Consider the following 115,343-nt stretch of genomic DNA (forward strand, 5'->3'; position numbering starts at 1 on the left):
TCCATCGTCTCCACCGCCAAGACCGCTACCGTCGTGGTAGCCGACTTGTGGGAGCACTGCTAAGACGTCATCCCAGAGATCAGTCCATTCAAGTCCAAACAGTACTGGATCGTTGACATAAACTACGGATTCTCCGGGAGCAATGGAATCAATGCCTAGCAGGGGATCGGCCGCAACGGGGTCCTGTGAGTCGTCATCAAAGAAGAGGGGACCGTCAACGGCTGCGGTCCAGGTCATATCGCCATAGTTGGTGACTTCAATCCAGTCGTCTGAGAGATCTGGATTGGGATCGTTGCCCGCCCAAAGTTCGGTAACTTGTAGGTCAATGGCGGCGTGAGCCTGGCAAGCTACAAGCACGACAAGGCTCGCGAAGAACGCGGATACTGTCTTCTTCATTAGATTCGTCTCTCCAATAGATGAAAAAAGCATGGTGAACTGGGAGTCTGTAGTTCCCGTCCAATCGCCAGTCAGCGATGCCACGAAGCTTAGGAGTGCTTCGTGAAGAGCAGGTGAAGAGTTCTTGACGGCCGCGTGAAGCTTCTGTGAAGAGATAGCTAAGAGTGCAGGAAGGATTCGGCTGATTGACATTAATCCCGAGCAGCGCGATACTTACGACTCGGCGAGCGGCTTGCCGCAAGACGTGCTATTCACAACTCAGGCAGAAAAGCCTGCAAGAAAACCGGCGCTGGAGCGAAGTATCTACTCGTACTTTGCACATTCAGCAAACCACCTCAAGAACCTCACTCTGGGAGTAACGCAATGGCAACTGGATTAGTAGGACTGACCTGGATTTGGATCATGTTGGCCGGCGGCGTAAGCGCAATGCCGCTGGGCGGGGCCCCGTTGCCGCTCGACCCGGCCCTCTCGGCAGTCGCGCCACAAGAGTGCCTCTGGTACGGCAGTTCCTCCGGTCAGACGGACGCCAATCCGGATAGCGAGAACGAGACCGAGCAGCTTTTTGCAGAACCCCAAGTGCAACGTTTGGCTGAGGAAATCGAAACGCAAATCATGAGCGCCCTCGGCATGGCCACCCAACGTGGCGGCCGCGAAGAACAAGTTCTCGCTCGCAGCGTGCCGCCGTTGATCAAAGGCGTAATGCTCAGACCTTTTGTGTTCTACATCGAAGATGTGGAAGTCACCGATAAGGGTCCAGGCGGACAGGGCGTCGATGGTTCAGCCGCTTTTGTCATCAACGCTGGAGAGCAAAAAGAGGAGATTGAAAAAGCGATCAACAACCTCCTGCAGCTTGAGCCTAAGGCCTTCCGCGAAGAACAACTTGAAGGCGTTGCGTGGAAGCGGGCCTTCCTGGGACGCGACATTAGTACGCCTGTCGTGCGAATGGGCTGGAAGGGCGACTACTTTATCGTCGCCATCGGCGAAGAAACTGCGAAGACCGTGCTGGAGCGCATGGAAGCTGGCAACACGCCGGACTGGCTCGAAGAACTTCGTAGCGAGCATCCCCTGGAACGTGAACTTGCCGTGGGGTATTTCAACGTAGCACGAGTTCTAGAAAAGGTGCGTCCCTATGTTGAAAACGAGCAGGGCTGGGACGCTGCTAACAAACTAGGACTCATGAGTATCGAGGCCATCCATACCCGCAGTGGCTACGATGCGGTGGCATGCAAGACCATGATGCATGTGAAGACTGACGGTCAACGGAAAGGGCTTTTAGGTCTCATACCATACAAGCCTCTCTCCAAACGCGATCTTCAGGCGATTCCCAAGAACCCCCTACTGGCCGTTGCGAAGCGCGTGGATGTGGACGAGGTGATCGACGTTGCCCTACGGATCGCGAGTGATTTCGAACCGCGAGCCAAAGAGCAATTCGAGCAAGGCCTGTGGCAAGTCGAAAGTCAAACGGGCGTGAACTTGCGGAACGACATAATCAAGAACTTGGACGATGTTTGGATCGCCTACCTGCCCGGTGGCGACCTAATGAGCAGCTGGTTGGGCTCCGCAGTGGCAGTAAAGGTGAAGGATCGAGCCCGTTTGAGTGAAGCGATCGACAAGATCGTGGCACTCGCCCAACAGCAAATGCAGCAACAATTCCAGAACGGACGCCGCCGCGGTGGTGCCACGATTCAGGAGAATACGGTCGGCGATCACACGATTTACTCGCTGCAAGTCACCGGTGAGGCGTTCCCGTTCTCTCCTGCATGGTGCGTGAGCGACGAGTGGCTGGTGTTTGGCCTGATGCCACAGACGGTGCGTGACGTACTGGAGCGTGAAGAGGAAGACTCACTTGCCGATGTGGAAGTCGTACGCGAACCGCTAGCGGCGAGCGACGCACCTTCGGTCGTGTTTTACGTAGACACGCCTCGACTAGTACGCTCGGTTTATCCTTGGGTTCAAATGGGCGTGCAGGCGATCGCCAGCCAAGCACGCCGCGAGGGCCTTAACTTCGACACGACTGCCCTGCCCTCGGTAGAAGTGATCGCCAAGCACCTACAGCCGGGCGTATCAACTTGGACGCACAAGCGAGACGGTTTCCACTTCACCTCGCATCATTCGCTGCCCGGCAGCGGCAACATGATGGCGATTGCGCCGATGGGCGTAGCGTTGGTGGTACCGGCGGTTGGGTCAGCTCGGTTGGCAGCTCAGACGGTTACGGAGATAAACCAACTGAAACAGTTTGCTTTGGCGGTACTCAATTATGAGTCGGCTCACGGCGAGTTTCCCACGGACATCTACGATGACGATGGGAACGCGCTGCTCAGCTGGCGAGTAAAGATCCTTCCCTATATGGAAGCCCAGAACATTTACGACCGATTCCACTTAGACGAAGCTTGGGATAGTGATCACAACAAGCCGCTTCTTGAGATGATGCCAGATATCTTCAAGTCGCCTAGCGGCGAAGCTCCCGCTGGGAAGACACGTTTTCTTTCGTTTTCCGGTGAGGGTATGATCATGAATGGTGAGGAGGCTGCGCAATTCAGGAGCATCACCGACGGCTCTTCCAATACGCTGCTTGTTGTCCAAGCGAATATCGATAAGGCAGTCGAGTGGTCGAAGCCAGGAGACTTGAAGTTTGACCCGCAGAGTCCTTTCGACGGACTGCTCACTGAAACCGGCATGTTCCTCGGCGTGTTCTGTGATGGCCATGTATCGCGAATCAGTAACGGTATTGATGAAGAAACCATGAAGGCGCTGGTCACGAAAGACGGTGGCGAGATCATTGATCACAATCAAATGAACATGAATCCGCAGCAGCGAGTAATGGAAGTAGAGGATGCAGAGGCGGTCGAGTTTGATGTTGAAATCGATATGATCGATCTCGTACCGCAATGAATGCGAACTCATAACCCTAGCCCCCGGCGCAAGCCGTGGGGTTATTCAACACGTTTGCAAGCGCACAATCCCCACAGCTTGCGCTGGGGGCTAGAGGGCACTCAAAACATTACAAGCACGCAGCGCTAGCAAGTGAATGACGCTAGTATCCACTTGCTAGCGCTGCGTGCTTGTATTGCACTTAGTAGTCGTACCAAACACCGAAGCCGGTTTTCTGGACGCTGTTGTCGAAGAACGAGAACTGGTCGTCCTTGCCGTTGTAGTACTCCATGCCCAGGCGGAACATGCCGCTAGCCGGACTGCGGCGCCAGGCCCAACCGGCCTGGACGACGAAGTTGCCGCCGAAGTCGACCTCTTCACGTAAGTGACCGTTTACGGCCGCAAACGGTGCTCCACGGAAACCGGTGGCACTCACAGGGGCGTAGTCGATGCCGAACTGGAACTCCCACGGCTCGGCCACGTCGTCGCGGAATGCGTAGCCCGCTTCACCGTACAGGCGAACCTTCTCACGAGGGTACACCGAATAGCCTATGACGATCACGTCGCGACTGTAGTTGAGACGGTCGAAGGTGGGGTTCTTGAGAATGAATTCATCGCCGACGTGCGAGCTGAGGTGATAGTAGGCTACTTTGAACTGTTGGTGCGAATCGCCCCAGGTGAGTGGTATGCCAAAGCGGTAGTCGGTAGCAGCTACGTCGTGGTCCTCGTCGGGATCAAGTCGCGTGAGCCCGGCGCCCTCGATGCCTAGTTCAAAGCCTTCCGGACGAACGTTTCCGCTGGTGCCGTAGCGCACAATCGTGGCACGTCCGCCGAGGGAGATATCCCAATTATCTCCGTCTGCCTTCTGGTTGTTCCACACGGAACGAAAGCGGGACTCTTTCGCACCAGCCAAATAACTGCGATAGATGACGCCCTGCGGTAGCAGCCGCCAAGCGTAGTCGTGCCCGCAACAGCAACCTAGTCCAGTGCAATCGCTGCCGCCAGTTCCCTGGCAGCCACAAAGAGCTTGCTCGTACTGGACTTGTTTTGTGAATTCTGCCTCGTGGCCCAGGTTGTCAAATGGCATTTCTCCCTGAAGCGGGATTTGCTCTGCCAAGAGCTCCTCGGCCAAGAGTTGATCAGAGAGCTCATCGTTCGGGCGACTCCTTGCGCGGGAACCTGGGCCGGGACCCAACTTCATAGCCGACCCTTGCACAATGTCTTTGCTGGAAAACTCTACGCCTTTCGCCTGGGACTCCCGAGGAGCACAAATACCCACGAGAACGATGAGCGTAAGAGCTATTGCAGAGTATCGTTTTCTTGTCATAGCGGGTCTATCGAGAAGACTTGGAGGAGTGTCCGAGGGCTTACGAGAGATAATCCACGCAACGAAGTTTTTGTGTTTGGCTCTGGCGGCAGTCAGCTGCGAGTACTGAACTAAAATGCTGAGACCGAATTGCTGAATGGAATTATCGATACGAGCATTCTCATCGACGTAGGCCCTTCCACGCATCAAGAGAGATTCGCCACTTCTCACGGGAAACCTAAATTGCCATTCCAGTTAGTGAATCGTGGCAAACTGTAACGATTGCTGGCAATAAAATTGATTGCAGCGGTGGTCGGCAGGAGGACGCTGCTAGCATGTGAATATCCGTCGACTAGGTGTGGTTGTTGTTGGTGCGAAGTAGGTTGGAAACTCGATCTAAGTGTTGAGGCACGTAGGCAAATCTCTCTGAGATTTGCATTTATCCGCTTAAGTCTCGGAGAGACTGACCTACGTGCAACAACCACCCAAAGTGCATGTACTTGTTTGCACACCGAAGGATCGGCCCGCACCATGTCCCAGAAACGCTCAATTCAATTGGCCCTCGTGGTGGTGACGCTAAGCATCGGTTGTCTCAGTTCTGGGGCAATTGCCAAGGGGACGGGACTGTGGCGACTGCCGAGTTCTACGGCTCAATACTTTGGCTGCGGTAACGGCCCGGGCCATCACGCGCCGATGATTCGCTCGCCCGGATACCAACCACCCCAAGTACAGCGGCTGAAGTTCATCCCTGCTAAGCAGGGCCCCTTCTGCAAGGCCGGCACATGCGGTGTGACCGCCGGTTTTCAATCGATGCCAGCCGAAGCGGACATCTGGTCGCCGGACAATCTCAATGGAGCCTTCCGACAGGGACCGCCGCAGCAGGTACTACCGCAGCGGGGAAATCCGCAGCATGCACAATCCCAAATGCCAATGCATCTGCAGCCGCAGTTTGCGCCACAAAGGATGCCGATGCAGGCACATCCCCGCGTACCAGGACAGCAGCAGTCGGTCCTGTTTGCGCCCCCAACGAAGCGGACCTTGCCACTGATACAGGAAGAATCAACCCTCACTGAGGAGATTAAGAAGGGCAAGAGCGAGATGAACGCGGAACCCCAGAGCGATAACTTGGTGACGCCTGCTGACGAGGAAGAATCCAGGGACAGCCTGCTGGATGAGGACGACCTCAATAGTTTCCGCACGGAGGATCCTGAAGCCGATCTCGAGGAACCGGCCATGCCTGACGCCGAGCCTCGGTCTGCACCGCAATCGAAGGACGACACCCCGCAGACCGATCAGGCCAAGGGGCCGCGGGTCTGGACTGTGAGACACTGAGAATTAATTGATAGGGACGACAACAACGATGGTAGCCATGCCTCGGTCAGAGAGTTTTTTCCAGACACGAAGTGCTCGAATACCACGAATGAGAAGGGCAAACCGATCCGTGCGATTCGTTAGTTTTGTGGTCCAAAAAATGACGCCGCTACTGGAGTGGTAGTGCCCGTCCAGTTGGACACATTTGTCTCTGGAATATCTCGCACAAAAAACCCCGGGCTTGCGCCCGGGGCCGGTTGTGGTTCAGCTTGTGAGTTTAGCCGCTATTGGCCAGCTTCTTCACTCACTCTCCAGCGTCATCACTAGGCGCATCTTCTCCTTCACCAACGCCCGCAGCAACGGGCTCGGGCTCGTCTTCTTTGGTTTTGAGGCCTTCAAAGATAAGCTGCTTCTTATCGCCGACTTTCTTGGCTTCGACCTTGATAAGGTCTTTGCCGTTGAACTCGCCCTTGAGGAGTTCTTCGGCCAGTGGATCTTCGATGAACGACTCGATAGAACGACGCAACGGTCTCGCACCGTAATCGGTGTTTGAGCCCTTCTTGATGAGGAATTCTTTCGCGTCGTCCGACAGCTCAAGTGCGAGACCTTTCTCGCTCAGACGCTGACGCACCTTGGAGAGTTCCAACTCGACGACTTCCTTGAGATCTTTCTCGGTAAGGTGACGGAACACGATGATATCATTCACGCGATTGATGAATTCGGGACGGAACACCTTCTCGATTTCGTCGGTCACGCGGCTCTTCATGCCATCGTAGGAAGCATCGTCATCCGGCTTCTGGAAACCGAACGAGGCTTCGTTCTTGATCGCATCGGCACCCGCGTTGGTGGTCATGATGAGGATCACATTGCGGAAGTCGACATTGCGACCGAAGCTATCGGTTAGGCGCCCCTCTTCCATCAACTGCAGGAGCATGTTGAAGACTTCGGGGTGAGCTTTCTCGATTTCATCGAGCAGCACGACGGCATAAGGACGACGGCGGATTTGCTCAGTGAGTTGGCCACCCTCTTCATAGCCGACGTAGCCGGGAGGGGCACCAATCAGACGACTGACGTTGTGCTTCTCCATGTATTCGCTCATGTCAATCTGGATGAGCGCTTCCTCATCGCCGAACATGAACTCAGCCAGCGCCTTGGCAAGCAAAGTCTTACCCACGCCTGTCGGGCCAGCAAACACAAACGTGCCGGTTGGCCGTTTGGGATCTTGCAGACCGCTACGACTACGACGCACGGCTTTGGCGATGGCCTTGATGGCTTCGTCCTGGCTGATGACCTTCTCGTGAAGCTCGTCTTCCATGTTCATCAGGCGAATCGTGTCTTCGGTACTCATGCGTGTGAGCGGAATTCCAGTCATCTTAGAGACGACCTCTGCGATCACGTCTTCATCGACCACGCCACCGTTCTCTCGTGATTTCTCACGCCACTGGGCAGTGATGTCTTTCTTTTTCTTCTTGAGCTTGTCGGCCGAATCACGCAGGGCAGCAGCCTTCTCGAAATCTTGATTGGCGACCGCTTCTTCCTTCTCGACGTTTAGCTGCTCGACTTCTTCGTCGATCTCTTTCAAGTTTGGCGGCTTGCTCATAGTTTTCAAACGAACGCGAGCACCCGCCTCGTCGATCACGTCGATTGCCTTATCTGGCAGACAACGCCCGGTGATGTACCGATCAGACAGCTCGACAGCAGCCTTTACGGCATCGTCGGTGATTTGCACGCGATGATGCTCTTCATAGCGATCTCGCAGACCCACGAGAATCTTGACCGTGTCATCCGGCGTGGTCGGCTCGACCAGTACCTCTTGGAAACGACGGGCCAAGGCAGAATCCTTTTCGATGTACTTGCGATACTCGTCGAGCGTGGTAGCGCCGATGCATTGGATCTCGCCTCGGGCAAGGGCCGGCTTGAGCACGTTGGACGCATCAATGGCACCTTCAGCCCCACCGGCTCCGACCAATGTATGCAGTTCGTCGATGAACAAGATCGTGTTCTTGGCACGGCGTACTTCGTTCATGACGGCTTTGATACGTTCTTCGAATTGGCCGCGATATTTGGTTCCAGCGACCATCATGGCGAGATCAAGCACAACAATGCGACGTTCAAGTAGGATTTCTGGCACGTTGCCGTCAATCACGCGTTGAGCGAAGCCTTCGACGATAGCGGTTTTGCCTACGCCAGCTTCGCCGAGCAGAACCGGATTGTTCTTGGTACGACGGCAGAGCACTTGGATGGCGCGTTCGATTTCCTTTTCGCGACCGATTACTGGGTCTAGTTTCTTTTGCTTGGCGAGTTCGGTGAGATCGCGTCCAAAGCTATCCAAGGCTGGCGTCTTACTCTTGCTGCTCTTGCGGCTTTCGCGTTCTTCGCCCCCCTCGCCACCGCGACCACCCCGGCCGCCGGTGCTCTCTTCACCTTCGATACCGTGACCGAGCAGATTAAGGACTTCTTCGCGAACGTCTTCGAGCTTCAAGCCGAGATTCATAAGCACTTGAGCGGCAACGCCCTCTTGCTCACGCAACAAGCCGAGCAGGATGTGCTCTGTGCCGACGTAGTTATGATTCAGATGGCGAGCCTCTTCCATTGAGTACTCGATCACTTTCTTTGCACGCGGCGTCTGAGGCAGCTTGCCCATGGTGACCATGTCCGGGCCGCTCTGGACGAGCTTCTCGACTTCGAGGCGGATTTTCCGCAGGTCGACATCCAGGTTCTTCAGCACGTTAGCAGCAACGCCTGAACCCTCCTTGATGAGCCCAAGCAACACGTGCTCGGTGCCAATGTATTCGTGATTGAAACGCTGCGCTTCTTGGTTGGCCAGTTGCATGACCTTGCGGGCGCGGTCGGTAAAGCGTTCGTACATGATGTTCCTCTATTCCCTTGGGGGCGTCCGTCCTCAGTTGAGGGCGGCTAAGCGACGTTTCTATTCTCAAACGGTCGCTCTGTCGTTGGTGATTCTAGATCCTGCTTATCTAAATGCTGTTCTTCTAACTGTTCTTCTAAACCGTGAAGCGGCAATATTGTTGGAGTTTCCGTCTCGTCTTCCTCACTCTCAATCTCGATCGTTACCTCTTCGACCACTTCTATCTCTTGGCGAATCTCATCAGGTCCCTTGCTGAGCAACCTTCGCTCCGCGGCGATCTCTGCTTGCCACGGGGCTGCGGCTTCCCATTTTTCGATTTTGTCTAGTTCCTGGCAAGCGTCTTGCGGGCGATCTTGCCGACGCCATAGCGTGGCCAGCATCAACGCGGCTGAGACATCTTGCTTCTCTTGCTTCAATATCTTTAGCAGCAGTTGCTCGGTGGCGACCCAGTCGCCAGCCAAGTATTTCTGCTGCGCTTCCTTGTATCTCAACTCGCTGCGCTCGCTAGGGTCGAGCCCATCGCGCTCACCTAGCTCCGCCAAGTAGCGTCGCCAATCGGCACGTCCTTCCACCCAAGCGAGCACCCATAAAGTTGCGAGCAACCCGGCCCCCACGGTCTTCACTTCTGGGGGCATCCACTCATTCCAAACCAGCGTGGCAGCAATCCACACATTCAGTAGTACTGTAAATCCTACCGCCAGCGCCAAACCTGCCCAAGACCCCCTGGCCCACAAGTGGGGCAATCCGGGCCATAAGTAGGCTGACCAATGGAGTTTGGGTTGCGACACGCAATAAGTCCTTTTCTTGCGATTTGCCACGAATAACGCGGCTGTGAAAGTCTAGCCCGCTGCCTGCGCTATTCAAGGCTGGCTGTGCTATTGGTGCTTGGGCAAGCTAAGCCATCGTCACTTGCGCAGCAGCAACTGCCACTTTTGCAGCGGCAAGGCGAATCTGGACCTTCACCTGTTGTGGGAACAGAGGAAAGATAACGATAATGACGAGTTCGGGCGAGATCGGTTTGAGGGGTCCGGGAAACGGAAAACCGCCGAAGATCGCTCAATTTGCCCGTGAGCAACCCAGCACCCTCGGCCGCTTGCGGCTTAGCTGCCACCGGAGGGCGGTAATAGACGCGATAGCCACTAGCGCCGCTGCTACGCCGCAAGCGGCGTTCCGAGTATTGAAAGCCACTCCACATTTCACAAAATTCCATGCCCCCATTCGACTCCGCCATCCTTCGCATTCTCGACGCTTCGCTCAATCGGTCGACTGAGGGGCTGCGCGTGGTGGACGATTACGTGCGGTTCGTACTGGACGATGGCTTTCTCACTTCTCAGCTGAAGCAATTGCGGCATGACTTGGCAGCTTCTGCTGCACAGCTCAACGTAGGCGAGCGGCACGCCGCAAGAGACATGGCGGGCGATGTTGGTGCGGCGATCTCTACCGCGAGCGAGCGCAGTCGTGTGGACACCTGGAGCGTATGCCGGGCAAGTTGCGAGCGGGTGAAGCAATCACTGCGGAGCCTCGAAGAATACTCCAAAGTGTCCAGTTCAGATCTGGGCGCTCAGCTGGAACAGCTGCGGTATCGGTTCTACGATTTCGAAGCCGCTTTGGGCAGGACACTCAACTCACGGGAACGACTTGCCAACGTGCGACTTTGCGTGTTGATCGACGGAGGTGAATCGGAGGAGGCATTCGCTGAGCTCGTTGGACAGTTGATCGACGCTGGGGTGGGGATGATTCAATTACGGGATAAGAAACTCAGTGACCGCGAATTGCTCCGGAGGACTAGAACCATCGTTGAACGAATACGACTTGAGCAGCTGAAGTCCGACTCCGACGGGCCGATTTGCTTTGCGATCGTCAACGATCGAGCTGACATTGCCTCTGCTGCAAACGCTCACGGCGTCCACCTGGGACAAGACGATTTGAGCATCACGGCAGCCCGTAAGATCATTGGGCCTAGCCGACTTATTGGTTACTCAACGCATTCTCTCGAGCAAGCAGAGCAGGCGGTTCTCGAAGGAGCCAATTATTTAGGCGCGGGACCGACATTCCCTTCACAAACCAAGTCGTTCGACGAATTCCCGGGGCTGTACTACCTGAGCGAAGTCGCCGAGTCGATTACGCTACCTACGTTTGCGATTGGAGGTATCACCACCGAGAATGTTGAACAAGTTGTCGAGCGGGGCATGTCACGCATCGCGGTGAGTGGGGCTGTAGCTCGTGCGAGTGAACCGGGAAAAGTCGTCGAAAAGCTCAATCGCTTGCTCACGAGAGAATAGCCGCAGGATAACATCCTGCCGGTGCTGAGGAGAAAATTTGCCGCGAGTGAAAGCTTTGAAGAAGCGGTGGACTCTGAGAGCAACTCTCCGGCGAGATGTTATCTCGCGGCTACTTTTCTTTTGTGGTTATTTCACAAGAAAGGTCTGAAATGCTTGCACGCTGACGCTCAGGCTTAAGCGCGGTATGATAACCGGTTCACTCAAAACCTGCGAACTTCAAACAACATCGAAACATGCTTCACGCAATCATTATGGCCGGGGGGACCGGCACGCGATTTTGGCCGGCTAGTACCGCTACGCGGCCAAAACAGCTCTTGAATCTCGTGGGCAACGAGAGCATGATCCGCCAGACGGTGGATCGGCTGGGCACTCTCATTCCTGCTGAGCAAACGCTCATTGTGACCAACCGGCGTCTGCTGCTGTCCATCCAGGAACAACTCCCAGAACTGCCCGCCGCTTCGCTGGTGGGCGAGCCTTGCAAGCGCGACACGGCACCCTGCATCGGGCTGGCAGCACTGCTTGTTAGCAAAAACGACCCCGATGCCACGATGGCGGTCATGCCGGCCGATCATGTGATTCGCTCGACCGATCGGTTTCAGTCTGCGCTCAAACAAGCGGCCAGACTTGTGGAAGACGCACCTGATCGAATCGTTACCTTTGGCATCCGCCCCACGTACCCAGCCGAAATCTTCGGTTATATTCAGCGTGGTTCGCGCATCGAAACGCACGATGGTGAGGCACCAACGTTTGTCGTGAAGCAATTCCGCGAAAAGCCCGACGCAGCCACCGCAACGCAATATGTGGCTGAAGGTGACTATTACTGGAACTCCGGCATTTTCATCTGGAAGGCGAAAACCATTCTCGACGCGTTGGCCAAACGTCAGCCCGAAATGCTCGAGCACCTCGAGAAAATCGGTGCCGCCTGGGGAACCGATCAGCAGGGAGCAGTCCTTGAAAAGGAATTCACTGCCATCAAGGGTATCTCGATTGACTATGCCGTCATGGAACACGCGAAGAACGTAGCCGTGATCGAAGCGCCCTACGACTGGGACGATCTGGGCGGTTGGAAGTCGCTGGAGCGGCTCGTCGGCGAGGACCGCGACGGCAATACCATCGTGGGCAAGCATCTTGGCTTGAACACCAAGGGAACCATTGTGCGGGGCGAGGGCGACCACCTGATCGTCACGCTTGGCCTAAAGAACTGCCTGATCGTTCACACCGAAAACGCCACGCTAGTGGCGAACAAGGACGATGAGGAATCGATCCGCGAAGTGGTGAAAGAATTGGAAAAGCGTGGGTGGAAAGAGTATCTGTAAGTGAAACATTCCTAGGAGACATGAATGAACAGTCAATATGCCCTGCTTGCGAAAGATCGTGTGCCCAGTCGCGATGAATGGCAGAAGTCCATAGATAATTGCGGTTTTGACTTCCAGATTGATCCAGAACTCAAGCCCTTCGAAGATTCTGGGTATTTGCCCTGCAAGCTCAGTGGTAAGGACGCAGGTTTCGAGATCTATTACGACACATCTCCGGAAACTTTAGCTCAGTTCAGCTCCATTGCCCCTTCAGCAAGTTGCTCAATTGAGTTTGGCTGGGGCGGTGAAATGATCGAATGCGCGTCAGCAATGATAGCTTCCTATTCCCTCGCTAAAGACTTTGGGGCAATAGTCTCGTATGAAGGTGAGAAACCGTATCAAGACCTTGAGCCCTTCCTGAATGATACCAATGCGATCATTGAAGATGCAATGAAATAGATATGTCCTCCACTCGCATCATCGGTATCGACTACGGCACCGTCCGCATCGGCCTCGCTACGGCTGACCTAGAGCTCGGCATCGCCGGGCCCTATGAGAATTACAATCGCCGCAGCGAACGACTCGATGCGGAGTACTTCGCACGGCTCGCGAAAGAAGAACGCCCGCTGCGATTTGTGGTTGGCCTGCCGGTGCATCTCAGCGGTGAGGAGAGTCAGAAATCACAGGAGGCTCGTGCGTTTGGCGCATGGTTGGAAAAGCTAACCAGCGTGCCGGTGGAGTACTTCGACGAACGTTTTACCAGTAGCGAGGCAGAGAGAATTCTCGGCGAGGCGAACCTCACGAAGAAGAAACGCAAGGCGCGGCTTGATCAACTAGCAGCGCAGATCATGCTCACGGCGTATTTAGAAGCTGGTGCCAAGGGGCAGAACAACCCGGGAGGGATTGAATAATGGATCGCCTCGTTTTCGGTTGTGGTTATCTGGGAGAACGGGTTGCAGCACAGTGGCGTGAGTCGGGCGATACGGTGCACGTGGTCACGCGCTCGATGGAATCCGCGGTGGCTTATCGCGAGTACGGCTACGAGACCATCGTGGCCGACGTCACGGATCCCAACACCTTTGGCGAACTGCCTGAGGTCGATACCGTGCTCTATGCCGTCGGTTACGACCGCACTTCCGATCACAGCATTGAAGAAGTTTACGCACAAGGCGTTAGTAACGTGTTGGCAGCATTGCCGGAGAGCGTCGAACATTTCATTTACATAAGCACCACCGGCGTTTACGGCGACGCGAATGGTAAAGTAGTTGACGAAACAACGCCGACCAGCCCGCACCGTGCAGGCGGGAAGGCTTCGCTGGCGGCTGAACGATTTCTCACGGAATCTCTCTTAGAGAGCGCGCCGCAAAGCCGGCAAGCGGCGATACTGCGCTTGGCGGGCATTTACGGGCCGGGACGGGTTCCTTATTTGGAGAAGCTGCGAGCCGGTGAGCCGATCGCTGCACTGAGTGAGGGCTGGTTGAACTTGACCCACGTTGATGACGCGGCGCGGGTTGTTGTGCAGGTGGATCGTTGGCTTGACGGAGGAGCTTGGAACGCCGAGGACCGGGCCGTTAAAGCGATTCGACCCGTGATCTTCAATGTCAGCGATGGCTCGCCAGTCGTACGAGGCGACTACTATCGCGAAGTGGCACGGTTGATCGGCGCTGCTGAGCCGCAGTTCGAGCAGCCAGAGCCCGATTCTCCCAAAGCTGCACGGGCGGCGACGAATAAACGGATTAGCAATGCGAAGCTCTTGGAGGAGCTGGAGATAAAATTCCAATACCCCAGCTATCGCGAAGGCTTGAAAGCGATTTTGGGGTGAGCGGCTACTCCCAGAGCCATCATGCGAGTAGTAGCCGATTGAACTATTAACGCACTACGCGACTGCTTACGCATGTGGGCTCGGGGCTTTCCGGACGTTATTGAGAACTGTTCTCGACAACCGCAAGGATTCGCTAATCCCCGGGCGTCAACCGTTGCGTGTTGGTGGCGGTAATCTCTAGAATTGCGGTACGAATCATTGTCGCGACATAAAAACATAAGAATTGATACTACTATGCTTGAACGGACTCCTCTATTTCCGCACGTCATTGAACTGAACCACCAGGCTCAGCGACGCATCTCCTGTAGCGTTTACCTGATCTACGACGATGCTGAGTGGGCACTGATCGACATCGGGTATGAGGACGCCGTCCAGGACTGCATCGACTTGATCCGCGAGTTGGATTTCCCGTTCAGCAAATGCAAGACGCTGATCGCTTCGCATGCGGACGTCGATCACATCCAGGGCTTGGCCACGGCAAAGCAATTACTGAAGACAACGGTCACCGCCCACCCGCTAGCGGCTAAGCACTTGGTAGCAGGCGATGCCATAGCCACGTTCGCGGAGATTGCTGCTCAGGACATTCATCTGGAGATGCCTCCGGTGGAAGTCGAGAACCAGGTGAAAGATGGCGACACGCTAAAAATCGGCGGCCTCGAACTGGAAGTCTGGCACACTCCAGGGCATACCGATGGGCAACTGAGCTTCCGCATGGGCGAGTTGCTGTTCTCCGGCGACAACCTGTTTGCCGACGGTTGCGTGGGAGCCATCGACGCCCATCACGGCAGTAGCATCCCGGACTTCATCACTTCGCTCGAACGCATCAAAGCAAGCGACGTGAAGTGGTTACTCCCCAGCCACGGGCCCGTGTTCCGCAAGGACAATTCACTAATCGACAAGACGCTTGCCCGACTAGAAACCTATCTGCACATGGCCGACTTCGGCACGTGTGCCATCGATTGGCCACTGATGGATCAGTGGGAGAAGAACTTGGTCGATGGGAAGATGCCAGAGTAATACGAAGTCACCAATGAACTAGTCTAAATGACCAATCGCAAGCGGTTGTAATCGTGCATTGGTCATTGGGACTTGGTCATTGGTCATCCACGCTAGCACTGGCAACTTTTCCCGGTTGTGCGGGTTATTCCTCAACCTTCTGGGCCTTTCAGTCCGATTCCCTTATTGAGAGCTTATCTGCCCAGGTCCGCGCTTCGTTTGCGGTGGGCTTTACGATCGAGGGGGGGAAACATGATCCGTCGGATCTGCCTAGCGAGCCTTTGCTTTGCTGCCTTTGCCTGTGTGAATTCGCAAGAAGAAGCCAGCGCCCAGCAAGCATACGGACGCCAATGGAATTCAACGTACACTACGCAGGACTGGAATCGGTTCTACCACTACCCGTACGTCTACTATCCACAGAACTTCTGGGGCGACGAGTACTATCGCAGTGCCGATAGCCTGTACCACCGCTATCCGCCCGAAATGCGTATTCCGGTCTACAACCGCCACTGGCATAACTACTATCCGAACCGTCGGAAGTACCACACCGGGCATCACTTCAATCTCGATGTGTTTTGATGCTAGTCGCGATACGTTAAGAACCGATTGGGGGCATGGGCAGCTTGCTGCCCTTGTCGCCTAGGGTTCGTCTTGTATTGCTAGCACGCTACTTCTATCTCGTTTCAGCTTGGCAGAGTTCTGCAGAGACGGAATGTCGGAGGGGCTGAGCGTAGGGAAGGGCTTCGAGAGGCAGCGAGCTCAACGGACGAAGATCACTCTTCCAAATCAAGTGCCAATCGACGGTAGATTTCCACGGCTTTCTCAAGCTGCTCGACTTCGATCCATTCGTCGGCGGTGTGCGCTTGGGCAATCGAGCCAGGGCCGAACACAACCGTGGAAATTCCTGCGGTAGCAAGCGTGGCCGCGTTGGCGCCATAGGGAACGCCCTTGAGTTGGCCCGTGTCGGCGACTTCTCGAGCGATATTTGAAAGCCGCTTGGCTAGAGGAAGGTTATCGCCCTCGGCAAGGCCGTGACTTTGCATCCAAGGTGGCTGGTGAGCTACCGTGCAGTCGAGAAGTTCTGCGTGCTCTTCTATCCAACGGGAGAGCTCAGCGAAGGCTTCCTCGGGGGTTTCCTCCGGTGAGAGCCGACGATCGATATTCACTGCTGCGATCTCGGGAACGGTATTTGCACCGGTGCCGCCGTGGAAGGTGGTGACGCTCACGGTAGGTCGTCCGCAGCGTGGGTCTTCGGGCCGTTGGGCAAGAACTTCGCTTTCGTAAAGTTGCACAGCGCGAACGATCGAAGCCATGGCGTAGATCGCGTTCGCGCCCTCTGAGGGTTGCGATGAATGCGCAGCACGCCCGTGCGTTTCCACTTGCCAACGCGCAACGCCACGGTGCGATACGACGACATCAAGTTCCGTGGGCTCCGCCACTACCGCGGCCCGTGGTTTCAATCGGGCTACCGTTTCGCTAGAGAGTGTTCCGTGCGTTTGGTGGTTGGATGTGCCATTGGTGTCGCTCCATAGCTCGGCCAGCGCACGCACCCCGGTGAATCCGCACTCTTCGTTGATTGTGGATGCGAAGAGCACCGGCCGGGGTAAGTCGGGGTCTGTTCCGATCTCAGCTAACGCCACTAACATGGCCGCCATGCCACCTTTCACATCGCACGCACCGCGGCCATAGAGCCTCCCCTGTGCGTGCTTCGCATCAAACGGATTGCAGGTCATACCTTCAGTGGAAACGGTGTCCTGATGGGCCTCAAACAGCATAGGAGCCGCCTGAGCCCCACCCTGTGGGGGCTCAGACACCGAATTTGGCCCAAAACCAACCAGGGCGAGGAAGTTATCACGACCAGGGTGGACGCTCTGCCTGAGCCAAGGCCAGCCCTGCTGCTGGGCAAAATTCTGTAGAAAATCCGTCACGCGGCCCTCTCCGGCGTCGGGATCGTCAGGTGCGGTAAGCAGGGGATTAACGCTTGGGAGGGCAATTAGCTGCTCGAGGAGCTGGACGGAGGCGGACGACATATCGTGTTGATTTAAAAGAACTTAGGGCGGAAAATGAGGTGCTTGTTATAAACTTTTCACCTGAATCAGCGAAGTTAAGGTGACAAAGTCGTTGCAAAACTGTGAACCGTTCATTAAGATCGCTACATGCAAGGGGCAACCTTTGCATACTTTTGCCCTTCGCGGGTTGCTGCCCCACTCGCGAAGGGTTTTTTCATGCGCTGTGCTGTAATACCAGGCTTAAATACGAAAACTCTTGAGCCGGCAGGCGTAAGCCGCTGGGGGGGCACTCTCGCTGGGGTGCACTCTAACAAACTTCAACCCGACTGCTAACGCATGTTGGCTCGCCCTGTGCTTCCCAGCACGTTTCTCCTTTGCATTACGCCTTGGATTCTGCCCCCAGGGCAGTATTGTAAGTGGTAGGTCGTGAATCGTGCTTCTGCAGGCAGCTATTCTACCAGTAATCGCCTGCTCCGACGCGACCAGTCCCCCCTTCCACCTTGGCAGTGCCCGTCGGTGCTGTTGCTTCCGTTGGAGAGTCATTGATGTCAGAGAGTATTGAGCCGCAACTTGTGGAGTCCATCCTAGAAGGTTTTGCCGACCCGGAAACCGGTCGGGGGCTGAAGACTATGGGCCAAGTGGCCGGCGTGCAGATCGACGGCAATCGGGTCGCCGTGAAAGTCGGCCTCACAACCTACTCTGGTCCGCTGTGGGAACAAACACGGCAATCCATCGAAGATCGCCTCAAAGAGAAACTCCCTGGCTCGGCGGACGTGAGCGTGGAAATCACAACTCATCAGCGCCCTGCCGAACCGATCGGCAGCATTGGGCTCACTGCGAAGAGCGTCATCGCCGTTGGCTCTGGCAAAGGGGGCGTGGGAAAAAGCACCGTCGCTGCGTCGCTTGCCTACGGCTTGAAGGCGAGTGGTTGCAAGGTGGGCATCATGGATGCAGACGTCTACGGCCCGAGCATTCCGCATTTGCTGGGAGTTCCCGACGCCAAGCCCACGGCAGAGGAAAAACGCCTCCAGCCGATCGAGACAGACGGCATACGCTTGATGAGCATGGGCTTCTTAGTCCCCCCGGGCGAAGCAGTCGTTTGGCGCGGGCCCATGTTGCACGGAGCAGTCACCCAGTTCCTGAGAGACACCGACTGGGGCGATCTCGACTATCTGATCATCGACATGCCACCAGGTACCGGTGACATCGCATTGACGCTTTCCCAACTGTTACCGCTCACCGGGGCAGTGGTCGTGTGTACGCCACAAGAAGTGGCACTGCTGGATGCCGTCAAGGCAATCGCCATGTTCCGCAAAGTGAATATTCCCGTGCTGGGCATGGTTGAGAACATGAGCTACTTCCTTTGCCCAGACAATGGCAAGCAGTATGACATCTTCGGCACAGGCGGCGCGCGGGAAAAAGCGGCAGAGCTGGAAACACCGTTCCTGGGTGAAGTGCCCATTCAAATCCCAATCCGCGAGCGCGGCGATGCGGGCGACACGGCGGGCAACTTGCTGGACTCACAAGCGAGCGCTTACTTCGAGCGGATTTGCTTTAATCTGGTGAGCGGAATCACCACGGCACGCGTGGATAGTCCACCGATGCCGACGTTGTCGGTGCTGTAAGAAGTTCGGGGGGGGAGGGGGGAACTCCACCTGCGCGCAAATTGCGCAAACTGTGGGGCAAGAACGATCATTTCCGATTGCCGCTCATCGAGCCTACACGTCGAATCTAAACGTCTAGGCCCAGCAACCGCATCAACGTAAGCGCATTGCTCTTGGGCACCACACCGGTACGCATTTTGTAGTCGAAGGTCATCTTGCCATCGACCGATTCGTCGCGGAAGTGAACGTTCTTGGCGGGCAGTTCCTGTTCGTTAACGATCTCACTGAGCGATAGGTCGTGGGTGGTCACCAAGCCAACTGAGCCCGATTTCAAGAGACTATGGATCACGGCACGAGCACCGACGAGCCGGTCATGGGAATTCGTGCCGTGGAGGATTTCGTCGAGTAGGAAGAGCACCTTTTGAGCTTCATTCAATTTATCCTCGGCGAGTTCGACAATAAGTTGAATTCGCTTCAACTCAGCAAAAAAGTGCGAGGTGCCGGTTTGCAACGAATCCTGCACCCGCATCGCTGCCGCCACTTGCAGACGAGAGAGCTTCAGCTCGCGTGCGAACACAGGTGCTCCGGACCAAGCCAGCGCAGTGTTTATCCCTACCGAACGCATCAGTGTACTCTTTCCTGACATGTTCGAACCGGAAATCAATAGCAACCTGCAGCCCTCGCCGAGCGCCACATCGTTGGCGACAGCTGCAGCGCTGGGCAGTAGCGGATGCGAGAGCCCATGAGCAGTGAACTGCGGTGCACCCTCCTCTATTTGTGGAAAACAGTACTCAGAATTTTCAAAGTGCAACTGTGCGAACGCCAAAAGTGCTTCCAGCTCTCCGGCGGCGTCAAACCAGCGTGCGACGTGCGATCCATGCATTGAGCGCCAATGATCGATCTTGCAGGCAAAGTGCAATCCGACCATCGAAATCAGTGCCAGAGGTGCAATCATTGCATTGCGGCACATATTATCAAACTGACTAACCGTGCGTTCCAATTGATGGATCTTCTGGGAAGTCGGGGTGCCGTCTTCTACCAATTCATGCCGGAGACGTTTGATCGCGGGGTCGTCACCGCGGACAGTTTCTAGTGCGGAAACAACTCGCACAATCCGCTGCAACTCTAGGACAGCATGTTCACTATATTGCTTGATGGCAAGTAACGTCGCACGGAGGTGATAGAGGAACCCCATCTGCAGGAGGACGACGAGGATCAAGAGCGAGAGTGATTTCGATGTAGACACTGTGCCCATCGCAATCGTTACGAAAAAATGCCCCAGTGCTAAAACTCCCATCACCCCGAGTAATAATCCGACGGCCGATACCCAAGTCGCAGTCAGCTCCCCTGGATTGGCAAGCCACTTTTGGAGCTGCATTGCATCTTGTTGCGATTGTTTGGTTGGCCCGATAATCGCCAATCGCTCGCGAAGATCGAGCTGATCGCGCAAATTGTGAACCGCCTTTTGCCGATCGAGAATAGTTTCCTTCGAGGGCAATGCCTTGTTAGCTTCTGGTGCCAGCCATGAAGCCAAAGTTTTCTCCCCGGCAGGCGTCACTGGCGAATTGAGAAGTTGAAACAACGAACCGTGACCGAAAATATCAAGATCGCCGGAGTAGGGATGCAGCGGATCGATGAACTCTTCGCCGTCCGGTCCGATGCCAACCCACTTGCCGTCGAGTCGCTTCAGGCAGCGCTGGTAGTGTTCAATAGCACGTGTGGCCACGAGCAATTTACGTTTGATCGACCCGTGGTAGAAGACAGTGCCGATAAAGATCCCAATTGGAAATAGTAAGAATTGCCAAGGGACTCCCCATCCTCCAAACACAACCCAGGTGGCAAGCAGGGCAGCGCAGAGGAGCGCTGTGCGTAAGCTCACGGCCTGATCGTCTTTACGGCGAAGACTGGCGTACGCTTGCTGTCGAGCTTGCAGGCGTTTTTCGTATTCGGAGCGGCAATCCATAAATGCTTGTTTTCAGCCACCAACTAGCTGGTGGAATTCCCCTCGCCTGTCGCAGTGCTTGACGCGCTTTCAATGAAACTGAGAAGAGGTCACCCGGATCGTATGCTAAGCCGTGCTCAGATGCAAACCTCACTCACAAAGTCACTGCTTGGCAAGCCGGCAGTAGGCACCCGGCAAACGCAGCTAAAACAACTACTTCCAACGTGGCAGAATTTGGCTCGTTTGGCTACCAACGCTAATGCTCTTCGTGGTGTCTCCCTCACTAGCCAATAAGGCATCGACATGGGCTAGACGCATTCACAAGAAAGTTCGTTCTCGGAATTGACGGCGAGTAGACAGTGGTTCGACAGAACCTCTTTTTCTACGCTCCGTAAGAATTACGCCGAAGGCATAAATCTGTAAAAAGAAGATCATCTACAAACTGCCAAGTCCACTCCACCACAGCGCATGAAAAAAGGGCCGCTGCGTCGCGAGGCAGCGGCCCTTTTCGATAGGCTAACGGTCTAGCGTTTCTTCTTACGAGTCTTACGCTTGGCCGTTTTCTTTTTCTTGGCGGACTTCTTCTTTGTCTTCCGCTTCGCAGTTTTCTTCTTAGCGGCCTTTTTCTTCTTTTTCTTGGCCGTCTTTTTCTTGGCAGCTTTCTTCTTCGTCTTCTTCTTCGCTACCTTCTTCTTTTTACGCTTGGCGGTTTTCTTCTTGGCGGCCTTCTTCTTCTTTGTTTTCTTCTTGGCTACCTTCCGCTTGGCGGATTTCTTCTTGGCGACTTTACGTTTCGCCTTTTTGCGCTTTGGGGCTGCCTTCTTCTTTTTGGCAGCGCGTTTCTTCTTCTTGGCCACAGTCATTCCTCCTAAATAGAGTTCTGGTGACGTGTGCCTCTGACTGTCGTGAGCACCCTCCTTGAGGGAGAAGCACCCGTCGATAGCTAGGCGGTTAAACTCACGCCACGCTTACTAAACTCGACCGCTCATCCGGAGCAGGTCGACGCATCTCACGAAACCTGACGAATCTCTCCTGGCGATCAATTCGCCAGATACTTTTTCTCGTGCGGTTCGTAATGGCTTCAGCAAGTATTCGTTTCATGCGAAACGCATGCTTGCATCGGTTGGCCGTATTTGTACGGATACTTGAATTTTGTGCAACACTTTTTCTAGAAAAAACTTGTGCCGCAAACTCGAATTGTGGACCTGCAAACTCGTTCTCATGCGCAAACGACGCGCGCAAGGGCGCCTTTGAGATTCCTAAGTCGCAAATTCACCTCCCGCAAATTGAAGTCTTACATTCCTCACAAACGTCGCTCTTGTCCAACCTCGTTTATCAATATTGTGGCACTACATCTGCGATATGAATGGTAGATTTCAGAGCGATCCAAAGCGTGGTCTGATCAACCAAGTACGAAACCGCATCGACTAACTTCCCGGCCGCTTCTGTGCCCATCGCCAGGACGCAAGAGGCAACGTGCCAGGAACGGCGCAAAAAGGGATCTCGCACACAAATCACTTTATTTAAGTGTTTTCGCATGTCCTGCCTGCTCATCAACTGCTGCGTGCCAACTTCGCTGCACACGGCAACACCAACTTGCGATTGGCTCTCTTGCCTTGCCGAAAGAGGTTGGATATTGCGGTAAATTGGCAAAGCGATTGGGCATGCGGCACTGTGATTGAGTTTGCTAAATGTTGTATGCAACACGCTCGCCCAAGCAGCATGCGTTGCGTCGTTGGAAACCCACGAGATTCGACTTGCGATGTGCGTTCACGGCGTCGCACACTACCAATGCAGCGCGCTATTGCTAACGACAACGAGATGAAAAATAGTTGCGAAACTTCTCCGGAATTTTTTTACACTTTTTTTTCTGATCAGGCGTTTTTTTCTACGAAAGCGCGCAAATTGCGTTTTCACAAACCAAATCGCGATGCGCACGACGCGTGACAATCGCAGCGATCGTTACACGATCATGGGCATCGCGCACTCGAGTTGATGCGCGCTACGAGATGCGAATTGATCAATGCTCGCGCGCCCAGAATCTCAAACTGAGATTAGTTTCGTGCGTTTTAACACCTACCAACGACTCGCTCCGTAACTTTGATACGTGCGCCAGTTGCCATAAGCGAGATAGCCGAACAGAAACGCCAGGAAGAGCTGCCCGCTAACGAGCCCGTAGAGTGCCATAAGCCCTCCGACTGCCATACTGAGTTGCAAGGAAAGCAGAATCCCGCGTTGCGGTTGGTTGACGGTAAGCAATTCGCGCGCAACTTGCCCACCATCAAGCGGGTAGAGCGGCAAGAGGTTCATCAAGCCCCACAGGATGTTGATTTGCATGAAGTACGACACTAGGTAGTTAGCCGCCTTGCCAGCGTAGGGCTCCCAATAAAAACTGCCGAGTAACAACGGGAAGGAGAAGGCTTCGCTGAGGCCAGCCTTTTCGAAATTGAACTCACGGCCCGACTGCCAGCCGATGGCGTGCCCTGAGAGTCGCACGAGCAAGAAAGTTGCCGCTGCAAGGAGAAACCCGGCACACGGCCCCGCCAACGAGATTTCGATTTGCGATTTAGGCGAACGTTCTTCCCCTTCGCTGATCGCTAGCCCTCCGAAACCGTGCAACACGATTCTTGGTCGACCACCGTAGCGGCGTTGCAGGAAAGCGTGCCCCAGTTCATGGACGAGAATCGAGACAAGCATCGCAACGATCCAAATAATAATTTGAACTGGCGGTGTGCCGTTCTTCATGTCCAAACCCAAGAACACGGCAACCAGCCAGAAGAACGGATGCACGCGCACCGGAAAGTCGAAAAGGCGAAAGTGAAGATCGCCTTGGGTGCGTGGCGGTTCAAAGAGCATAGCGGCAAGCCTTGAGTAGCGGGTCGAAGTAGACGCACCCAGCTTACGCCGCGTTGGCAATGCTTGTCGAGACAGTGTCTGTTGATTTTGCGTCCGTGCCGCCAAGCGCCTTAGCGATGTAGACGGCCGCGCGCACCGACGCGCCGCCCTGCCCTACCTGCTCGCGGAGTTCTGCTAATTCGGTGTGCCGTTTTTCCAATTGCGACTCGTCTCTAAGCCACTCAATAATGTGCGCTGCAAGCTCACCAGAGCGATCTGTACTGGTTAGGTACTCAGGCAACAACACGTGTGCGTCCTGGGGATCGTTCCGATCGTAAATGCCCACGGGCCGCTTGCGAAATGGATTGTCGGTGGTCATCAGATTCACAAGCGTGATGTAGCGGACGCGCCTTAGGTATGGCTGCACCAGGAACGAAAACCTGTTGAGGTGGTAATGGATGACGCTCGGTTTCGCATGGTAGAGCAGTTCCAACGATACAGAGCCAGAACAGGCCAAGCAGCAATCGGCCGCTTCGATGAGCTCGCCGGTGCGCTGGGTGTGGATCTCTACGCGGACTTTGCTCTTATTCGCTAGGCGACGCGCCTGAATGGTTTGCTTCTCGTTAAACGCGGCAATGGCAAAGCGTGCCTCAGGGACTTTCGCTACGATGTGCTCGGCTGTCTTGAGGAAACACTCCAGGTTGCCCGCTACCTCTTGATCGCGCGAGCCGGGCAGGATGGTCACTAGCGGCCCGGCGCCCTCTCGTTGCTGGGCCACGAAGTCTTTATCGATATTGCGTCCACGCAGTTCATCGAAGTACGGATGCCCCACATAGGTGGCATTACAGCCGCGATCTCGGAACCATTTCTCCTCGAACGGTAACTTGCAGAGGGCATGATCTACGTAGCGGCGCATCTTTTTGATGCGATACTCGGCCCACGCCCACAGTTGGGGCGTGCCATAGTAAAACACGGGGATGCCGCGTTGTTTTGCACGTCGGGCGATCCACCAGTTAAACCCGGGGTAGTCAATCAACACGACCGCGTCAGGGCGGTGTTCTTCAAAGTATTGATCGGCTCGCTTGAGCAGGCCGAGGAACTTGTGAATGTTCAATAGCACCTTGAGCACCCACATGACGGCCAGCTTCGTGAGGTCTTCGTGCAGTTCACAGCCAGCAGCAGCCATCTTAGGGCCGCCGTAGCCGACAAACTCGCACTCTGGCATTTGTTTACGCAGCGCGTGAATTAAGTTCGCGCCGTGCAAGTCGCCAGACGGTTCGCCAACAGAGAAGAAAATTTGCATCGGTTCGAGGCTCGCTGCTAACACAGAATTACGGGCCGCGAAGTATGGCAAAAGGGGCAAATCAGGGGAACGCCGGTTTTTGTGCTGCCAAACGAAGAAAACTCGCGCAGAGACGCGGAGACGCAGAGCAATAGACCGGATAACAGGATGAGCTGGATTGAATAGATGAGAACTCGGAGACGGGTTTCACTCGGACGGATTAATGGCGTTTCAAACCAATACTATTTGAATTCCAAATTTCTCAGTTCGATCCTGTCAATCCAGCTCATCCTGTTGTCCGGTCCAAAACATCCTCTGCGTCTCCGCGTCTCTGCGCGAGTCATCACGCTGCGTGACGAGGCTCGGCTAAGCGAAACGTCTGCAGCGTAGCAAGCATTAATGCGATAGCTCCAAAGGCGAAGATCGGTGTGTAACCAGTCCAACGAATGAGCACGCCCACGGGAACTGCTCCGAAGATGACGGGCAGCGCTAGGCACATGCTCACAGCGCTCACATAGCGTGGGTGTTCCGACGCCGGAGCAACTTCAAGTGTGTAGTTGATCAAAATGCGCATCGTGACCGGTGTGAAACCTATGGGGGCGAACATCAACCAATACCACTGGCGGCTGACCTCTTCAGGCAACAAGGAGAGTACCACTGCCATCAGCGGCGCGAGCGAAGCACCAAACAAAGTAAGACGCAGCGCAGCACGGTTGCCCAGCCAATCGGCAAGCGGGCCGATGATGAGGCTAAAAATCGCAACGGCAATGTGTTGTACGCAGACCCATTTCATAAGCACGGTCATCGAGACCTCGTCTTCGCCACGACCGAGAGTTTGGTAGTGCGGGAACATCATGAACGTCGCGCTGAATAGCACGGCGACCACGGCAAGTCGTGCAAAGTTAGGATTCTCCTTGGAAGTATTCCAAGCATTCTGGAATCGCTGCCAGAGCGGGGTGATCACTTCTTGAAATCCGTCGGGCTCTTCAACTGTCATGGCTACAAACATTGAGGCCAATGCGAAACCGAGCGCCGGGGCCGCGAAGATGTAAACGAAGCCCGTCGTGGGATCGGCTAACCATCCGGGCAAGAAATACCATGCCGCCAGAATGGAAGTGGGTGCGCCCACGAGTACCGTCGCAGCAAACAGCCGCCCGCGTAGGTTCGCCCGGATGAGCTTCCCCTGCAACGCGTGCGCCGCTAGTTGATTCATTCCGGTCGTGCAAAAGAACACGGCATACAACGCAAGGAACAAGTACGGCATCCACACCGCGGGGCTACCGTCAGCGGCCTGCCACCAGCCGTTCGCCCAGATGATGGCAAGAATTGTGAAGGGGATCGCCATCGCAAAGGAACCAACCGTGACAGCCCACTTCTTGCTGGGCAGCACCTTTAGACGGCGCGCGAACAGCACCTGCGGTACGCTGAAACCCAACCGGTTGAAAACCATCAGCGAGCTGCGCATCACCGGCCCGCCACCAATGAAATCCATCACCGCTGGCATGATGATGCTCTCGGTCTTGAAAATCCAACCAATGCGAAAAAGCACTTGGTGAATCATCAAGAAGATAAAGTTGCGTCCCTCACGCGGTCCATCTGCCTGGCTGACACTCGCCGGCGTTTCGACCGGGACCGCAAGCGTTCCACCCACGAGCTCCTGAGGAGGCGTCTCTTCAATGAGTTGAGGCATAGTGGAAGGCAACGGTTGGCGGGCTCACTCCGGTGGGACGGGAGCAAATGGGTGAGGTGGGAGCCGCATTGTAGCAGCTATTCAGAAGACACGAGCAGCACAAATACGGTTCGCTACCTCTAGGCCCCCTAGCCGCGAGCTAGCAGCTCGCCGGAGCACAGAGGTTGGGTGTCCTATCGAGCAAATTCCCAGCATCATGAAAGGCTGCGGCTACCGGCAGTACCCTGCCACTATGCTTCACTCAGATACTGCGACTCGTTGAACTCTTGCCCCGCTTCGACCAACTTCGCCACCGCGGCAGCATCATGGGCAACCAGCGGGCTGATTTCTACATCCACGCCGTCTGCGACTTTTGCACCGGCGGCGGTCAGCCAGCGGCGGTGTTGGTCGAGTAGATACTGCTGCACATACTTAGGAGTATCTTTGGGAGCTCCCGGTGCGTTTTTCAGCGGGGCGAAGACTTCACGCTCTGCGAACTCGACCACAATGGGTCGTTTGGCTTGGGGCAGCAGGTCGAAAATGAACCGCTCGAACTTCAAGGCGTTTTTTTCTTCGGGCTCAAGTAGCTTGCCTGACTCGTCTAGAAAGCTTGCCTGCTTATGTGCGGTGTGGAATGGAAGCGAGTCTTTGAGCTTCAACGACCGCTCTAAGAAAGCAACGTCGAATACATGAATCGCAATGCTGCCCGCCCAGAACTTGAGTCCACCGTCAGCGCCCTGTTGTTGGGCAATGGACTCAGGGAAATCGCTGTACTCAATCACATGCAACGCGTCATCGACGAGCACAAAGTTGCCCAGCTTTTCCTCGGGCGTCTGCTTGGCAATGGTGAGAGACGTGAGTTCCGATTCAGCCAGCAGGTGCGAGCCGATAAGTTCTTCATCGCAAATCGGCGCGAGCGGATTGTCAACCTGAAAGTAAAACAGCTGCTTGACGCCGTGGCGATGCATGTGCTCGATCGCGCCACTGTCGGCCAGTGCGGCAACGGTACCGCCGTGGCCATTTGGGCTTAGGAACAATTCGTCCTTGGCAGACATCAGCACCTTGCCCTTCTTGTCATCAACGGCAGGCATGGTCCCTTGGCAGAAGATCACCAAATCGTCTTCAGTGAGGCCGAAGCGATGATGCTTCTCTACGAACTCGACCGTGTCTTCGTGCGTCACGGGGCTAGTCATCAGGTACAACGGTATCGGCTTGCCATATTGCCTGCTGAGCGCGCGGACCTTCTCAATGTGAATTTGCAGGAGTGTCGCTTCGGAGAGCGGCCCGATGGGGTACAGGCTCTTCGGTTTCTCAAACCCGAGGCGGCTCCCCTGCCCTCCGGCTACTAACAGTACGCCCATTTCTCCAGTCGCTAATGCTGACTTGCCACGCAGCTTGGCTTCTTCCGGGGTGAAACCTAACCCAGACTTCGCGTTGGCCTTTCGATCAGCTAGTCGCACCGCCGGTGGCGGCTCGGCTTTGGCAGAAAGCGCGGCCCAGTCGGGCTGCTCCACTTCGCCGCGGAATAGCGAGGCGACTAGGTCGAAGTCGATGTTGTTGATCTGGCCGGCGAGCTGCCCTCTGCCGGCGTCATCCAGTTCGTCCCAGAAGGCGAGCAGATGCTCCTGCCCGTGGGCTCTGAGTTTTTCTTGTAGTTGATCGAAGCTCGTTACATCAGCGCTCAAAACACTCATCCTCTCACCCAGGTATACGCTAGCCAGCACAGTAGCGGGAAACCCACAAAAACTAGTCCGTAGGTCACCAACGAGGTCCAAACGTGTCGCGGCCAGCGTGCCATAGTAATGTGGTTCTCAATAGTTATTTGTCGAATCCGTCGATTATCGATGCTCACCGGGCCAATTGCTAGCCCGCCGCTTGCGGCTTAGCGGTCCTAGTAGACGTGCTAAGCCGCAGGCGGCAGTTGCTTGACCGCCCTGATAACCGCTATACTCTTCGCTTGCAAAAGAGTTTACCCATTCCAGTTTTGAGGAGATTCCTCCCGTGGCATCCGGCAAGTACCTATTCACTAGCGAAGCAGTCAGCATGGGGCATCCCGATAAGCTGGCCGACCAAATCTCTGACGGCGTGCTCGACGCCCTATTCGCCCAAGACCCCCAAAGCCGCGTGGCGTGCGAAACGATGGTCACGACTGGCGTCGTTGTCATCGCCGGCGAGATCAGCACCAAGGCCTCGGTCGATATGCAGAAAATCGTGCGCGAGGTCATCAAGGATGTGGGCTACACGGATGCTTCGATGGGCATCAGTGCCGACCATTGCGCCGTCATGGTCGCCATCGATGAACAATCGCCGGACATAGCCATGGGTGTCGATAGCGACACATCGACGGGCAAGGAAATCGGTGCTGGCGACCAGGGCCTCATGTTTGGCTACGCTTGCAACGACACCGAAGAATTGATGCCGCTACCAATTGCCCTCTCGCACCGCATCCTCAACCGACTGGTCGATGCCCGCAGAAACGGCGATATGGCTTGGCTGCGTCCCGACAGCAAGAGCCAAGTTACCGTCGAGTATGATGGCAACACACCAGTTCGCATCGACACGGTGGTCATCAGCACCCAGCATGATGAAAGCGTGCTAACCAGCGACGGCAAGCTGATGGCTGAGGAAGCAAAGAAAGAGATCATCGAGAAGATTATCAAGCCGGAGCTGCCGGCTGACCTCGTCGATGGCGACATTACGTATCACATTAATCCAACGGGCAAATTCGTCGTGGGCGGCCCCCACGGCGACTGCGGCCTGACTGGCCGGAAAATTATCGTCGATACTTACGGCGGTTGGGGCCGTCACGGTGGCGGTGCATTCAGCGGTAAGGACCCCACCAAGGTAGATCGCAGTGCTGCCTACATGGCGCGCTACGTGGCAAAGAACATCGTCGCCTCGGGTCTTGCCGATCGCTGCGAGGTACAACTGGCCTACGCCATCGGCGTGAGCGAGCCGGTGAGCATCTACGTGGATACCGAAGGCACCGGCAAGATTGAAGATTCCGTGATTTGTGATCTGGTGAAAGAGCATTTCCCGCTCACACCTGCCGGGATCATTGAGCACTTGCAGCTTCGCCGGCCCATTTACCGCAAGACGGCTGCCGGTGGCCACTTCGGCCGCAGCGAGCCCGAATTCACGTGGGAGAAGACCGACGTGGCAGAGAAGCTCTCGGCAGCAGCCGCAGCAGGTGCTACGGCTTAGTAGCAACTCTCGAGCCGTCATGAACCCGAGCCGACATGCCCAGGCGGTCGGCTCGGGAAGCGTGCTAGCACGGATATTGATGTAGTGGCAACGCAGGGCTATCCGCTATCGTGCTGTCACGATGTCTGCACTGCTCCAGCCTGAATTGCCACTGATTGAAACCGAGTCTGAGGACTCTGCTGCGGTCGATCTTGCGCTGGAAGAACGATTAGCCGGCTTCGAAGTCATCACTACAGCAGGTGAAGCCCCTGCTACGGTCATACGAACCACCGTGCTGGGCGTGATCGGTGCCATGATATTCGCCGGCACCGTGCTCACCCTGTGTAGACTATTCGGAGAAGCGACGGCCGACATGCCGCGCGGCACGCTGTTTGGCATCGCCTTGCTGGGCACCGTAGCCGTGAAATTCGGCCGCGTTGCTTGGCGGCGCCAATTTGGTACGCCACGCACGAAGCGGGCACGTCGGCTCGACCAACTGGTCGGTTGGGGCTCGTCGCTGGGCTTAATTCTCCTGGCTGTTGGCTGCTGTTACCCGGCGTATCGCAACAGCGATTGGTTGATTTGGCTGCCCATGCTGATTGCCGACCAATTCTGGCGGCAGACGTTCTTCGACAACGACCGCCCTAACGTGATGCTTGCGGATTTGCCTAGTGAAGAGGAATTGGCCAAAATAAAGCAGATATCTGAAAAGACCGAGGAGATCATCGACTCCGAAGAAACTCGCCTCGGAGAAGAAGTCCTGCAGCAGTTGTTTCGAGTACGCGATGAACAAGGCTACGAAGTCATTTATGGTACGGTACGGGCCGGCTTTGTGACTGGTCAACGCCACGCCACCGTGCACGTAGGTTTTTGCCCCCCGTTGGCGGCTACGCCGTCGGTCGAGGCAGAGGCGTGCGATTTCGAGGAAGCCAAGGTAAAAGTTGCTCAGGCAATGGCCCACGGTGTGCGACTGGATGTGCGGCTTAGCGAACCGGCTGAAGAGGCTTGCTCAGTGACGATCGATCTGGCAGCTACGCCGAATTCTTTAAGTCGTAGCTAAGGGGTGGCATGGGCAACAAGTTGCCCATGCCACCCCTTAGTTGCCAATGCCACCCGGTCTCGCGTTGTTCGCATCTCGCCCTAGCGGTATAATCCGCGCCGTATGACTAACTTACGCATTGGCCTTGGGGAGGACTCACATCGCACAGCAGGTGGTGGCCCGTTGCGAATCGGCGGCATCGAAGTTCCGCACAACCAGCACACCGTGGGGCACAGCGACGCGGATGTACTCCTCCACGCAGTGACTGACGCATTACTGGGAGCCGCGGGACTGCAGGACATCGGACAGTTGTTCCCGAATAACGACCCGGTCAATGCGGGACGAGATTCTGCTGAGTTCCTGAAACTTGCCTACGGACGAGTAAAAGAGTCTGGATATACACTGGTGAACCTTGATGCCGTAGTCACCGCTCAACAACCCAAGCTATCGCCACACAAGGAAGCTATTGTCACTCGAATCGCTGAAATCCTGCAATGCGAACGAAGTCAAATTAACGTGAAAGCCAAGACCGGCGAAGGCGTCGGGCCGGTCGGTCGCGGAGAGGCAATGGAAGCAAGAGTCGTTGCGTTGATTGAAGTAAGAAGCGATTGACCAATACTGAAACTCAGCACAGCTGCACCGGCAGGCCCAACTAGGATTACTCTGGGACTGCGGCCATTTTTGCGTACAAAATTTTGATGCGAAACACGGAATAACTGCCCACTGCCCACTGCCTACCCAACTGCCATGTCTACAACCACCGAAGCCACTATGACGCCTCCAACTCTTTCCGAGCCCCATCCCTCGCTCCACATTTACAACACGCTTTCGAAGAAGAAAGAACCGTTCCAAACAGTCAAGAAAGGCAAGGTAGGTATCTACCTGTGCGGGCCCACGGTTTACGACAAGGCGCACATCGGCCACATGGTAGGCCCAGTCATTTTCGATTGCATGAAACGTTACCTCGTGTATTGCGGGTACGACGTGAGTTGGGTCGTGAACATCACCGACGTCGATGACAAGCTCATTAACAAAGCCAACGAGCGTGGCATCACGATGCTCGATGTCGCCGAAGAGAACATCCAGGATTACAACGACAACCTAGCAGCGCTCGGCGTGGACACGATCGATCACTTTCCGCGGGCGACCGACTGCATGGATGAAATCATCGCGCTGATCGAATCGCTGGTCGAGCAGGGTTTTGCTTATGCATCGGAAGGCGATGTGTACTTCGATGTGACCAAAGACGCCAACTATGGCAAGCTTTCCAATCGCAGCCTCGATGCCATGCAAGGCGAAGGGGGTGGCGGGGCCTCAAAGAAACGAGGCGCGGCCGACTTCGCACTGTGGAAAAGCGCGAAAGAGGGTGAACCCTCTTGGGAAAGCCCTTGGGGCGCTGGCCGTCCTGGGTGGCACATCGAATGCTCAGCCATGAGCCGCAAATTGCTGGGCGAAACGTTCGACATCCACGGTGGCGGGCTCGACCTTGTATTTCCGCATCACGAGAACGAAATCGCACAAAGCGAATGCTGCCACAACGCACCAATGGTCACCTACTGGGCTCACAACGGCCTGCTCCGGAGAGACGCTGCTGCAGGAAAGATCGGCGGGAAGAGCGAACGCGGCGAAGCAGAAGGCGTCGCAGGAGATTCTCCCGAGGCTCAGGCGTCGGGGAAAATGAGCCGCAGCAAGGGTGCTGGCGGGCTAGCAGACTTGATCGGCAACCAAGGTGGCGAACGTATCCGCTTCTTTCTGCTTCGCACGCATTATCGCAGCACCGTGATGTTCAGCGAGCCGGCCATCGAGGAAGCTGCCGTCGGGCTGGAAACCTTCTATCGACTGTTTAAGCGATTCAACAGGATTTCCAAGGGCGAATTCTACGCGCTGACCGCTCCCACCGAACGCGGTGGTGGCATGCTCACGGACGATTCGATTCCCGTCCTCAAGGCGGCCGGTGTGTGTCGCCAGAAGTTCCTGCAAGCCATGGATGATGACTTCAACACGGGGGGCGCGATTGCAGAGCTGTTCGAGCTGGCAAAAATCGCCAACAAGTATTGCGACGAGAACGACCTCGAAGGTGCTGGCAATGCCGACGTGGCTGCTTTGGCGACACTTGAACTGGTGATGACTTCAATCAAAGAGCTGTCGAACGTGCTGGGCCTTTTCTTGGAAGCGCCGAAGGCATCTGGCGGCGATGACTTGCTCGATGCGGTAATGCCTCTAGTCATTGAGTTGCGCACTGCTGCCCGCAGTGCGAAAGACTTTGCCACGGCCGACGCCATCCGTGATCAGCTGACGCCGCTGGGCGTAGCAATTGAAGACCGGGGCGGGCAGGCAGAGTGGTCAGGCGGCGGCGAGGGTACGCTCGAGGGCGTGATGCAACTGCTCATCGAGCTCCGCCAGCAAGCCCGCGAGAACAAAGACTTCGCCACAAGCGACAAAATCCGCGACGGGCTGGCTGCCGCGGGCGTGAAGCTGGAAGATCGCGCCGGTGGAGCCGAGTGGTCGCGGTCGTGATATAATGAGACAGGTCCCGTTTGAGTTGACTTGGAGGTAACAAATATGACTGAAGCTTTAAAAAATGCTTTCGATCAAGCATCAGCCTTGTCCGACCAAGACCAGAATTTCATCGCTGCAATTATGCTAGAAGAAATGCGGTCTGGTGATGGCTGGAAAAAAGAGTACGAAGAATCGGGATTGGAGATTGATCAACTTGCTCACGAGGCCCATCTTGAGCATCTCGCTGGTAAGACGATACCTCTTGATCCCGACAAGCTATGAAGTCCTCGACCACTCAGCGATTTCGCGAGCGACTTGCTGCACTACCTGAACGCATTCAACGTGAAGCTCGTGAATCGTATCGTTTGTTCTTAACGGCGCCTCACTCTAGTAGCCTGCGATTCAAGAGAGTCAATCGTAAGCGTCCCTACTACTCGGCTCGTGTAGGCCGTAATTACCGAGTCCTGGGTATGCTCGAAGATGTTACTATCAACTGGTTCTGGATCGGCCCTCACGACGAGTATGATCGTCTTGTTGCAGCCCTGAACTGAAAGTTCTCTGTGCGTATCCTCGGCGTTGATCCTGGCTTAAACATCACCGGTTACGGCGTGATTGACGTTGTCAATCGCCAAGTGAAACTCATCGAAGCGGGCGTGGTGCGCGGCAAGACGCGAGGGTCGCTCTCTGCTCGCGTGCGTGAGATTCATCTTGGCGTGGCAGACGTAATTGAAACACTCAAGCCGGAGAGCGTGGCGATCGAAAAGCTCTATTCGCACTACGATCGTCCCACCACGGCCATCCTCATGGGCCACGCCCGTGGCGTGATCGTGCTGGCTGCGGCGCTGGCAGATTTGGATGTCACGGATTACCCTTCGACGCAAGTGAAGAAAACGCTCACCGGAAATGGCCGCGCTCCGAAATCACAAGTGCAACTGGCCGTGCAGCGCGAACTGCGGCTGGCAAAGCTTCCCGAGCCGGCTGATGTGGCTGACGCCCTGGCGATCGCGCTCTGTCACGCGTATGCTGTGAATGTTAATCATTCACTCCTTCCTTAGTTAAGCATCGAATGAAACCCCAATACCAGCACGCAGCGCAAGCAAGTGAATAAAAGGCTGGCCGTTTCGATTCACTTGCTGGCGCTGCGTGTTAGTATTGAAATCGAATCCGTTCGTTAGCCGCCGACCTTGGTCGGCGCGTGGCTGGCACCGCGAGAGTTCCCTGTTTTTCCATCCCCGCGCCGAGCAAGCTCGGCGGCTAACATCTCACTAATAGCTAACAGCTAATTACTAACCGCTCCCTATGATCACAAAGATTACCGGCAAAACGATTGGCGCCAGCGGCGACTCCCTGACACTTGGGGTTGGTCCGTTTGAATACGAGATTTTCATTCCTGAATTCACCCGCCGCCAAGTTCAGGAGAACATTGGCAAAGAGATTAGCCTGCACACGATTGAGTATCTTGAAGGCAATCCCATGCAGGGGCGGATGACCCCACGCATGATTGGCTTCCTCAATGCCGTTGAGCGCGAGTTCTTCGAGCTGTTCTGCTCGGTCGATAAGGTCGGTGTGAAGAAAGCACTACGGGCGATGGTCCGGCCGGTGCAGGAGGTCGCCACCTTGATCGAAGACCAAGACGCCAAAGGCCTCTCGGGGTTGCCAGGCATTGGCCCCGCCACGGCAGAGAAAATCATTGCCACGCTGCGCAGGAAGATCCCCAAGTTTGCCCTCCTCATTGGTCGCGATCTGCCTGAAGGTGCCGAACAGGTTCGCGACATCGCCAGCGAAGCGTTCGACGCGATGCGAGCCCTGGGCCATTCGGACAGCGATGCGCGCCGCTTGATCGACGACGCCCTCGAGCGGAAAAAGAAATACAAGAACGTCGATGAACTGCTGAGGGCAATTTACGAACAGAAGGCGGGGGGGGGGGAGTAGTGGGCAGTAGACAGGGGGCAGGGGCTCGTTGGTGGCGTCTTCGAAAGCATGTGATCCGATGCCCGAGGTCTGAATTCTGAAGCCCCGAAACGCACGCTGAAAGCACGATTTCTCCTTTCGATTCGCAACCTCCTCGTTATTTATCTGCTACTCTTATTCATGCTTAGTGTCTTCGAACGTTGGTTAGTCTTTCCCGCCCCGCACGCTAACAATGCAGACTTGCAGCCTGCGGGGCTCGTGTTCGAGGATGTGTTCTTCTCTGCCGAGGATGGAACCAAACTGAACGGCTGGTACGTGCCGCACGATTCGCCACGTGCGGTCGTGCTTTACTGCCATGGCAACGGGGAAGACGTGCCCCGGCTGGCGAATCGGCTGAAAGTTTTGCACGACCGCATCGGCGTGGCCGTGTTTGCTTGGGATTATCGAGGCTATGGTCGTAGTGAAGGCACCCCACACGAAGAGAACGTGGTCGCCGACGCGCGCGCGGCACAACTTTGGTTAGCGGAGCGAGCTGGCATCGCACCGGAGGAGGTCCTGCTCATGGGCCGCTCGTTGGGCGGGGCCGCGACGATCGCTGTCGCGTCGGAATATCCCGTCCGTGGGCTAGTGCTCGATCGTACCTTCGCAACACTCACAGACGCCGCGGCTGTTCATTTCCCCTGGCTTCCTGTTCGCTGGATGATGCGCAATCGATTTGATTCGGTCGAACGTATCGCCAAGTACCAGGGCCCTCTGCTGCAAACGCACGGCACCGAGGACGAAGTGATTCCCTTTGACCACGCAGAGGAACTATTCGCCGCCTCGGCGAGCGAGCAGAAACGCTTCATGCGAGTCGAAGGAGCGAACCACAACGGGCCACTTCCTGAAGAGTGCTACGCGGCACTCGATGAGTTTTTGGATGCACTACCGTAGCCAACAACCTCTCCGAGCCGAGAGGCGTCAGCCCTCAGGTTGCATTCTTGACGCTTCAACCGGAGAGCTAACGCTTCTCGGCTCTGGGACTTATCGACGTTCGCCGGCTTCTGCACTTTTGCACGCAGCTGCGATTTCCCTGTGCAAAAGTCCGGCTCGTTCTGTGCGCTGATTCCTCGTAAGCCCTTTCCGCCAAGTCGCTTATGCATCAAGCCTGGCAATCGCTGCTAAGACTTTTGCTCTGAAGCATGACGTACTGTGCTACTCAGCGAAACCGCGTAAGTCGATCCGCAGGAATGCTTGAGGGTGTGTCTGAATTGAGAAAGAACCTTCCAGTACGAGCATTTTAGCGGAGTGGGTGGCCAAAAGCGGGTAGAAAACCTGAACTCGCGGACTTGCGAGGATGAGTAGGGTATAATTGGTAGCAGTGCTTTATGGTGCTGTTAATGTCTACCTATCAATCTACAAGTCATCTGATAATGTGCTGCGGATAATCGCATGAAGACTTCTTTTGAAGGCATCGTTTCCTCCGGGGGCTTGCAACTGGACGAATCCGTTGATCTGGCTGATCAGTGCCGTGTGCATGTCACAGTGATTCCTATCAACGAGTGCCCGCAGAAGTGGGCCGAATCGCTGAGCAACTTGGAAGAGCTGCGTAGTTCAGAGCCTATTCGATCCGGCGGACTTCGTTATAGTCGCGAGCAGCTCAATGAACGCGATTGACACGAACATCCTGATTTATGCCGTCGATACTGAGGAGCCCGAAAAGTCGGCCAAAGCGATCGAATTGCTCAGGCGACTTTCTACCGAGCCGGTACCACTGATCGTTCCTTGGCAAGTTGCAGTTGAATTTCTGGCTTGCCTACGACGTTGGGAAAACGCAAAACGCATCTCCCGTTCGCAGTCGCAGCGTTATCTCGCAGAGTTCCTAATGCCAATGCCGATCGTGCACCCCTCAACCAAAGTGCTGCAAGCTTCGCTCGAACTGAGCAGTCGCCATAGCCTCTCTCACTGGGATAGCTTGCTACTTGCTGCCTGTATCGAAGCAGGTGTTCAATCACTTTATAGCGAAGACATGAGTCATGGAGGAACTTATGACTCCGTGCAAATCGTCAATCCATTCTGTTAGCCGGTAGGTTGTGATGTGTGGACTAATGTGTCGATGGTGGCCAAAAGCGTTGATAAATTTGGTGGACTCGGCATCAATCTAGGCTTAGACTCAGGCACAATCGACGTTTCACGAGCATGCTTTTTCCTTGCGGCTACCTGCACTCGTTGGTACAGTCAAGTCTGCTCCGACTGAGGTAGCGCACCAACATTCTCACTGCTGTTAGAGGACAAGAACATGATGCGAAGTATCGCAAGTTCTTTCTTATCCATTTCATGCTTTCTGTACGTCGCCATTTTGTCGGCCATTTGTACAGCTCAGTCTGTCCGACTTCCTGCCGACTTGAACCCGGGTGATGAGTATCGGCTTGCGTTTGTAACCGCCGGGATGCGTGACGCGACCAGTAGCAACATTGCTGATTATAATACGTTCGTCAGAAACGAAGCGAATGCACCAAGCAGCATAGTTCGTGGTCTCGCGACCGAATGGTTTGCTCTCGCCTCAACCAGTGATGTTGATGCAATCGAGAACACCGGCACTGACCCAACACCTGACGGAGACACTGGTGTTCCGATCTACTTGGTAGATGGAATGACTCGCGTCGCTGACCACTACGACCACTTGTGGGGCACCTATAGAGTTGGTCTACACGCCCCGCTCGATTTTACGCAGTATGGCATTGCCCTTAATGGATCTAACAATGTCTGGACCGGAATTGGCAGCAATGGCGTAGCGCTTAGCGACCAACTCGGAACGAACACCCCATGGCTCGGCATGTCTAGGGTTAGAACCGGGAGATGGCTCGGTAACAGAAACACTACTTCGAGCAGCCAGATAAATTCTCTCTATGGCATCTCATCCGTGCTTATCGCCGTCCCCGAACCTTCAACAGCGTCTTTACTTTGCGCAGGCGTCTTTGTCCTTCTCAGAAGGCGAACGGATACTGCTCGCCGGGTGCCACTGCTGGTTTATCGCAGATGACTACCAGTAGAAGCTTCCGCCCCTACGCACACCACTCCCTTGGATCGCGGCAAGAAGCTCGACCAGCAGTGTTTGAAGTTCTTGGTTATGCTGCGGAGGTAAAGTCCTCACCTGCGCAAGACCCACTGCTGGCCAGCGACCATGTGGCGGCGGATGTTACGCCACTGACTGTAATTACGTTGCATCGTTTGGCAAACAGCGATCAACCAGCAGTGGCACCCGCGCGCTTGATCCAATGCACCTACGCCTGCTCGGTACGGTAGGCGTCGTGTCCTGCACGGAGTTTTTGTCGGACTTGATTCAGTAGCTTCATTCTGATGGTATGCGTACATTTGAACACTAAAGCAAGCTGTTTCTGTCTAACTCAGACGAATAACCAGCATCCAAGCCGCAAGTCGTTTGTTGGTTTGACTTTCGGGAATCTGCATTGTTATGATAGATGGGAATTATACAGAATACTTTCTGTCCATTTATCGTTATGCCGCCACTCAGTTTCAAAGCGCGAACAAAGCAACGTTGGTTTCGCTTCAAGAAGTGGTGGCGCTTCAACTTTGGTCCCAAGCCTGTGATCGAGTGGGACACACCTTGTCCGCGATGTGGGTCTAAGGTTTTGTGGGGTCACGGTACTCGTGTTGAAGGTAAGACATTGCACGTATCCAACGGTTTCCAATGCGTGAAGTGCGGATGGTGTCCACCACGACAAGACCCGGCCGCATAACCAGCGGCTGCAGTTGACCGGCGACGCCCGCGAGTAGAATGATGTTGTCGGTTTGGAGCCTGCTTTCCGCGGGCGGCCGGCAACTGAGCCTTTTACGTTCGTCGGCTTGGAGTGTGCGAGTGTTACCCATCGTCCGAGCCAAGGTTACGTTTCTCAGTCACGATTTTGGTGGACGCACTAGGCTGCCCGACCTGTCGTCGGGGCAATACATGCCCCATCTCGTCATCCAATCACCCGATGTCCGTGCTGCCACAGTTGTGGAAGGAAACGTGATCGTTGATGATTACTTGGGGGTTCGCTTTCTCGCCGGTCCGCCCGAAATCATTCGCGACGAAGCTTATGATTGCGAATTCGAATTGATGTACCATCCCAATGTCAACTACGATGCTGTTCAGGAGGGTGCGACATTCACCGTACGCGAAGGCGGCACAGTAATTGGATTCGGTACTGTTACCGGTCGATGTGGATGAAGCGCAGACGAACAAAGAAATGCACGCGAGTTGCGGATCGCGCGTGTTCCAATAGTAAGATCAACAGCCGCAACCGCGTGATTTCGAACGTTATGCCCCTAGATTTTCGACAAGATCGAACCGCGACGGGGAAGCCGGAACTGATCGCTACAGGCAAATGCGGATGGCCGGAATTTCCTGGCCTTGCTCGGGCTGTCGTTAAACACTTCGGCATGACCGTAATCGAAAAGATCGACGGCTTGGACGAGCGGATGTGGTTCACGCGGCTCGGCAGTGCTCGGTACTGCGTCTCTTGGGATATTTGGTTTCCAGAGGTATCCATCATGGCTTGGGAAGATACGCCAGATGCCGCCATTGATCGTTTGGCAACCGGGCCCTAACCACCGGCTGCAGTTGACCGGCGACGCCCGAGAGTAGAATATTGTGGTCGGTTGGTAGCCCACTCCCGCGGGCGGCCGGCAACTGAGCCTTTTACGTTATATGGCAAAGAAATGAGTGTACCTCAATGGGCGGACGAAGAGCTATCTGCGTCGCTCGATTCCTGGATCGCCGAAGGTGAGTCTGTCTCACTAGAATTCAAAGGCGAACTGCCCGACCAGAGACGAAAAATTGCCCAAGAAATTGCCGCGATGGCAACGTCAGGAGGTGGTAGCATTCTCATGGGCGTTTCCGATGAGGGAGACGTTGTCGGTCTACCTCTCGCCGACGGTGGTGCCAGAGACGATTACTTTGAACAAATCCAAGGCATCGTGGACACCGTGCGACCGTCCGTTGCTGCTGACTTGCAATATGGAGTCACCCAGTCACAGACCATTCTAATAATCTCGATTCCTAAACAATCCGATCCAGTATTCTACGTCGAGCATCGGCCATACATCAGAGACGGTCGTCGATCTCGACCTGCACGGCCTGAAGAAGTTGTTGCCTCCGTATGGGCGCATCCAAGTTCAGAGCATAAACGTGAAATGGAACGAATACACGAACGGCAAATGGCAAACATCGTGGATGGCGGCCAGCGGGCCCGCGACTCATACTTGCAGCGATGATGCCGCCACTGCCGAACAAAAGCCCTATAACAATGGCATGAACGCGGAGCCGCCGATCGCGCGTTTTCAAATGGAGCATCAATCTCGGCGGCCCGGTTATGCCAGACGTTATGTTGCTCACGCCGAAGAATGAAATCCTCGGCGTGTTCTCTTGGCGTGACAAAAGTTCGCGGGTCGCACGGACAGTCGACCGCGGAAAACTCTGCCACCTCTCTAGCATGGTTCAGTCGATTGTCCGTGGGCGCAGCTCAGGAGGTAACTCGATAGGCCTCCTGTGCCGTGCACACCGACAATCATTCGTAGTACCCGCGACGAAATGCAAAGCGACATGCGAATGACTGTCGGTGCTACCCAAGATCGTTTCGTTTGCAGAGTTTCTGGTCCGCACAGCGGACCCTACGCCAGCTTTCTACCGCAATTGCTGGCGGCACTCACTGAAGAACGCTTGAAAGTCTTCCCGCTGGTAGTCCGGGTAGGTCCACGGCAACGCTTGCCATGCTTTTTTACGGTACTGGAGCGTGAGTTCCGCGTAGATGCCCTGCTGCAAGTAGATGCGATGGGCGTGGTCTTTGGTCGAAGCGAGAATCAGCTTGGCGAGCGTGAGATAGCCCGGGTCGAGATTCAGCGGACGGGGCTCGGAGTGATCAGATTGCTCGATGTAGCGAACTTCAAGGTCGTTTGTAGCCCGCTTGACGGCGGCCAATTCGCTCGGGTCGATGGTTTGCTGGAATGCCCAGAATTGTTTTTTGAGGTCGGGGCCCATTTCTTCGAGATAATAGTCTGTCTCTGTGAAGTCGAACGCGGGGCTGACGAGGGCCGCTTTGCCGAACTGCTCTTGGGCCCGCTCAAGCCCCCAAGCGAGTGCTTCGTCATAACGGCTGCTGGCCGCGATGAGTAGCAGGACGGGTTTTGGTTTTGTGATAGCGCCCATAAGTCTTCGAGATTTTGTCGGGTGTGTGAGCGCAGCGAAACGCACCACGATTAGGTGCGTTTCGCTGCGCTCACACACCCCACAAGAGGATCGAACTCCTAGTACGCCTTCGCGAACACAGCACGCTTTTCGCTTGGCTGTCCGGTGAAGAGGCAGGTTCCCGGCTCGTCGTCACCATCAATAGGTACACAGCGCACCGTGACTTTCAGTTTTTTCAACGTTTCTTCAATTTCGGGTGTGTCAACAAAGTGGCAGTAGGCCAAGCCGCCGTGGATCTCGGGGTGATCTTCGTTCTGAGGAGTAAAGAACTCTTTGAACTCATCAAGATCGTCAATCCTTACCGTCACTTCGTCCCGGGCCTTGGCGGCGCGATCGAACAGGCCCTGCTGGATGCCATTGAGGGTGGCGGAGATTCGTTGGATGAACTCGCCACGGGGAGTGCCCTGTCCTTTTCCACCTAGGTCACGGCGTGAAACGAAAACGCCATCTTCAGCCACATCGCGGGGGCCGATCTCGGCACGTATCGGCACGCCTCGTTTGACCCATTGCCATTTTTTCTCGCCACCCCGCATGTCGCGGTTGTCGACCTTCACTCGAACTGGTTCACCAGCGTACTCTTGGGCTTCCAGCTCCTGCTTGAGCTCCTCGACATACGGCAACACCTTGGCTGCTTCCTCTTCATTGCGATAGATCGGCAGCAGCACGACCTGTGCGGGCGCGAGCTTCGGTGGCACGATTAAACCGTCGTCGTCGGCGTGGGTCATGATCAAGCCACCCACGAGCCGAGTGGAAACGCCCCAACTGGTCGTCCAAGCATGCTCCAACTCACCAGCCACGTTCTGGAACTTGATCTCCTGAGCCTTGGCAAAGTTCTGTCCCAGGAAGTGGCTCGTGCCTGCTTGTAGTGCTTTGCGATCCTGCATCATCGCTTCGATGGAGTAGGTGGCGACCGCACCGGGGAAGCGCTCGCCAGAAGTTTTCTCGCCCTTAATGACCGGCATAGCCATGACGTTCTCGGCGAAGTCCGCGTATACGTCGAGCATCTGACGTGTCTCGGCGACTGCTTCTTCCTCCGTCGCGTGAACCGTGTGACCTTCCTGCCAGAGAAACTCGGTCGTGCGGAGGAACATGCGTGTACGCATTTCCCAGCGTACTACGTTGGCCCATTGGTTAATGAGAATCGGCAGATCGCGGTGCGATTCCACCCAGCGGGCGAAGGTGGCCCCGATGATCGTCTCGCTCGTGGGACGCACGATCAGTGGCTCTTGCAGCTCAGCCGAAGGTGCTGGACGCAAGCCACCCGCAGGATCGGGCTCTAGTCGATGGTGAGTGACCACGGCGCACTCTTTGGCGAAGCCCTCCACGTGCTCAGCCTCCTTTTCCAAGAAACTCATCGGAATGAACAGCGGGAAGTACGCGTTTTCGTGTCCGGTGGCTTTAAATCGCGCGTCGAGATTCTTCTGGATGTTCTCCCAGATGGCATAGCCCCACGGCTTGATGACCATGCAGCCACGCACGTCGGAGTTTTCAGCTAGGTCGGCCGCCTTCACGACCTGTTGGTACCACTCTGGGTAGTCCTCAGCACGAGTGGGCGAGATTGCAGATTTTGGTTGTTTGGCCATTCAAAGGGACGAAGGTTAGGGGCGTCGGGGCAAGAAAAACAATTAGCCGCGAGCCAACGGCTCGCCGGAGCATACAAATAAGCCCCGACATTCTAAACGAGCTTGAGACGCCGCGAAACGCGAAATCGGCCCCAAGTCGCGGAGGGTTAGTTCTGCTAGGATGGCTGTTTGGCGATTCACCGGCGACCTGCTAGGTCGCGGCTATTTGCCTTTCCTGTCATTCACTCGACTCTAGACCCTCAGCTCTCGACTTTCACGCATGGAACGACAATTCGTCAGCCAACTTGGCCATAATTCGCCAGTACAGCAGGTTTTTCTCGCTTCGGATAAACAACTGCGCCCAAATCGCAATGGAAACCTCTACCTGCAGGTCGAGCTCTCCGACCGCAGCGGCATGGTGCAAGCCCGCCAGTGGAACGCCAGTGAGGAAGACTACAAAGCCTTCGAGAACGGCGACTACGTGTACGTCGACGGGGCCACGCAGCTCTTCCAGGGCAATGTGCAGTTGATCGCCACCCGCATTCGCCGTGCTAGGGAAGACGAGGTCGATGAAGCGGATTACATGACGCTCGAATCGACAACGATCAATGAAATGAGGACCCGTTTCGTCGAAATCATGCGAGGCATCAAGAGCGCGCCAGTCGCACGCCTCGCCGCTGCGTTTCTCGATGACGAAGCGTTCATGGATAAGTTCTGCCGAGCGCCTGCTGGCATGAAGAACCATCACGCTTACCAAGGCGGACTGCTCGACCACGTCCTGAGCCTCGCAGAGCTGTCGCTACTGGTCGCTCCACGCTACCCGAATCTTGACGGCGACAAACTGCTCCTTGGCGTGTTCCTACACGATGCCGCGAAGGTGGACGAGCTGACCTACGAACGCGACATTGCCTACAGCGACGAAGGACAACTTCTGGGGCACATGGCCATGGCACTCACGATGGTTGATCAAAAGGCCGCCGAAGCCGTCAAGAAAGATGGCATGCCTTTGCCAGACAAATTGCTCGTGGAGATCAAACACATGATCATCAGTCACCACGGCAAATATGAATATGGAAGTGCAAAACTACCCATGACGCTCGAAGCGGTCGCCCTGCACCATCTCGACAACCTCGACGCCAAGATGGCCAGCTTCACGCAACTGATGAAGGATTGCCCCAACGTCGATAGCCCCTGGACGCAGTATTTCTCGCAGATCGGGCGGAAGCTGTATAAGGGTGAAGTTGGCCAGAAGTGAGACTATGCAGACTTCGATGAAACGCAAAAATACACCGCCGTGATATGGTATAATAGTGGAGTCTTTATCGCCCTTTTAGATTCCATCCAACGGAGTCAAATCTTTGTATGATCCATAGCGAAGAATATAAACTCGACCGCACTGCCTTTCGCGTGACAACCTTCCAGGAAGCAGGAAATGACCTGGAATACTGGCTGACGAAGACGCCCCAACAGCGGATCGCTCATATGGAATACCTCAGGCAGATGAACTATGGAGAACACTACGCTTCCGAAGGACTTCAGAGAGTTCTTACAGTTACTCAACGCAAACCATGTTGAATATCTGGTCGTTGGAGGATTTGCCGTCGGTCTCCATGGTTATCCCCGTGCCACCTCGGATATCGACATCTGGATTTCGACCGACCAAGAGAACTCTTTAAAGATCGCCAAGTCTCTCGTTGAATTCGGTTTCGCAGCCTCTAGCATTGATGCGAAACGCTTCACATTCGCAGATCAGATCTTCCAGATCGGAAGAGCTCCTATTCGAATTGATCTTCTGACCTCAATCCCAGGTGTCGAGTTTGAGGCCTGCGTAGCTCGCTCTGAAAAATATATCCTTGACGAAATCACCATTCGAGCAATCAACCTGGAAGACCTCAGAACGAATAAGCTTGCTAGCGGCAGAAGCAAAGATCTCGACGACTTAGAAAACCTTCCCCAATAGTTTAGCTGCGACCATTGCAACTCCACAAAGCAGCTCCTCCCTCAACTCCCATTCCCACTTATGCCAGAACTTAGCGACGCCATTCTCCGCCACGTGAACGACGAGCGTTATCGCCCCGTCAAACCAAAAACCATCGCCAAGAAACTGGGGCTAGAAGAGGCCGATGTTTCGCGCGTGAAGAAAGAAGTGAAACGCCTGGTGCGCGAGAAAAAGCTGGCCTACGGGCCAAGTCACTTGGTGTGCCCCGTGAAGGCCGATCACCCGGCCGCAAAAGTTGGCGAGCAACCGGCTAAGAACAAGCGTCCCAAGCAAATCACGGGCATGTTCCGCCGCAATGCCAGCGGCTACGGGTTCGTGAGACCTGAAGGCACGACCAAGAGCGAGGGTAGAGACTCCGACGTATTCATTCCCGCCAACGGCGCGGGCGATGCGGCCAGCGGCGATACGGTGCGGATCAAGCTGGACGGCAAGATGGGACGTAAGGGCAAGCCCGAAGGCCGCATTACCGAGGTGATCGAGCGAGCGAACAATCGCTTTGTCGGCACTTACTTCGAGGAGGCCGATCAGGCGCTCGTGCAAGTCGATGGTGGCGTATTCATGAAGCCCATCTACGTGGGCGATCCGGGTGCCAAGGGTGCCCGCACCGACGACAAAGTGGTCATGGAGATGGTGCGATTCCCCTCGAACGTGCGCGACGGCGAAGGCGTAATCGTGGAAATCCTCGGTCAGCGTGGCCAACCGGGCGTCGATACGCTCTCGGTCATTCACGAATTCAATCTGCCCGGTCCGTTTCCTGAAGATGTGCTGGAAGAAGCCCGCGAACAGGCCGTGCAGTTCGATGAGTCGATTCCCAAGAAGCGTACCGACTTCACTGGCGAAACGGTCATCACGATCGACCCGGACACAGCCCGCGACTTCGACGATGCGATTTCACTTGAGCAACTCGACAACGGCCACTGGGTGCTCGGTGTACACATTGCCGACGTTTCTCACTTTGTGCAACCGAAAACGCCGCTGGATCGCGAAGCACGCGATCGGGCCACCAGCGTGTACCTGCCGGACCGCGTGATCCCCATGCTGCCAGAGATCATCTCCAATAATTTGGCCAGTCTCCAGCCGGATCGTGTGCGCTATGCCGTCACAGCGAAGATCGAGTTCAACGCGGAAGGCGTGCGCATCGGCACCGATGTCTACAAGGCAGCCATCAAAAGCTGCCGGCGCTTTACCTATGAAGAAGTTGACGAGTACCTCGCGGACCCGAAGGACTGGAAGTCGAAGCTCACCCCGCAGGTACACCAGTTACTCGGCAACATGCACACGCTAGCGATGATTCTCCGCAAGCGACGGTTCGACAAAGGCGCACTCGAACTTCATATGCCAGAGCTGAAGATCGATCTCGACAAAGACGGCAAGGTCAGCGGTGCCCACTTACAAGAGAATACCGAGAGCCATCAGATCATTGAAGAATTCATGCTAGCTGCGAACATTGCCGTGGCGGAGCGTCTGGCTGACGAGGGTCTCATCTTCCTACGCCGCGTTCACGGCGCGCCTGATCCACGACGTTTGAAGGCACTCACGGAGTTTGTAAAAGCACTCGGCCTGAAGACTGACGACCTGCAGAGCCGCTTCGCGCTGCAGAAGCTTCTTGACGAGGTGAAGAACGACCCACGGCAACATGCCGTCAACTTCGCTACGCTGCGTTCCATGCAACGAGCGATCTACAGCCCTGAAGATGAAGGGCACTTCGCGTTGGCGAGCGATTGCTACTGTCATTTTACCTCGCCGATTCGTCGTTATCCTGACCTCACGATTCACCGTTTGATTGAATCGCTCACCGAGGGACGCAAGCCTGTACAGGAATACCAACAGATTCTCTCGCTAGGCGATCATTGCAGCGAGCGCGAGCAACGGGCAACAGCAGCAGAGCGCGAGATCACCAAGGTGAAACTGCTCGACTACTTCGAGGACAAAGTCGGCAAGAAAATGGACGGCATCGTCACCGGCGTCGAAAGCTTCGGACTGTTCGTCACCGCCACAGACATCCCGGCCGAGGGCCTCGTGCATATCAGCTCGCTCACAGACGATCACTACAAGTTCGATCGCGCCGGCCACGTGCTCACCGGCTTCCGCTCCGGCGGTACCTTCCGCCTGGGGGACAAGGTACGCATCGAAGTCGCGTCGGTCGATCTGGACAAACGCGAGCTTGACTTCCGTGTCGTGAAGAGCGCCAAAAAGGCGAAGCAGAAGGGCAAAGATAAACACAAGAAGAAACGCCGCTAGGAGACCTCGTTTCCACGCTCCTGCGTGGGAACGCAGGTTTCAGACGCTCCCGCGTCACTGCCCCCGGAATATGGTTGGCCCAACGCTTGGGGTTTCGCCGCAGGAGCCGGCTAGGTATCCCGTTTCCACACAGGAGCGTGGGAACGAGGAGCTTAAACAGCCCCTGGGAGTGAATTCTCCAAAGCGTTAAGATGGCGTGCATGGCCACTCCCTCACTTTCCCACACGCCTCTGCACGCTTGGCACGTCGAACACGGCGGGCGAATGGTAGACTTTGCCGGCTGGGAAATGCCGGTGCAATACACGTCGATTGTCGAAGAACATAACGCCGTCCGCAGTTCGCTGGGACTGTTCGATGTGTCGCACATGGGCCGGCTGCAGTTCTCTGGTAGCGCTTGTGAGAAGCTGCTCGACAAGCTGCTGACACGGCGGGTGAGGGACATGCTCCCCGGCGATATTCGTTACAGCCTCGTCTGCCAAGAAGAGGGCGGCATTCTCGACGATGTGCTCGTCTATCGATTACTCAGCCAGGCCGAGGCAACTGAGGTGGAAGACGACCAACCAGCGTTTCAGCTCGTCGTGAACGCCAGCAACCGTCAAAAAATTGTCTCGCACTTTCATACCTTCGTAGATGCCACCGACCGCGTGCGCATGAGCGACTTGACCACGGTCACCGCAATGATCGCCGTACAAGGGCCGCGTGCGATTGAACTACTCGATCCACTGGTGGATTTCGAGCTCACCCAGCTCGCCAACTACCACGGCACCTACAGCGAAGTCGAAGACAAACCATGCTACGTAAGTCGCACCGGCTATACGGGCGAAGATGGCGCAGAGATCATTTGCTCCGCCAATTACGCTGAGCCCATTTGGGAACTACTGATGGATGTTGGAAAAGATGCCGGTATCGCCGCTTGCGGCTTAGCCGCCCGCGACACCCTGCGACTCGAAGCCGCCATGCCACTCTACGGCCACGAACTTTCCGAAGCGATTAACCCCGTACAAGCTGGTCTAGGCTTTGGAGTGAACGTCAAGGATCGCGAGTTCGTGGGACGCGACGCGATCGTGAAAGCTCGCAAGCAGTACGCCGAAGAAAATCACAACTTGCCGGTGCGCGTTGGCCTAGAACTCGGCGGCAAAAGACCCGCCCGCGAAGGGGCAACCATCCTCAACGGAGACAACGTCGTTGGCAAAGTCACCAGCGGAACATTTTCCCCGACGCTCGAAAAGCCCATCGCAATGGGTTACGTCACCCATGAGAATTCGGTAGTCGGTACAGAACTGGCCATCGACATCCGCGGCAAGCAGCATGCCGCGAAGATAGTGAAGTTACCCTTTTACAAACGGAAATAGAACGTCACGTTCGTAGGGTACGTCGAGTGCAGCGGGGCGTACCATGAACTACTTTTTGGTACGCCTCACTCCACTCGACATCCCCTACACAATCCCACCAAGAAATAATTAAGGAACCCAACCAAGTGAAACCTGCAGACCTCCATTTTGCCAAGACTCACGAGTGGGTTTCCGTCGCCGAAGAAGACGGCTCGCAAGTGGCCACCGTGGGCATTTCCGCCTTTGCCGTCGAGGCGCTGACCGACCTCGTGTTCATGGAACTCCCAACCATCGGTAAGCAAGTCAGCGCGGGGGAACCCTTCTGCGAAGTCGAATCGGTAAAAGCCGTCAGCGACGTGTACGCACCCGTCAGCGGCGAAGTCATTGCCGTGAATGAAACGCTGCCCGACACACTTGAGAAGCTCAGCACAGCCCCCTACGGCGATGGCTGGATCGCTAAGATCAAGATGAGTGAGGAGGGCCTAGGCCACTTAATGGATTACGACGCGTATCAGAAGCAATGCAGCGAAGAGAGTTGATCAAGGGAAAAGGGGAATGCCGAAAGGGGAATCCCCTAGGCGAACCTTTTGTGATTTCCGCCTCTCTCGCGACTTTCCACTTTCCACTTTCGCCTTTCTTGCAATGCCTTACCTTTACAACACGCCGGAAGATCGGCAAGCGATGCTAGAGTCGATCGGCGTGCAGTCGATTGACGAACTGTTTGCGCCGATACCCGACGATCTGAAGCTCGCACGACCATTGGCATTGCCGCCGGCGTTATCGGAGTTGGAACTCGACCAGCACTTGGGCGAACTTGCTGCGCAGAACACGCACGCTGGTCAAGCTGCCTGCTTCTTGGGGGGCGGTTCGTACGATCATCACATTCCTGCCGTCGTCGATGCGATTGGTGGTCGGAGCGAGTTCTATACGTCTTACACGCCCTACCAGGCCGAGGCCTCACAGGGAAACTTGCAGGCGATGTTCGAGTATCAATCGCTCATCTGCCGCCTCACAGGCATGGCCATCTCCAACAGCAGCCTGTACGACGGAGCAAGCAGCACGGCCGAGGCGGTGCTTATGGCGATTAGCTCTACACGCCGCACCGGCAAAGTGATCGTGCCATCGAGCCTGCATCCGGAGTATCGACAGACGATTGCAACCTACTTGGAGAACCTGGGAGTCGAGCTCGTCACACTCCCCTGCCCCACTGGTGTTGTCGACACCGACCAACTCGCCAGCGCCGTAGACGACCAAACTGCGGCCATTGTGTTGCAGCAGCCCAACTTCTTCGGCTGCGTGGAAGATGCCGAGCCCATCGCGAAGTTAGCCCACGACAACGGCGCGTTGTTAATCTCCGTATTCGACCCGATCAGCTTGGGCATTCTCAAACGGCCCGGTGAATATGGTGCGAACATAGCCGTGGCCGAAGGGCAAACCCTGGGCACGCCCATGCACTACGGCGGGCCAGTCTTAGGCATTATGACCTGCGATGACAAACTCGTGCGCCGCATGCCGGGACGTGTCGTGGGAGAGACAAACGATCGCCGCGGCAATCGCTGTTTCGTACTCACACTACAAACCCGCGAGCAACACATCCGTCGCGACAAAGCCACTAGCAATGTGTGTAGCAATCAGGCACTGTTCGCCGTGCGAGCGAGCGTCTACCTTGCCCAGCTTGGCCCGCAAGGGCTCAAAGAAACTGCCAACCTATGCCTGCAAAAGACGCATTACCTGGCTGACAAGTTGTGCGAGAATGACCGCTTCTCCATGGCGTTCACCGCGCCCACCTTCAAAGAGTTCGTCGTTCGCGACGCGAATGGCAGAGTTGACGAGCTAGTAAAGACGGCCCTCGACGCTGGCTACCTAGCGGGCGTACCAATGAGCACTTGGTACCCAGAGCTTGACGATTGCCTGCTGATCGCTGTCACGGAAAAACGTACCAAGGCCGAGATGGATGGGCTCGTGGCGGTGCTTTGTGGCGCAGGCAAACCATGAGGGAGAAGTTCCGCTCAACCGGCCTGCTATCTCTTCTTCGATTCACTGGATTGGCTTTGTCGTTCTTTGGATCAACCAACGTCAACGACAGACGTTCTCTATCGCTTCTCTCCTTATCGATCTGTGCAGGGTCAATCTACGTTGCTTCGATCGCGTTGGCCGACACACAACCAGTTGGGGGAGAGAGTACGGTTGTAGAGGCAGAAGTTGATACGCAGAAAGTCGTGAAGATTGCCACGCAAAACGTCAAAGTGGACGGCTACAGAGGGATTTGGTACGCCAACCAAAGATCGGGCGACGTGTATCGCTTCAAATACAGCGGAGGCCTGGGAACCTATTGCGCCAAGCACAGACCATTTGCCATCTATTCCCCTACAGCACGCAAAACATTCTTTTGCTATGGAGGAGCCGCAAGAAATAATAACCACCGGCTTGTCCATATGGTTTCCTATTTCGATCACAAAACCGGAATGGTCCCGCAACCCACGTTGTTGTTGGATAAAAAGACGGGCGATGCACACGACAATCCGGTTATCTCGTTGGACTACCATGGCCATTTGTGGATTTTTTCTACCTCACATGGACGCGGTCGGCCTTCTTTTGTGCACCGGAGCAAAGAGCCGTTTTCGATCGACGCTTTCGAACGAATCGATGCAACTTACTCAAAAGAGGGAGAAACCCTTCCTCTAGACAACTTCTCCTACTTGCAGGTCTGGCCTCAGAGAAAGGGAGGATTTGCCTCTTTCTTCACGCGTTACAAGGCCCCTGCTGATCGCACTCTCTTCTTTATGAAAAGCGCCGACGGAAAACAATGGTCGGCATGGCAGAGACTAGCGGCATTCGAGAAGGGGCACTATCAGGTGAGTGTTTCAGACGGCGATCACCTTGGTTCAGCGTTTAATTATCATCCCAACGGCAAAGTGCACCCCATTGACGATGGACGCCCCAACCCAAAAGAGCGTCCTGACGGCAAGGGGCAAGTCGTCGGTCAAGGGCTCAACTATCGTACGAATTTGTACTACGTAGAGACTCTCGATGGAGGACTCACCTGGCAGAACGCAGCTGGCGAGACACTTCAATTGCCCCTGACTGAAGTGAGCAATCCGGCCCTGGTCCGGGACTTTGCCGCTGAGGAAAAAAACATTTACATGAAAGACATCCAGTTTGACGAGCAAGGAAATCCAGTCATTCTGATCCTAGCCAGCAGAGGATATCAATCGGGTCCGATAAACGATCCGCGTGATTGGCTACTTGCACATTGGACTGACGAGCAATGGACGTTTTCTACGATCGCCCAATCTGACAACAATTACGACATGGGATCGCTATTTTTAGAAAAGGGACAATGGCGGCTAGTCGCTCCCACCGAACAGGGCCCACAGGCTTACAACACTGGTGGAGAAGTCTGCATGTGGACCAGTGCGGATCAAGGTAAGACATGGAAACGTGGGCGACAACTCACACGCAACAGCCCGTACAACCATACCTTTGTGCGACGACCAATTCAGGCCCACCCGGATTTCTACGCCTTTTGGGCTGACGGACATGGGCGGCAGCCTTCCAAGTCGAGGCTGTATTTCTGCAACCAACAAGGGGATGTTTTTCAGTTGCCGGCGTTAATGGACGGCCCGTTTGCTAAGCCACGCAAGCTCACTGCAACCGGAGAGCAAGCGGCTGCAATCGCACCCTAAAACTGACGCGTGGGTGCGAGTTGAGTGAAGGGGCAAGGCCGTCTTCTAGCTCTTCCCCGCTGTTGCTCCTAAGGGTTGGAATTTCACGAACTGGAAGCCCGCCAGAGGACTGCGCGTTTACCAACCCCTGCCGGCCCCTGGCAAGATAACGCTCGAGTCTCGCTAAGTACTAGCCCACCCGGGACGCTGAAGCAGTTATACTCGTAGGCCGGCTCCTGCTGGAGCGGCTTTCGACTACGAGGTAACAGCTGCCTGGCCACACTCTTCGCTCGCTCTGGTTTCTACTTGCCCCAAGCCCCCCTCATGACAACGACTGATCCGCAAGACGCCTGTCACATTCCTACCTCTTCAGTCCTGGGTGATCTCGATTGCCCGCCACGACGGAGCAAGCAGCACGGCCGAGGCGGTGCTCATGGCGATCAGCTCTACACGCCGCACCGGCAAAGTGATCGTGCCATCGAGCCTGCATCCGGAGTATCGACAGACGATTGCAACCTACTTGGAGAACCTGGGAGTCGAGCTCGTCACACTCCCCTGCCCCACTGGTGTTGTCGACACCGACCAACTCGCCAGCGCCGTAGATGACCAAACTGCGGCCATTGTGTTGCAGCAGCCCAACTTCTTCGGCTGCGTGGAAGATGCCGAGCCCATCGCGAAGTTAGCCCAGCACAACGGCGCGTTGTTAATCTCCGTATTCGACCCGATCAGCTTGGGAATTCTCAAACGGCCCGGTGAATATGGTGCGAACATAGCCGTGGCCGAAGGGCAAACCCTGGGCACGCCCATGCACTACGGCGGGCCCGTGCTGGGCATTATGACCTGCGATGACAAACTCGTGCGCCGCATGCCGGGACGTGTCGTGGGAGAGACCAGCGATCGCCGCGGCAATCGCTGCTTCGTACTCACACTACAAACCTGCGAGCAACACATCCGTCGCGACAAAGCCACTAGCAATGTGTGTAGCAATCAGGCGCTGTTCGCCGTGCGAGCGAGTGTGTACTTCGCGCAACTAGGACCGCAAGGATTGAAAGAGACGGCCAACTTGTGCCTGCAAAAGACACATTACCTGGCGGACAAACTATGCGAAGATGATCGCTTCTCAATGGCGTTCACCGCGCCCACCTTCAAAGAGTTCGTCGTTCGCGATGCGAATGGCAAAGTCGATGAACTGGTAAAGACGGCCCTCGACGCTGGCTACCTAGCGGGCGTACCACTGGGCACTTGGTACCCAGAGCTTGACGATTGCCTGCTGATAGCTGTCACGGAAAAACGCACGAAGACGGAAATCGATGGCCTTGTGGCAGTGCTTTGTGGCGAGACAAGCAGCGAAAGCATTGAACCGGCGGTTGCCACAATGAATTGAACCACAGAGGGCACTGAGAACACGGAGGTTTGATAAGGAGTGATTACGATGGGTATGTGCCATTGTTGGAAGCAAGCCAACAATGAACCAATTGACTTGATAATGAACGCACCCAAGTTCCATCTCATCTTCCTATATGAAGACTGAGTAAAGCTCATTTCTTCTTGACTAGCCTTGATGATGCAACTCTGCGAGGTCGGCACGGTGGCCCAGTTATGAAAGAGTTGGATACCTATTCAAATATCTGGGATCGATCATCAGAAGAAATCGTATGGCTTATCGAGGGCTTCCACGACTTGAAAAGCTTTATTTCTCGAACTGTTACCTCGAACTGTTGCCTCGAACTTGGGCGTCGTCATGGCGTTTAGTTGACGAACTCAATCTCTGTGTACCTCCGTGCCCCCTGTGGTTCATAATAGAATAGCGAAGAAGTGCCTATTCTTTTCTCGGGGACGTATCACATGGCAGACGAGCATCATGAAGAGGACATTCACGGCACGGTAGGCCCAACGCCTTCTCCAGCAGACTCACCCGGTCAAGCCAGCAGCGAAGGCCCCCGCTTTCGGATCATCCGCCCGCATGATGAAGGCGGCCTGGGCAAAGTCTCGGTGGCGCTTGATACCGAGCTTGATCGCGAAGTGGCCCTCAAGGAGATCAAGCCGCAGTTTGCGGATGATGCGTCAAGCCGTTCGCGTTTCTTGCTCGAAGCGGAGATTACTGGCGGGCTCGAGCACCCAGGGATTGTGCCGATCTACGGCTTGGGCGCCTCGGCCGATGGTCGGCCCTACTACGCGATGCGATTCATTCGCGGCGATAATCTAGCCACGGCGATCCGCGCCTACCACGAAGAGGGTGAGAAAGCGGATGGCCCAGACAAGGTCGTTCAACTGCGCCGGTTGCTGGGCCGGTTCCTCGATGTGTGCAACGCGGTCTACTACGCACACCAACGGGGCGTGTTGCATCGCGACTTGAAGCCGGGCAACGTCATGCTCGGCGAGTACGGCGAAACGCTGGTCGTTGATTGGGGATTGGCGAAGCCAATCGGTGCTGCCGAGGATACAGTTGCCGATCAGAGCGAAAACATGGTCCAATCCCCGCTCGTGCCACGCTCGGGCAGTGTTGTCGATGCAACGCAGCTCGGCTCGGCCATCGGTTCGCCGCACTACATGAGCCCCGAGCAGGCTCGCGGCGAGCACGACCAACTGGGCCCGGCAGCCGATGTTTATAGCTTAGGGGCTACGCTCTACACACTGCTCACCAATCGCAGACCGATTCACGGCGATACGATTGAAACGATACTTGAGAAAGTTCGATTGGGCCCCACGAAAACGGCTCGGCAAGAAAACTCGCAAGTCGATGCTGCATTGAGTGCCATCTGCGCTCGCGCCATGGCCCAAGAGCCCACAGATCGTTACGCCACGGTGCGAGCGCTGGCCGAAGATGTCGAACGCTACTTGGCTGACGAACCGGTCCGGGCCTTCCCCGAACCGCTTGCCCGACGCACCCGGCGCTGGCTGCGCAAACATCCACGGCTGGTCGGCTCAGCAGCGGCGACGCTCATCGCAGGGGTGGTGAGCGCGGGCACGATTGCGGGGGTGGTGAGCTCGAGCAATCAGAAGCTGGGGGAGAAGAATGTCGAGCTGGCGGATGCGAATACGAAGCTTGAAGTGGCCCGTGACGATGCCTTGCAGGCGAAAACTGAGGCGGTAGAAGTTGCTGAATTTATGGTCTCCGCTTTTCGGTCGCCTGATCCGGCCCTCTATGGGAAAGATATCACGGTTGCTCAGGCGCTCGAGTGGGCAGCGGTGGATATTGAGGATCGATTCGAGGACGATCCACGCACGAAAGCGGCGCTACTGGATGCTCTCGGTCGCACTTACAGAGGCTTGGGCCTCGTGCAAGAAGCGGTGCCGCTCAGCGAGGAAGCATTCCAGTTGCTCTTGGAGCATCTGGGGCCCGAGGCGGCTGAAACGCTCGTCGTGAAACACAACTTCGCCCAAGCACTCGTCTATGCAGGAGAGACCGACCGTGGGACGGCGTTGCTTGAAGAGGTTTTGCAATCACGCCGCCAACTGCTGGGACCCCACAGCGAACCAGCCCTCATCACGATGAACAATCTGGCGGAAGCCTATCAGAATGCAGGGCAGATTAAAAAAGCGATCGCTCTGCAAGAACAGACCCACGCCCTCAGGAAGGAAGAGAAATCTCCCGACACGCACGCATTGATTGTTTCGCTCAACAATCTCGGGAATTTTTACCGCTCTGCTGGGGATTTGAAGAAGTCACTTAGTATCCACCAAGAAGCAGCCAAGTTGGCCGGCGAAACGCTCGGCCCCGAGGACATCGAGACTCTGGTACTACAGGCCAATCTAGCCAACACGCTCCTCGATCTGGGCAAGAAACAGCAAGCGCTTCTGATTCAAGAGAATGCTTATAAAAAGTTGCTGAAATTGCTGGGTCCCGACCACCCTAGCACCTTGATGTCTGCGAATAATTTGGCAACTACCTACAAGCTGCTCGCGCAGCAGGACGAAGCGATCAATTTGTACGAGAAAAGTCTTGCGGCCAGCAGAGAAAAACTCGGCGAAGCTCACCCGAAAACCTTAACGCTCATGGGAAACCTTGGCGAAGCCTACGCCGGGGCGGGCCGATTGCCAGAGGCCCTCGAGATGCAGGAATCGCTGTTACAAACTGCGGAACGAACTTTCGCCGCGGACCATCCGAATCTTCTCAACATCAAAGGCAATTTGGCGAAAACTTATCTGAGCGTGGGGCGGTTCCAGGAAGCCACAGTTCTCACTAAGCAAGCGTACGACCAACTTTGCAAGAAACTGGGCGAGGATCACCCCGATACGCTGACGAGTCTCAGCAGCTTGGCACTTGCTTATCTGGAAAGTGGCGAGATCGACAAAGCAATCACCCTAATGGAGAAAACGCTGAAGAAAGAGCGCGTCGTGCTTGGCGATGACCACCCGGAAACCTTGGGGACGTTGAACAATTTGGCTAACGCCTACCAAGACGCAGGGCGCCTGCCAGAGGCTCTAAAACTCCATGAAGAGACGTTCGCAAAGAAGCAGAAGGTCTTCGGGCCGAAACATCCCTACACACTCACCTCGATGAATAATGTCGCCCAGGCGTACCAGGAAGCAGGAGAAATAGAAAAAGCCATCGCGATGCACGAGAAGAATCTTGAGATCGATCGCGATATTCGGAAGCCGGGCCACCCGGAGACTCTCAAGACAATGACAAACTTAGCGATGGCTTATTCCTCGGCAGGGGAGTTTGAGAAGGCGTTGGCTCTCTGTGAAGAGTGTGATCGACTCTTCCTGGAAACCCTTGAGAAGGATCATCCCGACAGGCTATCTTTGCTGAGTAATTGGGCCTTCATTCTCTACAACGCAGGTCAACTCGACGAAGCGATCACTCGGTACGAAGAGAACTTAGTCGCTCGACGTGCAAAGCTCGGGCCTGCACACCATGACACTTTACAGACCATGCAAAACTTGGCTTCTTGCTACGGGAATGCCGGCAGGGCCGAAGAAGCAATTACCATGATGGAACAGGCCTACAAGCAGCTAGCAGCACAGTTTGGGCAAGCCCACCACATAACGATCAGCACCTCGGGGAATCTAGCTGATCTCTATGAGCAAGTGGGAAGGAATGAAGAGGCCGTTGAACTCTACGAGCAATCGCTCAAAAATAGCAAAGCGACGCTTGGACACAATCATCCCGCAACGCTTGGCTATACTGATCGCTTGGCGTATCTCAATGAACGATTCGCAAGGTACGAGCAAGCACAAGCACTATACATCGCCTACGCCACCACGCTTCAACAGCAAGAACGAGCTAGCAATGGCGTGCATATCGCTTATGCGATCGAACGCAACGCTTATTGCCTTGTGAAGCGTGGCATGCACGACGACGCGGAAGAACCGCTCAAATGGATCCGAGAAATCACCAAGGAGTCACCCAACTGGTTTCTGCGACACGATGCCACGAGTTTGCTTGGGGAAATAAAGCAAACTCAGGGCAAATTTGAGGAGAGCGAGAAGTTGCTGCTGGCTGGGTATCGCGGGCTCGCAGAAACTCGTGAGAACATTCCACCCCGAAACCTATTTGTGCTTCCTGAATCGCTCATGCGAATCGTGAATTTCTACCGAACTCGCGGCAATCTTGACGAGACAGGAAAATGGCAGAAGGAACTGGATAAAATCAATGCAAAGGGAGCTAAGCCAGACACAAAGCCTATTACTGAGCCAGAGCCCTTTGATAATCTGAACTTCAACTTCCACTAACCGTAAGCCCCGCGCGAGGCGTAGCTCGCGGGCTAGTTTCGCGTAACAATTCTTACTAGCAGGAAAGAATCTCTGTTTAGAATAGCTAGAACTCTTCTCGACTTTTCAACAGCGCACCTTCTCGGCAGGAAGCGATGGCTAGCGAACGCAGTGACAACGAAACGCGCAACCCTGACATTCACGGTACGGTCGGTCCATCGCCTTCTCCGGCGGACTCAGCATCTCGAGATACCAGCGAAGGCCCCCGCTTTCGGATCATCCGCCCGCATGACGAGGGCGGCCTGGGCAAGGTCTCGGTAGCGCTCGACACCGAGTTGGATCGCGAAGTCGCGCTCAAGGAGATCAAGCCGCAGTTTGCCGATGACGAATCAAGCCGTTCGCGTTTCTTGCTCGAAGCGGAAATTACCGGCGGGTTAGAGCACCCTGGCATCGTGCCGATCTACGGCTTGGGCGCTTCAGCCGACGGACGCCCTTACTACGCGATGCGGTTCATCCGTGGCAACAACCTGGCCACGGCCATTCGAGCGTACCATGAGGAAGGCGAGACCGAGAGTGGCCCGGATAAAGTGGTGCAACTGCGCCGACTGCTGGGCCGGTTCCTCGATGTGTGCAACGCGGTCTACTACGCACACCAACGGGGCGTGTTGCATCGCGACTTGAAGCCGGGCAACGTCATGCTTGGCGAGTACGGCGAAACACTCGTTGTTGATTGGGGATTGGCGAAGCCAATCGGTGCACCCGAGGAGTCAGTCGTTGAAGCAAACGAAAACACTATCCAATCCCCGCTGGTACCGCGCTCGGGTAGCGTGGTCGATGCAACGCAGCTCGGCTCGGCGATTGGTTCGCCCCACTACATGAGCCCCGAACAGGCTCGCGGCGAACACGACCAACTGGGCCCGGCAGCCGATGTTTATAGCTTAGGTGCCACGCTTTACACGCTGCTCACTAATCGCAGACCGATTCACGGCGATACGATCGAGACAGTCCTTGAGAAAGTTCAATTGGGCCCCACGAAAACGGCTCGGCAAGAAAACTCGCAAGTCGATGCTGCATTGAGTGCCATCTGCGCTCGCGCCATGGCCCAAGAGCCCACAGATCGTTACGCCACGGTGCGAGCGCTGGCCGAAGATGTCGAACGCTACTTGGCTGACGAACCGGTCCGGGCCTTCCCCGAACCGCTTGCCCGACGCACCCGGCGCTGGCTGCGCAAACATCCACGGCTGGTCGGCTCTGCTGCGGCTACGCTCATTGCGGGCATTGTGAGTGCGGGCACGATTGCGGGGGTGGTGAGTTCCAGCAATCAGAAGCTGGGGGAGAAGAATGTTGAGCTGGCCGATGCAAATTCCCAGTTGGGAGTTGCGAAGGAGGAAGCCGAAACGGCGCGAGATGAGGCGATCGCTGCACGCGATGAGGCGGAAGTCAAACGCCGAGAAGCTGTGATGCAAAAGCAACGTGCTACGGCGGCAACAGACTTTTTGGTTCAAGCCTTCGATGCCGCAGATCCTGCCAACTTGGGCCCACAAACTCCTGTACAAGATATTCTCGAGCATGCCGCTACTAAAGCAGCTGACGGCATTACAGACCCAGAGCTCAAGGCCACCATTCTATGGGCAGTTGGTGATGCGCTCTTTAGTGCAGGCAATTACCCCTTAGCAATTTCGACCCTAGAGCAGGCAGTATCATTGCGAGATTCGCTTGGGTTGGGAGAACCGCGTGAGGTTATTCGAGTGAAAGACAGTCTTGCGGAAGCACTACGATTTGAAGGCGATACAGAACGGTCATTGGAGCTTCACAAGGAGAATCTACGTTATGCTGAAGATCACCTTGGCGAGTCTGACACACTAACCGACACGGTGCGTAGCCACTTAGCAATTACGCATCTTTACTTAGGCGATTATGAGAGAACTAAGGAGTTGGTCGAAGTGGTTGTCATGCGTGCTCGGGCGAACCCCCCGGAGGACCTGAACAAGTTTGTTTACCCGCTGCTGAATCTCGGAGCTGCTTATTTGAATCAGGGAGACATTCGTCAAGCGAAAACACTGACTGAAGAGGCACTCGATGCGATTCACAATGCGAATTCCACGGACATTATCTTGTTGTCTGACTCGATGGGGCTATTGGCATTAGCGGAGGAAGCACAAGGAAATACGGAAAAAGGGTTTGAGATTCGCAAGAATGCTTACCAACTGACTAGCGAGAAGCTCTCACCTAATCACCCTAAGACCCTCGGTCAAATCAATCTACTTTCCATCAGCTATGGCAATGCTGGCAACACACAACGTGCAATGACCTTGCTCGAAGGAGGCCTAAAGTCCGCCAAGTCCCGCTTAGGAAGTAGTCATCCGCTAACGCTCGAATTGCAATCACATCTCGCGATTGTCTACGGACACGCAAATCGCAAACAAGATGCCCTGGACCTTATTGATTCCGCCCTGGAAACTATCGAACAACGCTATGAACCTGATGACCGCACAAAGCTTGAGGCTATATCTTACCTATCACGGGCGCTGGCTAGCATTGGAGACCACCAGCGGGCACTAGAATTACGCCTCCACTTACTTCAGATGATTCGCGAGACACGAGGCCCAACAGATTACCGCACCCTCGCAGTAACTCGTGATGTTGCCGAACTGCATGAAGAGCTTGGGCAGCGAAAAGAAGCTCACCGTTTATTCAAGATTGTCTACGACACCACTCGCAAAACTAAGGGAGAGTTGCATTTAGAAACGATTCGTGCGGCACGTGACTTCGGTCTTAGTCACAGAGCCCTTGGCAATCTAGACGAAGCACTGTCATTGTTCGAAGAACAATACAAGAGTAGCCAAACTGCCCTAGGTCCCGATCACCCCATCACCGTGGAAGCGCGACGCAGTCTGGCGAATGGATATCTCGCCGACAAGCAATTCCAGGAAGCGAGCGTCCTCTTCGGAGATCTCACGAACCGATCCGAAGCGGGCAAAGTCTCGGAAATACAAATCATTGATCAGAGTCTGGAGGCAATTTGTCAACTGTATCTTGGCAATGGCTCCAAGGCTCAAGACTTACTAAGTGAGAGTTACCGAGAGGCCGCCACTCAGTTTGGAATACTCGAAGACCGTACGACCATGGTTTGGGTTCTCTATCGGAGCGTGTTACTTCTAAGTGGTGAACATGAATCACTGATTGAACTTTGCCAGCAGCGAATTTCAGATGAGGAGGCCCATGGAAGCTTTCTAGCTTTTGATCACGCAGCGATGGGCGAAGCCTACTTGGCTCTCGGTAAATATCAGGAAGCGGATGATTCTGGCGATATTGCTTTCGAAACCTTAATGAAGGCGAGTGAGTCTCTCGAACAGGGTGCCAAAGGAATGGAATTTGAAAGTAAACTTGACACAAATTCATTCTGGTGGATTTCTAGTATTCGAGGTTCCTACTACGCAAACTCGGGCGCATTGGAAATTGCTGCTGAGAACCTACAGCGAAGCTTTGATGACATGCCCAAAGATCGAGAGAAGCTTTCGCCGCTTGCCTGGCAGTTAGGGCGTCGTATCCTTGGTGACCTGTCGGAAGTCCATGATCGCTGGGAAGATTCCACGGAAAAAGAAAAGTGGCAAGACGAACTCGAAAAGTTCGAAGCCCAGCGAGAAGAGTTTGACCCTCTAGCACCTGACCAGAAAAGCCCAAGTGAGAAACAGCAATAGCCCAACAACTAGGTGCTTAGCCACGCGCGAGGCGTAGCTCGCGGGCTAGTTGCGCGTTAAATTAAGTTCATATCTACGTGTATTAAATCAACACTGCCGACCGCCCACCGCCAACTCCCTCCCCTCAATGCGTAACATCCGCGATACCCAGCTCCTGTTCGATCTCTCCAAGCCTGGCAGCCGTGGTGCGCGGCTGCCTGCTAGCGATGTGGGCGAGCAACCCATTGAGGACTTGCTCCCCGCGTCGGCGCTTGCTGCGACACTGCCCGAGTTGCCTGAGGTTTCCGAGCCACAAGTCGTTCGGCATTTTACTAATCTCTCCACGCAGAACATGTCGGTCGACACGCACTTCTACCCGCTGGGTAGTTGCACCATGAAGTACAACCCGAAGCGCAACGAACGGGCAGCCGCCATGCCGGCTTTCGCAGCGTTGCATCCGTATCAGCCAGAGGAAACGCTGCAAGGCATGTTGCATGTGCTGCATGAAATGCAGGAGTACCTGCAAGAAATCTCAGGTTTGCCAGCTTGTTCCTTGCAACCGGCCGCAGGTGCGCATGGGGAGTACGCTGCATTGCTGGTCGCCGCTGCGTACTTTAAAGACCTTGGTGAGATTGAGCAGCGGAGGAAAGTCCTCGTGCCCGATAACGCACACGGCACGAATCCGGCGAGCGCGGTGATGGCTGGGTTTGAGGTCGTGACCGTGAAGACGCTCACCAACGGTAGCGTTGACATGGTGGACTTCCACGCAAAGCTCGATGACCACATTGCTGTGCTGATGATCACCAATCCGAACACCGTGGGCATTTTCGAGCCGGCCATGGCAGAGATTGCTGATGCCATTCACAAGCGCGGCGGGCTGGTCTATCTCGATGGAGCGAACATGAATGCCATCTTGGGCGTCACTCGCCCGGGAGACTTCGGCGCCGATATGCAACACTACAATCCGCACAAGACCTTCAGTGGTCCGCACGGTGGCGGCGGACCTGGTGCGGGGCCCATTTGTGTGACAGAGAAGCTCGCTCCGTATCTGCCGGCACCGGTGGTGAAGAAAGTGGACAATCCCTCTGCGGACACCGACAAGACTGCCGACTGCCCACTGCCGACTGCCCACTACACGCTCGATTTCGATCGCCCTAAGTCGGTCGGTCGCGTCCGCGGCTTCTTCGGCAACGTGGGCGTGCTGCTGCGGGCCTACTGCTACATTCGCACCCATGGACCTGAAGGACTCCGCGCGGTGTCTGAGAATGCCGTGCTCAATGCAAATTACTTGCTTAGCATCGTGAAGAATCTTCTCCCGATACCGCAAGGCGATCGCTGCATGCATGAGTTCGTGGCAAGTGCTTCACCGCTCAAGAAAGAAAATGGCGTCACGGCGATGGACCTCGCGAAGCGGCTACTGGACTTTGGGTTCCATGCACCCACGGTGTACTTCCCAATGACCGTAGCGGAGTCGATCATGGTCGAGCCCACGGAATCGGAAAGCAAAGAAACGCTCGATGCATTCGCGGAAGTGCTATCGCAAATCATTGCGGAGGATGCTGACCTTCTACACGAAGCGCCACACACGACTGCCATTAGTCGCCCGAACGAAGTCCAAGCCGCGCGGCAGCCGGTTTTGAATTGCCCCTGTGGTTGAACCCGCGTTCGCGTGGTATCGGCAACTTGTTGCCCTTTGAACCTTTTTCTACTTGCCTCGAACTAGAGGAAGGGTGCCATCTCGTCACCTTTCTCTATCGCCTATCAAGGGTAGCAAGCTACCCATGCCACCCATTACACCGACCATGCCCCTGTTATTCCCTTGTCGACTGATTATCGACCCGCCACGGACGGGCGTATGGAATATGGCGGTCGACGAGTGCCTCCTCGAAGAGGCAGCTGACGAAGGCATCGCCACGCTCAGGTTTTACCAGTGGAGCGAGCCTACTCTTTCGCTGGGGTACTTCCAGCGCTACGCCGACCGAGCGACGCATTTGGCCAGCAATGACTTGCCAGTCGTGCGCCGACTCTCCGGCGGGGGCACCCTGTTGCACGATCGTGAACTCACCTACTCGCTCTGCTTGCCACCCGATCATCCGCTGGCGAAACGTCACCAACAGCTCTATCGCCTAGTCCATCAAAGTGCAATTGAAGCACTAGGCGAACAAGAAGTTGAACTGCTCTTTTGGGATGAGTTTGCAAAACAACAATCGGTAGCGAGCCACTCCGAGGACGCCTTCCTATGCTTCCAACGGCGAACCGATGATGACCTTGTCTTCGTTCACCAAGGCCAAGCGACAACACGAAGCCAAACAACGAAGGTAGTCGGCAGTGCCCAACGCCGTCGTCGCGGGGCCGTGTTGCAACATGGGGCGTTGCTGCTCGGAAAATCTGCATTTGCGCAGGAATTGTCCGGCCTGATCGAACTGACGGGCAAAAGCATCGATCTCGATCGGTTTCGAACCTCCTGGTCGGAACGAATTGCTACGAAAGTCGATCTCGAATTGCGGACCTCCGAAATGTCTCGTGCAATCCAGGAAAAGTCACAAGCTCTTGCTAATGAACGACTTAAGAGCACCAATTGGCTGCGCAGGAAATAGCCCGATTAAGAGTCAGTAAGCCACCTGTCGATAGAATCCAATAGGCTGGAAGCAATGGGACTCAGGCATAGACACTACGGCTACCCGCCAAAGTCCACTAGCGAGGAGGGATTTTGTCTCGTCAAAAAAAATTTTTCACGCGTTAGATAGGGTCGCCGTGAGTACTGCACCAAGAGTATGATAGAAGCAGTGGCTCAGGTCACTTAAGCTTGTGTCCCCTCAGGACATGCCAATCCTGTTGTCGTGCCCGTGGGGGGTCTGACACAAGTAGCAGAGAAAATACCTCGATAGAGTTAGCCCCATTTGCAGTGCCTTGTGCGTGTTGCTGCATAAGGCCAATAGGCACGGCAGGGCGGCTCGGTTCCGGTCTTAGAGGCCCGGAATACTCGGAGGGGAGACCACTTTCAAATGATTGGAATAGGGCAATGGAAGTCACTCTGAAAGTTTTAGCGGGTGCAAAGAAAGGCGCAAAGGTTGTCGTTAAAAAGAGCGAGTTCACGATTGGTCGCAGCGAAGAGTGTCACCTAAGCGTCGGTAGCACCTCGATTAGTCGTCGCCACTGCACGATCTCACGCGGAGAAAATAAGGTCTCTGTGAAAGATCTTGGCAGTCGCAACGGTACGCTCGTCAATGGCAAGAAAATTGATGGCGAAGTGGAATTGGTGGCCGGCGATGAACTGGTCGTCGGGCCGCTGAAATTCCAAGTACGCATCAGCACAGGCCTCAAGAACGACAAGAAACCAAAAGTGAAGTCGGTCGCAGAAGCGGTCGAGCGGACGGCTGATTCCGGCTCGGGCGAATTTGATGTGGACGACATCTCCAGTTGGCTACTTGGTCCTGAGAAACCAGCCGCATCGACGCACGAAACCGTTCAGATGCAAATGGACGAGACGAGCTCGATGCCGATTACCAGCGGACCCAAGCCCGCAGAGGCGAAGCCACCCGAGGAAGCACAGGCGCCCGAGGGTTCGTCCGTTATCGATGAAGAACCCGCCAAGCCAGAGAGCGGCTCTGGCTCCGGTAAGAAAAAAGCCCCTGGCAAGCTGCCGCCAGTGCCGAAAAAGGATAACACGAAGGATAGCCGCGAAGCTGCCGAGAACGCTCTGCGGGCGTGGAGTCGGCGGCGGTAAGATGATCGCTCCCATATCAGCGGCAAGCGAGCAATGAATTTCTATATTGTCATTTCGACCGTGCGACAGCGTTTGAGACATCCCGTTCTGAGCTCTCGATTAATCTTGTTCCTTCCTCGCGTTGGGATTCGACTCCTCTCGGAATGGCATGATCGGTGCTTTGTCATTCCCCTGGATCTTCGGAAGGCCTGACTCTAGAGCAACTTGCCTTCGTGCATGTGTAAGATACGATGTAGGCAATCACCACTATCACAAGCCGACCACGGAGAAGAGACCCGAGATGAGTTCACGCCTTCCAAAGCCGAAAGAACAACCCAAAGCGGCCCTGCTGGGGCTCGCCTTTGATGCGGAAGATGGCCACAAGCGTTTAACCCGCGGCAAGAACTTCCTCTTGGCGGGTGGCTCCGAAGAAACGCACGGCGTCATGCAAGAAACGGCCATTAAGGTCAACGAACAGCTTGACGCTCGCGGCAAGAAGCTGGAAGAAGTCTCCTCCCAGGAACTGCGCGACATCGTTGAAGACTCACTACCGTAAGTGACTTTAACGCAGAGAAAAGAAGAACGCCGCGGATTGCTCCACGGCGTTCTTGTTGAGCCTAAATTTGTTTGCCCCCTCAGCCAACTAGCTCGGCTTCTTCAACGGAAGATTCGTCGCCGTCGCTGTCGAAACCTTCGACAACCGATTCCGCAGCAATCGGTGCCCGGCCGAGTTGGGCCAACTCAGCAGCGGAAACCTTCTCGTAACCGAGTTCGAAAATCACTTCGAGCACTTCGCTACAAGTCGGGAACATGCGACCGCTGGTACGCTTGTATTCGTCCATGGCGTTCATGAACTCGACTTCTTTCTCTGAGTAATCACGCTCGCAGGTGGTAGGATCAATCTGGCGGCGACGCTGCACTTTCTCACGACGCTCGCTCTTGGCAACAGGTGCCTTGTTCTCTGCAGCAACCTCCGCGTCACGACGCTCGTTGCGGCGACGATCGATAGTAACTTCCTCGTCGCCCACTTTCTTGGCAGTCTTGCCCTTGGCGACGGATGTCTTCGTAGTGGGCTTCGTGGTGGCCTTCTTGGCGGTACGCTTTTTTGCTGAAGCTGATTTTGTCTTGCTAGAGGCTGCAGATTTCTTGGTGGTCTTCTTTTGGGTAGGTGTTTTGGTCTTGGCCACAGTTAAATCTCCTAGGCGGGACGTTAGGAAGGGTAGCCAGCGGGGAGCTTAGCTTACAAGTGACTTGGAGGGTCACACAAACATTCCCGACTCCGGAGGAAATGCAAATCACAAGGAGATTTCAACTCGGGTATTCTGCGAAAACCTGCCTATCTCGGTAGCCCATGCCGCTTGCTCTGATTGTGCGGGCAGGATTCTCGACACACGAGTCGTAAGCACCGAGCCCCGTCTCACCCTCTGTCCCTGCCCCCCAAGAGAATTCGAGTGCTCGCGCATCACGGCTCAAGGATACGGCGCTCAAGAATCCCACACCGGCTTGGCTCTGCTCCGACTCTTGCACGGTGTTACTTATTGCACGGCGATACTTTTGCACGGAAGGCGTGTTTCTAGGTGCAAAAGTCGGCTCGCTCTAGGCGCTGGTTACCGTGTTAACCCTTGCCGTGGCAAGACTTACGCAACGCAAGCAAGGCTCTCCCTGGCGACTTTTGCTTTGCGATAGTCTGGCGCGTGCAAAACTCTCCGACGCCACTCCATCGGCACGCTTCAGCGTACGGGTACCCGTGGAAAGCGATTCGCAGTCGATCGCGTCGTACCGACCATTGTACGAAACGCTCTAGCCAGCTTCAGCCACAATTTTTGGCCGGCGTTGCGTTGAGTAGAGAAACGCGCCGATTCCATTCAGCCAGAGCATCACTGCGTGGCTAGCCTACGGAAGCGTTTCGCGGAATCTGCCCACGAGACGCGTTTCCGTGCCTTGCTTTGCTTTTGAGAGACCCTACCCCGCCCTAGAACGACGGAGAGAAGTGATGGGGAAATCAGCCAAGCCCCACAGGCAATTTGGTTCCTGACACCTTTTTACTTTCGATATTCCAGGAGGCAACTGCGTCAAAAAAGTCAACGGCAAAATCAACGACCACTGTGGCTAGAACTCGTCGCTCCTCCAGTCGCTCGATGCGCAGATGTCGATTGTGAACGTTATATCGCGAGATATAGTGCTTGTTTAACATTGCCGTTTCTCCATGAATAAAGCACACGGACCAAGTAACGCGTGAAATTATTGAAAGCTGGCCATTAGATTTTTGGCGAGATCGAAGCTTGATTACATTGCCGACTTCTAGCAACTACCGTCGAACAAAGTGAGGCGAGAAGAAGTAGTAATGAAGATGGTTCTGGTATGGTTTGATCGTTGAGTTCGAACCACATCCCACCGGTCTCAAAAGTGTTCCAAGGACCGGAGGCGACACTGCCTGATGTTGCAGCGGTCAGTTGATCTAATTCGCTATCTGCCCGCGCCCAGACCCAACCCAGATTGGGTTGCGGAGTATTGGTAATAGATAGCCAGTAAATCGTGCCAGGGCTTAAAACGAGTCCGCCAGGCACGTTGACTATATATTCGTGCGGAGTTGTAACCCCATTGAGCAATGGCCCACCCGTCGGCTCACGACTATACGGCGAGCCGATATCAAAATCGCCCCCTACAAGAGGTGCACCAGGTAACCCACCTGCGTCTTCCAGGAACACAACTCGGAAGACATCAGGTGTCGGTGTCACTACGCCGGTACTGCCGATAAAACGTAAGGAGCGGACTGTCACCGGTTCCGCTGCATCGATCAGAAAATTGTCTGCTGATTTTTGAGAGATCGGGAAGTCAGCGGACGAAAATGCTGCAAACGGCTCCGAGGGCGTGGTTTGGCTGTAGATCGTCGCGGCTGATGCATTGAACGCTGAACTGAGCCCAATTGCTAAACAAATACTGAAAATACTCTTCATTGGTCTGCCACTCTCTCTCGCGGTTAACCCCACTGATGCTTAGTGTAGCGGGGCATGACCGGTTCAGCAGATAATTCTCTTATTACAGAGGAATCTCTGAGTCATTACCCAAAAGTTCGAAGGATAATACCAGCTGGGGTACACCCAAAATGAGCCCCTCGGCAACCGCATCAAAAGCCTAGTTTTGAGCTGTCCACAATCCCGATTTCCAGGGGGACCCTATTTGAGCCCTTTTCAGGTCGCGAGCAAAAGAAAAGCCGCCCGTTGCCAGGCGGGCCATAAAAAGGTGTCAGGAACCTTTTTTCTTGACTCTCCAGCGTTTCCTGACTAATCTGGCCTCATGGGAAGATCACACCGAGCCGCCCGCGGGGGCCTCGTTTATCACGTCCTGAACCGCGCTAACGCGCGTATGACCATTTTCGAGAAGGACGAGGACTACGCGGCTTTTGAGCAAGTGCTCGAAGAGGCCGTCGAGCGCACCGGCATGCGACTGCTGGCTTACTGCCTGATGCCCAATCATTGGCATCTGGTAGTCTGGCCGGAGCAGGACGACGATTTGTCGCGTTTCACGGGGTGGCTGACGCTCACCCACACCCAACGCTGGCACGCTCATCGGCACTCTACCGGTAGCGGCCACGTCTATCAGGGGCGATTCAAGTCGTTCCCGCTGGAGGATGATGAGCATTATTTGACGGTCTGTCGTTATGTTGAGCGGAATGCATTGCGAGCGAACCTGGTTGCCCACGCAGAGGCGTGGCGGTGGAGTAGTCTTTGGCGATGGAGTCAGGGAGACGCCTCGCAGAAGCAACTTCTGGCCAAGTGGCCCGTGCGTCGTAGTCCCAACTGGGTGGAGCACGTCAACCAGTGCCTTAGCGAAGCTGAGCTTAAAGCCATTCGCCGGAGCGTCGAACGGGGCCGTCCCTACGGTTCTGCCAAGTGGAGCGATCGCACGGTGAAGCAACTGGGCCTGGAAAGCACACTTCGCCCACGAGGCAGACCGAGAAACAAGCAAAAAGGTTCCTGACACCTTTTTCGAGGCCCAGGATTGGTCCTCCCCTCTTTGTTTTTCCCCTTCGCTTCTCCGCAAAAGTCTCGCGGGACGACTGCCAATCGTCGCAATCCGCTCTACAATGTTGGCTGCTTCCTACCAACCAAGAAAAGTTAGCAAAGCGAGTTCTCCCATGCCTTTTCGATTTTCCATCGCCGTTGCCTTTTTGCTCGCTTGCTCCCTCTTCCCAACTGCGTTGGCTGCTGAAAACACCGATCAACCTATCAGCGCCGACTTCGTACTCCAGGATGGCACGATCGTGGATGGCACCGGCGGGGAGCCCTACCAAGGCAGTGTCGCAGTGCGCGATGACAAGATCATCGCGGTCGGGAAGTTTACTCCCGGAGAGGTCAAGCGGACCATCGATTGTCGCGGGCTCGTGATCTGCCCGGGGTTCATCGACCTGCACAACCACAGCGACAGCACGATCCTCACTCCCGAGACAAGAGATTCGCGTTGTTATTTAACGCAGGGCTGCACCACACTGGTGACCGGCAATTGCGGTGGCGGCCCGATCGAAGTGGGCAAGTATTACGATGAGCTTGCCGCGCAAGGTATCGGCGTCAACGTCGCGCACCTGCTGCCGCAGGGGAGCCTGCGGGGCGAAGTGATCGGACAAACTCGCCGTGCACCAAACGACACCGAACTGCAAAAAATGCAGTCGCTCGCCGACACCGCCATGCAGGAAGGCGCGTGGGGCATGTCGACCGGGTTGCAGTACGTGCCCGGTTCGTATGCCGACACTGCCGAACTCGTGGCGATCGCCAGTCGGATCGCCAAGCAGGGGGGTTTTTACGCTAGTCACATGCGCGACGAAAGCGATGAATTGCTGGAAGCCGTCGAGGAAACGATCGAGATCGGCAGGCAGGCAAATCTGCCAGTGCATGTCTCGCATTTCAAATCGAGCAAGCGTCGCAACTGGGGCAAGGTCCGCGCGGCAGCCCATGTCATTGAAGAGGCCCGCAAGAATGGCGTGCGTGTGACGGCCGACCAGTATCCGTACACCGCGTCATCCACCTCGATCATGGCGATGCTGCTCTCAGACAAAGAACGCGAAGGGGGTAACCAAGCCACCGCCGAGCGGCTCAAGAACCCGACGGAAGCGGCACGGCTCCGCCCGTACGTCGCCGAAGCGCTGGCCGCCCGCGATCGGGTGATGATCGCTTCCTCGAAACAGCAGCCTGACTGGGTTGGCATGCTGATCCGCGAGGTCGCCGCGGCAGAGAAGCGCGAACCGATCGACATCGCGATGGAAATCCTGCTCGACGCGAGTGCCCAAGGGGTCAACTTCAGCATGGACGAAGGGGACGTACGATACGTGATGATGCTCCCCTGGGTCGCCACCGCATCGGACGGCAGCGTGAAAATCGACGACGGCTCCCGGCCCCACCCGCGCAGTTTTGGCACCTTCCCTCGCAAGATCGGCCGCTACGCCATCCAGGATAAGGTGCTGCCACTGGCCGCCGCCATCCGCAGCGCCAGTGGCCTCCCTGCCGACATCCTCGGCATGACCGATCGCGGCTACGTGCGCACCGACCAAGTCGCCGACTTAGTGGTTTTTGACCCAGTGGAGTTGCAGGACAATGCCACGTATCAAGAACCGTTCCAACCCTCGCAAGGCGTCCGCTGGGTGCTAGTCAACGGCAAGCTGGCCATCGACAACGGCGAGTTGCTGGAGACCTTAGCAGGCAAACCGTTGCGGCGCGACTCCGGTGGCGAGTGACCGAGCGGGAACTACCCTAATGCACACACCTTATGGGCTTAGAACTTTTCCCAAAACTGCCTGCCATCACCAGCTGCGAAAACCCTCCCCGGCCCCGAGAGGCCGACCCTCCCAAGGGGAGGGTGTTTTTCAGAGGCAGGTTAGGATTGAGTGCCACCCTCCCTCTGGGAGGGTCGACGTCTCAGCGTCGGGGAGGGTTGCACCTGAGAACGGTTGGCCTTCGGCTGTTAAGTCAGCAAGCTGGGGATGGCAAGCTGTTTGATCGTTAGCAGCGAATGCGGCTCAAGCAACGCATTCAGTCTTTCCGTCCCAAGGTGCGCAGGGCGACGGCATGCTGCCGAAGCGCTTCGCGGAAGGTCGGGTATTCTACGTACGCCACGCCATGGTCTTGGCACGTTGTGCGCACATAATCGGAAACCAGTGGATAGCACGTATGCGGTAGCCGCGGGAAGAGGTGGTGCTCAATTTGAAAGTTCAATCCGCCAACGAGCCACCCGATCGATCGGCTCTGCGTAGCAAAGTTGGCGGTTGTTGCTAACTGATGCTCAGACCAAGTGTTTGTCGGTCCGGCCCGGCAGAACTCAGGGGGCGTCAAAGCGTCCGGCACAATGTGCGCTAACTGAAACACGGTAGCCAGCGTGAGATTGAAGACTACGGCAATGACTGCCAAACCGGCCAGCGCCGTCGTCCACCCGCACACTACCGCCGGTAACGCCCAGAGCATGAGGAAGCACAACAGTTTGCCAAGACAAAACGCGACCCTATCTCCTGCGGTCATGTGGGGCAATTGCGTGTGCTGATCAACGCGCCCTGTTACGAACATTCGTATGTCGCGCAGGTTGTGGGCACTGAAGTTCAGCAAATAGACCAACGGAAAGTATAAGTGTTGATACCGATGCCACCACCGTCGCGGATGGTCGTACGAGAGTCTCAGCACGCCTCCACTGTCGATGTCGTGGTCGGCGCCCTCGATGTTGGGATACGTATGGTGCCGCGAGTTGTGGACGTAACGCCACACATGGCTGCTGATGCCGATGACGTCTGTCAGAAAACCGACCGCGCGATTTGCCCGACGAGCGACGAACATGGCGCTGTGATTAGCGTCATGCGTCACATTCATGGCCACCAGAGCATCGGCCCAGGCAAACAGTGCGCACGCCGCCAGATAGGCGACGGATAAACCGTCGCGCCCGATGGCCAGCATGAGTCCATACAAACCGATCCACAGAGTGCAAATCGTGACTGCCTTGACGAGCAACCGTTGCCGCGCTGACTGGACCACCGTGGGGGTGCAGATCTGATGGACCCCCGCCTTGAGATCCACAAAGAGCGCATCGGTGCTTGGGAACGGGCGGACCACGGGCAACTGCCCGCGCGCGATGCGTGATTGTATCGGCGTATGGCTCGGCATTCAGTCCTCAGCTCGATCTTTATCGAATGGGTTGAACCCGAGACTACCTCAAGCTCGCAGCACTTGCCATGTTAACTTCGCTCGCCCGCTTGGGTCAAACTTGGGGTGAAACATTTCAGGACTACGCAAAGAATGAACCTGTGCAGATCAGGTTGCGTACGTGTTTTAGAGCAACTAACGTTTCGTCCTTAATTTCAGGAGGTTTTACTGTGAATGCCGCTCACGCGGAGAGTCTGCTAGCTCACTTGCAGCAGATTCCCGACCCGCGTGGGGCTAAAGGAAGGCGCCACTCATTGCAGGCCATGCTGGCCACCGTTGCCTGTGCCGTATTGTGCGGTGCGCGAGGCTATGAAGCCATTGCCCAGTGGATTCACGCTCAAGAGAAGAGCGTTTGGTATCTGCTGGGGTACTTTCGCACGCCGCCCAAAGAAGGCGCGTTTCGTTACTTACTGAACATGATGGACCCGGAGCAACTCGAACAAGCCTTGCGTGCTTGGATCACTCCTCACGCAGAAGTCGACCCCCAAGCAATGGCCTGCCTAGCCATTGATGGAAAGACGCTTTGTAAGACCCTGGATCGGTACGGCAAGTCGGTCCATCTCTTGAGCCTGTTTGATCAGCAGACCGGCTGCGTACTCAGCCAAATGCCTGTCTCGGGAAAGACGAACGAGATTAAGACCGCCCCCGAAATTCTCCAGACGCTTGTCTTGGAAGGACGTGTGGTGACCGGAGACGCGATGTTCGCACAGACCGAGATTTGTAGGACCATTACCGATTCGGGCGGTGACTTCCTGATTGTCGTAAAAGGCAATCAGGGAAACTTAGAAGAAGACATCGCCGGTGATTTCTTACCGGCCTTTTCCCCCCGCCAGTCAGCATAAAAAAGAGGCGTTCCAAACCGAGGTCCGGACGCACACCAAAGAGCATGGTCGCGTTATCACGCGGCATCTTCAGGCCAGCACGCGGATCGTTCCGCACCTCTCTCGCTGGCCCGGACTTCGGCAGGTGATTCGCTTAGAGCGTACGAGTCGTCGCAACAACGAGACGATCACCGAGGTCCAGTATGCCATCACCAGTCTCTCTCCGCAGCGTGCCGATGCGGAGAAGCTGCTTGAGATCTGGCGTAGCCATTGGGGCATTGAAAACCGTTTGCACTGGGTTCGTGATGTCCTCTGGCAAGAAGACCGTTGTGGGGTCCGTCATCACCGTGGAAGCCAAAACTTAGCCTGCTTCCGCAATGCGGCTATCAATCTGCTCCGTTTAGCCAAAGTCCCCAGCCTCATCGGTGCTATCAGAGAAAACGCTTACCGAGTCGATAAGCTATTCGCCAAGCTGGGTATCATGAAACTTTGAATCGCCCTGGGAAACATTTCAGAACCAGTCACCCATTCCCATTCCCTAGCGATCTTTTAGGAATGCTCAAATCAGGTTCGATTCTTGCGCCTTTATCTCGCGGCGAACTCGCTACGGTGCGTCGAACAATGAATCGAATGGCACGTAGATTTCTGGAAGCGTTTACGCCGAACTGACCTAGGCAAAAAAGGCCTCACTTGCACAGATGGTGTTCTCTAACACCACCATTACTAGCAAGCAAGGCTTTTTTTGACGACGTTCGTTCAGCAAGGACTAAAGAAAGTACTGCTGCGATAGCGATGCTTAGGAGTTGGGGTGATAGGACTTAAAGAAAAGTAAGTGCCATTCGCGTACCGAGCTGACGCTCGTTGCTAACTCCCCTCGGACTGGTAGGCCGACGCGAATTGGCAAGTTGCTATCGTGCCCTCCGAGGGGGCGTCCTCGCAATCGCAGCGTCGAATACCCCTTCGGTTAGTAAGCAAAGAATCTCTGCAATTGAAATAGAATCGCATGCTATCAGTGGACTCTTTTAGCTAAGGTAATGACCTTAACACGATTCAAACTTAGGTGGATAATCAACTTACGTGCAGTCGGCAGGTTTGACAAAAAAACAGGAAATAGACATGGCATCCCAATGTTTACATTTAGTTAAGCTTCTCAGGGATACCCTAATTGCGCTTCTGCTTGCAATTCCGTTGTGTTCGATTCAAACTTCCGCTCAAGATTCACCCACCGGAAATCAGGACAGCAATTACAGCTGTACTTTCAACTTGCAAAGCGAGGTTTTAGCTACCCCTGCAACAATCCCTCTAATTTCAGATGGACGGCCAGTGAATCTAATTCGCATCTTTGGAGAGTTAGATTCATCTGGAATTGGAAGTGGCTTTCTTGTTTGCGAAGAAGGTGAATGGCAATTCAATAGTTTTGGTGATGCCAGCCTCTCTCAATTAAAGCGAAAGAAGAAAATCCCTGTCCAATTTCACTTGGAAGGTGTGAATGCACAGCGTGAAAAACTAATTCGAGTTACCTTTGAACCGACTAGGTCGGAGCAGGATCTATACCTATTGCTAACGGATAAAGCGAGTCTGGCCAGATCCAGCCAGCTGATGCTTGGTGTGCACCAGAGATATTTAGTAGGGAATGCGAAACCGCCCCGACGCACTGATACACTGTCACCAACGCAAGTAATACAACTTTTTGATCGTGTTCCGATTGCTGAGAAAACGGACGATAGCCAGGCTGGTGTAAAGCAAACATTACCTCCAAAGACCTCCTTAGCAAGCGGCTATGTGACAGGAGTAGCCGAGAATCCGAGTGATTTAGGTTTATTGGAGGTTCCCTTGCGTAACCGTAGATTGAGTAAATTAATATGTCTCGACCAGAATAAATGCTCTTATGAATGGTCAGGTAAACATTTCCACAGCGCGGTTACTATGGTGGCTTATCCGGGGTACTTGATTAAGCTAGAAGCATTGCGACTCAAAGACCCACTCAATAGAGGACGGAGCCTATATCACGTGGAATTTCTAGAAGAGAATCGTATTGAGGAACTCCAAGGCAAGGAGCTCTATCTAGTTGCTGATTCAAGTGAGTCTGAACCGTACCGGCTCTTAGTACGTCAAGGTGAAGATTTACAATACGTGTACCGGATGACTTCAATCAAACGCTAACCACTGAGCGTATAAAGGAAGCCGTCGAAATCCATTCGAACCTGTTACGTTAGCAGAAATCCTATACGTCACGGCGAATTGTTGCACTGCTGGTAGTGAAAGCAGACTTCCATGAGCCGTCACTGGAACGCAGCACCTCCAGGTCTCGCCCCGCAAGACCTACTTCCGATTCTTAACCTACCGTAGCTTACAGGTGATCATTTTGGCGGGCCGGTCGCCCTCGAAGCAGGAAACTGCCGGTTGCTAAAGTGTGCCGTTGACGCCCACCTATGAGTCAAAACGCAACATGCTAACGTGCGTCGGAGTACCAGTCCGAGGGGAGTTAGCAACTAGGGAAACAACGGTTTCAGGTCTATTTTAGGGTCGGGGCCGATCCGCTAGACTGCGGGCATGCCTCGCACGAAACGTCATTGTCCGACCGGTCACGTTTTTTTGACGTCCTCAATCGAGCCGGAAGCAGAGCGCCTGGGCCTGGGCCTGGGCCTGGGCCTGGAAAGCACCCTACGCAAGCCGGGCAGGCCTAAACAAGAGACCTGACCCTTTTGTTTCTCCACAAGGCAAGATCAATGGGGAACTGATGCCTTTTGAATTCTTAAACCGTGTGTTTCGTTCTCAACACGCTTCTAGCTTACTAGTAGCGTGTTTACTCTGCCTGACCTCCACGGGTTTAGCGATGGGAGGAGAACGTTGGTCCAAGGAACGAGCCACCCAGTGGTACGCCAATCAACCGTGGCTAGTTGGTTGTAACTTCTTACCGAGTTCTGCCATCAACCAACTAGCCATGTGGCAGGCCGACACATTTGATCCAGAAACCATTGATCGTGAGCTAGGTTGGGCCGAGTCGATCGGTTTCAACACCGTTCGCGTGTATCTCCACGACCTGCCTTGGAGCGAAGACCGAGACGGCTATTTTAAGCGGATCGACGAATTCCTCTCGATTGCCGAGAAGCACAAAATCAGTACGCTGATGGTGATTTTTGACGGCGTCTGGGATCCAGATCCCCAGTCGGGACTGCAAAGACCTCCACGCGCGGGAGTTCACAACAGTGGCTGGGTGCAAAGTCCCGGGCGAGTTCTCCTGGCCGATCCGAAAAAACAGGATCAGCTCAAACCGTATGTCACCGATCTCGTCACCCACTTTGCCAACGATGAGCGCATCGTCATTTGGGACCTCTTCAACGAGCCTGACAATCCAAACACAAGTAGCTATGGGCCACTAGAACTCGACAATAAGGATGAGGTTGCTGCTCAATTGACAAGAAAGGCGTTTGGCTGGGCACGCTCGGTCAACCCATCGCAGCCTCTGACGGTAGGAGTGTGGCGAGGGCCCGCTTGGGATAATCTCAAAGATCTCAATCTTGTGCACCAAGCTGCCCTGGAACTGAGCGACGTCATCTCCTACCACGATTACGGCACTCCGGAAGCTATGCAGGCTCGTATCGACGAGCTTCGCAAGTACGGTCGTCCGCTGATCTGCACTGAATACATGGCCCGTGGTCATGGGAGCACATTTGAGACGATCCTGCCGATTCTCAAGAATGAGAAAGTCGGCGCGTATTGTTGGGGATTGGTCGATGGCAAGTCTCAAACGAAGTACCCGTGGTCGACTTGGCAAACACCGATTCTCGGTGAGCCAGAACTCTGGCACCATGATATTTTTAACACCGATGGTAGTCCTTATCGTCAGAAAGAAGTGTCCCTAATCAAAGAACTGACAAGCAGTGAAAGCAACGGGGATGAGAAGTAAGGGGAAACAAAGGGGGCATGCCTCGCACCAAACGTCATTGTCCGGCCGGTCACGTTTCTTGACGTCCTCAATCGAGCTGGAAGCAGAGCGCCGCGCGCCTGGGCCTGACCTTTTGTTTCTCCAAATAATTAGCCTCGGCTTCTGCTTCTACGTGTTAAGAAACCTAAGCTAGCACCAGCCAGTAGAACTAGACTTGAAGGTTCAGGCATAGCGGTTTTCGATGCAATCGTGTCATTAATCCAAGCTGACGCAAGGTTCACTTCGTAGGCGGAGCTTGCTGCGCCATAGCGTGAAACTCCTTCGCCGCCAGATGTGATTCCAGCTAAATAGAAGTCTTCATCGGACTGAATGAACCATCCTCCGCCTGAATCTCCGGGCATGGCTTGGCCGCCGAGAGCAGAGAAGTTGGAGAATCCCGGTTGAGTGAAAAAATACTCTAAATATCCAGTTGTAGGCGAATCTGCGAATTGGACAAAATTCTGTGAAGCGCGCTTAACACCGTCAAGGGTAGGCGCCGCGCCAGTTGCAGGGGTTCCAGTTTGTCCGTATCCAACAATGCTAGCGACGTCACCAACCTGTACGGAACCCTGGTAAAGCTCCGCTGGCGCAGCCGTAGTAAACCCATCTTCAAAGTAAAGCAAAGCCAGATCCACTCCTTGCTCGACACCGTCGTAGCCAGGATGCAAGAACACTTCGGTAGGTGTCTTAAACTCCTGAGCACCTGTAGAGGTGTTCGATCCGATGACGAATAGAAACTCTTCTGGTAGGAGTAGTGAGTTCGGATTGTTTACGTCAGCAACAGTGGCGTGTCCCGCCGTAAAGGCCCAATTAAATCCACCAAATTGGTTCATAGGGCCCACACCGACACCGGAGGCAAAGCCGGTGTCGCCAACAAAGAGGCCGCCGACGCTTGGAAACAAAGCCGCGTATTCAGTATACGCAGAGGCTGGTGTAATGTTCACATTGTGAACACCAACCGCATGCGCATTCGAGACGACGCCACAAATGACCGGCACCGCCAACATAGCGACGCCTAACATCAGCATCACAAACGGATCTCTAGCAGCGCATTCTATTGTAGGTTTCATTGTACTACTTTCCTTGTCTATCCAAACGAACGGCTTCCAGAATCCAACGCCGAGTCAGACTCCAACAAAAATTTCTCGTAACCTGTCCCTATAAGAACAAGACCAAAAATCTTGAGGCTATAACATGAGAGAAAACCATTCTCTCGCCTCAAGTTCGTGCGCACGCACGCCTAAGCGCAGCACTGCTCACGAACTTAAGAACAATAATGTCTACTCGAAAGAAGTTACCTAGAAAAGGAACGGCGGGAAAAAACCCCTAGTTCTTAAGTCTCGACCACCCAACCACTACATCTCACTCGCCCTCACAATGCCTAAGCCCTGCAAGCCGACCTAATACATCTGCTTAAGGTACTGCCTCGGAATTTCGTGCCATGGAAGCTTTCTGATATTTGTAATCCCTCCTCATTCAATCTGGTTAAGTGTTCAAACTCGTTCGTCTTTTCCTGCGGATCAGCCAATCCTCGCAGTGCCTTATATCTTGGTAGGTGGCCCGCTTGGTTTTTCCTGTCGTCATCGTTTGACAGCGTCACCAGACTATTGTAATTGCTGGCATTGCCCCAATCTACAATAGGAGAAGAGACGCGATGGGGGAAACAAAGGGGTCAGATGGCCGGGGCCGATCCGCTAGACTGCGAGCATGCCTCGCACGAAACGTCATTGTCCGGCCGGTCACGTTTTTTTGACGTCCTCAATCGAGCCGGAAGCAGAGCGCCGCGCGCCTGGGCCTGGAAAGCACCCTACGCAAGCGGGGCAGGCCTAAAAAAGAGACCTGACTCTTTTGCTTCTCCGCCGCTGACGCTCGCGATAGTTGGAGTAGTGCTAGCACACCGGCAGAGGCGAACTTGCGTCCTACGACCCACGCCGCTACTCTCCGCCACGGAACTATTTGCCAAACTGAGGAGAACGCCGCTGCGCGTTGCCCGTGATGTCGACTATCGCTACCCGTCTACTGCTTGCCGCCCTGCCCTGCTTGTTGGCTGTGGGCTGCAAACAGATGAATACGCAGGCCCTGAATTCAGAGGGAGTGCGTCTTTATCAGTCTGGCAATTATGCTCAGGCGGCCGATCAGTTTCAGCGTGCCGTGGCAACCGATCCCAAGAACGCCACCAGCTACTACAATCTGGCCGCGGCACTTCACAAGAGTGCCAAGTTGCAGAACAACACGGCCGAATTTGCTCAGGCAGAGCAACTCTACAATCAGTGCCTGGAGTACGATCCCAATCATACCGAGTGTTATCGCGGGCTGGCCGTGCTACTCACCGAAACCAATCGCCGCGACGCCTCCTTTCGCTTGCTCGAAGGCTGGGCTCAACGTAGTCCCAAGTTGGCCGACCCGCGTATCGAGTTGGCCCGCTTGCTGGAGGAAAATAACAACCTACCCCAAGCGACCACACGTTTGGTTGAGGCCATCTCGATTGAGCCGCAGAACAGCCGCGCGCTCACAGCACTGGGCCGCTTGCGAGAGATGTCCGGCGATCGTGCCCAAGCGCTCGCCAACTACCAGCGTTCGCTCACAATCAACCGCTTCCAACCAGAGATATCCACTCGCGTAGCGTCGCTGCAAGCCGCCGGCGTTTCGCCCGCCGCACCGCCAATTGTCACGCCGCAAGGCGACACACGAACGGCAACACAATGGCAGCCTGTTGTGCGCTACTAGATCGCGTTTGTCAAAAGGGAATCGCTGAGGCTCAGCACACTGCGCCCGCCTAACTTCCTCTTGCTCCACCAGCCGATCTTCGTGCCACTCACGACCACCTCTTGCAACGCAGGGAGCGATGCAAGCACGCTGGCAGCCTGTTTGCCGACGGGATTGTTGCTGAGATCAATCTGCTGAAGTCGCTCGAACCCAGCCAAGCGCGACACCCCCTCGTCAGTCACTTCGCAGTTGGAGAGATCAAGCCTGCGTAGGTCTTGGAAACTCTTCGCGTTCTCCTCCAAGCATTCCAATAAAGCATCACCACGCGGCGAATCCGCCAGCTTGATGCCAATAGTCTTCTCCGTCAGCTCAGCGAAGTCGCCGAAGGATTTCCTCAGCCAGTCGATCACCTCGTACTCGATTTCTGCCCCTAGCTCTCTCACTAATTCGACGGCCGCCGTCTGTCGGACATAGCGTTTCACTTGTGCGGCGATCCACGAATGACGATCGGTGCGGTGCTCCAGATAGTGCATGGCGCTTTCGAACGCCTCGTGCAGTTGATGGAACTCGCTTGCACTGCCGCCGTGATCTGGGTGCGCTTGCTTCGCCCGCTCGAAATACGCCTTGTGCACGTCCGTCTCCGCATAAGGCGGTAGCAGGCCTAACACAACCATATACTCGGGGCGCTGAAACTCTGAATCAGACGAATCGGCGGTGCTCATCTTTTGCCTTTCTCTGTGTCATTGAACAGGCGTTCGAAATTCTCGCAAGCACCCCGAATAGCGACTGCTCCGTCGCAGCGCTTCGCGAGTTGCTGGCAACTCTCGTGAATGCTGGGTTGCTGAAACAGCTCGGCCAGGCGTTGGGCAACTTTGTGCGTCTTGAATTGTTTGGGCATGACGAGATCGCCTGTGCCTAGGCGTTTCAGGCGTGTGGCGTTGTCCAGCTGATCGTAGGACATCGGCATCACCAACTGCGGCACACCTGCGGAGAGCGCCTGGGCGCAGCTGCCGATGCCGCCATGATGCACCAGCGCCGCCACGCGAGGTAGCAGTTTGCTGAATGGCACAAAAGCGAAGTGCTGCACCGACGGCGGCAGGTCATCCGGAATTTGCTGTGGGTATTTCGTGAGTAGCACGCCTCGACGATCGAGCTTCTCACAAACGCCGACCGCCGTTTGGAAGAACTTAGCTGCTTGCGTGTTTGCAGAACCCGGGGCAAATGCGATAGGCGGTTCGCCTGCATTGAGAAAGGTTTCGACATCTTCGGACAACTCCGCAGCGGGGTCGGAATCATAGAGCGGAAAGCCAACCAGCTCAGCTGAGTGTGGCCAGTCGGGCTGTTTAGGGCCAAACCACTCCGGCCAGAAGCAGAGGGTCAGCTCAGGTGAGTTGTGCCACTGGCGATAAATCCGGCTCACAGGTGGCAAGCCAAGTTCGGCTCGCAAGCCATTCACTTCTTTGCCGAGAATGCGATCAATCACTAGCTTGTCACCCAACCAGAATTGCAGTCGCTTCAGCCAGCGTGGGGTGGGCGGCTGCGTGAAGGCCCCGATGAAGTTGGGCGTGTCGTGCATCGTCCGTAGAGCGAGCGGCGCGTAGTGGATTGTCGCTTGCGGTGCACGATTTCCCTGCTGGATCTGCTTCTCACTAAAAGTGCGACCGGCCAGATCGAGCCCATGGGATCCGAGCACCGTTTCGCCTACACGATAGTGATCAGAGATGGTGTCGTACAGTTCGCGTGCGAAAGTAGCGACCAGCTCCATCATGATCTTCGGCCCTCGTATGGGCCGCCAAAGGTCAGGGTGGCTTGTGAGCTCCTCGTACTCTTCGATCGTTCCCAGGGGTACAAGATCCAATCCGGCACTTTCAGTCTCCTCTCGAAAGTGCGGATTCGTAATCACCGAAACCTCGTGTCCACGCTCGCGCATCGCAGCGCCAAGCCCTACCATCGGTAAGACATCGCCATAGCTGCCGAGCGCGGTGAGAAGGAGATGCATGGGGAACTAGTGGGCAGTAGGCAGGGAGCAGTCACTTCCATGAATATATCCTAGCAAGTTGTTCCGAGACTAGGTTGCACTACCCTAATGCGAAAGCGACAATAGGACGATGGCCGACGACTTATCCGACGACGACGACCTTGAACTGGAGCTGGAGCCTGTCGATCCAGCCATTGTTGCTCACGAGAAACAACGGGCCGAGCAGCGCATCAAGCGTGCTGGGCAGACGGTTGCTATCGACAACGTTTATGAAGAAGACGAGGAAATCGGGTTAGATTTTGAGACTGACTGGATCAAACAGTTCCGTTTCTCTACACGGCACCTGCTCATTCTCACTGCCGTGTTGGCCATCGTGCTTACTCTGCATCGCCAAGTTGGCGGTTGTAACTTGCTATTCTGGGGCTTTCTCACGGTCGTAGCCGCGGGCTGGTACTTTGTGCTTCGGCAAGAGCGGCAACTCATCGCCCGTCGCCAGGCGAAGCGGGCTGAGCTGGAAGCGTTGTTTGCGCAGGACGAGGACGCGTTCGAAGATACCGGCAGCTTTGCTCGCGACTTAGAAGCGATGCGCGCCGAAAGCATGGACGCAGAGCGACCGCGATTTCAGTGGCAGTTTTCCATGCAACAACTGCTGATGGCAATGACCGCGGCCGCCTTGATGCTTGGCTTCTCGCGACTGTTCGGTCGCGATACCATGGGCATTCTGCTCGGCTTCACGGCGCTCGCCGGTCTGGTCGTGTACGCCACCGGTTACGAAGCACCGCGGATCGTCGTGCTCGGTTGGTGGCTGCTGCTGGTGATGTACCTGATGCTCGGACTGGTGATGATGTTCGTACCGGAAGGTGCGTAGTTTGCGAGTAGTCCTCGAGTACGTTAGCCCGCACCGTCCCGGTGGCGATCTACTTGCTTTGCTTCTCGATCCACGCTTGGACGTTCGCCTCTAGCACATCCAAGGGAATCGCGCCGCTGGCGAGCACCATGTCGTGAAAGCTGCGGATGTCGAACTTCTCTCCGAGGGCTTCCTCCGCTTGGGCGCGCAACGCGCGTATCTTCAGTTCGCCCGTCTTATATCCCAATGCTTGCCCAGGCCAGCCGATATAGCGATCGATCTCTGCGGTGATGTTGTGCAAACTCATGGCGGAATTCTCGTGCAAGTAATCAATCGCTTGCTTACGCGTCCAACCCATGTAGTGAATACCCGTATCGACTACCAGCCGACTCGCACGCCAGATTTCCATAGTGAGCCGGCCAAAATCGCTGTAGGGGTCTTTGTAGAAGCCGATCTCACGCCCAAGGCGCTCGGAGTACAGCGCCCAGCCTTCGATGTAGGCGGTAAAGTCCGCGAAGCGGCGGAACTTTGGCATGCCTTCGATCTCTTGTTGCAACGCGAGTTGCAAATGATGCCCAGGCACCGCTTCGTGCAGCGCAAGCGCTTCGAGCGTGTACAACGGGCGGCTCTTGATGTTGAATGTATTCAGGTAGAAAAACCCGGCCTTGGTGCCATCGCCCGCGGGACGTTGGTAGTAGGCTGCTGTAGTGCGCGGAGCGTTGTACTCGGGCACCTCGCGCAATCCGTAGGGCGTGCGCGGCAGCTTGCCAAACAGCTTGGGCAACTCGCCGTCGGCCTTCTTCAATATCGCGGCCGCCTCCTTCATGAGTTGCTCGGCTGAGGGTGCATAGAATTGTGGGTCGGTTCGTAGATACGTAGTGAACGCCGCGAAATCGCCGTCGAAGCCCACCTGCTGGATGATTCCATCCATCTCGCTACGTATCCGCTTCACCTCTGCGAGACCAATTTGGTGAACCTCCTCGGGAGTTTGATCCAAAGTCGTGAAGCGGCGCACGCGATGGCGATAAAAGTCGCGCCCGTCGGGCAATGCCGACGCGCCGATGGAGCCTCGCGCCGCGGGCACGTACTCGTTTTTCATGAACTTGGCAAAACGTCTGTACCCAGGCACAACACTTTCGGCAATGGCTTCCTTCGCAGCAGTGCGAAGTCGCTCGTGCTCGCTCTCGGGCACAGCCGCTGCGATTGCTTCGAGTGGCTCGTAGAGCAAGCTCTTCTCCGGGTCATCGACGATGTGTGTATCGATAGTTGGTTCGTAACCTTGGAGAATAACCGCAGGAACAGTCTTTTCTGTATCAATGCCGACCCGCATAAGTTCCATATACCCGTTGGCATACTCACCAAACGCCTGCAATCGGGCAACGTAGTTCTCGTAGTCTCGCGTACTCTCCAGGGGTACATCGCGCCGCAACTCAGGAAAACTAACATGAAACCCCGAGCGGTTTGTGATCGGCAGCAAGTGATTGCCGAATTTGAACTCGGCGAGCGATTCTCTCAACTGGCGGGCGAAAATATCGTAGTTCACTTGCTCCGTTGCGGCGAGTTGGGACCTATCGAGTGCTTCCAACCGTTTGAGAAATTTGGCCGTGCTCTCATTTCTACGCCGCGCATCCGCCAAGGAAATGGCTTCCAGCTTATCGTTATATCGATGATCTCCCGCACTGGTTGCCCACTGCGGAAACTCCTGCATGTCGTACTCCCAGGAGTCCTCCAATAGCTGCGCAAAGTCGGCCGAAGTGTCAGCACGAACTGAAGTAGCACATGACAGAAGGAGAGTGAAACAAAGCGAAAGTGAGCGAATGGCTGCAGGGGACATTAAGCGTCCTTGAATATGAAAGGCGGGGGAATTGAGTCCATCTATTTTTAACAGGAGGTAGCAGAGCAAACAGAGGTGAATTTTAGTTTGATTCTGTTCTCTCCGTTACCTCCTGTTCAATTCTCGATAGAGCAGATTCTGACGCACGAGCTAGGAGAGGTCGAGCGTCTAAGCGTGACCTTCGCGACAAAACGTGTGTTCGGAATGACGACGCCAAAGGACTTCCTCGGGCGACTCATCTGGAGCAGAACATCAACATTCGCGGCCAAACTGCCTGCATTTTGGCTCTGAGGCTGCATTGACTAACCGTATTGGCACGGGCGTTGCACTCTTAGGCTCTTGTCGGCGTTTTCTGAATGGCGCATTGCCGAATGCCGCATTGATAATGAACTCAACTGAGGTCGTCATGACTCACCGCATTACCGACTCCTTAATCGTCTCGCTCCTATCCCTAGCGCTCGCTTTCCTTGCGCAGTCAGCCCATGCTCAGCAACCCGGGCTACCTGCTGGTCCGGGGTTGGCACTTCCAGCCGCTGATGCAGCAGACATGAATGTATTGGAGCGTGGCCCGATTCACGAAGCGTTTGCTGAACCGTTTGCTTTGGATGTGAACGACGCGGCTTCGCCAGTGATCGATCTCGAGCCCCCTGCGCCCATCGAAGAGCTTCCGCCGGAAGTGCGTCCCGAAGGAAACAACGTACAGTGGCTCGGCGGTTACTGGATGTTCTCTGAGGAACAGAACGACTTTATCTGGATCAGCGGCGTGTGGCGCGAGATTCCACCCGGGCGACAATGGATGCCCGGACATTGGTCGACCGTCAAACAGGCAAACGGCATTGGTTTCCAATGGGTAAGCGGTTTCTGGGCCGCCGAAGGCGTGCAAGAGGTGCAGTTCTTGCCGCAGCCTCCGCAAACGCTTGAACTGGGTCCCAATTTGGCTGCCCCCAGTGATCAACATTTCTGGATTCCCGGCTGTTGGACATTTCATCAAACGCGTTACGCGTGGCGTCCCGGTTATTGGTATCAGGGACATGCCAACTGGATTTGGACGCCCGATCACTACGTGGCCACGCCACGCGGTTATGTGTATGTCGCCGGCTATTGGGACTACCCGCTGGCCAATCGCGGCTTGCTGTTCGCACCCGTCTATTGGCCCGGACGCCACAACTTCCACAACGTCAGCTATCGGCCGCATCACGTGGTGAATTCCTCGCTGCTGCTTACCAGCCTGTTCGTGAACACGCCCTACCGCCATTACTACTTCGGCTACCACAACAACTACGCTCGCTTCGGGCTGAACCCGTGGTACGACGTACGCCATCGTAGCCGCGGCGCTCACAAAGGCCACGGACGACATCACTACGATCCGCTCTTCGCGTATCACAAATGGCACGACGGTCATCGCGACTCGCACTGGTTGGACCGCTATCGAGGCGATCACTCCGCACGTGACCACAACAACCGCGGCCGTGATGGTAGAAGCGATCGCGGAAATGATCGTGGCAACAACCGTGATCGTGGCACTCCCGATGAGATTGTGCTTAACAACTCACGAGGCAAACCGGGCAACAAACAGTTGAAGCCAGAGACTGCCAAGCTCACGAATTTGGTCACGCCGCTGGGGCAGTTCTCGCAGCATGCCAGCACGGGCAAGAACTCGCCAAACCAACGCCTCCAGCGTGTGAACAAACAACAAGAACAGGAAGCTCTGCGCGGCTCTAGCCGCATGCGTGAATTAGCTCGCCTCCGCGCAAAGCAAGAAGTCGTCTCACAAGCGACGCCCAACAAGGGCAGCCTTCGCAACGGTGGCCAAACTCATGCTGCAACACGGCGCAACACACTTACGTTGCCTAAGCATGTGCAGACCGGTAAACCTATCACCACCAATCCGCTAACTTCCACCACTCGTCCCTTAGGGCAAGGCCGACCGGATGTGCAACAGAAGCAAGTCACGTCGCAAGACACACAATTGCGCCGACAGCTCGATCTGCAACAGCGTGAACAGAGCGGACAACTCCGCAAGCAACAAGAGCCGATTCGCGAGCAGCAACAAACTTCGCGCAATCGCGTGCAAGAACAACAACAGGCGATCAATCGATTCTTGCAAGGTCAGCAGAATCGCGTTCGCGACCAGCGGGGAACTCCGCGCGACCAGCAGGTGAAGCCTCGCGCTCAACAATCGTTGCCGCGCGTGCAAACTCCTAGTACGCAGCCCAACACGTTGCGTCCGCAAGTCTCCCCCCTCGGCACACGCACCTACAATCTGAATCAAACCCCGAACGTACAAGACAACCAGCGGACACAGGGCAATCGGAGGCAAATTCAGAATCGCCAGCAGCAACCGACGAAGGCACAACCCTCAACCAACTTGCCTCGCGTGCTGCGTACCCCAAGCAACAGTCCCTCAACGACTCGTTCCACAACAAATCGCCCCACGATCAAGCGTTCAACCACAAACCGCTCGACCTACCGCTCGATATCTCCGGGCCGCAGTTCAGCTCCCCGGCAGCAATCGAACGTACAACGTCGTAGCCAGCCTCAGCAACAGATGCGCAGGTCCAGCGGCAGTTCGTCCAGTAGCTCGCAAAAGTCTCAGGGCAATCGCAAGAGTTTCAGTAAACGCAGCAAGTAGACGCTCGGCGAGGCAATTCCATCGCGCCAGGAACACCGCGGCGATAGGTTCCATGCCATCGCGACACGAATTTCGAGAACGCTTGATCTGATTCACGACGTTCAAACGACATTGCTGGTGGAACGCTTTTGAACATCTGCTTCATGCTCAATCTGCCCTCGAACTTGTAACCAGCCCGCGACGTACCAACACACCAGCGCCCATGCGGCCCCCACCGCCCAACCGGCCAGGACATCTGTCGGCCAGTGAACGCCCAGGTACACGCGGCTTACTCCTACACCAATCGTAAGGAGAGCAGCCAAGCTGACCACGAGAATTTGCAACCGCCGTCTGGCGAGTTGTCGAGCAAGCAGCATGCCAAGCGTCAGGTAAACGGCTGCCGCCATCATGGAGTGGCCACTGGGGAAGCTTGATGTGAAAGCATGCGAACCGTGCGAGACCAAGTCGGGGCGATCTCTGGCAAACGCAGCTTTCAATCCGAGACTCATCGCGATCGCACCCGCTGTAGCAATCGTTACATAAATGGCTGCCCTTGGCATGGGCATAAGGAACAGGAACAGCACGGTCGAAGCGGTGAGCAGCCCGAGCACCGCGATGCCACCCAACGCGGTCAAGTCGCGTCCGATCTCTTCCACAATCTCCGGGCCAAGCGGATCGCTCGAATCGGCCGGGTTTCGCATCGACAGCAAAATCCTTTCATCGATCGACGCGGTTGAACCTTCGCCCACCTCGTCCGCCAGCTCGATGAAGCCCCAAGTCAACGCTGCCGCCAGCAGAAGCGCCAGCAGCGGCGCCCACTCTAAGTGCGAAAAGCTGCGAGCGTATCGCTCCAACTCCTGAACAGGTTTCGGTAGAGAGGGCATCTGAAATGGTCGTTCGGATAGTGATCTCGAAAGTGGCTTTTTGGTCTGTACAGCGCTGACACGCCCTATTTCGCCGCGGTGCTTGCACCGCGATATCATTAATTCGCTAAACCAATCGGAAAACGCTCTCTGGATGACCGGAGAAAATGAGAACCGTTGCCGAGACCATCACTGCCCGTCATATTAAACAGCAGTAGCGATTACCGATAGTAACGCAAAAGTGCACTTCTCGACAGCCACAACAATCCTTTCATCGACAAGCAATGATACAAATCGACGAACAACTCACGCCAAAACTCCTTCAACCTGCCTGCAAGTCGCTATGGCAATTGGCCGAACAGAAGCTCCCGCGCATCGCCGCTGCCTTCCCCCCCGGAGAGCCGACTCCCGTCATCACGCGCGCTGGCAAGTACACCGCGCAGGGTTGGACGGAATGGACGCAAGGCTTTCAGTACGGCGGATGCATTCTCACGTTCGAGGCCACTGGCAATGAAGAACTGCTCGGCATGGCGTATCGTGGCGTGTGGGAAGCCATGCCCGCGCACGTGACGCACTTCGGCGTTCACGATCACGGCTTCAACAACGTAAGCACCTACGGCAACCTGCGACGCTTGATGCTCGAAGGAAAGATCCCCCGCGATCAAGCCCAGCTGCACGCTTACGAAATCGCGTTGAAAGCCTCCGCTGCCGTGCAGGCGATGCGCTGGAGTCCCACGCACCAGCACAATCAAGCTGGTGGCGGCTTTATCTATTCCTTCAATGGCCCGCATTCGTTGTTTTCAGACACCATTCGCTCGTTGCGCGTGCTATCCCTTGGTCACCAACTGGGCCATCGTGTGTTGAGCGAGAACGACGAGGCGGTCGATTTACTTGGCCGATTGATCGCGCACGCACGCGCCACCGCCGAGTGGAATGTGTACTATGGAGGCGATTCTGAAAATCAAAAACGCGACGCCTACGACCTACGCGGGCGAGTCGTCCACGAGAGCATCATCAACCCCAACGACGGGCGCTATCGCTGCCCCAGCACACAGCAGGGCTACTCCCCGTTCACTACCTGGACGCGCGGTCTCGCGTGGGTAATGCTCGGCTTTGCAGAGCAGTTGGAATTCCTCGATACGCTCACCGATGAGGTGCTCACGCAGCACGGCGGACGAGAAACGATCGTCGACATGATGCGTACTGCGGCTGAGGCGACTTGCGACTTCTACATCGAGCAAACCCCCACCGATGGTATTCCCTATTGGGATACCGGCGCCCCTGGCTTAGTGAAGCTGGGCGACTACAGAGACCGCCCCGCAGAGCCCGTGAACGAGCACGAACCGGTCGACAGCTCAGCAGCGGCGATTGCTTGCCAAGGGCTGATGCGCTTGGGGCGCTGGCTCAGTGGGCAAGGGGAAACCGCCAGCGGGGCGCGATACTACCAAGCGGGGCTAAGCGTGTTGCGCACGCTATTGGGTGAGCCCTACCTAGCGACTGATGAAGCGCACGATGGTTTGCTGCTGCACTCGATCTATCATCGGCCTCGCGATTGGGACTACATCCCTGAGGGCTCGGCAATCCCTTATGGAGAATCCAGCATGTGGGGCGACTACCATTTGTTGGAAGCAGCTCTGTATGTCGAGCGCTTGGCAGAAGGTGAGCAGTACTACACTTTCTTCAATGGCAAAGCATGAGAGTGAGCCACGGATGACACGGAACTCACGGGCGGTTCGAACAGGAGGTAACAGAGGGAACGGAGACAGAACGGACTCTAAATCTTCAAATCCACCTGCAGCCAGCCATCTTCAAGTAGTCCATTGAGCTTGAACCTTACTCACAAGCTGTTCTCTCTAGTTCCTCCTGTTCAAGAATCATCAGTGTCATCCGTGGCTAATTTGCTGCGCCCATCAAGCAACACGTCGTGCTAACTTCTGCAATCTCGCCTCTCGCTCGCGGTATTCTCTCGCGCGACACAAGAGACACGGCGCGTAAACGTAGCCCCCGCACTTGCAGCAGCGCGAGGGGCGCGTGGCGAAGAGCTGCAGTTGGCGCTCGGGCTCGCGCCCATGCAGACCGCGACGATTGTTGGCGATCGCGTTCACCGAACCTCGACTGACTTTCAGCAAGCTGGCGATCTGCCGTTGGGAGTGCTTGTCTTCATCGAGTAGGCGCTTCACTTCAAGAACGATCTCACGCGACAACATCAGCCGAGCCCTTCGGTGCAGGTTTGAGTATTCAGAAAAGGAGAGTGTCGCTTTGATCACTACGCGGCGGCACGAAACTCGTCCGGGTCGTCCTCTTCGCTAGGCTCCTGGTGCCAGAAATCGCCCGGCTCGGGCAGCGGCTCAAGCTCCTGTTCACTACTCAGGAACACATCGAAATCGTCATGCTGGGCTCGGTTCATCGCAGAAGCTCCTGTTTGCTAGTTTTTGGCTGTAAAGGCGAGATATTAAGCAGGTAACCAGTGATGGCACCTGCCCTCTCACAGACATAAAACTAGCAAAAAGCGCGGCCAAATAATATACAAATGTTCAGTATTTATTCAGGTATTCCTGCGAGGCTGTTCTCGGGCGATTTTGGCGTTCGCGCAGCCCAGAAAGAGCGACTCGGGGTACCGATTCCATCAGAGAGACCACGGCCAAGAGGGACTTCGATAAGGACTTACGTAGAAAACCGAGCCCACCATTTTCGCCCCTGTTTTCGGGAGCAGTTTGTAGCCCAGGTGGGTCACTCAGGGTTTAGATAAATTGGTGCCCAAACTGACAGCGGTTTGGACAACCTTTGTCACTTAGCGGGTGATTTCTAATGTCTCCAATCTGCCTCGGCGTTTCTCGCCGAACGCACATAGCCATATATCCCTAAGGTGCACAGGAATGGTACGCCGACGCGAGTTTGTTGTCTCGCGAGTTCAAGCGGTGGGAAACTTGCAAGAATTACCAGTACCCCTTATTCCCTGGTGGCTTCTTTCTGTGTCGTACGCGAGCAATCGACTATTCCTGGCTCAAGAATTGCTATTCGCCAATGATTTGTGCAAGGCTGCCATCCTGCGGCTATACTGGATCGACCGACTCGCTATGCCGCCCCATGATGGGGGGACGTGTCTCGTCGAATTTGTGGAATTTGGTTCGCAGTACTTAAACGATTGTCTTTGCTAGAATTGCTAAGCCCTCTATGGCTTGTGTAGACTCGTGTGTCGCAGGGTAACTGAGAAGCCGTAAGTCAGCTAACATATACTCACCTAAATTTCTCGCCAGCCTCAAACCGAAATTGGCAGACGCATGATGAACTATAAACAGAGTTTAGTCAGTGTCCCCGTTTTATACTTCTTATTGACCGCCTCATTGGGTTCGCCCGCCCAAGCTCAGCTCATCACCACGCGGCAGGTGAGCACGGGCGACATCTCGCCGACGCTGTATGCCCAGGTCAACAACGGCGGCCCGTTCGAGCCGCCGGCCGGGGTCGTGTTCCGCAACGTTCAGTTGTTCACGCCGGCGGTCGACGGCACCACGCTGGCCTTCATCAGTTCAAGCTTCGAGGCGAACTTCTTCAATCCGGTTGCGTACTTCGAAGCGGGCCTGTTTCTGATCGACGGCCTGACCCCGCAGTTGCACAGCGATGGCACCACGAACCTGAACGTCAAGCCCATCGTGCACGGCGTCACCGACCCTGGCGTGGGTGCGTTCGCCAACGGACCGAGCTCGGGCGGCGCCGCTGTCGGTTTTGATTTCGCGCCCAACTCGATCTCTCTGTCCAATGGCAGCGTGTCGGTTTTCACCCTTCAGAACGGGCCAGGAAACCGTTATGGACTCTACGAAGGAACGACCACCACGGTCACCACGGCGCCGGTGCCGTCGGTGGAGGTGATCGCTGATCAGAACCACACGGTTCTGGCCGGCGCCGAGGTCGCGGTGGCAGGCACAAGTGCCAACGGTCACCACGACAGCTTTTCATTCGCGCGCGATGGCGATCGCACGGTCGCTGCCGTCCTACTGACCAACGACCGCTGGGTGCTGACGTCCTACGAGAACGGCGTCCGTGAGAACCTGTTGATTTCCGGCGGCGGGGCCGAGGCGATCGACCTTCCCGACGGCCCGTTTTTAAATACCAAGTACGTCGATGCCGATGGCGGACAGATCGCCCTGATCTCGAGCGATAAGGTTTACAAGTTTGACACGGCCAACAACGCATCGCTGCTGGTGGACGCCGGCGGGCCGTTGAACTACCTCACGCTCGACGGCGACGACGTGGTGGTCGGCCGCGGCGGACCCACCTCAGGGGGGTTCAACCCCGTGGTCACGACCCGTGGCCGAGGCGGTTCAATCAGACCTGACCTGCACTTCCTCGGCGCCGCGGTGGGGAGCATCGCGCAGGTCCAGGACAGCGCGTTGGTTGATCTGGTCGACTCAAGCACACCGATCCCCGGCACGGCCGAGACGTTCGCCGCCTTCGGGCCGTATTCGTACAGCGAGGGCAACCTCGCCTTCGTGGGAAGCGGTCCGTCCGCCAGCGGCATCGGCGGGTTGTTTGTGCAGTACCTCGGCGAGGTGTTTGAGGTGCTCTCGATCGGTGACACGTTTGACGGCAAAATGGTCACCGGGGTCGACATCAACCGCCGCGGCCTGGACGGCGACCTGCTGGCATTCGTGGTGAGCTTCGAGAGCATCGATCTTCCCAACAACGACATCATGTACGACCAGAGCATCTACACACTTTCGCTGTCGGAGAACTTCGCGGCCGCCGGTGACTTCGACATCGACGGCGATGTCGATGGCGCCGACTTTCTTGAATGGCAACGCATCGACGGAACGCCAACCGGACTGTCTGAATGGCAAACCAATTACGGTACTCCACCCGGCCCACTGTCCCTATTAACGGCCGTGCCAGAGCCGTCAGGTACTATGTTGTTAGGACTTTCAGCCTTCGGGATTCTTTGTCGAAGTAAACGACAGCCCCTTGAGCAATAGCCTTGTCTTTCTCCCATGGCAGTCTCCGACGCTAGTTAGCGGGAACGTCCATTCCGTCCTTTGGGATAGCGAGTTCGGTAGCCTTCCAGTCAGCAATGATTCTTAAGAGGTCAGAAACTTTTCGAGGCATGGGCTTTTGTTGCTCAAGCAGCCTCCATTCGCCGAACCGACGCCAAAATGCGACATTAATTGACCCAGCCACAAGCATTCGCGTGCCCGTGTGGTCAATATCGACAGAAGGAAGCGACCATGGACCCGAGTAGAATTTGTGTTCGACGGTGCCCGTGGCGTTGTCAATAACAATGATTTCAGGGTCGCGGATATATTTACCAGAGTTGCCGAATGTTGGCAGTAGGACTGTACGGCTACCGTCTGGTGAAAAGTGACCAGAGTAACCTAACTCGTATTCCCCAAACGATTTTAATTCTTCGCCAGACTCCGCATCGTAGAGAGCATAATTCGACTTGAGGAAGCGAGCTGCAATGTCCGAAGGATCGTCACTCGCTTTGATATAACGAGCATAAAGAAACTTCTTCCCGTCAGGGCTGAGCGCCATCATACGACCATCCACACCCGTTAGTTCACCTGATGGCATCTCGAACCGGTCTACTTCCTTTTGTTCGAAGTTGAAAACGCGAACAACGTTGTAAGGACGGGAAGGCCCTCCCTCAAAGACACGCTCCGTCGCACCAGAGACATAGTACCAGCCACTATTGCTGGGACATCTACCAATCTCATTGCCCGTGCTGGCATCAAGAATCACACGTGTATTTGACGTTTCAAAGTTGTAGATTAGGTTACCGGAAGCGTCACGTCGAACTTCATTGGAAATATGTGCGTTGAGTCGTGTCGAGTGACTTTTAAAAATACCTATCGAGGGTAGCTGAACAGTTTCAATTAGTTCTCCGCTTTCGACGTCAAAGCGGCGAGCACGCCAACTGTCGTAAATCAATAGGCTAGAACCATCTGGCGAGAACTGGGCGATTCCTCCATGCTTAAATTCTCGAATTACTTCGCCCGTATCGGTGTCCCATAAGACACTGAAATCGAAAAAGCTGAGCAAAGCATGGCCGCTCTTGGGCGAGAATTTCACATGTCGTAGATGGCTCTTATGTCTTCGGTGAGTCCGCACCATTTGACCAGTTTTGAGGTCAAATAGCATTGCTTCACCCACTTTCAAATCGAAACTGAAGAGCGGAAGTAGAGTCGCAAGCTTCCTTAGCTTGCCTTCGACATCCGGTTGACCCGCAACTAACGCACTCGGCTTTTTACGATGCGCGGCGCTTGAGCCTCGACTGTTGTTTTCGATACTTCCTTGCGTCGTAGTAGCCGAGCCGTCCTCAGCCATTGAGTGATGATAGGAGACCACCCAAACGGTTAAGAGAGCTACGGTAAATCGTTGTGTCGAGGTCGACATAAAGTAAGGATTACCGCGATTACTTCTCGACCTGCACTGCACTACTGCCTAACCATACAGATTTCAACACCTGATAAGTGGGGACTGCCGCCAGAAACAGTGCGAGCCACGTGACAACGGAATGGGCCGCAGGCTTGACGCTCGCCGGTACAAGTAGTGTCGTGATACTAAGCGACATTACTATCAAGAGATGGAACGCAAAAAACACAAACGGAGCAACTAGGAAAACCGAGAGTAGCCGAGTCGTATACATGACCAACCTTGCTCCGAATTGAGTTGATATAAAAATGCTTCGTCGATGGGTATTATACTATTATTTGCGATTGAACCGAAGTGAAGACAGTGGAGCCCTAAAATAGCTGCTTTTGCCAAATTGCTGACTTAGATGCCGGCTCCCGAGAGTGGCCGGCTTCATCGTTTGACGCAGTTTAACCAGCCGCGGCGTTTCACGCTGACGCTCCAGGTTACCAGCCCGGTCGAAAAACTAGAGAATAGTTTTACTGACGTACCAGAAACCTTGAATCGCTACATAGCTAAAGCAACCGTAGCTGATGAGAAAGGACACAAGGCAGAATTGCCTTAGTCGATAGCTGTTTTCCTCGAAGTGGGCGTGAACGTACCAAAACGCTTCGCCCTTTTTTTCAGGCAGCACTGTGAGCTCCCGTATATCAAGCACATTACTTTCGCTGCGTCGATTTGCGTCCATATGTTCAAACGACCAATCTGCAAAATCGGGCGGTGCCTTAGGCCAATCGTCCGGGTGGACGAAATCTCGTACGTATGAATAGGAGAGCATGAGCATGTTAACTTCGTGGTCCCTGATTCGCTCACTAAACGTCTTGTCCGGATCGCTTGCTCCCCCGTCATATTCCGCCCAAATCAAATCTGGGATGTAGCGAAACCCTCGACCTGAGCGTTCAAAACCTTCGAATGAATCAAAGTCTCTGATGAGTGTCGGGCAAAAAAACCAATAGGCCATTCCAGCGATTGAGAATGTCACAGCACCAAAATAGAAAAGAGTCCAACTGAATGGAAGCATCAAAGGGATTACCAGGTTTGCCTGCGGTATCACCATGCGTCAGAGAGGATCCTCACGGGACCGGTTCAAGAATCGATTCCTCTGGTATTTAAAAAACCACTGCAAACGTGGAACGTAGAAGGTACGCACTAACAAACTTTTTTAGTCAGGACTTGAAATCCCCATGGCAGTCTCCGATGCAGGTTGGCAATACTAACAGCTCTGTGAGAAAGCCGGTGTAATGTCGAAGAACTTGAGGAACGGTGGATGGCCAAGAACGTAAGACCAAGTCTTGACAACCCACCACCAAACTCTGCTTCCAACGAGTACCAACCTAGTCTCCTCAGTTGGGACCCCAAAGTTAAGCATGCGGCTATTAGCACCCCAGTTGTGAACATAAGCTAGCGTTCTCTGGCCGACTTTACCTAGTGCATCAATGCGGATGCTCGATTTACTCTTGAGTATTTCCCGGTAGAACTCTCGGCTTGGCGAACAACTTTCAAGCTCCTCGGGTCTGAAAATCCAAACCGTTCTCTTATGTCCGGTGACTCGCTCACGAGTTAACCATAGCAAGTCGGAACTCCACCCTTGCGACACAAGGAACGACTTAAAATTCTCTAAGGCATCTTCAAAAGGTACACGAGCATCACCGCCACAGACGCTAACCTTAAGTCCCATCGTCTCCAAACAGTCTACTAAGGGCTGCACTTCAGAATTCGTAAAATCTCGTTCCGCAGACAATGAAAAGAAAGACTCCTTTAGTCTGCCTGATAACGAAAGACTGTCGCTGAGAGGTATAATGAAACAGGGCTGAGGGCCCAGACGCCGTGCAGCGTCGCGGGTCGACTCGATTGGGGCAGCATCCAGCGGCATACCCACCTTAGATGCAAGCTCCTCTTCCAGAGCGATTCGGTTTTCAAAGTATTCCCCAGTTGCTTTCGTGCCGGGGAATGATTTTGAAAGCTCTTTAATGACTAGCTCAAGTGTCAGCACATCGTCTGATTGACAATAGATATACCCCATCGAAGTCATCCTAGGTTTATTGTTGCGTCCCGGCAATTCATTGTACTTATTCCCGAAGTGTGCTTTTAGCCCTCCACACGCGAAGCTGCGTCAGATTCATCGTCGAATGGCACGTAGATTTACCTAACTCCTTTCACCATTTCGCTTTTGATCACGTGACGTGGTTTTCTTAGAAACGCAAAGTGCTTGGGCCTTCGTTTCAATAGGCGTGGCTCGAATCGGTCGGGTCGATCGGCAACACGATGGCTGGCGACGCAATCCAGCAACTGTTGATAAAGGATCATTCGGTGCGCACCCCCTCGACACGCTTGGTAATCAATCAGCCGTTGAAACTCTTCAAGGAATTGCAGAGCTCCTTTGAAGCTAACCGTGTTGGGGGTAAGCATTCTGATTCTCAGGCGTATCGGGCATCGTTACCGTAGAGCCATCGAACAAATACACGCGACGGTTTTTCCAAAGCCAGTCCGATTGAGCACTCTTATCAAGGGCTTGTCCTGTCTCTTGTGCGACATCGGAGAAAAACTCCTCCGGCAAACGTTTTCTCGCTTGGCAGTACGCGCCAGTTTCTGGCGAGCATTCACTTTGGCCTTGGGATAGGCGATGCGTAAGTAAGCGCGCGACGGCTGTCCGACAGGAATGATCGGCACTCAAAACTTGGCTCAAAAAAACCCACAGCGTTACTAGTGGTGGGTAGATGCTATCGTTCCAAACGACCTTGGACGCTGTCAGTGCTTGCGAAACAATCTGCTCGGAAAGAACACCGGTGAAAGGCAAGTCGCCGTCTTGAAGAAACTGGCGTCGCAGAAAACTGACCTGTTGTCGAAAACGATCTGGGTTAAAATTGCCCATCAGAAGGCCTCCTTGCTAGCGATGGTTGTGTTAGACAACACCATCTGTGCAAGTGAGGCCTTTTTTGCCTAGGTCAGTTCGGCGTAAACACTTACAGAAATCTACGTGCCATTCGACGATGAATCCGACGCGTTTTCGGGACTTCAGTTTCTGACCAATGTGGGTCACTCATGTGCTAGATAGCCAAGTGCCCTTCGAACCGGAACTAGACGAGCCCGCGGGCGTTATCGGCACGGCACCTAGCGACCAATTGAACAGTCTGGGAGTGATTCCTGGATGATTCGATAGCCCTCAGCGGTAACTTTGGTTTCTTCTATATTAATAAGCTCTAGTGTATCCATGCCTTGCAAGTGCTGAGCGATACTATCGTCCACTAGAGTGTGTTTTACATTGAGCCATTTCAAGGTATCACGGGAGCTTTTGAGGACCTGAATAACCCCCTCAGCTGTTACGGAAGTATAAGATAGATGAATGGTCTGTAGTTTGCTGAGCTTCTTCAAGTGTAATAACCCTGAATCCGTTACAGGTGTGTCTGCAAGACCTAATGTGTTGAGGCTAGAGCATCGGCCTATGGATGCCATCCCGTCGTCGCCGATTTCCGTACTTGAGAGCCTTAGTTCTTCAAGATTCGTTAGTTTCCATAACTGCCCTATTCCTTTGTTAGATATATTCGTCTCCCTGAGATTGATATACCGAACCTTATGCAACAGCGAAGAAAGCTGGATAACTTCCTCATCGCTAATCTCAGAACCAGCCAGATTCAATCCAACTATAGTTCTGAAATAATCAGCTCCAATGAGTGAATGAAGCCAAACCGGTCCCCATGGGCCAACATCAACAATTCTGCCCTTCTTGACCTTACGGAAAAACTCATAATCGTAGATGGGAGAAACACCAGCCTTTTCAAGGATAGCTAGAGCCGCTTGCTGCTTAGCGACTCGATTTGCTTCAATTCCAAAGTAAACCGCAACTACGGTGAAGACGATTAAGAGTGATTTGAGGCTATATCGAATTGTTCGACGACGCATAGAACTCCTTAGCTCGTTCAAGGATAGTCTTCCACACTATGTGACAAAACGGCTGGAACAGCAGAGTGTACTGTTACCCAGCAAATCCCCTGGTAGATTATACCTTTCCTGCGTTCTATCGCCAAAATTGTGGTTTTCAAAAAGCAGTTTTCAAGGCAGCGGAGGCACCCATCAATCGCTGATGCCGCACTTCCGTAAGTGACAAAGGAGGCGTCGTCCTGGGGCTGGAATGGCAGACGGCTACGACGCGTCGGAGTGAAACGCGAATGGCACTTACTTTTCTTTAACTCCTTTGAGCATATCGAGTTTGGCCTCGTTCCTTGGTTTGTCGAGGAAGTCGTAGAGCTTGAATCGCCGTTTTCTTTTTCGGGGTTCGAATCGATCGGGTCGATCAGCAACTCGATGGCTGGCAATGCACTTCAGTAGCTGGTCGTAGAGTTCCTGGCGCAATTCTGCATTGCGTCCAACCATGAATTCAATGACCGGTTGAAACGCCTCCAGAGTCTGCATGGCTCCTTTGAAGCTGATTGTTCTCGGCTGAATGTCGTGCTCACTTGCCGCTTGAGCCATGACTGTCCGGATGAGATTGTAGGCCAGCACATGCGTCCAGATCTCTTTACGAACAAGTTCCGGAGTTTTGCAACGCAAGTCGTGCATTTGCATCGTCGATTTGATAGACCTCAGATCGAGTTCATTATTCCATCTCTGGCGATAAATGAATGCCAGATCCTCTTTGGTGGTTTGCTCGGGGTCAAGTAAAGTTGTGACGACGATAATGCTCTTCGTCCTAAAGCCTCGTGTTAGAACGTGAATGCGCGTCTCTCGCACGGTGATGAAGTCAGGAAGCGACTGATAGGTCGCCCGATCCACCGCTCGAATGGAAGAAGGCTTTTTCCAGCGAACGATATGATCGTCTTTGCCCAGTCGTTCTCCTTTGCGAAAGTCGGCTTTACGGTTGGCTTTGTTGAGCCGGCTAACGAGATCGAGACCACGTTGTTGGAGCATCGCGATGTTGGCCCAATTGGCCATCAGCCGATCACCTAGCAGAATGTCTCCGGGCGACAGGATATCCCAGAGCTTGCGGAGTAAACTGACTTCGCCCTGTCCCTTGCCGGCGTAACAGCATACCCCCAGACCAACAATCGATCCACAAGAAAGAGAAAGGATTGCTCCAACCCGGGCGATCGGAGATCCTAACCCTGGCCGCTGCGTCGGAATTTGCGGATAGGCCTGTTGGTTCGCTGGCGTATCAGCCATGGTGACCGTCGTCCCATCGAACATATAAACGCGGCGTCCCTTCCAAAGCCACTTCGGATCCACCTGAGAATCTAATACGCGGCCAACCTGGCAAGCCACCGCTGAGAAGAACCTTTCAGGCAAACGCCTTCGGGCTCGGCAGTAGCTGCCGGTAAGAGCCGAGCATTCGCTCTCTCCGTGAGCAAGTCGATGAGCGATGAGTCGAGCAACGGCCCCTCGGCACGAATGGTCTTGGCTGAGCACTTGGCTCAGGAAGACCCACAGCGTTACCAGGGGCGGGTAGACGCGGTCTTTCCAGGTCACTTCCGCGTCTGTCAGTGCCTGTGAAATGTGCTCCATCGACAAAATATTCGTGAAAGGTAAACCGCCTTCTTGCAGAAACTGTCGCTGCAGAAATCGGACTTGTCGACGAATGCGTACTGGATTAGAAAGACACATCGTAAGGCCTCCTTGCTGGTGATGGGTTCTTTGACAAAACCATCTGAGCAAGCGAGGCTTTTTTTGACGACGTCAGTTCAGCAAGGACTAAAGAAAGCACTGCTGCGATAGCGATGCTTAGGAGTTGGGGTGAAAGGACTTAAAGAAAAGTAAGTGCCATTCGAGTGAAACTCCGACGCTGATTAGCTACCTCAGAAACTCCAGTTAGCTGCCGGCGGTGTCGATGACCTCTGTCTCGAACGGCATCCCCAAGATCGGTCAAATTCATCACCCAAGGTCCCAATCTGGCCACTCGCTAAACGACACATGGGGCATCGTCCTGGGGTACTTGGCGACTAGCTCAATGATCGTGAAGCGAGAGTTACGACGACACCCCCCTTCGGTGGAAGGCACTGTCATCTGAGCAAGAATTCTCATCGGAGGAGGCTTTCGTCTATTTCGCCCCGAGCCGACAAGCAGCTACTGACCCAGCTGCTTGCGCGTCGCGTCGAGAAGCTCGTATAAATCCGGCCAAAGGTGCAGAATCCGCGACCGCAATCACAGCCAATAGGGGCTTCGACAAGGACGACCGGCGGAAAACGTACTCCCAGTATCAGGCAATTGTATTGCCCCTGTTTTTGGGAGGAGTTCCTAGCTCCGTTGGGTCACTCTCTGGCTAGCTAATCAATCGCCGTTTCGAGCCTGAGGTCGATACGAGCTCATGATTTTCCGATGGTTGACACCGCGTCCCAACGGTTTGCATTGCGGTCGCCACCATGGATTGTTGGCGGTCACGGCTATTGGCGTAATAGAAAATCAGGCTCGCTGCATTCCGCAAGTCGCGTGCTAATGCAACCTGTGTTTCATGTCGGAAATGACGGACTCACATACTCGAAGTCGGCCTTTCCCAATGACCCAACTCACCAGTGCGCTAAGCATCAGCAGTTGGCAAGTAGGCTCGGGAACTGCGATCGCAGAAACGGCCTCGGGCATACGGACCCCGAAATTGTACTGCCATATCTTATGGTCAACTCCGTTCACGACTAAGTTACTGTCACCGTCTGCCGCAAGGCTCGCTCCGGTGAGACCGAAATCTCTTTGCCACTGAAGAAAGTCGAGGCCGTCGACGTCACTGTCACCATCGTAGTCGCCGTTCGGAAGTTGCAGCGTGGCAGTAACGGGGTAATGGTCTGACGGGTAGCGACCGCTGAAGTTTGTGCGAATGATCTGGGCATTCGTTGCGGTGAAATCATAGCTATGCAGGATATGGTCAATTCGAGAGCCGATCGATGCTCCGACGAAACCATGCTGCGTTTTTTCATAAGGCGTTTGCACCGGCTCAACCTCACGATAGCTGTCTAGTAGTTGAAAACTACTTGGGTCGTTTTCGCCGACAAGATCGAGAAACGCAGTATTGTTTTCTAGAACATTTAGATCGCCCATCACAATAAGAGGACGATCACCAGCGAGTAAATCGATCTGTTGTCGAATGAGATTGGCGGAGTGAACCCTCGCCGGTTGGCTAACATGGTCCCAATGAGTATTGAGCACGAAGTACTCCTGATTGCCAGCCTGGTTGTCCTCTAGCATTGCCCATGATGCGATCCGAAAAGTGGCGGCACCTGGAAAGACGCTAGGTATCGAGGGCGCGTTGCTCAGCCAAAAAGTGCCCTCGTTGGTGCGTGTGAACCGATCGTTGCGGTAAAAAATCCCGGTGTGCTCACCAGAATGAAACCCGTTGTTGCGACCGATTCCATACGATCCGTAGCTAGGCAGTGCGGTTCGCAGGTCGTTCATTTGGTTTTCAAAGGCCTCTTGCACACCCAAAATGTCGGGCCCGTAGTCGTTGATCACCGTGGTAGCCAAGTCGCGCCGGTGATTGCCGGTCGTCGAAATCCAGGCGTTGTTACCACTGGTTGGCGAACCGTAGTCGAAATCGGCCTTAATATTAAAGGACATCGTCTTAATGGCCGGTGTCTGAGCGAAAAGCGTCCCAGGCAGCACTGCCACCCAGAGCCACACCCATCGGAACACCCTGAGACAGGCCGAACGGGAAAGCTCCGATCGATGCCAGTTTCTCTGCCTGCTGACTGCTGTACGAATGTGGGGACGCATGGGAATCCTTGTCGCTGACACTTCGAACTGAACTTGAGCCTGGAGCCAATCCCGGCGAGCAATGATCCCTATTCTAGCCACTCACGGCTCGCGTGTGGGCGATGGGTTAGCGCAAATCACGCTGGTGGCTTCGAGAAAACTCAAAGCACTTGCAGCGATTCACCCTAGTGCGGCAGGAAAATCTGCACACCGGATAAGACGGATTTCAATTGCGTGGGATATTGAACAAACTCAGGCTCGAAGCGCAGCTCTAAAATCGGCTAATTTGATCCATTTGAAGCTCAGGTCTGGCCACTCGCTAAACGACTCATGTGGCATCGACATGGGTCGCGAAAGGAGTGCTGCTGAGCAGCCCATGTGGGTCACTCAGGGGTTAGATAAATTGGTGCCCAAACTGATAGCGGTTTGGATAACCTCAGCGAGTTCGGGGGGATATTCCTGCGGTCGGTCAGGAACGACCAGGATGACCGAACCGAAAGACTCGGTGTGATTTACAAGTGATTAGCCGGAATTATAGGAAGCTGTGACGGCTTCGGTCCATCCGTTTGTTATGCACCAATTCAGTGGCGGTCCAGTTTCAGAAAATGCATTCGTTCGAATCGATCATTCCGGCTCGTCTTAGGCCGCGTTCTGATGGCTGCTCATGGCATCGTCGACTTTGGCGTTCAGCCGGTTGATAAGATATATGACTGGAAGGGCAAGCAGCACTAACACCCCGGTCACCGGCCAGATCAGGTCATCCCGTCCTTTCGCCAGGTGCGGCAGCGCAAGCCAAATAATGCCAATGTAAATTGGCGCAAAGACAATTGCGACTGCTTGGGCTACGGCGATTTTTACCAATTGAGCCAAGATTAACTTACAAATACTCGCCACGGACTCAAGGATCTTCATGGTTCGGATCGTCCCGAAACGAACGTCCGCGATAACCGAGTCGCGGGAGTTGATTTTCCATTGCAAAGCCGCCCGATTCCGCGACTTCGGTTCATCGCATTGTTCTGCCACGTTGTATTGCAAAAAAACTACGCGTCAGGTTCGACGATTGGAGTTCCGGCGAGCAATGTGTCCGCGAATTCCGCAAATGATGACGCCAATTGCCGAAAGTCCTCCCATTGAAGGGAGGTTGCCGGTATGTCGCCAACACCACCCGACGAACCGTCGCGAACATCTATCGCGTAGAGTTCTCCACCTCCATCCGATCCAATGCCCAATAGACCCGGCGCAAATTCGTCGAATCCGTATTCACGACTGTATTGCAGAACGTCCCTTATCGGCCACAGCCACACGAGTCCCGATCCAACTGATTCAATATCCATTTTGACAGCACCGTGTCGTATGTGGAATGCGATAAACTCAGGCGGAGTATTCGCCGGGCATGCAATTCGGAAGCGCTCAATGTCATCGGATGTAGGAATGTCGCGCATCGAAAATCTTGATTGGCAGAACGTAAAAGGCTCAGTTGCCGGCCGCCCGCGGAAAGCAGGCTGCAAACCGACAACAACATCATATCGCGGGCGCAGCCGGTCAACTGCAGCCGGTGGTTAGGCGGCACCTTCCGGCAAACGACGCTTCAAGACTTTTTCCCAATGATGGATGCGGCAGAAAACCGAATGTCGAATCCTCCAATCCTGACAGTCATCGAGACGACACTTCTCCTCGCCGCGACTTTTGCCAAGCAACTCCCAAAGCTCAAGGTCGTCACGTTGCTTTAGGTCCGCCTCGTCAGGAACCGCAAGCCAATCGTCACGATCTTTGGCCCACTCTAAAAATCGCTTAAGGATTTCTTCAAGACGATTCGGATCACCCATCCCGTGCCACTGCATTCGGTCACGTTTGCACTGAATCCATGAGGCATCGTCGTCGCCATCACCGATCGAATAATCGGCGTAAGGCGCGGCTTCGAGAATGGTGTCACGTAGGTCGATCTTGACCCACCAACCGGGATTGTCGAGGGTTTCAATGACAACGCCGTAGGAATGTTCCCAGTCGCCATCGCATTGGGCAGAGTACCAGTCGTTTATGTCGGCAAACACGGACATTAGTCTTGCCGCCTAACGGTTGAGATCACCGAGCCGGGACAGTTGATCTTCCATTTCAAAAACACGCGCAAGCCCGGCTTCGCGTGCATCGTTTTGTTATCTGGCTATTCTCACGTATCGTCAAACTTGGTTTTCAATTTTTCGAAGGAAATTGTTAATTGGTCTGCTGAAATCCAATTTTGGTCGTTTCATTTCGGTCTTCGTCAATTCCCGGGGCCTAAGTTCATACGCACTAGCAACACGTTCCATTTTTAGCACCTTAGTGCCGATTTCAGTCCCAATCCGATAAATATGTTGGCATTGGATTTCTGATGTATTCATTCCCAAGAAGATGGTGGTCACGACGCCTGGCGCAGAAATTGGCTTGTTGCCTTCTTGAGTTACGATTCGATATTCCTTTTCGTAACTCCAATCCTCGTGTTTCATGAACAAAGCCTTCATGCCTCGAATTACGAAACCGTTCTCGTATTTTTCCTGCGTTGGCGGACCAGTGTTATATTTCTTCAACTCACTGTTGAATTCATCTAAGCTCTGAGGAAGCTGCTTAAGTTGGTCGTTTAACCCTGCTGTTGACAGATATTCGATTGGGCTCGCGTTGCGAATGATGGGTAGCTCGTCGTATTCTTCGTCGTAGGGATTGATATTGGATTTGAGCGGCAGTTCGCTTAACTGGTCGTCCGTGTAGTCGGTGTATTCAATGCACACACCTTTGTGTGAGTCAGCATAATGCGACCACATCATAATGTTCGCGCTTATTGCAGACAATGAAAGGACGCCCCACTGATTGTTACTTCCCATAAGGCTCTGCGACAGTCCACAGTCGAAGGGGTCATTTAACGATGATGGTTTCGGATACCACGCATATCCCTCGATCAAGGCACTCGACGTGTTGTTGTTGATTCGAGTGTATTTGTATAGTTGCTTCATCGGCTTCCATTGTTTGGCAGCGTGTCGCGATTAAACCTGAAGTGCCACATAACGTAAAAGGCTCAGTTGCCGGCCGCCCGCGGGAGGGGGCGTACCACCGACAACTTCATTCTACTCGCGGGCGTCGCCGGTCAACTGCAGCCGGTGGTTAGGGCACTACCAGAAACGCCACCACGGTTTCTTCTGTTCGGCTTCGGCAACTGTCACTTGATTGATCTTGGTGCCGGGCGGCAGGTCTTTCACTTGCTGGTGAATCTGGCCCGAGACCGAAAAGTGGACCGCGATGTCCGTCACTTCAATGTTGTCTGGATCAAGTTGACCGCCGAGGACCGGTGGTTGCTTGAAACTCAAGCATTCATTCTGGCCGGGGTCCATGCCGAGCAGGGCCTGCCCTTGCACGATGTCCGGCATGAACCACGCTTCGATGTGTTGCTCCTCGGTAATCGCCGCTTGGAATTCGTCCAGCGATGCGGACACTTGATCGGCGGACCCTTCAACAACGTTAAGCCACAGAATGGCACCGTCACTTAAACGACGCACGAACGCATCGCCTGCCTTCGTAATAACGACCAACTCGACATCGTCTGGGAGAAGCCATCTCCAATCGTCGAGCAGTTGCTCGATTGGGTATGTCGTCTTCGTGGCGAGTTGCATGCCCGAAAGTGCCCTAACTTGTTATTAGACACAAAAATGTAGATAACACCTGCTTATCTACAAAAAGTGTGGATAAGCAGACTCCGTAATTGTATCAAAATCGTCCACTTCTGGCATGCTGCCGGGATGATGGCAAAGTGTAGAGAGGTAAATGCCTACCCTACCTCAGCTTCATCGTCCGAACGCAGTTCCTAAGGCACTGTCATCTGAGCAAGAATTCTCATCTGATGAGGCTTTCGTCTATTTCGCCCCGAGCCGACAAGCGGCTACTGACCCAGCTGCTTGCGCGTCGCGTCGAGAAGTTCAAACAGCCGGCTGTCGCTGCGTCGTAGCGAGTCGCTCATCTCGGTAGTGAGTCGGCCCAATTCAGTTCGCGCGCGTACGTCGTTGCCTAGGCGGGCTTCGGTAATGACTAAAGCGGCAATCGTGAAAGCGTTGGTCGCGTCAGGCGCGTCGCCCTGTTGCGTATTCCGATCGAGCTCTCGCAGCTTGGCGAGCGCCTTCTTGTTCTCCTCAGAGAGCAGCAAGTAGTAACGCACGAGACCCTGCTCGGCCAATTGCTTCTCGTAGGCATCGGCCTCAGGGAAGTACTTCTCGACGGCCTGCCAGGCAGCTTCGCTCGGGGCCAGATTGGCTTGGTAAATCTGCTCCCAAGCCGTCTCGCGTTTCACAACCTCGGGACGTTCGTTTCCGCGCAGGTAGTTCTTCGGTCGCGTCACCAGACTCAGCAAGCCACCCGCAAGCAGCGCACAACCTACTAAGACAAAGCGTCGTATTCTGCTGCTCTTGCTCGGCTGAAGCGAAGTGAGCGTTTGCATCGCCTGGCTTAGCTTGCGAGTGGTCGAGGAACTTGAACTCGCCATTCCATTCGCTGAGTTCCCTTTTCCTGAGCTATTGGCACCTGAAATCCACTCCGCCAGTGGCCAGCTTTCGGGACCGTCCCCCCAGCCTTCCTCTTTCGCTTGAGAGGCCAACTCCCGCAGTTCCGTGAGCAACTCTGCGGGCGAGTCGTAGCGATCCGCAGGCTGCTTGGCCATGAGCCGCTTGATGACTCGCACCATTCCCGCAGGCACATCTTCGCGCACTTCACGCAAGGGCTTCGGCTGTACGTTCAAATGTTGCACCGCGATGGCGAGCGCCGTCTCGCCCGTGTGCGGCGGCTCACCAGCGAGCAAGTGGTAGGCGGTTACGCCGAGTGAATACAAGTCGCTACGAAAATCGACATCGCGACTTTCGATTTGCTCCGGGCTCATATAGAGCGGCGTTCCCATAGCAACGCCCACCTGGGTGAGCGCCGGACTGCTGAGTGCCTGGGCATCGACATTCAAGACCCTTGCGAGACCAAAGTCGGCAACTTTCACCTCGCCACTGGAGCTGAGCAATAGGTTCTCTGGCTTAATATCGCGGTGGACGATGCCCTGCTCAGACGCCTTGTGCAGTGCCGCGGCCACTTGTCGTAGTACATCTAGCACCAGTCGCGGCGGCAATGAGCCTTGCTTACGGAGCACTTCGCTGAGGTTCTTCCCGGGCACGTATTCTTGGGCAATGAAGTGAATGCCCTCAGCACGCCCCACTTCGTAGATCTGCACGATATTCGCATGGACCAGCGAAGCGGCCGCCCGCGCTTCGTTAGTAAAACGCTGCACGTAGCTGGCATCGCTGGCGAGTGCAGGCTGCAAGACTTTCAGTGCCACTTGCCGACTGAGCGATTCCTGATTCGCCAAATAAACCTCAGCCATCCCCCCAGCACCCAGCTGACGTAGCACGCAATAGTCGCCAAGCGTTTTGCCGGTAAGGTCAGTCATATTATTTGGCGATGGGACGCTGAGAATCCTGGAATGTTCTTGTTAGTCACTGATGACACTGATTGCACGGATACTTTGGAACAGCCGCCTCGCTGTAACTCGCTCCACTCGTTACGGCCTACATCTCTGTTCCCTCTGTTGTCTCCTGTAAAATCAGCGGTGCTATCCGTGTCATCCGTGGCTAAATTCTTTGCTCGTTACTCACGAAGGCGTGCCCACGGGAACTTCAACCGCTTCGAGTACGCGCTTCGTCGCTTCGGATTTATTCAACACATAATAGTGAATACCGGGCACGCCTGCTTCGAGCAGTTCGGCGGACTGTTTGGTGGCGAAATCCACACCAACTTCAAACTGTCCTGCCGGATCGTCTTCGTACTTCTCCAAGGCAGCAATGAAGTCGCTTGGCAGTTTAGCCCCACACAGACTGGCGATGCGCTGAATCTGTGCGCCGTTGGTTACCGGTAGCAGACCTGGAATGATCGGCGCAGTGATGCCTAGCTCTTCACACTTTTCGCGGAATCGGAAAAAGTCGGCATTGTCGTAGAACAGCTGCGTGATGATGGCATCGCCGCCCGCATCGACCTTGCGTTTGAGGTTTTCCAAGTCGGCGTCGGCGCTGGGCGCTTCTTGGTGTGTTTCCGGATAGCCGGCCACCAGGACTCCCATCTCGGGGAATTCGCCGCGAATGAATGCGACCAACTCATTGGCGTACGAAAACCCATCAGCCACCGGCGTAAACTTGGTTTCGCCTTGGGGAGGATCGCCTCGCAGTGCCACGACATTCTCAATTCCCAAGCCTTGCGCGCGTTGCAGATAATCACGCAACTGGTCGCGGGTGCTGCCCACACAGGTCAAATGGGTAGCGACGGCTACGCCATGCTGTTTACGCACATCGCCGATGATTTCCAGCGTGCGATTTTGTGTGGAACCACCAGCTCCATAGGTGCAGGTCACGTAGCTGGGCTTGAACTTCATGAGCTCCCTCACGTGGCCAGCTAGCGCGCGAACGCCACCGTCGGTTTTCGGAGGAAATAGTTCAAAGGAAAGCGCGAACCGACCGGGGCCGTAGGTATTGGACAGTGACATGTGGGAAGGTTGCATCGGGAACGGGGGAATGGGGAATACTGCACTTTAAGCCTACGGGCGATGGTCCGCAATCGCGTAGGCCGCTCAACAGGAGAACTGCCTAGGCGAATTTTGCACGCTCGCCGAATTACTGTAGAATGAAACTCCCACCTGCGTCCTAGGTATCCCCCTCCCCCCGACGCTCTTTGCCGTGCATATTCGCTGCTTCATTCTGTTTATTGCTTTTTCCGTGCCGCTTGTTGCGGAAGCACAGGAGAATCATCCGGCGCTAGAACCTCGTGCGGCGCGCGAGCATGTGCTGACTCCGCTGTTGGAAAGCCATTGCTACGACTGTCACTCCGGTGAAGAAGCCGAGGCCGGCGTGGCGCTCGATCAACTGAATGATGCGGGCCCTTTGCTCGGGGAGCGACGCACTTGGCTGCGTGTGTTGAATCGCCTGCGTGACGGCTCGATGCCGCCCGAGGAGTACGACCAGCCCGCGGCCGACGAGCGGCAACAAGTTTCCGACTGGCTCGATGCGGAATTGCATTCACTCGATTGTAGCCAACCGCAAAGCCCTGGGCGTGTAACGTTGCGTAGGCTCAATCGTGCGGAGTATGCGAACACGGTCCGCGACTTGACCGGTGTGACCATTGATGTGCAAGAGATCTTCCCACGCGATGAACTGGGCTACGGGTTTGATAACAATGGCGATGTGCTATCACTCTCGCCACTACTCCTTGAAAAGTACCTCGTCGCCGCAGAGCAAATCTCAGCCGAGGCGATTTCAGCTCCAGAGTCGATCCTCAAACCAAGTCGTCAGTACATGGCAGGACAATTGCGCGGCGGGCAATTGATCGCGGACAACACACGGCTGCTCAGTACCAACGGAGCCATCCAAGCCAAGGTCAACTTCCCGAAGCAAGGGCGTTACTTCCTGCGCGTGCGCTGCTACGCCACGCAGGCTGGCGATACGAATGAACTGGCAGAGATGCGCGTTGAACTGGGTGGCCAAGCGCTGAGCGTGTTGGGAGTAGCCGCAGCTCAGGATGATCCGCACACGTACGTGATTCCTCTCGATGCGCAAAAGGGAAAGCAAACGGTATCGGTTAAATTCACTAACGACTTTTATCATCCTGATGCAGTCGATGAATCGCGCCGCGATCGCAATCTATTCGTACTATCGCTGACCGTCGTGGGTCCCGTAGAAAAACAGAAAGTCGCCGCAGGCGATACGCTGCTCACCTCAGCTCCAACTCCCGAGCAATGGAGGTCTCCTGATGCTTGGCAACCGGTGGTGCGAACGGAACTTTACGAACTCGTCTCAAAAGCCTTCCGCCGCCCAGCTACCGATGACGAAGTCAATCGCTACTTGAAACTTGTAGGCACCTCGCACGAACGCGGCGATTCCTACGGACGCGCGATGCAGACGGCACTGCAAGGAGTGCTCGTTTCCCCGAAGTTCCTCTTTCGTGACGAATCTCCGACGGATGGTGGCGTCGACAAAGATAAAAAATATCGACTCAACGACCACCAACTGGCTACCCGGCTCAGTTACTTCCTTACGCTCAGTATGCCCGATCAGGAGATGCGACGACTTGCTGATCAAGGCAAGCTGTACGAACAGTTGCATCAACAAGTCAATCGACTCTTGGAAGGTGATCGTAGCGATGCCTTCTTGCGCCACTTTGGAGAACAGTGGCTAGAAACGCGCCGGCTAGAGAATTTAGAGCGAGACAAGCAGGCATTTCCCGACTACGATCCGGCACTCGCCCAATCGATGCGCGACGAGACGTTCCTGTTTCTCCGCGATATGTTGAGTACCAACAAGCCGTTGAGCAGCTTGCTCTCTTCAGATGAGAGCTATCTCGACGCGCGCCTTGCCAAGCATTATGGCGTCGTGTGGCCCGTAGACGCGGCACCTGATTCCTTCCAACGGCTGCGCCTGCCAGAAGAGCGCCGCGGCGGGCTGCTCACGCAAGGGAGCGTGCTGTCAGTAGTTTCACTGGTGGATCGCACTTCACCCGTGCTGCGCGGCAAGTGGATTCTCGATCACTTACTCAACGATCCGCCGGCTGACCCTCCACCGGGGGTTTCCGATCTGGCTAAGCAGCCAGCGGGAGAAAAACCGCAGTCACTGCGCGCCCAACTGGAGCTTCACCGGGCGGATCCTGGCTGCGCAACCTGTCACATACGTATGGATCCGCTAGGGTTCGCCCTGGAGAACTTCGATGCCCTGGGGGCCTACCGAGAACTTGAGAACAACCAGCCAATCGACGTCAGCGGCAAACTGCCCGACGGGCGTGAGCTTACCGGTGCACTAGGGCTGCAGGAGGTGTTGCTGGAAGACTTCGACGTCGTGCGCCGTGCTTTGGCCGCACAACTGCTGACCTACGCCCTGGGCCGCGGCTTAGAGTACCATGATGAGTGTGCCGTCAATGAGATTGCCGAGGCGACTAAGCAAAACGACGACAACCTAGCAGCGATGATTCACGCAGTGGTGGATAGCGCGCCATTCCAGCAACGTGAAGATGTTGTGAGAGAATAAACCCAGCGAGATCCCCGCCCCGAGCCGAACACAACCAAGTGAATTGCTATGAACAACCCACCGCAATACGACCAAGCAACCCGGCGCAGCTTTCTTAAGGGACTCAGCCTGCGCGGGCTTGGCACGGCGCTCGCTTTGCCGTTCTTGCCAAGCACGTTGCCTCGCAACCTGTGGGCAGCTACCAGTGCAGCGAAGGCGCCTGTGCGCATGGCTTTCATGTTCATTCCCAACGGTGCGAACATGGCAGCGTGGACGCCCGAGAGTGAAGGCGCAGACTTTCGCTGGTCGGAAACGCTCAAACCGCTCGCTCCGTTACGCAGCAAAGTGCAGGTGATTTCAGGCCTCGCCAACGACGCCGGTTGGGCTCATGGGGATGGGGCCGGCGATCATGCCCGCAACGCTTCAACGTTTCTCACAGGAATGCACCCAGAGAAAACTGACGGCAAGGGAATTCGTGTGGGCGTGTCAGTCGATCAACTTGCCGCTCAGCACTTTGCGGAAAGCACACGGTTTGCCTCGCTCGAACTGGGCGTCGAGAAGGGTCGCAATACCGGGCGTTGCGACAGCGGCTATAGCTGTGCGTACTCAAATAATATTTCCTGGCGAACGCCCAACACGCCAACGATGCAGGAAACCAACCCCCAGTTGGTGTTCGATCGCTTATTCAGCTCCGGCAAACCGGCTGAACAGGCGCAGTCGCGGCATATCCGCCAAGCGCAACGCCGCAGCGTTCTCGACTTGGTTCAAGAAGATGCTAGAGCGCTACAGCGAAACCTCAGCGGTGCCGATCGACACAAGCTGGCAGAGTATCTCGACGGCGTGCGCGAGGTAGAGACTCGCGTTCGCTCGGCCCAAGTCTTGCGAAAAGGCGACTGGACCGGCGACGGCTTCGAACGCCCCGCCGGGGTACCGGAAGATTACGCGGAGCACTTGCGATTAATGACCGACATGCTCGTGCTCGCATTTCAAACGGACATGACCCGCGTCGGCACGCTTATGTTCGGCCGCGCGGGGAGCAATATCAATTACGAACCTATCGGCGTGCGGCAAGGGCACCACATCCTATCGCACCACAAGAACGATGCGGCCAACCTCAAGCAGATTGCGCAGATTAACAAGTATCACGTCGAACAACTCGCCTACTTCTTGAAGCGCCTCGATTCGATTGCCGACGGCGCTGGCACGCTGCTCGACCAGTCGCTAGTCGTTTATGGCAGTGGCATTAGCGACGGCAATCGCCACAATCACGACGACTTGCCGATCGTCGTGGCAGGTGGCGGAGGGGCGACTGATGGCAGCATCGTGCGCGGCGGAACGCATCGCCGCTTCAAGCCGAAAACGCCGCTTATGAACTTGCACTTGAGCCTGCTGCAGAAAGCCGGCGTGCCGGCTACGCAGGTGGCCGACAGCACAGGTGCGTTGCCGTTGGTGTGATGTGGCGATCCTCCAAAACACCACACAACTCTTCCCAGATTGCCATCGCCGCCGCCCGAAGAAACTTGTTTCCCGGTGGTTTGGGCGTCGCGGAATACGCCAATTCCGCTATAATCGCCGGTTCTTGGATTGGCAAGGATGTCGCTCCGCGATTCCGATGCTAGTCGAATTCAAACAGTAGCCACCCAACTCGAAGTCTCCCCCCTCGGAAGCCTCGCCATGAGCCAAACGCAACTCCCCTCCACCACCGCATCGAATCTTGAACGCACGAACTGGACCGAAATCACTCCGCAGGCCTTGTACGACAAGTGCATGACCCTCGCCCGCAACTTGTGGTGGAGTTGGCACCCCGAGGTGATCAATCTGTTCCGCGATCTCGATCCCGTGCGCTGGCGTCAACTCGATCACAGCCCCATCGCGTTGCTTTCGGAAATGACCCCCGATCAGGTATCTCAACGGGCCAACGAAATGGTGCTCTACACACGCATCAATCAGGCCCATCGCCGATTGAAAGATTATCTGGCAGATGAACGAAGCACTTGGGGCGCTCGCAATGCAGGCGTGCTTGGTTCACACCCGGTCGCTTATTTCTCTGCCGAGTTTGGCATTCACGAGTCGGCACCCATCTACAGTGGTGGTTTGGGCGTGCTCTCGGGCGATCACATCAAGAGCGCCAGCGGACTGGGCGTGCCGCTCGTTGCAATTGGCCTGTTCTACGACCAAGGATACTTCAAGCAGCATCTCAACTCGGAAGGCCTGCAAGAGGAAGAGTATCTCGACACCAAGGTCGAAAACTTGCCCATGGAGCAAGCGCGCTGTCCTGAGGGCAAGCCGATCACCGTCGAAGTGAAAACTCGCGGGGAATCAATCTTCGCGAAGCTTTGGAAAATGAATGTCGGCCGCATCTCGCTTTACTTGTTGGATTGCGACGTGGAAGGCAACAGCCCGGAAGATCGCGAACTCACGTCCCGCTTGTACGGTGGCGACACACGTACACGCATTCGCCAGGAACTGGTCCTCGGCGTGGGCGGCGTTCGGGCACTTCGTGAGTTGGGCATCAAGCCGGGCGTCTATCACCTCAACGAAGGCCACAGCGGCTTCGCTCCGCTGGAAGTCATTCGCGAACGCATGGTAGACGACGGCCTCGTCTTCGACGAAGCACTCCGCGAAGTCGCCTCGCACACCGTGTTCACAACGCACACACCTGTGCCGGCCGGTCACGATCGTTTCGACGGCAAGCTCATCGAAGAGCATCTCGGCCCACTCCGCGAGAAGCTGGGTATCTCTTACGATCAACTCATGGGCCTGGGGCGTGTCGAACCCCAGAACGAAGGGGAAACCTTCTGCATGACGGTCATCGGCTTGAAACTTTCTCGCCGCGCCAACGCCGTCAGCTCCCTCCATGGGCAAGTCTCCCGGCGCATGTGGGCCCACCTCTGGCCATGGCGCGTGGAAGAGGAAGTTCCCATCGGGCACATCACCAACGGCGTGCATATCCCCAGTTGGTTGGCCTACCCCATGCACATGTTGTACGACAAATACTTCGAGAACGACTGGGTCAAGAACATGGGCAACCCAGACACCTGGCAGCCCATTTTTGATGTCGATCCGGGTGAGCTTTGGGAAACGCACAACGCCCTGAAGGCTCGCTGTATAGAGTTCGTGCGCCGCCGCGTAAGCCGTCAGTGCCGGCGCCGCAACGAGGACGAATCCATCGTCGAAGCCTCGCGCAACATCCTCGACCCCAACGCGCTGACAATCGGTTTCGCGCGTCGGTTTGCCACGTACAAACGGGCCGACCTCTTCATGCAAGACTTGGATCGCTTGGCGAAGATCGTGAACGACGAGAATCGCCCCGTGCAGTTCATCTTCGCCGGCAAGGCCCACCCGGCCGACGAGCCTGGCAAGAAGCTCATCCAGGGAATTGCCAACCTCCGGCACGATCCTCGCTTTGCTGGCCGTGTCGTATTCGTCGAAGACTACGATATCAACGTAGGTCGGCACTTGGTGCAGGGCGTCGATGTGTGGTTGAACAACCCGCGTCGCCCGCTGGAAGCCTCCGGCACCAGTGGAGAGAAAGTCGTCCTCAACGGCGGATTGAACTTCTCCGTCTTAGACGGTTGGTGGGCGGAAGCCTACAACGGCAAGAACGGTTTCGCCATCGGCCACGGCACTTCCCACGCCAACGTAGAGACGGGCGACGAGCGCGACGGCGAGCACTTAATGCAGGTGCTGGAGAACGAAGTCATCCCGCTCTTCTACGACCGCGATGCCGACGGCCTGCCCCTTGGCTGGATCGAGCACATGGCCAACAGCATCGCCACCCTCGCAGCCCGCTTTAGCGCGCATCGCATGGTGACTGACTACGTTGAGAAAGCGTACCTAGTTGCCGCCGGCGGCGTGAGCTCGGATATGAGCGTGCGGTAACGACTTGCTCAGTGAAGCTCTCCCGAGCCGACAGCCGCAGGACGTCGTGTAGACTCCAGATGGGGTAGACTCCAGACAACGCACCCGACTGCCAACGCTCCTCGGCTCGGGTTCGCTGCTGCCTACTATTGGGTAGTGCTTCGCTGTGTCGCCGCCACCCGGATTCTCGAGTGTGGGAAATCTTAAGGGCCCAAGGTTTAGAACCACAAAGAACACGAAGATCACAAAAACTCTGCTCGCCAGAATCACCTATCCACGCTAGAGATGCCTAGATTTTCGGAATCGCGTGAAACTCATTTTTTTGCGATCTTCGTGTTCTTTGTGTTCTTAGTGGTTAAGAAATAGTCTTGCCAGAAAGTATTGCCAGACACGCATTCTCAAGCAGCTTGACTTCTTAGCCT

The 115,343-nt window shown here is 55.1% G+C and carries 95 protein-coding genes (1 of these 95 only partly in view); 55 read left to right on the forward strand and 40 right to left on the reverse strand.

Annotation, left to right across the window (positions count from 1 at the left end; all coding sequences use genetic code 11):
* Positions 1 to 396, reverse strand: the 5' portion of a protein-coding gene (locus HG15A2_RS21425) for a hypothetical protein (protein ID WP_145063162.1). The gene continues 279 nt to the left of window position 1, outside the view; 396 of the gene's 675 nt are visible here — the first part of the coding sequence; its start codon is at positions 394 to 396; the stop codon falls past the left edge of the window.
* Between the two features lie 363 nt (positions 397 to 759).
* Here HG15A2_RS21425 and HG15A2_RS21430 point away from each other — a divergent pair, with 363 nt between their 5' ends.
* Positions 760 to 3,288, forward strand: coding sequence for a DUF1559 family PulG-like putative transporter (locus HG15A2_RS21430; protein ID WP_145063164.1), 2,529 nt, complete (start codon positions 760 to 762; stop codon positions 3,286 to 3,288).
* A 181-nt stretch (positions 3,289 to 3,469) separates the two neighbouring features.
* On the opposite strand, the gene HG15A2_RS21435 is transcribed toward HG15A2_RS21430, so the two are convergent.
* Positions 3,470 to 4,594 carry a DUF1207 domain-containing protein gene (locus HG15A2_RS21435; protein WP_218932158.1) on the reverse strand — a complete coding sequence of 375 codons (1,125 nt, stop codon included), beginning with the start codon at positions 4,592 to 4,594 and terminating at the stop codon, positions 3,470 to 3,472.
* A 510-nt stretch (positions 4,595 to 5,104) separates the two neighbouring features.
* Here HG15A2_RS21435 and HG15A2_RS21440 point away from each other — a divergent pair.
* A complete protein-coding gene (locus tag HG15A2_RS21440) occupies positions 5,105 to 5,905 on the forward strand; it encodes a hypothetical protein (protein ID WP_145063168.1) in 801 nt (266 codons plus the stop codon).
* A 283-nt stretch (positions 5,906 to 6,188) separates the two neighbouring features.
* Here the strand turns inward: HG15A2_RS21440 and HG15A2_RS21445 are convergent, their stop codons facing one another.
* Together HG15A2_RS21445 and HG15A2_RS21450 are read right to left on the reverse strand one after the other, a co-directional pair.
* A complete protein-coding gene (locus HG15A2_RS21445; protein WP_145063169.1) occupies positions 6,189 to 8,753 on the reverse strand; it encodes an ATP-dependent Clp protease ATP-binding subunit in 2,565 nt (854 codons plus the stop codon).
* 47 nt (positions 8,754 to 8,800) lie between these two features.
* On the reverse strand, positions 8,801 to 9,541 hold the full coding sequence (locus HG15A2_RS21450) for a tetratricopeptide repeat protein (protein ID WP_145063171.1): 741 nt from the start codon (positions 9,539 to 9,541) through the stop codon (positions 8,801 to 8,803).
* A gap of 420 nt (positions 9,542 to 9,961) precedes the next feature.
* On the opposite strand from HG15A2_RS21450, the gene HG15A2_RS21455 reads away from it, so the two are divergent.
* The 7 genes from HG15A2_RS21455 (at position 9,962) to HG15A2_RS21485 (ending at position 15,727) form a co-directional block, all read left to right on the forward strand.
* Complete coding sequence (locus tag HG15A2_RS21455) at positions 9,962 to 11,035, forward strand: thiamine phosphate synthase (RefSeq protein WP_145063173.1); 1,074 nt, start codon at positions 9,962 to 9,964, stop codon at positions 11,033 to 11,035.
* 233 nt (positions 11,036 to 11,268) lie between these two features.
* The gene (locus tag HG15A2_RS21460; protein ID WP_145063175.1) at positions 11,269 to 12,351 is read left to right on the forward strand and encodes a mannose-1-phosphate guanylyltransferase; all 1,083 of its coding nucleotides are present in this window, start codon (positions 11,269 to 11,271) and stop codon (positions 12,349 to 12,351) included.
* A gap of 24 nt (positions 12,352 to 12,375) precedes the next feature.
* Complete coding sequence (locus tag HG15A2_RS21465; RefSeq protein ID WP_145063177.1) at positions 12,376 to 12,789, forward strand: hypothetical protein; 414 nt, start codon at positions 12,376 to 12,378, stop codon at positions 12,787 to 12,789.
* 2 nt (positions 12,790 to 12,791) lie between these two features.
* The gene (ruvX, locus tag HG15A2_RS21470; protein ID WP_145063179.1) at positions 12,792 to 13,241 is read left to right on the forward strand and encodes a Holliday junction resolvase RuvX; all 450 of its coding nucleotides are present in this window, start codon (positions 12,792 to 12,794) and stop codon (positions 13,239 to 13,241) included.
* Positions 13,241 to 14,152 carry an SDR family oxidoreductase gene (locus tag HG15A2_RS21475; protein WP_145063181.1) on the forward strand — a complete coding sequence of 304 codons (912 nt, stop codon included), beginning with the start codon at positions 13,241 to 13,243 and terminating at the stop codon, positions 14,150 to 14,152. The genes ruvX and HG15A2_RS21475 overlap by 1 nt, the downstream gene beginning before the upstream one ends.
* Before the next feature lie 234 nt (positions 14,153 to 14,386).
* Positions 14,387 to 15,169 carry an MBL fold metallo-hydrolase gene (locus HG15A2_RS21480; protein ID WP_145063183.1) on the forward strand — a complete coding sequence of 261 codons (783 nt, stop codon included), beginning with the start codon at positions 14,387 to 14,389 and terminating at the stop codon, positions 15,167 to 15,169.
* A gap of 231 nt (positions 15,170 to 15,400) precedes the next feature.
* Positions 15,401 to 15,727 (forward strand): calmodulin-binding protein, encoded by a 327-nt coding sequence (locus HG15A2_RS21485; protein WP_145063185.1) that lies wholly within the window; start codon positions 15,401 to 15,403, stop codon positions 15,725 to 15,727.
* A 194-nt stretch (positions 15,728 to 15,921) separates the two neighbouring features.
* Here HG15A2_RS21485 and HG15A2_RS21490 read toward each other — a convergent pair whose 3' ends face one another.
* Positions 15,922 to 17,178 carry a M20 family metallopeptidase gene (locus tag HG15A2_RS21490; RefSeq protein WP_145063187.1) on the reverse strand — a complete coding sequence of 419 codons (1,257 nt, stop codon included), beginning with the start codon at positions 17,176 to 17,178 and terminating at the stop codon, positions 15,922 to 15,924.
* A gap of 524 nt (positions 17,179 to 17,702) precedes the next feature.
* On the opposite strand from HG15A2_RS21490, the gene HG15A2_RS21495 reads away from it, so the two are divergent.
* Positions 17,703 to 18,782, forward strand: a complete 1,080-nt coding sequence (locus HG15A2_RS21495) for an Mrp/NBP35 family ATP-binding protein (RefSeq protein WP_145063189.1) — start codon at positions 17,703 to 17,705, stop codon at positions 18,780 to 18,782.
* 106 nt (positions 18,783 to 18,888) lie between these two features.
* On the opposite strand, the gene HG15A2_RS21500 is transcribed toward HG15A2_RS21495, so the two are convergent.
* From HG15A2_RS21500 to HG15A2_RS21525, 6 genes are all read right to left on the reverse strand, one after another.
* Positions 18,889 to 20,724 carry a MutS-related protein gene (locus HG15A2_RS21500; RefSeq protein WP_145063191.1) on the reverse strand — a complete coding sequence of 612 codons (1,836 nt, stop codon included), beginning with the start codon at positions 20,722 to 20,724 and terminating at the stop codon, positions 18,889 to 18,891.
* A gap of 503 nt (positions 20,725 to 21,227) precedes the next feature.
* Positions 21,228 to 21,560 carry a hypothetical protein gene (locus HG15A2_RS21505; RefSeq protein ID WP_218932159.1) on the reverse strand — a complete coding sequence of 111 codons (333 nt, stop codon included), beginning with the start codon at positions 21,558 to 21,560 and terminating at the stop codon, positions 21,228 to 21,230.
* 1,219 nt (positions 21,561 to 22,779) lie between these two features.
* Complete coding sequence (locus HG15A2_RS21510; RefSeq protein ID WP_145063193.1) at positions 22,780 to 23,559, reverse strand: M50 family metallopeptidase; 780 nt, start codon at positions 23,557 to 23,559, stop codon at positions 22,780 to 22,782.
* Between the two features lie 43 nt (positions 23,560 to 23,602).
* On the reverse strand, positions 23,603 to 24,841 hold the full coding sequence (gene lpxB / locus HG15A2_RS21515) for a lipid-A-disaccharide synthase (RefSeq protein WP_145063195.1): 1,239 nt from the start codon (positions 24,839 to 24,841) through the stop codon (positions 23,603 to 23,605).
* A 322-nt stretch (positions 24,842 to 25,163) separates the two neighbouring features.
* Positions 25,164 to 26,510 carry an MFS transporter gene (locus tag HG15A2_RS21520; RefSeq protein ID WP_145063197.1) on the reverse strand — a complete coding sequence of 449 codons (1,347 nt, stop codon included), beginning with the start codon at positions 26,508 to 26,510 and terminating at the stop codon, positions 25,164 to 25,166.
* A gap of 230 nt (positions 26,511 to 26,740) precedes the next feature.
* Positions 26,741 to 28,183 carry a UTP--glucose-1-phosphate uridylyltransferase gene (locus tag HG15A2_RS21525; protein WP_145063199.1) on the reverse strand — a complete coding sequence of 481 codons (1,443 nt, stop codon included), beginning with the start codon at positions 28,181 to 28,183 and terminating at the stop codon, positions 26,741 to 26,743.
* Between the two features lie 307 nt (positions 28,184 to 28,490).
* Here HG15A2_RS21525 and metK point away from each other — a divergent pair, with 307 nt between their 5' ends.
* From metK to HG15A2_RS21605, 16 genes are all read left to right on the forward strand, one after another.
* Entirely contained in the window at positions 28,491 to 29,693 is a 1,203-nt protein-coding gene (gene metK / locus HG15A2_RS21530) for a methionine adenosyltransferase (protein ID WP_145063201.1), read from the forward strand.
* Between the two features lie 121 nt (positions 29,694 to 29,814).
* Positions 29,815 to 30,732, forward strand: coding sequence for a hypothetical protein (locus HG15A2_RS21535; RefSeq protein WP_145063203.1), 918 nt, complete (start codon positions 29,815 to 29,817; stop codon positions 30,730 to 30,732).
* A 102-nt stretch (positions 30,733 to 30,834) separates the two neighbouring features.
* Positions 30,835 to 31,323, forward strand: coding sequence for a 2-C-methyl-D-erythritol 2,4-cyclodiphosphate synthase (gene ispF, locus HG15A2_RS21540; RefSeq protein ID WP_145063204.1), 489 nt, complete (start codon positions 30,835 to 30,837; stop codon positions 31,321 to 31,323).
* Positions 31,324 to 31,458: 135 nt separating this feature from the next.
* Entirely contained in the window at positions 31,459 to 33,228 is a 1,770-nt protein-coding gene (cysS, locus tag HG15A2_RS21545; protein WP_145063206.1) for a cysteine--tRNA ligase, read from the forward strand.
* Positions 33,229 to 33,273: 45 nt separating this feature from the next.
* Positions 33,274 to 33,492, forward strand: coding sequence for a hypothetical protein (locus HG15A2_RS21550; protein WP_145063208.1), 219 nt, complete (start codon positions 33,274 to 33,276; stop codon positions 33,490 to 33,492).
* The gene (locus HG15A2_RS21555) at positions 33,489 to 33,761 is read left to right on the forward strand and encodes a ParE family toxin-like protein (protein ID WP_145063210.1); all 273 of its coding nucleotides are present in this window, start codon (positions 33,489 to 33,491) and stop codon (positions 33,759 to 33,761) included. Before HG15A2_RS21550 ends, HG15A2_RS21555 begins: the two co-directional genes overlap by 4 nt.
* A 9-nt stretch (positions 33,762 to 33,770) precedes the next feature.
* Positions 33,771 to 34,265, forward strand: coding sequence for a crossover junction endodeoxyribonuclease RuvC (gene ruvC / locus HG15A2_RS21560; protein ID WP_145063212.1), 495 nt, complete (start codon positions 33,771 to 33,773; stop codon positions 34,263 to 34,265).
* A gap of 244 nt (positions 34,266 to 34,509) precedes the next feature.
* Positions 34,510 to 35,142, forward strand: coding sequence for a Holliday junction branch migration protein RuvA (ruvA, locus tag HG15A2_RS21565; RefSeq protein ID WP_145063214.1), 633 nt, complete (start codon positions 34,510 to 34,512; stop codon positions 35,140 to 35,142).
* 159 nt (positions 35,143 to 35,301) lie between these two features.
* A complete protein-coding gene (locus HG15A2_RS21570) occupies positions 35,302 to 36,054 on the forward strand; it encodes an alpha/beta hydrolase (RefSeq protein ID WP_145063216.1) in 753 nt (250 codons plus the stop codon).
* A gap of 498 nt (positions 36,055 to 36,552) precedes the next feature.
* The gene (locus tag HG15A2_RS21575) at positions 36,553 to 36,777 is read left to right on the forward strand and encodes a hypothetical protein (RefSeq protein ID WP_145063217.1); all 225 of its coding nucleotides are present in this window, start codon (positions 36,553 to 36,555) and stop codon (positions 36,775 to 36,777) included.
* Entirely contained in the window at positions 36,764 to 37,183 is a 420-nt protein-coding gene (locus tag HG15A2_RS21580) for a PIN domain-containing protein (RefSeq protein WP_145063219.1), read from the forward strand. Before HG15A2_RS21575 ends, HG15A2_RS21580 begins: the two co-directional genes overlap by 14 nt.
* A 753-nt stretch (positions 37,184 to 37,936) precedes the next feature.
* The gene (locus HG15A2_RS25240) at positions 37,937 to 38,143 is read left to right on the forward strand and encodes a PEP-CTERM sorting domain-containing protein (protein WP_391483932.1); all 207 of its coding nucleotides are present in this window, start codon (positions 37,937 to 37,939) and stop codon (positions 38,141 to 38,143) included.
* A complete protein-coding gene (locus HG15A2_RS21590; RefSeq protein ID WP_145063222.1) occupies positions 38,140 to 38,406 on the forward strand; it encodes a hypothetical protein in 267 nt (88 codons plus the stop codon). The genes HG15A2_RS25240 and HG15A2_RS21590 overlap by 4 nt, the downstream gene beginning before the upstream one ends.
* A gap of 574 nt (positions 38,407 to 38,980) precedes the next feature.
* Complete coding sequence (locus HG15A2_RS21595; protein WP_145063224.1) at positions 38,981 to 39,331, forward strand: hypothetical protein; 351 nt, start codon at positions 38,981 to 38,983, stop codon at positions 39,329 to 39,331.
* A gap of 212 nt (positions 39,332 to 39,543) precedes the next feature.
* Positions 39,544 to 39,711 (forward strand): hypothetical protein, encoded by a 168-nt coding sequence (locus tag HG15A2_RS24330; RefSeq protein ID WP_218932161.1) that lies wholly within the window; start codon positions 39,544 to 39,546, stop codon positions 39,709 to 39,711.
* Positions 39,712 to 39,822: 111 nt separating this feature from the next.
* Positions 39,823 to 40,377, forward strand: a complete 555-nt coding sequence (locus HG15A2_RS21605) for an AlbA family DNA-binding domain-containing protein (RefSeq protein WP_145063228.1) — start codon at positions 39,823 to 39,825, stop codon at positions 40,375 to 40,377.
* A gap of 409 nt (positions 40,378 to 40,786) precedes the next feature.
* Here HG15A2_RS21605 and HG15A2_RS21610 read toward each other — a convergent pair whose 3' ends face one another.
* Both HG15A2_RS21610 and proS read right to left on the reverse strand, forming a co-directional pair.
* The gene (locus HG15A2_RS21610; protein ID WP_145063230.1) at positions 40,787 to 41,308 is read right to left on the reverse strand and encodes a DUF4416 family protein; all 522 of its coding nucleotides are present in this window, start codon (positions 41,306 to 41,308) and stop codon (positions 40,787 to 40,789) included.
* A gap of 98 nt (positions 41,309 to 41,406) precedes the next feature.
* Positions 41,407 to 42,930, reverse strand: coding sequence for a proline--tRNA ligase (gene proS, locus HG15A2_RS21615; protein WP_145063232.1), 1,524 nt, complete (start codon positions 42,928 to 42,930; stop codon positions 41,407 to 41,409).
* Positions 42,931 to 43,189: 259 nt separating this feature from the next.
* Here proS and HG15A2_RS21620 point away from each other — a divergent pair, with 259 nt between their 5' ends.
* The 14 genes from HG15A2_RS21620 to HG15A2_RS21695 all read left to right on the forward strand — a co-directional run bounded on the left by HG15A2_RS21620 (position 43,190) and on the right by HG15A2_RS21695 (position 65,745).
* Positions 43,190 to 44,164 (forward strand): 3'-5' exoribonuclease YhaM family protein, encoded by a 975-nt coding sequence (locus tag HG15A2_RS21620; protein ID WP_145063234.1) that lies wholly within the window; start codon positions 43,190 to 43,192, stop codon positions 44,162 to 44,164.
* Positions 44,165 to 44,416: 252 nt separating this feature from the next.
* Complete coding sequence (locus tag HG15A2_RS21630) at positions 44,417 to 44,869, forward strand: nucleotidyltransferase (RefSeq protein WP_145063238.1); 453 nt, start codon at positions 44,417 to 44,419, stop codon at positions 44,867 to 44,869.
* 60 nt (positions 44,870 to 44,929) lie between these two features.
* Positions 44,930 to 47,149 (forward strand): ribonuclease R, encoded by a 2,220-nt coding sequence (gene rnr / locus HG15A2_RS21635; RefSeq protein WP_145063240.1) that lies wholly within the window; start codon positions 44,930 to 44,932, stop codon positions 47,147 to 47,149.
* A gap of 200 nt (positions 47,150 to 47,349) precedes the next feature.
* Positions 47,350 to 48,501: a glycine cleavage system aminomethyltransferase GcvT gene (gcvT, locus tag HG15A2_RS21640; RefSeq protein WP_145063242.1), complete on the forward strand. Its 1,152-nt coding sequence runs from the start codon at positions 47,350 to 47,352 to the stop codon at positions 48,499 to 48,501.
* A 125-nt stretch (positions 48,502 to 48,626) separates the two neighbouring features.
* Entirely contained in the window at positions 48,627 to 49,019 is a 393-nt protein-coding gene (gene gcvH / locus HG15A2_RS21645) for a glycine cleavage system protein GcvH (protein ID WP_145063244.1), read from the forward strand.
* Between the two features lie 103 nt (positions 49,020 to 49,122).
* Positions 49,123 to 50,475: an aminomethyl-transferring glycine dehydrogenase subunit GcvPA gene (gcvPA, locus tag HG15A2_RS21650; RefSeq protein ID WP_145063246.1), complete on the forward strand. Its 1,353-nt coding sequence runs from the start codon at positions 49,123 to 49,125 to the stop codon at positions 50,473 to 50,475.
* 155 nt (positions 50,476 to 50,630) lie between these two features.
* A complete protein-coding gene (locus HG15A2_RS21655) occupies positions 50,631 to 52,166 on the forward strand; it encodes a BNR-4 repeat-containing protein (protein WP_246117824.1) in 1,536 nt (511 codons plus the stop codon).
* Between the two features lie 358 nt (positions 52,167 to 52,524).
* Positions 52,525 to 53,529, forward strand: a complete 1,005-nt coding sequence (gene gcvPA, locus HG15A2_RS21660; protein ID WP_145063249.1) for an aminomethyl-transferring glycine dehydrogenase subunit GcvPA — start codon at positions 52,525 to 52,527, stop codon at positions 53,527 to 53,529.
* Between the two features lie 461 nt (positions 53,530 to 53,990).
* Complete coding sequence (locus HG15A2_RS21670; RefSeq protein ID WP_218932164.1) at positions 53,991 to 57,824, forward strand: serine/threonine-protein kinase; 3,834 nt, start codon at positions 53,991 to 53,993, stop codon at positions 57,822 to 57,824.
* Between the two features lie 134 nt (positions 57,825 to 57,958).
* Positions 57,959 to 61,504, forward strand: coding sequence for a serine/threonine-protein kinase (locus tag HG15A2_RS21675; RefSeq protein WP_145063253.1), 3,546 nt, complete (start codon positions 57,959 to 57,961; stop codon positions 61,502 to 61,504).
* Positions 61,505 to 61,631: 127 nt separating this feature from the next.
* On the forward strand, positions 61,632 to 63,140 hold the full coding sequence (gene gcvPB / locus HG15A2_RS21680) for an aminomethyl-transferring glycine dehydrogenase subunit GcvPB (protein ID WP_145063255.1): 1,509 nt from the start codon (positions 61,632 to 61,634) through the stop codon (positions 63,138 to 63,140).
* 124 nt (positions 63,141 to 63,264) lie between these two features.
* Positions 63,265 to 64,080: a lipoate--protein ligase family protein gene (locus tag HG15A2_RS21685; protein WP_145063256.1), complete on the forward strand. Its 816-nt coding sequence runs from the start codon at positions 63,265 to 63,267 to the stop codon at positions 64,078 to 64,080.
* Positions 64,081 to 64,505: 425 nt separating this feature from the next.
* A complete protein-coding gene (locus tag HG15A2_RS21690) occupies positions 64,506 to 65,210 on the forward strand; it encodes an FHA domain-containing protein (protein WP_145063258.1) in 705 nt (234 codons plus the stop codon).
* 280 nt (positions 65,211 to 65,490) lie between these two features.
* Positions 65,491 to 65,745: a hypothetical protein gene (locus tag HG15A2_RS21695; protein ID WP_145063260.1), complete on the forward strand. Its 255-nt coding sequence runs from the start codon at positions 65,491 to 65,493 to the stop codon at positions 65,743 to 65,745.
* Between the two features lie 79 nt (positions 65,746 to 65,824).
* Here HG15A2_RS21695 and HG15A2_RS21700 read toward each other — a convergent pair whose 3' ends face one another.
* Positions 65,825 to 66,376, reverse strand: coding sequence for a hypothetical protein (locus HG15A2_RS21700; protein ID WP_315851208.1), 552 nt, complete (start codon positions 66,374 to 66,376; stop codon positions 65,825 to 65,827).
* A gap of 425 nt (positions 66,377 to 66,801) precedes the next feature.
* Between HG15A2_RS21700 and HG15A2_RS21705 the strand changes: the two genes are divergently transcribed.
* Positions 66,802 to 66,993 (forward strand): hypothetical protein, encoded by a 192-nt coding sequence (locus HG15A2_RS21705; protein WP_145063262.1) that lies wholly within the window; start codon positions 66,802 to 66,804, stop codon positions 66,991 to 66,993.
* Between the two features lie 198 nt (positions 66,994 to 67,191).
* Here the strand turns inward: HG15A2_RS21705 and HG15A2_RS21710 are convergent, their stop codons facing one another.
* Entirely contained in the window at positions 67,192 to 67,383 is a 192-nt protein-coding gene (locus HG15A2_RS21710; RefSeq protein ID WP_145063264.1) for a hypothetical protein, read from the reverse strand.
* Positions 67,384 to 67,447: 64 nt separating this feature from the next.
* On the reverse strand, positions 67,448 to 68,146 hold the full coding sequence (locus tag HG15A2_RS21715) for a PEP-CTERM sorting domain-containing protein (RefSeq protein ID WP_145063266.1): 699 nt from the start codon (positions 68,144 to 68,146) through the stop codon (positions 67,448 to 67,450).
* A 340-nt stretch (positions 68,147 to 68,486) separates the two neighbouring features.
* On the opposite strand from HG15A2_RS21715, the gene HG15A2_RS21720 reads away from it, so the two are divergent.
* Together HG15A2_RS21720 and HG15A2_RS21725 are read left to right on the forward strand one after the other, a co-directional pair.
* Positions 68,487 to 69,170 carry a transposase gene (locus HG15A2_RS21720; protein WP_145063268.1) on the forward strand — a complete coding sequence of 228 codons (684 nt, stop codon included), beginning with the start codon at positions 68,487 to 68,489 and terminating at the stop codon, positions 69,168 to 69,170.
* Between the two features lie 106 nt (positions 69,171 to 69,276).
* The gene (locus tag HG15A2_RS21725; protein WP_218932165.1) at positions 69,277 to 70,917 is read left to right on the forward strand and encodes an N-acyl-D-amino-acid deacylase family protein; all 1,641 of its coding nucleotides are present in this window, start codon (positions 69,277 to 69,279) and stop codon (positions 70,915 to 70,917) included.
* Positions 70,918 to 71,212: 295 nt separating this feature from the next.
* On the opposite strand, the gene HG15A2_RS21730 is transcribed toward HG15A2_RS21725, so the two are convergent.
* Entirely contained in the window at positions 71,213 to 72,328 is a 1,116-nt protein-coding gene (locus HG15A2_RS21730) for an acyl-CoA desaturase (RefSeq protein ID WP_145063270.1), read from the reverse strand.
* A gap of 209 nt (positions 72,329 to 72,537) precedes the next feature.
* Here HG15A2_RS21730 and HG15A2_RS24900 point away from each other — a divergent pair, with 209 nt between their 5' ends.
* The 4 genes from HG15A2_RS24900 (at position 72,538) to HG15A2_RS21750 (ending at position 77,098) form a co-directional block, all read left to right on the forward strand.
* On the forward strand, positions 72,538 to 73,209 hold the full coding sequence (locus HG15A2_RS24900; protein ID WP_218931927.1) for an ISAs1 family transposase: 672 nt from the start codon (positions 72,538 to 72,540) through the stop codon (positions 73,207 to 73,209).
* Entirely contained in the window at positions 73,169 to 73,681 is a 513-nt protein-coding gene (locus tag HG15A2_RS24905) for an ISAs1 family transposase (protein ID WP_145057890.1), read from the forward strand. Before HG15A2_RS24900 ends, HG15A2_RS24905 begins: the two co-directional genes overlap by 41 nt.
* A 623-nt stretch (positions 73,682 to 74,304) precedes the next feature.
* Entirely contained in the window at positions 74,305 to 75,351 is a 1,047-nt protein-coding gene (locus HG15A2_RS21745; RefSeq protein WP_145063274.1) for a hypothetical protein, read from the forward strand.
* Positions 75,352 to 76,024: 673 nt separating this feature from the next.
* Positions 76,025 to 77,098 (forward strand): cellulase family glycosylhydrolase, encoded by a 1,074-nt coding sequence (locus tag HG15A2_RS21750; protein ID WP_218932166.1) that lies wholly within the window; start codon positions 76,025 to 76,027, stop codon positions 77,096 to 77,098.
* Between the two features lie 128 nt (positions 77,099 to 77,226).
* Here the strand turns inward: HG15A2_RS21750 and HG15A2_RS21755 are convergent, their stop codons facing one another.
* Entirely contained in the window at positions 77,227 to 78,186 is a 960-nt protein-coding gene (locus HG15A2_RS21755; protein ID WP_145064217.1) for a trypsin-like serine protease, read from the reverse strand.
* Positions 78,187 to 79,111: 925 nt separating this feature from the next.
* Between HG15A2_RS21755 and HG15A2_RS21760 the strand changes: the two genes are divergently transcribed.
* Positions 79,112 to 79,843, forward strand: a complete 732-nt coding sequence (locus HG15A2_RS21760) for a tetratricopeptide repeat protein (RefSeq protein ID WP_145063279.1) — start codon at positions 79,112 to 79,114, stop codon at positions 79,841 to 79,843.
* Here the strand turns inward: HG15A2_RS21760 and HG15A2_RS21765 are convergent.
* Both HG15A2_RS21765 and HG15A2_RS21770 read right to left on the reverse strand, forming a co-directional pair.
* A complete protein-coding gene (locus tag HG15A2_RS21765; protein WP_145063281.1) occupies positions 79,840 to 80,544 on the reverse strand; it encodes a hypothetical protein in 705 nt (234 codons plus the stop codon). The two genes, HG15A2_RS21760 and HG15A2_RS21765, sit on opposite strands and share 4 nt — an antisense overlap.
* Positions 80,541 to 81,821 (reverse strand): glycosyltransferase, encoded by a 1,281-nt coding sequence (locus HG15A2_RS21770; protein ID WP_145063283.1) that lies wholly within the window; start codon positions 81,819 to 81,821, stop codon positions 80,541 to 80,543. Before HG15A2_RS21770 ends, HG15A2_RS21765 begins: the two co-directional genes overlap by 4 nt.
* Positions 81,822 to 81,930: 109 nt before the next feature.
* Between HG15A2_RS21770 and HG15A2_RS21775 the strand changes: the two genes are divergently transcribed.
* Positions 81,931 to 82,668, forward strand: coding sequence for a hypothetical protein (locus tag HG15A2_RS21775; RefSeq protein WP_145063285.1), 738 nt, complete (start codon positions 81,931 to 81,933; stop codon positions 82,666 to 82,668).
* 49 nt (positions 82,669 to 82,717) lie between these two features.
* Here HG15A2_RS21775 and HG15A2_RS21780 read toward each other — a convergent pair whose 3' ends face one another.
* A complete protein-coding gene (locus HG15A2_RS21780; protein WP_145063287.1) occupies positions 82,718 to 84,481 on the reverse strand; it encodes a DUF885 domain-containing protein in 1,764 nt (587 codons plus the stop codon).
* A 406-nt stretch (positions 84,482 to 84,887) separates the two neighbouring features.
* Here HG15A2_RS21780 and HG15A2_RS24335 point away from each other — a divergent pair, with 406 nt between their 5' ends.
* Complete coding sequence (locus tag HG15A2_RS24335) at positions 84,888 to 87,113, forward strand: hypothetical protein (RefSeq protein ID WP_218932167.1); 2,226 nt, start codon at positions 84,888 to 84,890, stop codon at positions 87,111 to 87,113.
* A 101-nt stretch (positions 87,114 to 87,214) separates the two neighbouring features.
* Here HG15A2_RS24335 and HG15A2_RS21790 read toward each other — a convergent pair whose 3' ends face one another.
* Positions 87,215 to 87,976 (reverse strand): phosphatase PAP2 family protein, encoded by a 762-nt coding sequence (locus tag HG15A2_RS21790; RefSeq protein ID WP_145063289.1) that lies wholly within the window; start codon positions 87,974 to 87,976, stop codon positions 87,215 to 87,217.
* 263 nt (positions 87,977 to 88,239) lie between these two features.
* On the opposite strand from HG15A2_RS21790, the gene HG15A2_RS21795 reads away from it, so the two are divergent.
* Positions 88,240 to 89,652 (forward strand): glycoside hydrolase family 88 protein, encoded by a 1,413-nt coding sequence (locus tag HG15A2_RS21795; RefSeq protein ID WP_145063291.1) that lies wholly within the window; start codon positions 88,240 to 88,242, stop codon positions 89,650 to 89,652.
* Between the two features lie 213 nt (positions 89,653 to 89,865).
* On the opposite strand, the gene HG15A2_RS21800 is transcribed toward HG15A2_RS21795, so the two are convergent.
* Complete coding sequence (locus HG15A2_RS21800; protein WP_145063293.1) at positions 89,866 to 90,162, reverse strand: hypothetical protein; 297 nt, start codon at positions 90,160 to 90,162, stop codon at positions 89,866 to 89,868.
* A gap of 59 nt (positions 90,163 to 90,221) precedes the next feature.
* Positions 90,222 to 90,362, reverse strand: coding sequence for a hypothetical protein (locus HG15A2_RS24340; RefSeq protein ID WP_218932168.1), 141 nt, complete (start codon positions 90,360 to 90,362; stop codon positions 90,222 to 90,224).
* An 874-nt stretch (positions 90,363 to 91,236) separates the two neighbouring features.
* Here HG15A2_RS24340 and HG15A2_RS21805 point away from each other — a divergent pair.
* The gene (locus tag HG15A2_RS21805; protein WP_145063295.1) at positions 91,237 to 92,922 is read left to right on the forward strand and encodes a PEP-CTERM sorting domain-containing protein; all 1,686 of its coding nucleotides are present in this window, start codon (positions 91,237 to 91,239) and stop codon (positions 92,920 to 92,922) included.
* Positions 92,923 to 92,953: 31 nt separating this feature from the next.
* On the opposite strand, the gene HG15A2_RS21810 is transcribed toward HG15A2_RS21805, so the two are convergent.
* The 16 genes from HG15A2_RS21810 to metF all read right to left on the reverse strand — a co-directional run bounded on the left by HG15A2_RS21810 (position 92,954) and on the right by metF (position 108,569).
* Complete coding sequence (locus tag HG15A2_RS21810; RefSeq protein ID WP_145063297.1) at positions 92,954 to 94,339, reverse strand: WD40 repeat domain-containing protein; 1,386 nt, start codon at positions 94,337 to 94,339, stop codon at positions 92,954 to 92,956.
* 19 nt (positions 94,340 to 94,358) lie between these two features.
* A complete protein-coding gene (locus HG15A2_RS24345) occupies positions 94,359 to 94,517 on the reverse strand; it encodes a hypothetical protein (RefSeq protein WP_218932169.1) in 159 nt (52 codons plus the stop codon).
* A 306-nt stretch (positions 94,518 to 94,823) separates the two neighbouring features.
* Positions 94,824 to 95,339: a hypothetical protein gene (locus HG15A2_RS21815; RefSeq protein WP_145063298.1), complete on the reverse strand. Its 516-nt coding sequence runs from the start codon at positions 95,337 to 95,339 to the stop codon at positions 94,824 to 94,826.
* A gap of 1,160 nt (positions 95,340 to 96,499) precedes the next feature.
* Complete coding sequence (locus HG15A2_RS21820; RefSeq protein ID WP_145063300.1) at positions 96,500 to 96,766, reverse strand: hypothetical protein; 267 nt, start codon at positions 96,764 to 96,766, stop codon at positions 96,500 to 96,502.
* Entirely contained in the window at positions 96,744 to 97,229 is a 486-nt protein-coding gene (locus tag HG15A2_RS21825; protein ID WP_145063301.1) for a hypothetical protein, read from the reverse strand. The genes HG15A2_RS21820 and HG15A2_RS21825 overlap by 23 nt, the downstream gene beginning before the upstream one ends.
* Positions 97,230 to 97,468: 239 nt before the next feature.
* Positions 97,469 to 98,257, reverse strand: a complete 789-nt coding sequence (locus HG15A2_RS21830; RefSeq protein WP_145063303.1) for a leucine-rich repeat domain-containing protein — start codon at positions 98,255 to 98,257, stop codon at positions 97,469 to 97,471.
* Between the two features lie 273 nt (positions 98,258 to 98,530).
* Positions 98,531 to 99,952: an IS4 family transposase gene (locus HG15A2_RS21835; protein ID WP_145063305.1), complete on the reverse strand. Its 1,422-nt coding sequence runs from the start codon at positions 99,950 to 99,952 to the stop codon at positions 98,531 to 98,533.
* Between the two features lie 267 nt (positions 99,953 to 100,219).
* The gene (locus HG15A2_RS24350; protein ID WP_218932170.1) at positions 100,220 to 100,369 is read right to left on the reverse strand and encodes a hypothetical protein; all 150 of its coding nucleotides are present in this window, start codon (positions 100,367 to 100,369) and stop codon (positions 100,220 to 100,222) included.
* A 408-nt stretch (positions 100,370 to 100,777) separates the two neighbouring features.
* Positions 100,778 to 101,890: an endonuclease/exonuclease/phosphatase family protein gene (locus tag HG15A2_RS21840; RefSeq protein WP_218932171.1), complete on the reverse strand. Its 1,113-nt coding sequence runs from the start codon at positions 101,888 to 101,890 to the stop codon at positions 100,778 to 100,780.
* 774 nt (positions 101,891 to 102,664) lie between these two features.
* Positions 102,665 to 102,937: a hypothetical protein gene (locus tag HG15A2_RS21845; protein ID WP_145063309.1), complete on the reverse strand. Its 273-nt coding sequence runs from the start codon at positions 102,935 to 102,937 to the stop codon at positions 102,665 to 102,667.
* 128 nt (positions 102,938 to 103,065) lie between these two features.
* Complete coding sequence (locus tag HG15A2_RS21850) at positions 103,066 to 103,467, reverse strand: SMI1/KNR4 family protein (RefSeq protein ID WP_145063311.1); 402 nt, start codon at positions 103,465 to 103,467, stop codon at positions 103,066 to 103,068.
* A gap of 117 nt (positions 103,468 to 103,584) precedes the next feature.
* Positions 103,585 to 104,082, reverse strand: coding sequence for an immunity 53 family protein (locus HG15A2_RS21855; RefSeq protein ID WP_145063313.1), 498 nt, complete (start codon positions 104,080 to 104,082; stop codon positions 103,585 to 103,587).
* A gap of 120 nt (positions 104,083 to 104,202) precedes the next feature.
* Positions 104,203 to 105,009 carry a DUF2971 domain-containing protein gene (locus HG15A2_RS21860; protein ID WP_145063315.1) on the reverse strand — a complete coding sequence of 269 codons (807 nt, stop codon included), beginning with the start codon at positions 105,007 to 105,009 and terminating at the stop codon, positions 104,203 to 104,205.
* A 156-nt stretch (positions 105,010 to 105,165) separates the two neighbouring features.
* Positions 105,166 to 105,663: a T6SS immunity protein Tdi1 domain-containing protein gene (locus tag HG15A2_RS21865; RefSeq protein WP_145063317.1), complete on the reverse strand. Its 498-nt coding sequence runs from the start codon at positions 105,661 to 105,663 to the stop codon at positions 105,166 to 105,168.
* Positions 105,664 to 105,929: 266 nt separating this feature from the next.
* On the reverse strand, positions 105,930 to 107,468 hold the full coding sequence (locus tag HG15A2_RS21870; RefSeq protein ID WP_145063319.1) for a serine/threonine-protein kinase: 1,539 nt from the start codon (positions 107,466 to 107,468) through the stop codon (positions 105,930 to 105,932).
* 201 nt (positions 107,469 to 107,669) lie between these two features.
* Positions 107,670 to 108,569 carry a methylenetetrahydrofolate reductase [NAD(P)H] gene (gene metF, locus HG15A2_RS21875; RefSeq protein WP_246117825.1) on the reverse strand — a complete coding sequence of 300 codons (900 nt, stop codon included), beginning with the start codon at positions 108,567 to 108,569 and terminating at the stop codon, positions 107,670 to 107,672.
* A gap of 175 nt (positions 108,570 to 108,744) precedes the next feature.
* Here metF and HG15A2_RS21880 point away from each other — a divergent pair, with 175 nt between their 5' ends.
* The 3 genes from HG15A2_RS21880 to glgP all read left to right on the forward strand — a co-directional run bounded on the left by HG15A2_RS21880 (position 108,745) and on the right by glgP (position 114,942).
* Positions 108,745 to 111,081 (forward strand): DUF1592 domain-containing protein, encoded by a 2,337-nt coding sequence (locus HG15A2_RS21880; protein WP_145063321.1) that lies wholly within the window; start codon positions 108,745 to 108,747, stop codon positions 111,079 to 111,081.
* 48 nt (positions 111,082 to 111,129) lie between these two features.
* Entirely contained in the window at positions 111,130 to 112,515 is a 1,386-nt protein-coding gene (locus tag HG15A2_RS21885) for a DUF1552 domain-containing protein (protein ID WP_145063323.1), read from the forward strand.
* Positions 112,516 to 112,734: 219 nt separating this feature from the next.
* Positions 112,735 to 114,942 (forward strand): alpha-glucan family phosphorylase, encoded by a 2,208-nt coding sequence (glgP, locus tag HG15A2_RS21890; RefSeq protein ID WP_145063325.1) that lies wholly within the window; start codon positions 112,735 to 112,737, stop codon positions 114,940 to 114,942.
* Positions 114,943 to 115,343: the final 401 nt, after the last annotated feature.

The sequence above is a fragment of the Adhaeretor mobilis genome (genome assembly GCF_007741515.1).
Taxonomy (GTDB): Bacteria; Planctomycetota; Planctomycetia; order Pirellulales; family Lacipirellulaceae; genus Adhaeretor; species Adhaeretor mobilis.

Excerpts from the sequence above, each read along its gene's own strand:
- ispF (WP_145063204.1), top strand. The coding sequence starts at position 30,835 with ATGACTAACTTACGCATTGGCCTTGGGGAGGACTCACATCGCACAGCA.
- rnr (WP_145063240.1), top strand. The coding sequence starts at position 44,930 with ATGCCAGAACTTAGCGACGCCATTCTCCGCCACGTGAACGACGAGCGT.
- HG15A2_RS21605 (WP_145063228.1), top strand. The coding sequence starts at position 39,823 with ATGAGTGTACCTCAATGGGCGGACGAAGAGCTATCTGCGTCGCTCGAT.
- HG15A2_RS25240 (WP_391483932.1), top strand. The coding sequence starts at position 37,937 with ATGTCTAGGGTTAGAACCGGGAGATGGCTCGGTAACAGAAACACTACT.
- HG15A2_RS21805 (WP_145063295.1), top strand. The coding sequence starts at position 91,237 with ATGATGAACTATAAACAGAGTTTAGTCAGTGTCCCCGTTTTATACTTC.
- HG15A2_RS24330 (WP_218932161.1), top strand. The coding sequence starts at position 39,544 with ATGACCGTAATCGAAAAGATCGACGGCTTGGACGAGCGGATGTGGTTC.
- HG15A2_RS21790 (WP_145063289.1), bottom strand. The coding sequence starts at position 87,976 with ATGCCCTCTCTACCGAAACCTGTTCAGGAGTTGGAGCGATACGCTCGC.
- HG15A2_RS24350 (WP_218932170.1), bottom strand. The coding sequence starts at position 100,369 with ATGAGAATTCTTGCTCAGATGACAGTGCCTTCCACCGAAGGGGGGTGT.
- HG15A2_RS21730 (WP_145063270.1), bottom strand. The coding sequence starts at position 72,328 with ATGCCGAGCCATACGCCGATACAATCACGCATCGCGCGCGGGCAGTTG.
- HG15A2_RS21765 (WP_145063281.1), bottom strand. The coding sequence starts at position 80,544 with ATGAGCACCGCCGATTCGTCTGATTCAGAGTTTCAGCGCCCCGAGTAT.
- HG15A2_RS21435 (WP_218932158.1), bottom strand. The coding sequence starts at position 4,594 with ATGACAAGAAAACGATACTCTGCAATAGCTCTTACGCTCATCGTTCTC.
- HG15A2_RS21750 (WP_218932166.1), top strand. The coding sequence starts at position 76,025 with ATGGGAGGAGAACGTTGGTCCAAGGAACGAGCCACCCAGTGGTACGCC.
- HG15A2_RS21670 (WP_218932164.1), top strand. The coding sequence starts at position 53,991 with ATGGCAGACGAGCATCATGAAGAGGACATTCACGGCACGGTAGGCCCA.
- HG15A2_RS21480 (WP_145063183.1), top strand. The coding sequence starts at position 14,387 with ATGCTTGAACGGACTCCTCTATTTCCGCACGTCATTGAACTGAACCAC.
- HG15A2_RS21810 (WP_145063297.1), bottom strand. The coding sequence starts at position 94,339 with ATGTCGACCTCGACACAACGATTTACCGTAGCTCTCTTAACCGTTTGG.
- HG15A2_RS21535 (WP_145063203.1), top strand. The coding sequence starts at position 29,815 with ATGTCTGCACTGCTCCAGCCTGAATTGCCACTGATTGAAACCGAGTCT.
- HG15A2_RS21865 (WP_145063317.1), bottom strand. The coding sequence starts at position 105,663 with ATGCAACTCGCCACGAAGACGACATACCCAATCGAGCAACTGCTCGAC.
- HG15A2_RS21590 (WP_145063222.1), top strand. The coding sequence starts at position 38,140 with ATGACTACCAGTAGAAGCTTCCGCCCCTACGCACACCACTCCCTTGGA.
- HG15A2_RS21490 (WP_145063187.1), bottom strand. The coding sequence starts at position 17,178 with ATGTCGTCCGCCTCCGTCCAGCTCCTCGAGCAGCTAATTGCCCTCCCA.
- HG15A2_RS21550 (WP_145063208.1), top strand. The coding sequence starts at position 33,274 with ATGACTGAAGCTTTAAAAAATGCTTTCGATCAAGCATCAGCCTTGTCC.
- HG15A2_RS21725 (WP_218932165.1), top strand. The coding sequence starts at position 69,277 with ATGTTGGCTGCTTCCTACCAACCAAGAAAAGTTAGCAAAGCGAGTTCT.
- HG15A2_RS21620 (WP_145063234.1), top strand. The coding sequence starts at position 43,190 with ATGGAACGACAATTCGTCAGCCAACTTGGCCATAATTCGCCAGTACAG.
- HG15A2_RS21775 (WP_145063285.1), top strand. The coding sequence starts at position 81,931 with ATGGCCGACGACTTATCCGACGACGACGACCTTGAACTGGAGCTGGAG.
- HG15A2_RS21610 (WP_145063230.1), bottom strand. The coding sequence starts at position 41,308 with ATGGGCGCTATCACAAAACCAAAACCCGTCCTGCTACTCATCGCGGCC.
- HG15A2_RS21760 (WP_145063279.1), top strand. The coding sequence starts at position 79,112 with ATGTCGACTATCGCTACCCGTCTACTGCTTGCCGCCCTGCCCTGCTTG.
- HG15A2_RS21430 (WP_145063164.1), top strand. The coding sequence starts at position 760 with ATGGCAACTGGATTAGTAGGACTGACCTGGATTTGGATCATGTTGGCC.
- gcvPB (WP_145063255.1), top strand. The coding sequence starts at position 61,632 with ATGCGTAACATCCGCGATACCCAGCTCCTGTTCGATCTCTCCAAGCCT.
- HG15A2_RS21795 (WP_145063291.1), top strand. The coding sequence starts at position 88,240 with ATGATACAAATCGACGAACAACTCACGCCAAAACTCCTTCAACCTGCC.
- HG15A2_RS24345 (WP_218932169.1), bottom strand. The coding sequence starts at position 94,517 with ATGTCGCTTAGTATCACGACACTACTTGTACCGGCGAGCGTCAAGCCT.
- HG15A2_RS21630 (WP_145063238.1), top strand. The coding sequence starts at position 44,417 with ATGGAGAACACTACGCTTCCGAAGGACTTCAGAGAGTTCTTACAGTTA.
- HG15A2_RS21485 (WP_145063185.1), top strand. The coding sequence starts at position 15,401 with ATGATCCGTCGGATCTGCCTAGCGAGCCTTTGCTTTGCTGCCTTTGCC.
- HG15A2_RS21770 (WP_145063283.1), bottom strand. The coding sequence starts at position 81,821 with ATGCATCTCCTTCTCACCGCGCTCGGCAGCTATGGCGATGTCTTACCG.
- HG15A2_RS21455 (WP_145063173.1), top strand. The coding sequence starts at position 9,962 with ATGCCCCCATTCGACTCCGCCATCCTTCGCATTCTCGACGCTTCGCTC.
- metF (WP_246117825.1), bottom strand. The coding sequence starts at position 108,569 with ATGCAACCTTCCCACATGTCACTGTCCAATACCTACGGCCCCGGTCGG.
- HG15A2_RS21690 (WP_145063258.1), top strand. The coding sequence starts at position 64,506 with ATGGAAGTCACTCTGAAAGTTTTAGCGGGTGCAAAGAAAGGCGCAAAG.
- HG15A2_RS21850 (WP_145063311.1), bottom strand. The coding sequence starts at position 103,467 with ATGCGCGACATTCCTACATCCGATGACATTGAGCGCTTCCGAATTGCA.
- ruvX (WP_145063179.1), top strand. The coding sequence starts at position 12,792 with ATGTCCTCCACTCGCATCATCGGTATCGACTACGGCACCGTCCGCATC.
- HG15A2_RS21555 (WP_145063210.1), top strand. The coding sequence starts at position 33,489 with ATGAAGTCCTCGACCACTCAGCGATTTCGCGAGCGACTTGCTGCACTA.
- HG15A2_RS21830 (WP_145063303.1), bottom strand. The coding sequence starts at position 98,257 with ATGCGTCGTCGAACAATTCGATATAGCCTCAAATCACTCTTAATCGTC.
- HG15A2_RS21870 (WP_145063319.1), bottom strand. The coding sequence starts at position 107,468 with ATGACTGACCTTACCGGCAAAACGCTTGGCGACTATTGCGTGCTACGT.
- gcvPA (WP_145063246.1), top strand. The coding sequence starts at position 49,123 with ATGCCTTACCTTTACAACACGCCGGAAGATCGGCAAGCGATGCTAGAG.
- HG15A2_RS24340 (WP_218932168.1), bottom strand. The coding sequence starts at position 90,362 with ATGAACCGAGCCCAGCATGACGATTTCGATGTGTTCCTGAGTAGTGAA.
- HG15A2_RS21800 (WP_145063293.1), bottom strand. The coding sequence starts at position 90,162 with ATGTTGTCGCGTGAGATCGTTCTTGAAGTGAAGCGCCTACTCGATGAA.
- HG15A2_RS21445 (WP_145063169.1), bottom strand. The coding sequence starts at position 8,753 with ATGTACGAACGCTTTACCGACCGCGCCCGCAAGGTCATGCAACTGGCC.
- HG15A2_RS21475 (WP_145063181.1), top strand. The coding sequence starts at position 13,241 with ATGGATCGCCTCGTTTTCGGTTGTGGTTATCTGGGAGAACGGGTTGCA.
- HG15A2_RS24335 (WP_218932167.1), top strand. The coding sequence starts at position 84,888 with ATGACTCACCGCATTACCGACTCCTTAATCGTCTCGCTCCTATCCCTA.
- HG15A2_RS21820 (WP_145063300.1), bottom strand. The coding sequence starts at position 96,766 with ATGCTTACCCCCAACACGGTTAGCTTCAAAGGAGCTCTGCAATTCCTT.
- HG15A2_RS21495 (WP_145063189.1), top strand. The coding sequence starts at position 17,703 with ATGTCAGAGAGTATTGAGCCGCAACTTGTGGAGTCCATCCTAGAAGGT.
- HG15A2_RS21675 (WP_145063253.1), top strand. The coding sequence starts at position 57,959 with ATGGCTAGCGAACGCAGTGACAACGAAACGCGCAACCCTGACATTCAC.
- HG15A2_RS21570 (WP_145063216.1), top strand. The coding sequence starts at position 35,302 with ATGCTTAGTGTCTTCGAACGTTGGTTAGTCTTTCCCGCCCCGCACGCT.
- HG15A2_RS21500 (WP_145063191.1), bottom strand. The coding sequence starts at position 20,724 with ATGGATTGCCGCTCCGAATACGAAAAACGCCTGCAAGCTCGACAGCAA.
- HG15A2_RS21575 (WP_145063217.1), top strand. The coding sequence starts at position 36,553 with ATGAAGACTTCTTTTGAAGGCATCGTTTCCTCCGGGGGCTTGCAACTG.
- HG15A2_RS21715 (WP_145063266.1), bottom strand. The coding sequence starts at position 68,146 with ATGAAGAGTATTTTCAGTATTTGTTTAGCAATTGGGCTCAGTTCAGCG.
- HG15A2_RS21840 (WP_218932171.1), bottom strand. The coding sequence starts at position 101,890 with ATGTCCTTTAATATTAAGGCCGATTTCGACTACGGTTCGCCAACCAGT.
- HG15A2_RS21745 (WP_145063274.1), top strand. The coding sequence starts at position 74,305 with ATGGCATCCCAATGTTTACATTTAGTTAAGCTTCTCAGGGATACCCTA.
- proS (WP_145063232.1), bottom strand. The coding sequence starts at position 42,930 with ATGGCCAAACAACCAAAATCTGCAATCTCGCCCACTCGTGCTGAGGAC.
- HG15A2_RS21510 (WP_145063193.1), bottom strand. The coding sequence starts at position 23,559 with ATGCTCTTTGAACCGCCACGCACCCAAGGCGATCTTCACTTTCGCCTT.
- HG15A2_RS21845 (WP_145063309.1), bottom strand. The coding sequence starts at position 102,937 with ATGAAGATCCTTGAGTCCGTGGCGAGTATTTGTAAGTTAATCTTGGCT.
- HG15A2_RS21720 (WP_145063268.1), top strand. The coding sequence starts at position 68,487 with ATGGGAAGATCACACCGAGCCGCCCGCGGGGGCCTCGTTTATCACGTC.
- HG15A2_RS21835 (WP_145063305.1), bottom strand. The coding sequence starts at position 99,952 with ATGTGTCTTTCTAATCCAGTACGCATTCGTCGACAAGTCCGATTTCTG.
- HG15A2_RS21695 (WP_145063260.1), top strand. The coding sequence starts at position 65,491 with ATGAGTTCACGCCTTCCAAAGCCGAAAGAACAACCCAAAGCGGCCCTG.
- ruvA (WP_145063214.1), top strand. The coding sequence starts at position 34,510 with ATGATCACAAAGATTACCGGCAAAACGATTGGCGCCAGCGGCGACTCC.
- HG15A2_RS21580 (WP_145063219.1), top strand. The coding sequence starts at position 36,764 with ATGAACGCGATTGACACGAACATCCTGATTTATGCCGTCGATACTGAG.
- HG15A2_RS21855 (WP_145063313.1), bottom strand. The coding sequence starts at position 104,082 with ATGTCCGTGTTTGCCGACATAAACGACTGGTACTCTGCCCAATGCGAT.
- lpxB (WP_145063195.1), bottom strand. The coding sequence starts at position 24,841 with ATGCAAATTTTCTTCTCTGTTGGCGAACCGTCTGGCGACTTGCACGGC.
- HG15A2_RS21885 (WP_145063323.1), top strand. The coding sequence starts at position 111,130 with ATGAACAACCCACCGCAATACGACCAAGCAACCCGGCGCAGCTTTCTT.
- HG15A2_RS21825 (WP_145063301.1), bottom strand. The coding sequence starts at position 97,229 with ATGGGCAATTTTAACCCAGATCGTTTTCGACAACAGGTCAGTTTTCTG.
- gcvT (WP_145063242.1), top strand. The coding sequence starts at position 47,350 with ATGGCCACTCCCTCACTTTCCCACACGCCTCTGCACGCTTGGCACGTC.
- HG15A2_RS21755 (WP_145064217.1), bottom strand. The coding sequence starts at position 78,186 with ATGAAACCTACAATAGAATGCGCTGCTAGAGATCCGTTTGTGATGCTG.
- HG15A2_RS21685 (WP_145063256.1), top strand. The coding sequence starts at position 63,265 with ATGCCACCCATTACACCGACCATGCCCCTGTTATTCCCTTGTCGACTG.
- HG15A2_RS21465 (WP_145063177.1), top strand. The coding sequence starts at position 12,376 with ATGAACAGTCAATATGCCCTGCTTGCGAAAGATCGTGTGCCCAGTCGC.
- HG15A2_RS21525 (WP_145063199.1), bottom strand. The coding sequence starts at position 28,183 with ATGAGTGTTTTGAGCGCTGATGTAACGAGCTTCGATCAACTACAAGAA.
- cysS (WP_145063206.1), top strand. The coding sequence starts at position 31,459 with ATGTCTACAACCACCGAAGCCACTATGACGCCTCCAACTCTTTCCGAG.
- glgP (WP_145063325.1), top strand. The coding sequence starts at position 112,735 with ATGAGCCAAACGCAACTCCCCTCCACCACCGCATCGAATCTTGAACGC.
- HG15A2_RS21860 (WP_145063315.1), bottom strand. The coding sequence starts at position 105,009 with ATGAAGCAACTATACAAATACACTCGAATCAACAACAACACGTCGAGT.
- HG15A2_RS21440 (WP_145063168.1), top strand. The coding sequence starts at position 5,105 with ATGTCCCAGAAACGCTCAATTCAATTGGCCCTCGTGGTGGTGACGCTA.
- HG15A2_RS21460 (WP_145063175.1), top strand. The coding sequence starts at position 11,269 with ATGCTTCACGCAATCATTATGGCCGGGGGGACCGGCACGCGATTTTGG.
- HG15A2_RS21520 (WP_145063197.1), bottom strand. The coding sequence starts at position 26,510 with ATGCCTCAACTCATTGAAGAGACGCCTCCTCAGGAGCTCGTGGGTGGA.
- HG15A2_RS21780 (WP_145063287.1), bottom strand. The coding sequence starts at position 84,481 with ATGTCCCCTGCAGCCATTCGCTCACTTTCGCTTTGTTTCACTCTCCTT.
- HG15A2_RS21710 (WP_145063264.1), bottom strand. The coding sequence starts at position 67,383 with ATGTTAAACAAGCACTATATCTCGCGATATAACGTTCACAATCGACAT.